General features: G+C 42.6%; 128 protein-coding genes and 2 tRNA genes (2 of these 130 only partly in view). 12 read left to right on the top strand and 118 right to left on the bottom strand.

The genetic code is table 11. The features are described from left to right. The 3 genes from ACZ5GY_RS03410 to ACZ5GY_RS03400 all read right to left on the bottom strand — a co-directional run. A protein-coding gene (locus ACZ5GY_RS03410) for a sodium:solute symporter family protein (RefSeq protein ID WP_213692174.1) crosses the window boundary here: on the bottom strand, positions 1-179 show its 5' end (the start). The gene continues 1,189 nt to the left of window position 1, outside the view; 179 of the gene's 1,368 nt are visible here — the first part of the coding sequence; the start codon lies at positions 177-179; the stop codon falls past the left edge of the window. 83 nt (positions 180-262) lie between these two features. Beyond that, positions 263-338: transfer RNA gene (locus ACZ5GY_RS03405), tRNA-Arg, on the bottom strand. A gap of 180 nt (positions 339-518) precedes the next feature. Beyond that, a complete protein-coding gene (locus tag ACZ5GY_RS03400; protein ID WP_464111997.1) occupies positions 519-1,046 on the bottom strand; it encodes a class I SAM-dependent methyltransferase in 528 nt (175 codons plus the stop codon). Between the two features lie 185 nt (positions 1,047-1,231). Between ACZ5GY_RS03400 and ACZ5GY_RS03395 the strand changes: the two genes are divergently transcribed. Next, complete coding sequence (locus ACZ5GY_RS03395) at positions 1,232-1,924, top strand: Crp/Fnr family transcriptional regulator (RefSeq protein WP_213692172.1); 693 nt, start codon at positions 1,232-1,234, stop codon at positions 1,922-1,924. Between the two features lie 107 nt (positions 1,925-2,031). Here the strand turns inward: ACZ5GY_RS03395 and ACZ5GY_RS03390 are convergent, their stop codons facing one another. The 15 genes from ACZ5GY_RS03390 to rpsO all read right to left on the bottom strand — a co-directional run bounded on the left by ACZ5GY_RS03390 (position 2,032) and on the right by rpsO (position 17,710). Next, the gene (locus tag ACZ5GY_RS03390; protein WP_213692171.1) at positions 2,032-4,383 is read right to left on the bottom strand and encodes an endonuclease MutS2; all 2,352 of its coding nucleotides are present in this window, start codon (positions 4,381-4,383) and stop codon (positions 2,032-2,034) included. Next, positions 4,370-4,888: a CvpA family protein gene (locus ACZ5GY_RS03385; RefSeq protein WP_464111996.1), complete on the bottom strand. Its 519-nt coding sequence runs from the start codon at positions 4,886-4,888 to the stop codon at positions 4,370-4,372. The genes ACZ5GY_RS03390 and ACZ5GY_RS03385 overlap by 14 nt, the downstream gene beginning before the upstream one ends. Continuing rightward, complete coding sequence (locus ACZ5GY_RS03380) at positions 4,885-5,145, bottom strand: hypothetical protein (RefSeq protein ID WP_213692169.1); 261 nt, start codon at positions 5,143-5,145, stop codon at positions 4,885-4,887. Before ACZ5GY_RS03380 ends, ACZ5GY_RS03385 begins: the two co-directional genes overlap by 4 nt. A gap of 17 nt (positions 5,146-5,162) precedes the next feature. After that, positions 5,163-5,462 carry a hypothetical protein gene (locus tag ACZ5GY_RS03375; RefSeq protein ID WP_213692168.1) on the bottom strand — a complete coding sequence of 100 codons (300 nt, stop codon included), beginning with the start codon at positions 5,460-5,462 and terminating at the stop codon, positions 5,163-5,165. Between the two features lie 32 nt (positions 5,463-5,494). Then, complete coding sequence (gene pheT / locus ACZ5GY_RS03370; RefSeq protein ID WP_464111995.1) at positions 5,495-7,903, bottom strand: phenylalanine--tRNA ligase subunit beta; 2,409 nt, start codon at positions 7,901-7,903, stop codon at positions 5,495-5,497. Continuing rightward, on the bottom strand, positions 7,897-8,943 hold the full coding sequence (gene pheS, locus ACZ5GY_RS03365; protein WP_213689976.1) for a phenylalanine--tRNA ligase subunit alpha: 1,047 nt from the start codon (positions 8,941-8,943) through the stop codon (positions 7,897-7,899). Before pheS ends, pheT begins: the two co-directional genes overlap by 7 nt. Continuing rightward, entirely contained in the window at positions 8,940-9,635 is a 696-nt protein-coding gene (locus ACZ5GY_RS03360) for a potassium channel family protein (protein ID WP_213689977.1), read from the bottom strand. Before ACZ5GY_RS03360 ends, pheS begins: the two co-directional genes overlap by 4 nt. 12 nt (positions 9,636-9,647) lie before the next feature. Next, positions 9,648-10,967 (bottom strand): TrkH family potassium uptake protein, encoded by a 1,320-nt coding sequence (locus tag ACZ5GY_RS03355; RefSeq protein WP_464111994.1) that lies wholly within the window; start codon positions 10,965-10,967, stop codon positions 9,648-9,650. A 2-nt stretch (positions 10,968-10,969) separates the two neighbouring features. Then, positions 10,970-11,329 (bottom strand): 50S ribosomal protein L20, encoded by a 360-nt coding sequence (rplT, locus tag ACZ5GY_RS03350; RefSeq protein ID WP_213689979.1) that lies wholly within the window; start codon positions 11,327-11,329, stop codon positions 10,970-10,972. A 55-nt stretch (positions 11,330-11,384) separates the two neighbouring features. Continuing rightward, positions 11,385-11,582 (bottom strand): 50S ribosomal protein L35, encoded by a 198-nt coding sequence (gene rpmI, locus ACZ5GY_RS03345; RefSeq protein ID WP_213689980.1) that lies wholly within the window; start codon positions 11,580-11,582, stop codon positions 11,385-11,387. Between the two features lie 64 nt (positions 11,583-11,646). Continuing rightward, positions 11,647-12,219, bottom strand: a complete 573-nt coding sequence (gene infC / locus ACZ5GY_RS03340) for a translation initiation factor IF-3 (protein WP_213689998.1) — start codon at positions 12,217-12,219, stop codon at positions 11,647-11,649. A gap of 190 nt (positions 12,220-12,409) precedes the next feature. Next, positions 12,410-14,311 (bottom strand): threonine--tRNA ligase, encoded by a 1,902-nt coding sequence (thrS, locus tag ACZ5GY_RS03335; protein ID WP_213689981.1) that lies wholly within the window; start codon positions 14,309-14,311, stop codon positions 12,410-12,412. Positions 14,312-14,612: 301 nt separating this feature from the next. After that, on the bottom strand, positions 14,613-15,053 hold the full coding sequence (gene dut, locus ACZ5GY_RS03330; protein WP_213689982.1) for a dUTP diphosphatase: 441 nt from the start codon (positions 15,051-15,053) through the stop codon (positions 14,613-14,615). Next, on the bottom strand, positions 15,050-17,311 hold the full coding sequence (locus ACZ5GY_RS03325; protein WP_213689983.1) for a polyribonucleotide nucleotidyltransferase: 2,262 nt from the start codon (positions 17,309-17,311) through the stop codon (positions 15,050-15,052). Before ACZ5GY_RS03325 ends, dut begins: the two co-directional genes overlap by 4 nt. Positions 17,312-17,443: 132 nt before the next feature. After that, positions 17,444-17,710 carry a 30S ribosomal protein S15 gene (rpsO, locus tag ACZ5GY_RS03320; protein ID WP_213689984.1) on the bottom strand — a complete coding sequence of 89 codons (267 nt, stop codon included), beginning with the start codon at positions 17,708-17,710 and terminating at the stop codon, positions 17,444-17,446. A 251-nt stretch (positions 17,711-17,961) separates the two neighbouring features. Here rpsO and ACZ5GY_RS03315 point away from each other — a divergent pair, with 251 nt between their 5' ends. Next, the gene (locus tag ACZ5GY_RS03315; RefSeq protein ID WP_213689985.1) at positions 17,962-18,642 is read left to right on the top strand and encodes a response regulator transcription factor; all 681 of its coding nucleotides are present in this window, start codon (positions 17,962-17,964) and stop codon (positions 18,640-18,642) included. A gap of 120 nt (positions 18,643-18,762) precedes the next feature. Beyond that, complete coding sequence (locus ACZ5GY_RS03310; RefSeq protein ID WP_464111993.1) at positions 18,763-19,773, top strand: sensor histidine kinase; 1,011 nt, start codon at positions 18,763-18,765, stop codon at positions 19,771-19,773. A gap of 59 nt (positions 19,774-19,832) precedes the next feature. Here the strand turns inward: ACZ5GY_RS03310 and ACZ5GY_RS03305 are convergent, their stop codons facing one another. From ACZ5GY_RS03305 to ACZ5GY_RS03270, 8 genes are all read right to left on the bottom strand, one after another. Beyond that, positions 19,833-21,227: a DegQ family serine endoprotease gene (locus ACZ5GY_RS03305; RefSeq protein WP_213689987.1), complete on the bottom strand. Its 1,395-nt coding sequence runs from the start codon at positions 21,225-21,227 to the stop codon at positions 19,833-19,835. Positions 21,228-21,304: 77 nt separating this feature from the next. Continuing rightward, positions 21,305-22,078 carry a prolipoprotein diacylglyceryl transferase gene (locus tag ACZ5GY_RS03300; RefSeq protein WP_213689988.1) on the bottom strand — a complete coding sequence of 258 codons (774 nt, stop codon included), beginning with the start codon at positions 22,076-22,078 and terminating at the stop codon, positions 21,305-21,307. 5 nt (positions 22,079-22,083) lie between these two features. Beyond that, positions 22,084-22,719 carry an RNA-binding cell elongation regulator Jag/EloR gene (gene jag / locus ACZ5GY_RS03295; protein WP_213689989.1) on the bottom strand — a complete coding sequence of 212 codons (636 nt, stop codon included), beginning with the start codon at positions 22,717-22,719 and terminating at the stop codon, positions 22,084-22,086. Positions 22,720-22,768: 49 nt separating this feature from the next. Continuing rightward, on the bottom strand, positions 22,769-23,554 hold the full coding sequence (locus ACZ5GY_RS03290; protein ID WP_213689990.1) for a YidC/Oxa1 family membrane protein insertase: 786 nt from the start codon (positions 23,552-23,554) through the stop codon (positions 22,769-22,771). A 14-nt stretch (positions 23,555-23,568) separates the two neighbouring features. Continuing rightward, the gene (gene yidD, locus ACZ5GY_RS03285) at positions 23,569-23,805 is read right to left on the bottom strand and encodes a membrane protein insertion efficiency factor YidD (RefSeq protein ID WP_213689991.1); all 237 of its coding nucleotides are present in this window, start codon (positions 23,803-23,805) and stop codon (positions 23,569-23,571) included. Between the two features lie 24 nt (positions 23,806-23,829). Beyond that, entirely contained in the window at positions 23,830-24,180 is a 351-nt protein-coding gene (locus ACZ5GY_RS03280; protein ID WP_213689992.1) for a ribonuclease P protein component, read from the bottom strand. Positions 24,181-24,206: 26 nt separating this feature from the next. Further along, positions 24,207-24,296 (bottom strand): 50S ribosomal protein L34, encoded by a 90-nt coding sequence (locus ACZ5GY_RS03275; RefSeq protein ID WP_374047606.1) that lies wholly within the window; start codon positions 24,294-24,296, stop codon positions 24,207-24,209. A gap of 120 nt (positions 24,297-24,416) precedes the next feature. Further along, the gene (locus ACZ5GY_RS03270) at positions 24,417-26,384 is read right to left on the bottom strand and encodes an ATP-dependent DNA helicase (RefSeq protein WP_213689994.1); all 1,968 of its coding nucleotides are present in this window, start codon (positions 26,382-26,384) and stop codon (positions 24,417-24,419) included. Between the two features lie 99 nt (positions 26,385-26,483). Here ACZ5GY_RS03270 and rpsT point away from each other — a divergent pair, with 99 nt between their 5' ends. After that, a complete protein-coding gene (gene rpsT / locus ACZ5GY_RS03265; RefSeq protein WP_213689995.1) occupies positions 26,484-26,774 on the top strand; it encodes a 30S ribosomal protein S20 in 291 nt (96 codons plus the stop codon). 69 nt (positions 26,775-26,843) lie between these two features. Here rpsT and holA read toward each other — a convergent pair whose 3' ends face one another. The 5 genes from holA to radA form a co-directional block, all read right to left on the bottom strand. Further along, complete coding sequence (gene holA, locus ACZ5GY_RS03260; protein WP_213689996.1) at positions 26,844-27,776, bottom strand: DNA polymerase III subunit delta; 933 nt, start codon at positions 27,774-27,776, stop codon at positions 26,844-26,846. Then, positions 27,776-30,262 (bottom strand): leucine--tRNA ligase, encoded by a 2,487-nt coding sequence (gene leuS, locus ACZ5GY_RS03255; protein WP_213695771.1) that lies wholly within the window; start codon positions 30,260-30,262, stop codon positions 27,776-27,778. The genes holA and leuS overlap by 1 nt, the downstream gene beginning before the upstream one ends. Positions 30,263-30,342: 80 nt before the next feature. Further along, positions 30,343-31,134 (bottom strand): slipin family protein, encoded by a 792-nt coding sequence (locus ACZ5GY_RS03250; protein ID WP_213695772.1) that lies wholly within the window; start codon positions 31,132-31,134, stop codon positions 30,343-30,345. A gap of 2 nt (positions 31,135-31,136) precedes the next feature. Further along, complete coding sequence (locus ACZ5GY_RS03245) at positions 31,137-32,474, bottom strand: NfeD family protein (protein WP_464111992.1); 1,338 nt, start codon at positions 32,472-32,474, stop codon at positions 31,137-31,139. Further along, on the bottom strand, positions 32,471-33,808 hold the full coding sequence (gene radA / locus ACZ5GY_RS03240) for a DNA repair protein RadA (protein WP_464111991.1): 1,338 nt from the start codon (positions 33,806-33,808) through the stop codon (positions 32,471-32,473). Before radA ends, ACZ5GY_RS03245 begins: the two co-directional genes overlap by 4 nt. A gap of 144 nt (positions 33,809-33,952) precedes the next feature. Here radA and hisD point away from each other — a divergent pair, with 144 nt between their 5' ends. The 8 genes from hisD to hisIE are packed head-to-tail and all read left to right on the top strand — an operon-like array spanning position 33,953 to position 40,336. Further along, a complete protein-coding gene (gene hisD / locus ACZ5GY_RS03235; protein ID WP_464111990.1) occupies positions 33,953-35,209 on the top strand; it encodes a histidinol dehydrogenase in 1,257 nt (418 codons plus the stop codon). Continuing rightward, complete coding sequence (locus ACZ5GY_RS03230; RefSeq protein ID WP_464111989.1) at positions 35,206-36,420, top strand: ATP phosphoribosyltransferase regulatory subunit; 1,215 nt, start codon at positions 35,206-35,208, stop codon at positions 36,418-36,420. Before hisD ends, ACZ5GY_RS03230 begins: the two co-directional genes overlap by 4 nt. Beyond that, on the top strand, positions 36,414-37,064 hold the full coding sequence (gene hisG, locus ACZ5GY_RS03225; protein WP_213692003.1) for an ATP phosphoribosyltransferase: 651 nt from the start codon (positions 36,414-36,416) through the stop codon (positions 37,062-37,064). The genes ACZ5GY_RS03230 and hisG overlap by 7 nt, the downstream gene beginning before the upstream one ends. Next, a complete protein-coding gene (locus tag ACZ5GY_RS03220) occupies positions 37,054-37,623 on the top strand; it encodes an imidazoleglycerol-phosphate dehydratase (RefSeq protein WP_213695961.1) in 570 nt (189 codons plus the stop codon). The genes hisG and ACZ5GY_RS03220 overlap by 11 nt, the downstream gene beginning before the upstream one ends. Beyond that, a complete protein-coding gene (hisH, locus tag ACZ5GY_RS03215) occupies positions 37,620-38,237 on the top strand; it encodes an imidazole glycerol phosphate synthase subunit HisH (protein WP_213692001.1) in 618 nt (205 codons plus the stop codon). Before ACZ5GY_RS03220 ends, hisH begins: the two co-directional genes overlap by 4 nt. Then, positions 38,234-38,953, top strand: a complete 720-nt coding sequence (locus ACZ5GY_RS03210; protein ID WP_213692000.1) for a 1-(5-phosphoribosyl)-5-[(5-phosphoribosylamino)methylideneamino]imidazole-4-carboxamide isomerase — start codon at positions 38,234-38,236, stop codon at positions 38,951-38,953. The genes hisH and ACZ5GY_RS03210 overlap by 4 nt, the downstream gene beginning before the upstream one ends. Further along, entirely contained in the window at positions 38,947-39,711 is a 765-nt protein-coding gene (gene hisF / locus ACZ5GY_RS03205; protein ID WP_213695960.1) for an imidazole glycerol phosphate synthase subunit HisF, read from the top strand. Before ACZ5GY_RS03210 ends, hisF begins: the two co-directional genes overlap by 7 nt. Position 39,712: 1 nt before the next feature. Next, positions 39,713-40,336 (top strand): bifunctional phosphoribosyl-AMP cyclohydrolase/phosphoribosyl-ATP diphosphatase HisIE, encoded by a 624-nt coding sequence (hisIE, locus tag ACZ5GY_RS03200; RefSeq protein ID WP_213695959.1) that lies wholly within the window; start codon positions 39,713-39,715, stop codon positions 40,334-40,336. Here the strand turns inward: hisIE and ACZ5GY_RS03195 are convergent. The 87 genes from ACZ5GY_RS03195 to ACZ5GY_RS02765 all read right to left on the bottom strand — a co-directional run. Next, on the bottom strand, positions 40,333-41,121 hold the full coding sequence (locus tag ACZ5GY_RS03195; RefSeq protein WP_213691997.1) for a PHP domain-containing protein: 789 nt from the start codon (positions 41,119-41,121) through the stop codon (positions 40,333-40,335). The genes hisIE and ACZ5GY_RS03195 overlap by 4 nt on opposite strands. Continuing rightward, positions 41,096-41,434 carry a serine kinase gene (locus tag ACZ5GY_RS03190; RefSeq protein ID WP_213691996.1) on the bottom strand — a complete coding sequence of 113 codons (339 nt, stop codon included), beginning with the start codon at positions 41,432-41,434 and terminating at the stop codon, positions 41,096-41,098. The genes ACZ5GY_RS03195 and ACZ5GY_RS03190 overlap by 26 nt, the downstream gene beginning before the upstream one ends. 12 nt (positions 41,435-41,446) lie before the next feature. Further along, positions 41,447-42,745: a [Fe-Fe] hydrogenase large subunit C-terminal domain-containing protein gene (locus ACZ5GY_RS03185; RefSeq protein ID WP_213691995.1), complete on the bottom strand. Its 1,299-nt coding sequence runs from the start codon at positions 42,743-42,745 to the stop codon at positions 41,447-41,449. A 12-nt stretch (positions 42,746-42,757) separates the two neighbouring features. Next, complete coding sequence (locus ACZ5GY_RS03180) at positions 42,758-43,189, bottom strand: ATP-binding protein (RefSeq protein WP_213691994.1); 432 nt, start codon at positions 43,187-43,189, stop codon at positions 42,758-42,760. Positions 43,190-43,192: 3 nt separating this feature from the next. Further along, complete coding sequence (locus ACZ5GY_RS03175) at positions 43,193-43,558, bottom strand: DRTGG domain-containing protein (protein WP_213691993.1); 366 nt, start codon at positions 43,556-43,558, stop codon at positions 43,193-43,195. A 20-nt stretch (positions 43,559-43,578) separates the two neighbouring features. Next, a complete protein-coding gene (locus tag ACZ5GY_RS03170) occupies positions 43,579-44,778 on the bottom strand; it encodes an ABC transporter substrate-binding protein (protein ID WP_464111988.1) in 1,200 nt (399 codons plus the stop codon). Positions 44,779-44,799: 21 nt separating this feature from the next. Beyond that, entirely contained in the window at positions 44,800-45,297 is a 498-nt protein-coding gene (locus tag ACZ5GY_RS03165; RefSeq protein ID WP_213691991.1) for an adenosine-specific kinase, read from the bottom strand. Between the two features lie 51 nt (positions 45,298-45,348). Next, positions 45,349-46,179, bottom strand: a complete 831-nt coding sequence (locus tag ACZ5GY_RS03160) for an HAD-IIB family hydrolase (RefSeq protein ID WP_213691990.1) — start codon at positions 46,177-46,179, stop codon at positions 45,349-45,351. Positions 46,180-46,254: 75 nt separating this feature from the next. Then, positions 46,255-46,698: an OmpH/Skp family outer membrane protein gene (locus ACZ5GY_RS03155; protein WP_213691989.1), complete on the bottom strand. Its 444-nt coding sequence runs from the start codon at positions 46,696-46,698 to the stop codon at positions 46,255-46,257. Positions 46,699-46,768: 70 nt separating this feature from the next. Continuing rightward, entirely contained in the window at positions 46,769-47,722 is a 954-nt protein-coding gene (locus ACZ5GY_RS03150) for a class I SAM-dependent methyltransferase (protein WP_464111987.1), read from the bottom strand. Positions 47,723-47,816: 94 nt separating this feature from the next. Then, on the bottom strand, positions 47,817-48,569 hold the full coding sequence (locus tag ACZ5GY_RS03145; RefSeq protein ID WP_464111986.1) for a CBS domain-containing protein: 753 nt from the start codon (positions 48,567-48,569) through the stop codon (positions 47,817-47,819). Beyond that, positions 48,559-49,752: a cytidylyltransferase domain-containing protein gene (locus ACZ5GY_RS03140; protein WP_464111985.1), complete on the bottom strand. Its 1,194-nt coding sequence runs from the start codon at positions 49,750-49,752 to the stop codon at positions 48,559-48,561. The genes ACZ5GY_RS03145 and ACZ5GY_RS03140 overlap by 11 nt, the downstream gene beginning before the upstream one ends. Before the next feature lie 2 nt (positions 49,753-49,754). Next, positions 49,755-50,627: an N-acetylneuraminate synthase family protein gene (locus tag ACZ5GY_RS03135; protein WP_464111984.1), complete on the bottom strand. Its 873-nt coding sequence runs from the start codon at positions 50,625-50,627 to the stop codon at positions 49,755-49,757. 169 nt (positions 50,628-50,796) lie between these two features. Continuing rightward, complete coding sequence (locus ACZ5GY_RS03130) at positions 50,797-51,465, bottom strand: TylF/MycF/NovP-related O-methyltransferase (protein WP_464111983.1); 669 nt, start codon at positions 51,463-51,465, stop codon at positions 50,797-50,799. A 52-nt stretch (positions 51,466-51,517) separates the two neighbouring features. Further along, positions 51,518-51,877 carry a flagellar protein FlaG gene (locus ACZ5GY_RS03125; RefSeq protein WP_213690588.1) on the bottom strand — a complete coding sequence of 120 codons (360 nt, stop codon included), beginning with the start codon at positions 51,875-51,877 and terminating at the stop codon, positions 51,518-51,520. A gap of 77 nt (positions 51,878-51,954) precedes the next feature. After that, entirely contained in the window at positions 51,955-54,309 is a 2,355-nt protein-coding gene (locus tag ACZ5GY_RS03120) for a flagellin N-terminal helical domain-containing protein (RefSeq protein ID WP_464111982.1), read from the bottom strand. 113 nt (positions 54,310-54,422) lie between these two features. Further along, entirely contained in the window at positions 54,423-56,957 is a 2,535-nt protein-coding gene (locus ACZ5GY_RS03115; RefSeq protein WP_464111981.1) for a motility associated factor glycosyltransferase family protein, read from the bottom strand. Then, positions 56,957-57,211 carry a carbon storage regulator CsrA gene (gene csrA / locus ACZ5GY_RS03110; protein WP_213690591.1) on the bottom strand — a complete coding sequence of 85 codons (255 nt, stop codon included), beginning with the start codon at positions 57,209-57,211 and terminating at the stop codon, positions 56,957-56,959. The genes ACZ5GY_RS03115 and csrA overlap by 1 nt, the downstream gene beginning before the upstream one ends. Then, a complete protein-coding gene (fliW, locus tag ACZ5GY_RS03105; RefSeq protein ID WP_307880078.1) occupies positions 57,211-57,684 on the bottom strand; it encodes a flagellar assembly protein FliW in 474 nt (157 codons plus the stop codon). The genes csrA and fliW overlap by 1 nt, the downstream gene beginning before the upstream one ends. A 29-nt stretch (positions 57,685-57,713) precedes the next feature. Next, positions 57,714-60,410: a flagellar hook-associated protein FlgL gene (flgL, locus tag ACZ5GY_RS03100; protein ID WP_213696095.1), complete on the bottom strand. Its 2,697-nt coding sequence runs from the start codon at positions 60,408-60,410 to the stop codon at positions 57,714-57,716. Positions 60,411-60,421: 11 nt separating this feature from the next. Continuing rightward, positions 60,422-62,908, bottom strand: a complete 2,487-nt coding sequence (flgK, locus tag ACZ5GY_RS03095; RefSeq protein WP_323401993.1) for a flagellar hook-associated protein FlgK — start codon at positions 62,906-62,908, stop codon at positions 60,422-60,424. 12 nt (positions 62,909-62,920) lie between these two features. Beyond that, complete coding sequence (gene flgN / locus ACZ5GY_RS03090; RefSeq protein ID WP_213690595.1) at positions 62,921-63,367, bottom strand: flagellar export chaperone FlgN; 447 nt, start codon at positions 63,365-63,367, stop codon at positions 62,921-62,923. 4 nt (positions 63,368-63,371) lie between these two features. Continuing rightward, positions 63,372-63,656, bottom strand: coding sequence for a flagellar biosynthesis anti-sigma factor FlgM (gene flgM, locus ACZ5GY_RS03085; protein WP_213690596.1), 285 nt, complete (start codon positions 63,654-63,656; stop codon positions 63,372-63,374). 59 nt (positions 63,657-63,715) lie between these two features. Then, positions 63,716-64,363: a ComF family protein gene (locus ACZ5GY_RS03080; protein WP_213690597.1), complete on the bottom strand. Its 648-nt coding sequence runs from the start codon at positions 64,361-64,363 to the stop codon at positions 63,716-63,718. Next, a complete protein-coding gene (locus ACZ5GY_RS03075; RefSeq protein ID WP_213690598.1) occupies positions 64,350-64,775 on the bottom strand; it encodes a GNAT family N-acetyltransferase in 426 nt (141 codons plus the stop codon). Before ACZ5GY_RS03075 ends, ACZ5GY_RS03080 begins: the two co-directional genes overlap by 14 nt. Continuing rightward, complete coding sequence (locus tag ACZ5GY_RS03070) at positions 64,765-64,980, bottom strand: alcohol dehydrogenase (RefSeq protein WP_213690599.1); 216 nt, start codon at positions 64,978-64,980, stop codon at positions 64,765-64,767. Before ACZ5GY_RS03070 ends, ACZ5GY_RS03075 begins: the two co-directional genes overlap by 11 nt. A 37-nt stretch (positions 64,981-65,017) precedes the next feature. Further along, positions 65,018-66,148: a DUF3084 domain-containing protein gene (locus ACZ5GY_RS03065; protein WP_464111980.1), complete on the bottom strand. Its 1,131-nt coding sequence runs from the start codon at positions 66,146-66,148 to the stop codon at positions 65,018-65,020. 114 nt (positions 66,149-66,262) lie between these two features. After that, positions 66,263-66,730, bottom strand: coding sequence for a YkgJ family cysteine cluster protein (locus ACZ5GY_RS03060; RefSeq protein WP_464111979.1), 468 nt, complete (start codon positions 66,728-66,730; stop codon positions 66,263-66,265). After that, positions 66,696-67,019 (bottom strand): hypothetical protein, encoded by a 324-nt coding sequence (locus ACZ5GY_RS03055; protein ID WP_307879486.1) that lies wholly within the window; start codon positions 67,017-67,019, stop codon positions 66,696-66,698. Before ACZ5GY_RS03055 ends, ACZ5GY_RS03060 begins: the two co-directional genes overlap by 35 nt. A 12-nt stretch (positions 67,020-67,031) precedes the next feature. Next, positions 67,032-68,162 (bottom strand): flagellar basal body P-ring protein FlgI, encoded by a 1,131-nt coding sequence (locus ACZ5GY_RS03050; protein WP_213690601.1) that lies wholly within the window; start codon positions 68,160-68,162, stop codon positions 67,032-67,034. Positions 68,163-68,176: 14 nt separating this feature from the next. Then, positions 68,177-68,761 carry a flagellar basal body L-ring protein FlgH gene (locus ACZ5GY_RS03045; RefSeq protein WP_213690602.1) on the bottom strand — a complete coding sequence of 195 codons (585 nt, stop codon included), beginning with the start codon at positions 68,759-68,761 and terminating at the stop codon, positions 68,177-68,179. Continuing rightward, entirely contained in the window at positions 68,758-69,699 is a 942-nt protein-coding gene (gene flgA / locus ACZ5GY_RS03040) for a flagellar basal body P-ring formation chaperone FlgA (protein WP_213690603.1), read from the bottom strand. The genes ACZ5GY_RS03045 and flgA overlap by 4 nt, the downstream gene beginning before the upstream one ends. A 12-nt stretch (positions 69,700-69,711) precedes the next feature. Next, the gene (gene flgG, locus ACZ5GY_RS03035; protein WP_213690604.1) at positions 69,712-70,500 is read right to left on the bottom strand and encodes a flagellar basal-body rod protein FlgG; all 789 of its coding nucleotides are present in this window, start codon (positions 70,498-70,500) and stop codon (positions 69,712-69,714) included. 18 nt (positions 70,501-70,518) lie between these two features. Continuing rightward, complete coding sequence (gene flgF / locus ACZ5GY_RS03030; RefSeq protein WP_213696101.1) at positions 70,519-71,328, bottom strand: flagellar basal-body rod protein FlgF; 810 nt, start codon at positions 71,326-71,328, stop codon at positions 70,519-70,521. Between the two features lie 12 nt (positions 71,329-71,340). Then, positions 71,341-72,390 (bottom strand): rod shape-determining protein, encoded by a 1,050-nt coding sequence (mreB, locus tag ACZ5GY_RS03025; protein ID WP_307879487.1) that lies wholly within the window; start codon positions 72,388-72,390, stop codon positions 71,341-71,343. Between the two features lie 57 nt (positions 72,391-72,447). After that, a complete protein-coding gene (truA, locus tag ACZ5GY_RS03020; RefSeq protein ID WP_213690607.1) occupies positions 72,448-73,263 on the bottom strand; it encodes a tRNA pseudouridine(38-40) synthase TruA in 816 nt (271 codons plus the stop codon). Then, entirely contained in the window at positions 73,263-74,075 is an 813-nt protein-coding gene (locus ACZ5GY_RS03015) for an energy-coupling factor transporter transmembrane component T family protein (RefSeq protein WP_213690608.1), read from the bottom strand. The genes truA and ACZ5GY_RS03015 overlap by 1 nt, the downstream gene beginning before the upstream one ends. Next, a complete protein-coding gene (locus ACZ5GY_RS03010; protein ID WP_213690609.1) occupies positions 74,072-74,917 on the bottom strand; it encodes an ATP-binding cassette domain-containing protein in 846 nt (281 codons plus the stop codon). Before ACZ5GY_RS03010 ends, ACZ5GY_RS03015 begins: the two co-directional genes overlap by 4 nt. Further along, the gene (locus tag ACZ5GY_RS03005; protein WP_213690610.1) at positions 74,902-75,735 is read right to left on the bottom strand and encodes an energy-coupling factor transporter ATPase; all 834 of its coding nucleotides are present in this window, start codon (positions 75,733-75,735) and stop codon (positions 74,902-74,904) included. Before ACZ5GY_RS03005 ends, ACZ5GY_RS03010 begins: the two co-directional genes overlap by 16 nt. A 2-nt stretch (positions 75,736-75,737) precedes the next feature. Then, positions 75,738-76,091: a 50S ribosomal protein L17 gene (gene rplQ / locus ACZ5GY_RS03000; protein ID WP_307879488.1), complete on the bottom strand. Its 354-nt coding sequence runs from the start codon at positions 76,089-76,091 to the stop codon at positions 75,738-75,740. A 4-nt stretch (positions 76,092-76,095) separates the two neighbouring features. Continuing rightward, entirely contained in the window at positions 76,096-77,115 is a 1,020-nt protein-coding gene (locus tag ACZ5GY_RS02995; protein WP_307879489.1) for a DNA-directed RNA polymerase subunit alpha, read from the bottom strand. Between the two features lie 12 nt (positions 77,116-77,127). Next, positions 77,128-77,757, bottom strand: coding sequence for a 30S ribosomal protein S4 (rpsD, locus tag ACZ5GY_RS02990; protein WP_213690611.1), 630 nt, complete (start codon positions 77,755-77,757; stop codon positions 77,128-77,130). A gap of 32 nt (positions 77,758-77,789) precedes the next feature. Further along, positions 77,790-78,182 (bottom strand): 30S ribosomal protein S11, encoded by a 393-nt coding sequence (gene rpsK / locus ACZ5GY_RS02985; RefSeq protein WP_213690612.1) that lies wholly within the window; start codon positions 78,180-78,182, stop codon positions 77,790-77,792. 35 nt (positions 78,183-78,217) lie between these two features. Beyond that, the gene (gene rpsM / locus ACZ5GY_RS02980) at positions 78,218-78,595 is read right to left on the bottom strand and encodes a 30S ribosomal protein S13 (RefSeq protein ID WP_213690613.1); all 378 of its coding nucleotides are present in this window, start codon (positions 78,593-78,595) and stop codon (positions 78,218-78,220) included. Positions 78,596-78,602: 7 nt separating this feature from the next. Further along, positions 78,603-78,728: a 50S ribosomal protein L36 gene (gene rpmJ / locus ACZ5GY_RS02975; protein ID WP_013048053.1), complete on the bottom strand. Its 126-nt coding sequence runs from the start codon at positions 78,726-78,728 to the stop codon at positions 78,603-78,605. A 117-nt stretch (positions 78,729-78,845) separates the two neighbouring features. Then, entirely contained in the window at positions 78,846-79,067 is a 222-nt protein-coding gene (gene infA, locus ACZ5GY_RS02970; protein ID WP_213690614.1) for a translation initiation factor IF-1, read from the bottom strand. A 9-nt stretch (positions 79,068-79,076) separates the two neighbouring features. Next, positions 79,077-79,367, bottom strand: coding sequence for a KOW domain-containing RNA-binding protein (locus ACZ5GY_RS02965; RefSeq protein ID WP_213690615.1), 291 nt, complete (start codon positions 79,365-79,367; stop codon positions 79,077-79,079). 11 nt (positions 79,368-79,378) lie between these two features. Further along, complete coding sequence (gene map, locus ACZ5GY_RS02960; protein WP_213690616.1) at positions 79,379-80,155, bottom strand: type I methionyl aminopeptidase; 777 nt, start codon at positions 80,153-80,155, stop codon at positions 79,379-79,381. After that, complete coding sequence (locus ACZ5GY_RS02955; RefSeq protein WP_213690617.1) at positions 80,152-80,808, bottom strand: adenylate kinase; 657 nt, start codon at positions 80,806-80,808, stop codon at positions 80,152-80,154. The genes map and ACZ5GY_RS02955 overlap by 4 nt, the downstream gene beginning before the upstream one ends. A gap of 16 nt (positions 80,809-80,824) precedes the next feature. After that, positions 80,825-82,123: a preprotein translocase subunit SecY gene (secY, locus tag ACZ5GY_RS02950; RefSeq protein WP_213690618.1), complete on the bottom strand. Its 1,299-nt coding sequence runs from the start codon at positions 82,121-82,123 to the stop codon at positions 80,825-80,827. Continuing rightward, complete coding sequence (gene rplO, locus ACZ5GY_RS02945) at positions 82,124-82,570, bottom strand: 50S ribosomal protein L15 (protein WP_213690619.1); 447 nt, start codon at positions 82,568-82,570, stop codon at positions 82,124-82,126. Between the two features lie 12 nt (positions 82,571-82,582). Beyond that, positions 82,583-82,768: a 50S ribosomal protein L30 gene (gene rpmD / locus ACZ5GY_RS02940; RefSeq protein ID WP_213690620.1), complete on the bottom strand. Its 186-nt coding sequence runs from the start codon at positions 82,766-82,768 to the stop codon at positions 82,583-82,585. Positions 82,769-82,784: 16 nt separating this feature from the next. Then, positions 82,785-83,297 (bottom strand): 30S ribosomal protein S5, encoded by a 513-nt coding sequence (rpsE, locus tag ACZ5GY_RS02935; RefSeq protein WP_213690621.1) that lies wholly within the window; start codon positions 83,295-83,297, stop codon positions 82,785-82,787. A 15-nt stretch (positions 83,298-83,312) separates the two neighbouring features. Next, positions 83,313-83,657: a 50S ribosomal protein L18 gene (gene rplR, locus ACZ5GY_RS02930; protein WP_307879490.1), complete on the bottom strand. Its 345-nt coding sequence runs from the start codon at positions 83,655-83,657 to the stop codon at positions 83,313-83,315. A 39-nt stretch (positions 83,658-83,696) separates the two neighbouring features. Beyond that, positions 83,697-84,236, bottom strand: a complete 540-nt coding sequence (gene rplF / locus ACZ5GY_RS02925) for a 50S ribosomal protein L6 (RefSeq protein WP_213690623.1) — start codon at positions 84,234-84,236, stop codon at positions 83,697-83,699. Between the two features lie 17 nt (positions 84,237-84,253). Beyond that, a complete protein-coding gene (gene rpsH, locus ACZ5GY_RS02920; RefSeq protein ID WP_213690624.1) occupies positions 84,254-84,658 on the bottom strand; it encodes a 30S ribosomal protein S8 in 405 nt (134 codons plus the stop codon). A 29-nt stretch (positions 84,659-84,687) separates the two neighbouring features. Further along, positions 84,688-84,873, bottom strand: coding sequence for a type Z 30S ribosomal protein S14 (locus tag ACZ5GY_RS02915; RefSeq protein ID WP_213690625.1), 186 nt, complete (start codon positions 84,871-84,873; stop codon positions 84,688-84,690). Positions 84,874-84,892: 19 nt separating this feature from the next. Then, positions 84,893-85,438: a 50S ribosomal protein L5 gene (gene rplE / locus ACZ5GY_RS02910; protein WP_213690626.1), complete on the bottom strand. Its 546-nt coding sequence runs from the start codon at positions 85,436-85,438 to the stop codon at positions 84,893-84,895. Between the two features lie 12 nt (positions 85,439-85,450). Beyond that, positions 85,451-85,777, bottom strand: a complete 327-nt coding sequence (rplX, locus tag ACZ5GY_RS02905) for a 50S ribosomal protein L24 (RefSeq protein WP_213690627.1) — start codon at positions 85,775-85,777, stop codon at positions 85,451-85,453. A 15-nt stretch (positions 85,778-85,792) separates the two neighbouring features. After that, positions 85,793-86,161 carry a 50S ribosomal protein L14 gene (gene rplN / locus ACZ5GY_RS02900; protein WP_213690628.1) on the bottom strand — a complete coding sequence of 123 codons (369 nt, stop codon included), beginning with the start codon at positions 86,159-86,161 and terminating at the stop codon, positions 85,793-85,795. A 3-nt stretch (positions 86,162-86,164) separates the two neighbouring features. Further along, positions 86,165-86,464, bottom strand: a complete 300-nt coding sequence (gene rpsQ / locus ACZ5GY_RS02895) for a 30S ribosomal protein S17 (protein WP_213690629.1) — start codon at positions 86,462-86,464, stop codon at positions 86,165-86,167. Between the two features lie 6 nt (positions 86,465-86,470). Beyond that, a complete protein-coding gene (gene rpmC, locus ACZ5GY_RS02890; protein WP_213690630.1) occupies positions 86,471-86,683 on the bottom strand; it encodes a 50S ribosomal protein L29 in 213 nt (70 codons plus the stop codon). Positions 86,684-86,685: 2 nt separating this feature from the next. Further along, positions 86,686-87,108, bottom strand: a complete 423-nt coding sequence (gene rplP / locus ACZ5GY_RS02885; protein WP_213690631.1) for a 50S ribosomal protein L16 — start codon at positions 87,106-87,108, stop codon at positions 86,686-86,688. Between the two features lie 6 nt (positions 87,109-87,114). Next, positions 87,115-87,780, bottom strand: a complete 666-nt coding sequence (rpsC, locus tag ACZ5GY_RS02880) for a 30S ribosomal protein S3 (RefSeq protein WP_213696106.1) — start codon at positions 87,778-87,780, stop codon at positions 87,115-87,117. Between the two features lie 13 nt (positions 87,781-87,793). After that, positions 87,794-88,126, bottom strand: coding sequence for a 50S ribosomal protein L22 (rplV, locus tag ACZ5GY_RS02875; protein ID WP_213690633.1), 333 nt, complete (start codon positions 88,124-88,126; stop codon positions 87,794-87,796). 13 nt (positions 88,127-88,139) lie between these two features. Continuing rightward, positions 88,140-88,421, bottom strand: coding sequence for a 30S ribosomal protein S19 (rpsS, locus tag ACZ5GY_RS02870; RefSeq protein ID WP_213690634.1), 282 nt, complete (start codon positions 88,419-88,421; stop codon positions 88,140-88,142). 18 nt (positions 88,422-88,439) lie between these two features. Beyond that, a complete protein-coding gene (gene rplB, locus ACZ5GY_RS02865; protein ID WP_213690635.1) occupies positions 88,440-89,267 on the bottom strand; it encodes a 50S ribosomal protein L2 in 828 nt (275 codons plus the stop codon). Positions 89,268-89,285: 18 nt separating this feature from the next. Then, on the bottom strand, positions 89,286-89,582 hold the full coding sequence (gene rplW, locus ACZ5GY_RS02860) for a 50S ribosomal protein L23 (RefSeq protein ID WP_213690636.1): 297 nt from the start codon (positions 89,580-89,582) through the stop codon (positions 89,286-89,288). Continuing rightward, positions 89,579-90,202 carry a 50S ribosomal protein L4 gene (gene rplD / locus ACZ5GY_RS02855; RefSeq protein ID WP_213690637.1) on the bottom strand — a complete coding sequence of 208 codons (624 nt, stop codon included), beginning with the start codon at positions 90,200-90,202 and terminating at the stop codon, positions 89,579-89,581. Before rplD ends, rplW begins: the two co-directional genes overlap by 4 nt. 29 nt (positions 90,203-90,231) lie before the next feature. Then, a complete protein-coding gene (rplC, locus tag ACZ5GY_RS02850) occupies positions 90,232-90,858 on the bottom strand; it encodes a 50S ribosomal protein L3 (protein ID WP_213690638.1) in 627 nt (208 codons plus the stop codon). 30 nt (positions 90,859-90,888) lie between these two features. Beyond that, on the bottom strand, positions 90,889-91,194 hold the full coding sequence (rpsJ, locus tag ACZ5GY_RS02845) for a 30S ribosomal protein S10 (RefSeq protein WP_213690639.1): 306 nt from the start codon (positions 91,192-91,194) through the stop codon (positions 90,889-90,891). Between the two features lie 24 nt (positions 91,195-91,218). Then, a complete protein-coding gene (gene tuf / locus ACZ5GY_RS02840) occupies positions 91,219-92,421 on the bottom strand; it encodes an elongation factor Tu (RefSeq protein WP_307879491.1) in 1,203 nt (400 codons plus the stop codon). A gap of 30 nt (positions 92,422-92,451) precedes the next feature. Next, positions 92,452-94,518 (bottom strand): elongation factor G, encoded by a 2,067-nt coding sequence (gene fusA, locus ACZ5GY_RS02835; protein WP_213691614.1) that lies wholly within the window; start codon positions 94,516-94,518, stop codon positions 92,452-92,454. Between the two features lie 52 nt (positions 94,519-94,570). After that, positions 94,571-95,041: a 30S ribosomal protein S7 gene (rpsG, locus tag ACZ5GY_RS02830; RefSeq protein ID WP_213691615.1), complete on the bottom strand. Its 471-nt coding sequence runs from the start codon at positions 95,039-95,041 to the stop codon at positions 94,571-94,573. A 29-nt stretch (positions 95,042-95,070) separates the two neighbouring features. Beyond that, positions 95,071-95,442, bottom strand: a complete 372-nt coding sequence (rpsL, locus tag ACZ5GY_RS02825) for a 30S ribosomal protein S12 (RefSeq protein WP_213691616.1) — start codon at positions 95,440-95,442, stop codon at positions 95,071-95,073. Positions 95,443-95,470: 28 nt separating this feature from the next. Continuing rightward, positions 95,471-95,743, bottom strand: coding sequence for a ribosomal L7Ae/L30e/S12e/Gadd45 family protein (locus tag ACZ5GY_RS02820; RefSeq protein WP_213691617.1), 273 nt, complete (start codon positions 95,741-95,743; stop codon positions 95,471-95,473). 141 nt (positions 95,744-95,884) lie between these two features. Further along, on the bottom strand, positions 95,885-100,897 hold the full coding sequence (gene rpoC, locus ACZ5GY_RS02815; protein WP_464111978.1) for a DNA-directed RNA polymerase subunit beta': 5,013 nt from the start codon (positions 100,895-100,897) through the stop codon (positions 95,885-95,887). Positions 100,898-100,900: 3 nt separating this feature from the next. After that, the gene (rpoB, locus tag ACZ5GY_RS02810; protein ID WP_213691619.1) at positions 100,901-104,518 is read right to left on the bottom strand and encodes a DNA-directed RNA polymerase subunit beta; all 3,618 of its coding nucleotides are present in this window, start codon (positions 104,516-104,518) and stop codon (positions 100,901-100,903) included. 150 nt (positions 104,519-104,668) lie between these two features. Next, positions 104,669-104,756: transfer RNA gene (locus ACZ5GY_RS02805), tRNA-Leu, on the bottom strand. A gap of 58 nt (positions 104,757-104,814) precedes the next feature. Beyond that, positions 104,815-105,801 carry an L-threonylcarbamoyladenylate synthase gene (locus ACZ5GY_RS02800; RefSeq protein ID WP_307879493.1) on the bottom strand — a complete coding sequence of 329 codons (987 nt, stop codon included), beginning with the start codon at positions 105,799-105,801 and terminating at the stop codon, positions 104,815-104,817. Further along, complete coding sequence (tgt, locus tag ACZ5GY_RS02795; RefSeq protein ID WP_213691620.1) at positions 105,773-106,909, bottom strand: tRNA guanosine(34) transglycosylase Tgt; 1,137 nt, start codon at positions 106,907-106,909, stop codon at positions 105,773-105,775. Before tgt ends, ACZ5GY_RS02800 begins: the two co-directional genes overlap by 29 nt. Further along, on the bottom strand, positions 106,909-107,694 hold the full coding sequence (locus ACZ5GY_RS02790) for a TatD family hydrolase (protein WP_213691621.1): 786 nt from the start codon (positions 107,692-107,694) through the stop codon (positions 106,909-106,911). Before ACZ5GY_RS02790 ends, tgt begins: the two co-directional genes overlap by 1 nt. Before the next feature lie 83 nt (positions 107,695-107,777). Beyond that, on the bottom strand, positions 107,778-109,709 hold the full coding sequence (metG, locus tag ACZ5GY_RS02785) for a methionine--tRNA ligase (protein WP_213691622.1): 1,932 nt from the start codon (positions 109,707-109,709) through the stop codon (positions 107,778-107,780). 16 nt (positions 109,710-109,725) lie between these two features. Further along, complete coding sequence (gene rsmI, locus ACZ5GY_RS02780; RefSeq protein ID WP_213691623.1) at positions 109,726-110,553, bottom strand: 16S rRNA (cytidine(1402)-2'-O)-methyltransferase; 828 nt, start codon at positions 110,551-110,553, stop codon at positions 109,726-109,728. A gap of 4 nt (positions 110,554-110,557) precedes the next feature. After that, positions 110,558-111,298, bottom strand: a complete 741-nt coding sequence (locus ACZ5GY_RS02775; protein WP_213701119.1) for a tRNA1(Val) (adenine(37)-N6)-methyltransferase — start codon at positions 111,296-111,298, stop codon at positions 110,558-110,560. Continuing rightward, positions 111,286-114,702, bottom strand: a complete 3,417-nt coding sequence (gene smc, locus ACZ5GY_RS02770; protein WP_464111977.1) for a chromosome segregation protein SMC — start codon at positions 114,700-114,702, stop codon at positions 111,286-111,288. Before smc ends, ACZ5GY_RS02775 begins: the two co-directional genes overlap by 13 nt. Then, positions 114,677-115,343 carry the 3' portion of an Rne/Rng family ribonuclease gene (locus tag ACZ5GY_RS02765; protein WP_213691640.1) on the bottom strand. It continues 833 nt past the right edge of the window, so 667 of the gene's 1,500 nt are visible here — the last part of the coding sequence; its start codon lies beyond the right edge, outside the window — the gene reads right to left on this strand; the stop codon is at positions 114,677-114,679. Before ACZ5GY_RS02765 ends, smc begins: the two co-directional genes overlap by 26 nt.

Below are 115,343 nucleotides of genomic sequence, written 5' to 3'. Positions count from 1 at the left end.
CCTACGGTTGATGCCCCTCCAACAAGGGCACCCATAATAACTCCCGTGACACCTGTTATACCGGCTTTACGTCCAGCAACAGCATAATCACTGGTGCCTTTTATTTTACGAGCAACAAATGTGCCAAGAGCTAAAAAAAGAACAAGTACGGAAAGTGCGGAGAAGGCAAAAAGTTTCATATTAATCAAGTCCTTTGCTAAAGATAATTTACACAAAAAATGCCGGGCTGCTTATTCACGCAACCCGGCTTATATTTTCTAAATGGCGTGCCTGCGGGGATTCGAACCCCAGACCTTTGGCTCCGGAGGCCAACGCTCTATCCGCTGAGCTACAGGCACTTCTCAAACGTCGAAAATATTACCACGTACCGGGGTTTACTGCAACTAGAAACTAGTTGCGATGTGGGTTAACGCCCTCCTGTCTTGGACGTTTCAACACGGACTATTCTATTATAAAGAATAAATAAAAACTACTCAAAATATCCCCTAGGAAAACAGTACATCCTCTTATAGAGGATGTTAAGCTCTTAGAGAAAATTGGATCATGTAATTATATCCTAGATCTTTATAACTAATCTTTTTGAAACCAAAGGGCGCTACTAGTGTTTCTATTTCTTCTGAAGATTTACGCATAACTACAGGCGGCCCCCAAAGGGTGTTTTCCTTTTTACATTCAATAATAGCTAAATGACCATTCTGTTTCAAAACACGGGAAATTTCATTAAAGATATTTTCTCCGACTGATTCCAAGTTCAACGAATGGAGGACAGTGGCAATAAAAACTACATCTATACTATCATCAGAAATTGGTAAAGAACGACAAATGTCAGAAACTATAGCCGAAATATTCGTTATTTTTTGAATGGAAGCTTCTCTTACTAGATCTTTAATCAACCTTTCTTGAATATCGAGTGCATATACAGTGCCTGACAATCCAACTTTATTAGCCGCCCAAAGGGTGTAATCACCAGTTCCACAACCTAAATCAAGAAAAGAATCTCCCTCTTTTAAGTCAAGTTCTTCAAAAATAAGATGCGGGTCATGCATAAAAAAACTACTAGGTTTCCTTTCATAATGTTCACTCCTATGCTTTTTCTCTTTCTCCACTATAAACGCCCCTTTCTATTTAAAAGTCTATTGAGTTTATTTCTATTTACGTTTTTACAAAATTGTACTAAAGTGTTTTTTATGTTTCATTATCTGCAGATACTTTTCTGGAGTGAATATTTTCTATGAATAAACTTCTACCATTACTTCAAAAATGCGCTTTATTTAAGAATAAGAAAAAAAGTGAAATAGAGTTATTCCTGTCAAAGGTCAACCACAAAATTGACTCCTTTGAGAAGGGGGAGACTATTATTTCTCCTATACAATTTACAGATAAGTTAGGAATTGTTTTACTGGGAACGGTAGATGTTCAAAAAATTTTCCCCAATGGGAAAATGATTGTTATTCAAAAAAAAAGAAGTTCCGATTTAATTGGAGAGTACGCTATCTTTTCAAAATTAGAACTCTATCCGCACACTGTTATTGCAAGTTCTCTGTGTAAAGTTCTCTTTTTACCTAAATGTGAACTTTCAGTCTGTTTCTCTTCTGACAAAATTCTTATGTTGAATTTTCTAGAAATATTATCTAATTCCAATTTAATTTTAGAACATAAAATTGGTACCCTTTCTCTTATTTCCATTCAAAAAAAAATCGCAGAATTTTTAATACATTACAAGAAACATCTTTGTAAGAATGCTCACTCCGACATAGTCATCCTTCCTTTTTCCAAAAAAGACTGGGCAGAATATATGAATGTTTCTAGGACATCTCTTTCGAGAGAATTAAAAAATATGGAAATGGAAGGCATTTTATCTTTCGAGAAGCGTATTATTATAGTAAAGAATTGGGGGCAGTTAGAGAAAATTTTATCGTTGTAAACGAGTGCAATTCATAAATCTATACTTAAATTTAAATCAAAAATCATTCTGTAAAGAAGAATCAAAAAGGAAGCCCCAATCTCACACCCAAGGGCTCCTTTCTTTTTCTACTTTTTAAAAGTTACAATCGTAACTCCATAACCACCTTCGCCAGGGCCACCAAGGCGGTAACTTTCTACATAGCTTAAATTGTCACAAAGCTGATGGACCTCTCTACGAAGAATACCCTCTCCACGCCCATGTATAATTTCAACACTCTGATAACCTGCACGCATAGCTCTATCAAGATATCTTTCGACCAAAGGCATTGCTTCATCTATTGTCATTCCTCTAATCATCATCGATAAAGGAACATTTTCTGGCCTTTTTGATGAAATTATGGGAGTATCAGGTACAGCGTCACGAACCTTTTTAGAAGAGAGAGAGAGGGAGGCAAGTGGAACATCCATTCGAAGAGCTCCTGCCTGTACTTCAGCCTTATTCCCTTTTATAGATAAAACTATACCTGTTATAGATGTTCCTTGAATAGAAACTGTATCTCCTACACTTAAATTTCGTTTTGCTGTTGTAGCTTTCCCCATAGAACGTTTCTCTTCTTTCTCTTCAAGTTCTTTTCTTTTTTCACGTAATTTTTCTCTTTTATGATGTAAATCTCGTTGAACCACTGATCGTGACAAATCATCAAGTTCTCGAAGCATTTTTCGAGATTCTTCTTCTGCAGAAGAAAGTATAGAAGCAGCTTTCTGTTCTGCACTCGTCAAGGTTTTCTCTACCCGTTCTTCTAATTTTCTTTCTCTTTCAGAGTAGTCCTTTTTGAAGGCCTCTATTTCTTGGCGTTGCATCTCCAAGTTCTTTCGTTCAAGATCAAGCTGAGCGTTTCTTTCCTGAAGATCCGCAATAACCTCTTCTACCGAAACTTCCTGCTCTTCTAACGTCCTTCTAGCCTTTCTCAAAATTTCATCAGGCATTCCATAACGCTCTGCTATAAAAAGGGCATTGCTCCGCCCAGGAATCCCCATGAGAAGGCGATATGTTGGAGCAAGAGTCTCTGCATCAAACTCCATACTTGCTGTTTCTACATTTGGGGTTGTTAGTGCATAGCTTTTAATAGGATTATGATGCGTAGTAGCCAAAGTGATACATTTCTTCTCTCGTAAACTATCCAGTAACGCTACTCCTAATGCGGCACCTTCCTGTGGATCTGTGCCAGCTCCTAGCTCATCGAGAAGAACGAGAGAGGATGATGTCGCTTCTGAAAGAATATGAATAATATTTTTTAAATGAGCGCTGAATGTTGATAAATTTTGCTCAATACTCTGTTCATCACCAATATCAGCAAAAACGTTATCTAATACCCCAACAACAGATCCTTCATGGGCCGGAACTGGAAATCCGCACCAAGCAAGAATCACACCTACACCGACAGTTTTAAGGGCAACTGTTTTGCCCCCAGTGTTAGGCCCCGTTATTACAAGAACTCTAAAACTTTGCCCACAATTTAATGTCAACGGAACACCTTTTTCACCAAGAAGAGGGTGTACTAAATCGCAAAAGGCGAAAAGAGGCTTGCCACTTATTTCAGGCAAAACCCACTTTTGTTGATCCACAATATCTTTTAAGGCGTAAAACAAGTCAATTTGGCCAATAACCCACTCAACATCTGATATGGCTCTTTCGCGCGTTAGTATTTTTTGTGTTATTTCAGAAAGAATTCTTCGCTTTTCTTCTTCTTCATCTTGGAGTAAGAGCAACAGTCTACTGTTGAGTTCAGCAAGACTTCGTGGCTCCATATAAACTGAATTACCAGAACCAGATCTATCGACAACTGTCCCTGGAAATCGGGACGCAGAGTCTTGTCGTACAAGTACTGTAAATCTATTCTGACGATAGGAAAGTAACCGTTCCTGCAACATTGAACTAAGTCTTGCATTTGAAAAAAGACCCTGCGCTCTCAATCGAATTGATTGGCGCACAGCATCTTCGCTCTTTCTAATTCGAAATAAAATGGGAGAGGCAGAATCATATAAATTGCCGTCTTCGTCGAGAACAGAAAGGAACTCTATTTCTTCAGAAAAATCCCTTATTTTTTTTAATAAAAGCAAAAAGGGAGCGTATTCTTCTCTTGCTTTATTCAAGCTATCTTTTATTTTATTACCCAAAATAATAAGGGTTCGCAAAGCGACCAGCTCTCGCCCGGAGAGAAGAGCTGTTTTACGGGCTGACTGAATTTGCACTGCAACACTTACTACATTTTGATTCCAAGGGAAATCTCCATACCTATCAACGTAATCACAATATGCCAGAAATAAGCCCTGTCGGTTACGAAGAGATTCTAATGTATCACATGGACTAACCTCTTCCAATGCCGTTAAGCCTAAATCACTTCGTATACGTTTCGCAAAAAGAGAAAGGACTTTATCAATCTCTAAAAGGTTCCAAACTTCTTTACGTACTCTCATTGATCAAATTGACTCCTTCAACGGTATGGAAAATTGAATTGACATAGGGCCATGCCAATGAGGCCGTTTTCATAGCTATGCTCTCTTGAATCCATTGCGGGGATGGAGATGCAAAAGACGAAAATGCTGATAGCAAAGCATAAAGGAAAAGTACAAGAACAGCCCCCTTCAGAATGCCAGCGGCCCCACCAAGAACTCTATCTATAAAAGAAAGAGATGTCCAACGCAAAAAAGCTTGAACAATACGACAAACAACAGATGCTATTACTACGACCAGAACAAAAAGAAGGACCATAGAAATGATAAGAATTACAGATGCAGATCCAGACCATCTCGATAAATACCAACTCGTCAAAGTAGGTCCGAAACGCCAAGCTAGATACGCTCCTCCTACAATGCCGCCTAAAGAAAATACTTCTCCCGAGAGACCTCTAAAAAGACCACGCAAAAAAAGGAATGCAAGGACCAAGGCAATTGTTACATCTACTCCTAAAGCAAGTGTCATGAGTCTTCACGTTCTCCCTGATTGTTATATTCTTTCAAAATATGTTCTAACGACTTCCCCGCGTGGTCAAGACAGTACGCTAGATGAAGACTGACCAGGAGCAATAAATGCTCCTGGGCTATCTCCTGACCAACTGTATTCGCAGCTTCTTTCAAAAGAGAAAGAACGCGTTCATACGTTTCCTCATCTAAGGCTGTCTTTAAGTTATATTCCTTTTTCCCAAGCTTGAGCGTTACATCTCTCAATGGGATAGACAAAACAGCCAGCTCCTTTATTAGGAATTACGTCCACTTTCTGCCTCTTCAGGCAGAAGGGCGTTAAGTTTATCGTAAACGTTCTTGATCTGACTGTCCAGTTGTGTCTTATCTTTCTGCAATGTCATCTTTTCGCGCTCTAATCGCTCAACTGTCCGCTGTAATTCTTTGATCTCTCTGATGTGTTCCAAATCTTTCTCGGAGACTTTATTTCGAAGAGATTGGTTATCTCTTTTAAGTTGGTCGTTCTCGTTCTTCAACCGTGTCAACAATTCGGCCAACCTATTTGCCAACTGCTCAATAGAATTAAGAGTCACCATAGCATCGCCTCCATCTCAGTATTTACCAGAATTTAGCGAAGGACATATCCTTTCGCAGCCATTTCTTCCCGTACTTTATTGTGGACTGTATCAACCTCTTCATCACTAAGTGTTCGATGAGCATCCCTATATGTAAGTGAAAACGCAAGACTACGGGATCCCTCGGGAACACCCTTTCCGGTGTAAACATCAAAAAGGCGAATATTCCATAGCAAAGAACCCGCTGCGCTGCGTAGTTCTTCCTCAACAATCTCTGCATTTTTGTTAATAGCAACTAACAAAGAAATATCTCTATTTACACCTGGATACGGCGAATTTTCCTTGAACGAAGGCATATTTTCTTTGATGAGAGGTTCCAGAGATAACTCAAAAGCGAACAAAGGAGCCCCCATATCAAGTTCTTTTTCAAGAGAAGGTTTAAGGCGTACAAAATACCCTATTTTTTTATCTTCCATGTATATATCCGCGCTCTGGCCAGAATGAGCAAAAGGTTCTGTGCTAGTCATAAAGGTACAGTGCGCTCCTCTACTCTGGAGAATTGCTTCTAAATCGCTTTTTACAGACATAAAATCTTCAATGAGACTTTCTTTGTATATATTTCGAGTATCGCGACCTGGATAGACAAGACCTGCCATTTTTTCAATCTCGCGCACTCCACTTTCAGACTCTGAATCTCGTATAAATACTCTTCCCAACTCAAAGATACGAATAGCATCTCTCCATCCTGAACGTAAAGAAGACGCAAGAGCATTCAACAAACCAGGCAACATCAATGTTCGCATTGCCGAAAGGTCTACGCTCAAGGGGTTTGAAAGTACAAAAGGATGAGCCCGCTCATCGTCTTCAGAGAGCCGTAAAAGATTGACAAAGGAAGGAGGAAGGAAAGAGTAAGTTATAACCTCAACATACCCTCTTGCTAAAGCAAGCTGGCGTAGGTCAGCCTGTAGTTCAGTCCATTCTCCTACAGTTCCGGCGTGGCTCATTTTTTGAGGAAGGCGACTCGGCATGTCATTATATCCCCGTATTCGCGCAACTTCTTCCACAATGTCTTCTTCAATATCGATATCTGGTCTATAGGAAGGGATCTTAAACCATCGGGTTGAAGATTCTTTCTTTTGTGTTAATTCATATATTCCAAGACGCCCCAAGATGTTTGAAGCTTCGTCCAGATCATCCCATAACAATATTCTTTGAAGCTTTTCCTTTGTCAAACGCACTTCTTTTTGGGCAAGAGTTCCAGATGTTGCCTCTAAAACATTCCAATCTACTGTTGCAACTCCCCATTCTTGCAGTAAACCAAGAACAAAAGCCATTGCAGGATAGACTAATTCAGGATCTACTCCCCGTGCGTATCTAAAAGAAGCTTCACTGTTTAAACCTAAACGACGCGATGTTCTGCTAACACGAACAGCATCAAAATTAGCACTCTCTATAACAACATTCTTTGTGGTCTCGCATATTTCGGTATTTTCTCCACCCATTACACCAGCCAGTGCGATAGGAGTCCCCTTACTTGTAATAAGTATATCCAAAGGATCAAGAAGCCTTTCCTTGCTGTCAAGCGTCACCATTTTTTCCCCTTGTTTTGCGGAACGAACAGTAATTTCACGATCAGGTAGTCTATCAAGGTCAAAGGCATGGAGAGGCTGCCCCATCAAAAGCATGGTCAAGTTAGTTGCATCAACTATATTTGAAATCGGACGCATCCCCATAAGAGACAATAAAATACGCACAGGCAAAGGCGAAGGCTGAATTTTTACATCAGTTGCAAGCCCTAATAAATAACGCTGGCACCCTTCATCTTCCAAAAAAATATTTCTGAAATCTACGGGCCAAACATTTCCTTCTTCTGGGCGATTCTTTAAATTTTTTCTGCCGACAGCATCTGGGAAAAGAGCATATATCTCGCGAGCTATACCAAGTGCACTCAACAAATCGCCTCTGTTCGGCGTAATAGAAATGTCAAGAACAGCATCATCTAAACGTAAGTATTTCTTTACATCCTGCCCAACAGGAGCATCTGCAGGAAGACGTAAAATTCCATACTCATCAGCGATGTCAGGAAGACCTATTTCATCAGCAGAAAGCATCATCCCTTCGCTCATAATTCCTTCAAAATCCTTTTTACCAAGGACTGTTCCATCAAAAAGAATTGCTTCAGGTGGAGCATAGGGGACAATATCTCCCGCTTTCAAATTGGTTGCAGCTGTAACGCATATAGCCTTCTCTTTGCCATAATTAAGAGATGCAACCCAAAGAGAATCTTTATGAGGATGCTGTTCTAGTGAATCGATTCGCGCAACATAAACACCAGACAACTTTTCACATGGACGCGTTATTCCCTCTACTTCACACCCTGTAAGAGTCAGCTTTTCTGCTACTTCTTCAAGAGATGCCGGAATAGAGACGAGACTATTTAACCAATTCCACGACATTAACATGATTTGCCACTCCCCGAAAGAAGATAGGGAACATTCCCTTCAAAAAGAACACGAAGGTCAGTCAGCTTATATTTCAATAGAGCAAGTCGATCTAACCCCATTCCCCACGCAAAACCATTGTAAACATGGGGATCTATGCCTCCAGCCTTCAGTACGTTGGGATGAATCATCCCCAACCCGCCTATTTCTAACCAGCCAGTCCCTTTACATATACGACAATGGGGATTTTTGCCTGAACACTCAACACATTCGACATCAAGCTCCAAAGAAGGTTCAGTAAAGGGGAAATAACTCGCACGATAACGTGTTTTCAAAGGACGGCCAAAGATACTATTAACTAATACTTCAAGGCATCCCTTCAAATCAGCGACAGCAATATCCTTGTCAACCAACAAGCCCTCCAATTGATGGAACATGGGGGAATGAGTAGGATCACTGTCACGTCTATAGACCTTTCCTGGGCATACAATTCTCAATGGTGCTCCATATTTGAGCATAGAGCGAACCTGAACTGGAGATGTATGCGTTCTAAGCAAATGTTTTTCGTCAAAATAGAACGTATCCTGCATATCTCGTGCTGGGTGGAAAGACGGAATATTAAGAGCTTCAAAATTATGGAAATCGTCTTCTATTTCAGGACCTAAAGCAACAGAAAACCCTAAGCCTGTTAAAATTTTTATAACATCCATCGTAACCTGAGTTACAGGATGAAAGGCTCCCCAATTTCTGCCACGAGACGGAAGAGTAACGTCGATCATTTCTTTCTGCTCTTCAGCTATCCACTCTTGCTCTTCAAAAAATCTTTTACGGGACAAAAGCTGATTTTCTATATCATCCCGCAGCTGGTTAACCAACTGCCCTATTTCAGGCCTTTTCTCAGAAGGGAGTGAACCCAACATCTTCAGAAGAGACGTTACTTTACCTTTTTTGCCAAGGAACTGTACTTTCAGTTCCTGTATTTCGTCTACAGAACAAATGTTATCAAGCTTAGCTAAAAATTCTGTACGACAACTTTCTATGTTATTGTGAACTTCACTCACGCTCCATTACCCTCCCTTTCGCGCTCTTCATCTATAGCTTCTAAAAGAGTGTCTAAATCGTTCTTTTTACCAGCAATAAGAAGGCGATCATCTTTATTGATAACTGTATCTGCCGATGGTAAAAATCTTGAACCTTTTCTATCGAAAAGCAAGACCATAGCATTATATTTTTTTCGAAAATCAAGTTCTACAAGGGTTTTCCCTACCATCTCTGATAAAGGCGAAATTTCACCTACGAGATAATCTCCCCCAGGGAGCTGCGAAAAACTTGAAAGCCATGGATGAACAAATTGCTCTGCAACTCTCTGCCCCATGTCTCTTTCAGGGAAGATAACCCGATGTGCACCAACGCGAGATAAAACCCTTGCATGAAGGGCCGTTTGTGCCCTCGCGACGACTAAAGGGATGTTAAACCCCTTTATTATAGTCGTTGCTAAGATACTTGCTTCAATATTTTCACCAATAGTAACAACTGCTATGTCTGCCTCTTTCGCTCCGACTTTTATAAGAGCATCTTCATCTGTGGCATCAAGCTGGGCTGCCAAGTCTATAATTTCAGCTACCTCTTCAACTTTTGTAGCATCTGCATCAACGCCTACAACATACTGATTCATCGCTGCTAGTTTTTCGCATAATGAAAGTCCGAAACGTCCTAAACCAACTATAAGAATCATCTTTCGTTTCTCAGCCATTTAAAAAGCCCCCTAGCCTACGGGAATATTCGTCGTAGCATAATTCACATTATCCCGTGTTTCACGACTAATCATTCCATACATGAATGTTAAAATACCAACACGCCCCCAAAACATCAACAAAATCATGATAATCTTACCTGCCGATGAAAGAGACGAAGTAATGCCCAAAGACAGCCCCACCGTACCCATTGCCGAAAAAGCCTCAAAAATTAAGGCTCGAAAAGGAAGCTCTTCTGTGAAAGATAATAACACTATACAAAAAAGAACAGTACTTACATAAAGAAGCGTCATAGAAAGTGCACGACGCACATTATCAAAAGGAATATTTCTATTAGCAAAGACGATACGCCCCCTCCCCTTCATTTCAGAAAACGTAGAGAGAATCAACAGGGCAAAAGTTGTCGTTTTAATTCCACCACCTGTAGAACCAGGAGAAGCACCAATAATCATAAGCAAACATGTAATAAAGATGCCTAACGCTGAAAACCGAGACGTCTGTATTGTATCGAAACCAGCTGTACGGGGCGTCACACTCTGGAAAAGGGCGTTCCATACCTTCAAAACAGGCGGAAGGTCTTTAAAGGCTCCATTCCAATCTGAAATAAGGAAAAGAAGCAAACCTCCCCCAATGAGACTGGACGTTACCTTTATTACAAGTTTACAATGAGGAGAAAGAGTATCTCGTCGAAGTACGTATCGGCCAATACCGGAAAGGACCAAGAAACCGGCTCCACCAGAAACGATAAGAGCCATAATAGTTGCAGGAACCCAAAAAGTAGAAGCATACCCCTCTAAACTTGTAGAAAAAGGGGAAAAACCAGCATTACAAAAAGCACTTATACTATGAAATAAAGCCAAATACAACGCTTTTAAGGGGGGAAAGTCTCGAACAAAGGCAATAAACAAAGGCACCATCCCTATTCCCTCAATAATAACAGTCATTTTAAGAATACGCATAAGAAGACGAACAGCTCCCGCAGGAGTATCGAGCCCCAGTCCTCCTGCAAAAAGAAGACGTTGACGTATTCCTATTTTTTGACGCAACAGCAGCAACAGCGTAGTTGTCGCCGTCATAACACCAAGCCCACCCAGCTGGATAAGAGCCAGAACTACCCCTTGGGACATCAAGCACAAATCTTTACCTGTATCAACAACAGAAAGTCCCGTTACGCAGAGCGCTGAAGTGGCAGTAAAGAAAGAATCGACCCATGAAAGAGGTTGACCTGCCGCAAAATTAAATGACCATATAAGGAAGGTTCCTACCACTATAAGCGATAGGAACCCCCCTACGATGGTCCTCTCTACTTTGAGAGAACTATATGTTTTCAAAATTATTGTCCTAACGCATTACGGGCTTTTTCAACCAACTTGACAAAGGCCGGCATATCGTTAATGGCCAGTTCAGAAAGCATTTTTCTATTAATGCTTATTCCAGATTTCTTAAGCCCATCAATCAATGCACTGTAACTCATTCCCTGAGCCCGTGCTGCTGCATTTATACGGGTAATCCACAAACGCCGGAAATCTCTTTTCTTTAACTTGCGGTCATCGTAAGCACGGGAAAGAGATTTAAGAAAAGCCTCTCTAGCTCTTCTGTAAACATTCTTTTTTCTACCCCAATAACCTTTGGTAATAGAAAAAAGTTTCTTTCTTTTTTTATTACTAATGCTACCACCCTTAACACGAGGCATAGCATGTCACCTCTTTCAATATTAATTTTCTCAAGCTTATGAAGAAAACTTCACCCTAAGCATAGGGAAGTAGCTTTTTCAAATCTTCAGATCTAGCTTTTGATACACATCCAGACTTTTTAAGACGACGAAGACGACTCTGACTTTTTCCTGTCAAAAGATGTCCCCTTCCATTTTTTCTGTAACTAAACTTCCCTGTACCTGTGGAAGAGAACCTTTTTTTGGCTCCAGAATGAGATTTCAATTTAGGCATTGCAATACCCTCCCTTCCTGCAAATATATTCATACTTCAACAAAAGGGATGTGCAGTAAGAATGCTACTTTGACTGTTCAACATCCTTTTGATTCTGTTTACCTGTTGTTTTTGTGGGACTAAGAGGTGTGAGCATAATTCGCATATAACGGCCTTCCATGCGAGGTTCTCCCTCACTTTTGCCTACGGCTTCGACATCACGAACAACTCTCCCAATAACTTCTCGTCCTTTATCAAGGAAAGCCATCTCGCGGCCTCTAAAAAACACTGACACCTTTACACGATGTCCAGCCTTCAGGAAATTTATAATTGCCTTTACCTTGAAGTTATAATCATGCTCATCAATTTTAGGACGCATCTTCATTTCTTTTAATGTCTGACCCTTTTGTTTCTTTCGTGCATCCTTTTCTTTCTTTTGCAACTGATAACGATATTTACCGTAATCCATAATACGGCAAACAGGCACTCTTGCCTGAGGAGCTACCTCAACAAGATCAAGAGCTCGCTCTTCAGCTGCTTTCAAAGCTTCCTCTATTTTGGTTATACCAACTTTGACTCCGTTTTCGTCAATTAGCAATACTTCACTTACAGTAATTTCCTCATTGACGCGGGGTTCCCCTTCTTCTCTTTTGGCTATAACCCTTCACCTCCATGTTTAAATATAAAAAAGGGCCGATGAATATCACCGGCCCTCATACAGACAAACAAAAACTCTCTTCGAGTTTTTCTACATCAACCAGACAACAACTTTATGCGTCGTCAGGTGAGAGGGCGGTCCTCTACTTGAACTTAGAAACTATATCACAGCTATAAAAATATGGCAATTACTACTTGCATATAAGCGGATTAAACTCTTCTTCCAAAACTTTTACAAAATCATTTATTGACATGGCGCCAAGGTCTCCCTTGCTACGATCTCGAGGAGCAACCTGCTTGCTAGAAGCTTCCTTTTCTCCTAATACAACCATATAAGGAATCTTCTGAATCTGAGCATCCCGAATTTTCTTGCCCAGTTTTTCATCTCGGCAATCAATTTCCACTCTAACTCCGTGGGTGGCCAACTCGGTTTTTACTTCGTTGGCATACTCAAAGAAGTCTTCTGAAATAGGAAGCAAACGGACTTGAATTGGTGCTAGCCAGTATGGGAATGCTCCTGCAAATTGCTCTATAAGAATGCCAAAGAAACGCTCCAAACTTCCTAAAATTGTTCTATGAAGCATAACCGGCCTATGTTCTTTCCCATCTGCACCTACGTATGAAAGGTCAAATTTCTCAGGCATCTGGAAATCCAATTGTATGGTGCCACACTGCCATGTTCGGCCTATGCAATCCTCAAGGTGAAAATCAATTTTAGGTCCGTAAAATGCACCGTCACCAGGATTAACGCGATATTCCATATTGGTTTCTTCCAAGGCTTCTTTCAACGCCCTTTCAGCTATATTCCATTGCTCTTCCGAGCCCATAGAATCTTCAGGACGTGTTGAAAGTTCCATTGTATATTTAAAACCAAAAACATCTCTATAAATATACTGGCAAAGACGCATAATCCCCTTGATTTCATCTTTCACCTGTTCAGGAGTGCAATAAAGATGGGCATCGTCCTGGGTAAAGCACCGGACTCTCATTAAGCCATGAAGTACTCCAGAACGTTCATGTCTATGAACAGTTCCCAACTCAGCCATACGAAGAGGTAAATCTCTATAGCTTCGAATCTGACTCTTATACACAAGTATACCGCCAGGACAATTCATGGGTTTAATGGCAAAAGGCATTTCATCTATCTCTGTAAAGTACATATTATCGCGATAGTGATCCCAATGTCCGGAACGAATCCACAAACTACGGTCAAGAATAAGAGGCGTACGTATTTCACAATAGCCATTTTTCTCGTGCACTTGTCGCCAGAATTCGGTCAGTTTGTTCAATATGACCATCCCTTTAGGATGGAAAAATGGGAAGCCAGGGCCTTCCGGCTGTAGACTAAAAAGATCAAGTTCTTTTCCTATTTTACGGTGATCTCTATTCTTAGCCTCTTCAAGCATCGTTATATATTGCTTGAGCGATTCTTCATCTGCAAAGGCTGTTCCGTAGACACGGGTTAACATAATATTTTTCTCGCTGCCTCTCCAATAGGCTCCCGCTACGGAAAGAAGTTTGAAGTATTTTATCCATGATGTATTAGGGACATGGGGCCCTCGGCAAAGATCTACATAATCTCCCTGTTTATATAAGCTTACAGTAGAGTCTTCAATTTCTTTGATAAGCTCAACTTTATACTTTTCTCCTCGTTCCTCGAAAAAACGTATTGCATCTTCTTTACTTAAAACTTCACGTTCTATAGGGAAAGCTCGTTTAGTTAACCGTTTCATTTCTTTCTCTATTTTGGGCAATACATCTTCAGATATGGGTTCAGGAAGTTCCATATCGTAATAGAAACCATTCTTGATTGCCGGGCCTATGCCAAAATGCGTCTCAGGAAAAATAGACTGGAAAGCTTGAGCCATTAAATGAGCTGTTGAATGGCGTATGATCTCCAAACCTTCCTCACTCGCTCCATCCACTGATTCCAAGAGTCCACTTTCGGCAATATCAGCTGAAAGGTCTACAAGACGTCCATTGATCTTCGCAGCAACCGCGCCTTTGTTCATGTCCCAGCGTTTTAAGATGTCCAGCACTTTACCGTCTTCAACTTCTACTACACTTCCACTGGTACTTTTGAGTTCGAACATACGTACCCCTCCCTCAAAAAAATAATGCCCACACTTCTCCTTCTGGAGACGATGTGGGCTTAATCGCGGTTCCACTCCAGTTCCAGCTATACAACAAGCTGGCCCTCTGTGCGCAATAAGGTGCGCTCCCTGCCATCGGCTCAGGGGTGGTCTTCACTCTACTCTGCTGTAAAAGGTTTTCAGCCAATGACCTTTATTCTCTGTCCAGCAACGATAAAGCTACTCTTCCCTTCATAGCCTTATATTCAACTTCCTGTATTGGCGATTTTATACTACCTATCAGAAAGAATGTCAACTCTTTCTAGTTCACACCAGTACTACCGAAACCACCTTCACCACGCTGTGAATCAGAAAGAGAAGAGCTTTCTTCCCATTTAAGCTGAACAACAGGCGCTATGACCATTTGTGCAATTCGATCTCCTGGCTTTATTTCAAAAGGTTCTTGTCCCAAATTTATAACAATGATTCGTATTTCTCCGCGATAGTCAGAATCTATGGTACCCGGCGTGTTCAGTAACGTTATACCCGAACGGAGAGCAAGGCCGCTACGAGGCCGTATCTGGGCCTCAAAACCTTCAGGCAGTTCTATAGATAAGCCTGTGCCCACACTTCCTCTCTCTCCAGGCTCCAGAATAAGGGATTCCGCAGCACGAAGATCTACTCCTGATGAAGCGGGAGTAGCATATTCAGGCAATGTAACATTACTATTCTTACGTACTACCTTAACGGGAACAGATTTCATCTGCGCCCGCCTCCCTGACGTCTATCTCTATCTCCACCTCTATCGCTTCTTTCATGAGGACCTCTACGCGGTCCTGCAGATGGACGAGGTGCAGTTGCTGCTTTGGCTTCTATGAGAATTTCTCTTTTTTTCTCATCTTCGAGAGCAGATGCAAACCCCTCTTCTATGGCTCGTTCTTCTTGATCATAAATTTTCTTACGAGTCAGATTAGTTCTCCCCATATCGTCTATTTCTTTAACCATAACGAGTACAGAATCACCAACAGAGAAAACATCCTCTACCTTGCCTACCCGATGAGGACTGATTTCACTTACATGTAATAGCCCTTCTTTTCCAGGCAAGCACTCGACAAAGGCACCAAAATTCATAATCCGCGTTACCTTTCCGAGATAAATTTCGCCCGGCTCCAACTCTTTAGTTAAACCTTTAATAATAGCCAAGGCTTTGTTTACACCTTCGCTTGAGGTTCCAGCAATGTACACTTCGCCACTATCTTCTACATTAATTTTAACGCCTGTTTCCTGAGTGATTCCCCGTATGACTTTGCCACCAGGACCGATAATATCTCGAATTTTTTCAGGATCAACATGAGTAACATGAATGCGGGGAGCGTAAGGAGAGAGTTCAGAAGGAGCTGCTATTGCTGCCTCCATTTTATCGAGAATGTTAAAGCGACCTTCCTTAGCCTGTTCAAGAGCTTTTTTCAAAATATCTCTCGTAATTCCTCCCGCTTTATTGTCCATCTGAAGAGCTGTTACACCTTCTCTAGTACCAGCAACTTTAAAGTCCATATCTCCGTAGTGGTCTTCAAGTCCCTGAATATCTGTGAGAATCTCTACCTTGTCATCTTCCTTAATAAGTCCCATTGCAATTCCGGCTACATGTTTCTTTATAGGAACGCCAGAACTCATAAGGGCAAGGCTTCCTCCACAAATGGACGCCTGAGAACTGGAACCATTAGATTCCAAAATATCAGAAACCAAACGAACAACGTAAGGGAAATCAACTTCTTCGGGAATGATAGGACGCAACGCTCTTTCTGCCAAAGCTCCATGCCCAATTTCACGACGACCAGGTCCTCTCATGGGGCGAACTTCTCCAACAGAATACGGAGGAAAGTTATAGTGAAGAATAAACCGTTTATTAGGCTCGTCCTGTTTTAACCCATCAAGAATCTGATCGTCAACTCCCATCATACCAAGAGTTCCTACGACAAGAGCCTGCGTTTCTCCTCGAGTAAAAAGAGCAGATCCATGAACTCGCGGCAATACATCAACGTCGCATGTAATGGGACGAATCTCATTCATGGCACGACCATCGACCCTGCGCCGATCATTCAGGATGAGAGCTCGCATTGTCTTCTTGACCATTTCATCCACTGCAGCACTAATATACAATTCAGAGTCAGGGTATGTTTCAGAAAAATGCTCTGTTGCCGTGGTTTTAACGAATCGGACCTTTTCAGCCCGAGGTTTCTTCGCGTGAATATTAACGGCCTCCGAAATATGAGGCTGCATCTCACTCTGCAACCATGCATCTATCTCTTCAAATACTTCAGGAGCCGGGATTTCAATCTTTGTCTTTCCTATCTCCCTCTGCATCTCCTCTTGCATGGCAACAATTTTCTTTATTTCTGAATGAGCAAGATCAAGAGCATCAACAAGCAGATCTTCTGAAACTTCATTGGCCCCTGCCTCAACCATAGTAATTCCATCTTTATGTCCAGAAACAAGCAAATCTAGCTTGGAATTTACCATATCCTCCTCAAGAGGATTAATAACTAACTGATCATTAATGTAGCCGATACGAACAGCACCAATAGGTCCATCCCATGGAATTTCAGAGAGCATCAAGGCTGCAGAAGCTGCATTAATTGCAAGAACACTGGGGGGGTTAACCTGATCCACAGAAAGGACAGTAGCAACAACATGTACGTCATAACGTAAGTCATCGTCGAAAAGAGAACGAATAGAACGATCCACCATACGGGCACTCAATATAGCATTTTCGGTAGGGCGCCCTTCTCTTTTGATAAAACCTCCAGGAATTTTTCCTGCAGAATAATATCTTTCTTCAAAATCTACCAATAAAGGGAAAAAATCAATCCCTGTACGGGGAGTGTCGGAAATACATGCTGTTGTCAAAACAACAGTGTCGCCACATCTGGCTACGATAGAGCCATTGGCTTGCTTAGCCACATTCCCCGTCTCGAAGGTAATCTCTCGACCTCCGATCTCAATTGAAAACATTTTTTTCATACAATGTTCCTCCTCTAATTTTCAACCTCTTCTTTAGTGTACTGGATAAGAATAACACATCACACAAAAAAAGTGCGAGAGCGAATAGCCGCCCCCGCACATAAATTCAAGAAAAAACTTGTCTGCTTAAAATTAGTGACGAAGTCCAAGACGTTCAATCAAGTTTTTATATCTATTGAAGTCTTTCTCTCTTAAGTAACGAAGAAGCTTACGTCTTCTTCCAACCATTTTAAGAAGTCCTCTTCTGGAGTGGAAGTCTTTTGTGTGCTCTTTCATATGCTCCGTCAATTCTCGAATTCTCACCGTAAGCATTGCTATCTGAACCTCGGGAGATCCTGTATCTGCAGCATGGGTACGATATTCCTCAATAATCTGATGTTTTGTCTCTTTCTCGAGCATTCTGTTCACCTCATATGCGTAAAATCCCGAAAACCAAGAAATACATCTTAGTGTATATCCTAGTAATGGGTCATGAACATAGTACCATGGAGTCGTTTATATGACAATTTTTTCTTCAATTTTTACCGTAAGTAAAATTACACAATTTTACGAAATATCTAATTCTGCACTCGACATGGGTTCAAGTATATGGTTAAATAATAAAGAATTAACAATAGTACCTAAACATTTTGGTGCGGGAGGGGATAGGTATGTCTTTACTTATTGTTGAAGACAACAAGGATCTTGTCCAAGTTCTCGCCGAGGGCTTTGCAGAGAATGGATATTCAGTAGAACGCGCTTATACAGGAGAAGAAGGTCTAGAAAAAGCGAAAAATCCAGAATGCGAGTGTATTATTTTAGATCTTATGCTTCCTGGAATAAGTGGACTCGAAGTTTTGGAAAAACTTCGAGCAAGTGGTGCGACTCTTCCTATTATCATTCTCACGGCGAAAGATAGCGTGGACGACAAGGTAGAAGGCCTCAATAAAGGGGCTGATGATTTTCTGGTAAAACCGTTTGACTTCAGAGAACTTCTTGCAAGGGTTCGTACGTTGTTAAGAAGAACTTCTGATCAGCAGCACAATCTTCTTCACTGCGGTGATATGATTTTAGACCCAGTTGCAAGGGAATGCCGAGTCGATAACGTAGTTCTGCCTTTACGAAGACGTGAATTTGACATTCTTGAATTGCTTATGAGACATGAAAATCAGGTTTTCACTCGGGAGAAGATTATTTCTCAAGTATGGCAAAAAGAATATGACGGTACAAGTAATGTGGTTGACGTCCATATTAAATATTTGAGAGATAAGCTGAGAGAGCACGGACTAGACACCATTGTTGTGACAGTGCGAGGAGTCGGGTACAAAGTAAGTTGCCCAGACTGTGCCTAGAAAAGTGATGCCTAGAGGTGTCAGTGACGAACATTGCGATTTAACAAACTTTTAAAATCCTTCAAATTACGTTTAACAAATGTTTCGACTCAACAAAGGGGCAATCTGAAACTGCTCAGATTGTCCCTTTTTGCCGTTTTACTTTTTACCCTTCTTTCTATTGCTACACTAAGTTGTTCATTTTCTTTATCTTCTTTTTTTATTTACCTCTGCGGAATCATAGCGGGTTGCGCTCTCTCATTTTTTGTGGCTTTATGGTTTCTTGAACTTCGCATGTACACCCCTTTACGAAAAATCAGTCAGACTTTGCAAAAAAGGAAAAGAAAAAATGATCATATAGTGATCCCCTATCTTGGAGATCACCCTCAATTTATAGAACTTAGAAACTCTTTAAATAGTCTTTTAGCTCGTTTCGAAGAATCCCTTACGCAGCTCAAGCAACTTTCAGCAGATACAAGTCACGAGTTGCGTACACCTCTTGCGGTAATTAAGGGGAAAATCGAAATCATGCTTATGTCACCTCGCGAACCCGCATATTATAAAGAGAGACTTGAACAAATTATGATTCAGATAGATAACATGCAACAAATAGTGGAATCTATTCTCGAACTCTCTCGTTTTTCTAAGTTTTCGGGGCCCGAATGGATGGAACCGGTTGATTTACTCATGGTAGCAGATGAAACGTGTGAAAATATGTTTGCGTTAATAGAAAAGACACGACATCAGCATCTCGAAAAAAAATTTTCTTTTGCTCCTGTCTTCGGCAGCTTTGAATTACTGACTCGAGTTGCATCTAATTTACTGGATAACGCGAGTAAATATACGCCAGAAGGCGGAACAATAGGTATAGAAACATGGAGTGACATAAAAAAGCAAAAGGCCTTTTTAAGAGTATGGGATACTGGGCAGGGAATGGACGAATATGCCATACAAAAATGCCGCGATCTTTTCTGGCGAGCAGATACTGCGCGTAGTGGAGGCGGTTATGGGTTGGGGCTCTCTCTCGTTCAACGTATATCCGAACTTCATGAAGCTGAAATGGATATTCAATCGACATTGGGAAAAGGAACTTCTTTTACTTTAGTTTTTAATCTTGATGCGAATGCACTTTCTGAATACGATACCTTTTAACATGTTTACAGAATATAAAAAGAATAGCCGCCCTTTTTGGGGCGGCTATTCTTTAATTTTTAGAAACTCATAGAAACAAAGAAAGTTCTAGAACCCCGAGCCAGAAGAAGAACAAGGGAATCATCTTTTTTGCCTAAAACTTTTTCGAGGTGATTCACGCTATCAACTTTAGTTCCATTAACTTCAAGAATCAAATCTCCTTCTCGAATTCCTGCTCGAGCAGAAAAAGAACCTGGCTCAACTGATGTAACGACTACGCCATCATTTTTTTGCAAATTGTAACGCGAACGTAATTGAGTAGTTACATTACTAACTTCAAGTCCGGCCTTCCGTAGCATTTCACTGTTTTTCGATGATTGTCCTTCAATATCTTCTTCCATCGCAGAAGATACCTCAGTTAATTTTACAGAGAAATCTTCTTTTTTCCCTTTACGAATAACGTTCAACGTTACTGTATCCCCTGCCATAGATTGTCGAATTCTGAAGACAAGATCCTGATGATTTTCTATTTTATTTCCGTTAACGGAAACAATAACATCGCCACGCTGTAAACCAGCTTTAGCAGCAGGAGAATCAGGAACAACATCACTAATTACTGCTCCTTTTTCTTCCTTTATGCCATATGCCGAAGCAAACTCTTTTGTCAGTGGCTGCACATACACACCAAGCCATCCTCGTTTTACTTTTCCATATTTTACAAGATCGTTCATTACCTGTTTAGCCATATTAATGGGGATTGCAAAGCCAATTCCCTGAGCGTACGGAACAATGGCGCTGTTAATACCCACAACTTCACCGGAAAGATTAATTAAAGGTCCACCACTGTTTCCTGGATTAATAGCGGCATCTGTCTGCAAGAAACCATCGAAGTTAACATCTCCAGCATGAATACTCCTGTTTTTTGCAGATATAACACCAACTGTTACTGTATGCTCCAAACCAAAGGGGTTACCAATGGCTACAACCCACTCACCAACATCCAAACGATCCGAATCACCAAGCTTTAAGACAGGCAAATGATTTGCGTCTATTTTTATAACAGCTAAATCAAAAGTAGGGTCTGTTCCAAGAACTTTTGCAGAAAAAGTTCGACCATCAGAAAGTGTTACTGTAATTTTATCAGCACCTTCGACAACATGATTATTGGTTAGGATCTGCCCCTCTTCTGAAACGATGAAACCAGAACCTCTCCCCTTCATAGGAATCGTTCGAGAGAAACGCTGAAATTCCTCTCCAAAGAAATGTCTGAAAATGGGGTCATCGGGAAATGGAGAAACTGAACGAGTAACCATTGTCTCTACATCAATATTAACAACAGCTGGGGAAGCGTCTTTAGCTATTGCAGCTACAGGATTTCCACTAAAAACATCTTGAGCAAAAGAAGGCGCTCCCAGCATTCCTAAAACAAATGCAACAAGAGCGAGAAAAGCAATTGTGTTTCGTATATTTTTCATATAGTTCACCTCCGTTTACAGTACTCCTTTATTTTATTCAGTTTCGGTTAATGGACATCGTTTGTTTTACTGAAATCTTAATCAGAAAGTCTTCGGAAGTTTATATATGAGATTACCAACCATATACTACCAACTAAAATCATAATCAAACTTCCTCTATGGGAGGCTTCCTCCCCTAGAAGCAGCCAATCTATACGTAAAGGATCAACAAGAATGCGTAATAGACCAAAAAGAATTAAAAACAACGGCCAAAGAAGAGCAACTCGTAATTTTCTTTCGCCTCTACCTATTCTTTTTTCCACTTCTTGCAACATAATTAAAATAAGAAGAGCCCCAAAAGAATAATAAAGTTGGGTTGGGTGACGAGTCAGTTGCTGCGGATCTATGGGAAAACGAGTACCCCATGGAAGAGTGGTCTCTATTCCAGCGCAACATCCGTTCATAAAACAGCCCCATCGGCCTATGGCAATCAATGCTGCTGAAGGGAGAGATGCAGACTCAGCAACACGCCATAATGATAATTTAAAAAAGAATATATACGCGAGAGCAAAAAAACTGCCGCCAAAAAAGCTATAAAAAGACGACATACCCCCCTCCCAAAATCGAAAAACACGAAGAGGATCGTTACGAATAACTGTTGGGCCTACATGAACGATCATACCGACACATGCTCCTATAACGATACCTATAGCAACAACAAACAATAGAACATGCATCTTAGATGATTCTACACCATATTGATTGACAGCTCTTTTCTGCGTCCAAAGAAAAGCTGTAACTAACGCAACGGTCCACAGTACATAATAACTGTGGACCGTTATTTTATATATAGAAAAAAGAATTGGATACATACTACTTAATGCCGTCTGTTCCTCGACGATGCAACAGGACAAACAACTACTTTACGGGAGGGTTCTTCTCCCACTGAACGAGTTGTTACGTTGTTATAATCCTTTAATGTTAAATGAATGATACGACGCTCCCAACTCGACATTGGCTCAAGATATGCAGGCCGTCCCCTTTTTTCTACCTTTCTGGCAGCTGCAAGAGCAAGTCGCTGAAGGCTTGCTTCTCGTCTTTGACGATAGCCATCACTATCAAGTTTAACGCGACCCTCTCGACTCTCTTCTCGCAACATAAGATTAATAAGATACTCCATGGCCTTTAAGGTTTCTCCATATTTCCCGATAACGATACCAGCATCATCGCCAGAAAGATTCAGAAAATCATCGTCACCACTTTGGACTGTTACAGAAAGTCCCATATGCTGAATCAGATTTCTGGCCAACTCCTGCCCTTTCAACACTAACAAAGGAAATTCCGGCCATACTTCAACACGCAATTTTTTTCCAAGAAGACCAAAAAAACTTTTCTCTTCTTCAATAATTTTTACAAGAAAATCCTCTGGATGTAGCCCTAATTTAGCTGCTGCCAGCCTTTTTGCTTCATCTACAGAGCCGACTTCCAAAATCATTTTGTCTTGCTCAGTCATATATAATCCCCCTTCGACACACTGCCTGTCTGGGATGCCCTTGAATTTTCTATTCTTTCCCTGTAGGTTTAGTTTTGTGCAACACTGGCTTTTCTTGCATTTCCTCGCTGGTTTTTTTCGTAATCCACCACTGCTGAGCTACACCTAGGAAAGACGAAACTCCCCAATATAACAAAACTCCGCCGGGCAAGCTAAGACATATAAACGTAAGGAAAAGGGGCATAAACCAACTCATCATTGCCATTTGAGGGTTCCCCGAAGAACTCATCTGCTGCTGTGCCCATGTAAGGAAACCGACAACAATGAGAAGTAAAAAGTTACCACCGTAAACTGTAAAATGAACTAACCCGGAAGGATTGGCAAGAACTCCAGACAAGACAGACATTACGCCAATCTTCGCCGTTTCCGGAAGGGCAACGGCTTGGGCCAACGTAGAAAGCACTGACCCCTCGAGACTAATAAATCCAAGAAAAGGAATGCTGCCAAAATTATAATTCATTAGCAGTCTAAACAAAAGAATAAGGATAGGTAACTGTACAAGAAGAGGTAAACATCCTGCGGCAGGGTTTACTTTATTCTCTTTATACAAATTCATTATTTCTCTATTCAATGATTCTTTATCATCTTTATACTTCTCTTGCAACATCTTCATTCGGGGCTGGAGTTTTTGCATTTTCTGCATACTCACCATTTGTTTGTGTGTTAGAGGATGCAATAGTATCCTGACCGCCAAAGTCAATAATATAATTGCAATACCCCATGATCCCGTTAAATTATGAAGAGTTTCAAGGATAAGAAGCATAAAATCCCCTGCTGCTTTCCAGAGAGTTCCCACACTATTCACCATCCTCAATCAGAATTATACTTTTTTGGAACCGGATCGTATCCTCCAGGATGCCACGGCCCACATTTCAAAATACGAATTACTCCAAGTCGAATCCCCGTTAATGCCCCATATTCTTCTATAGCTTCAAGGGTATATTGAGAACATGTGGGATAAAAACGGCAATTCTTCCCCAACATTGGAGAAATCCATTTCTGATAAAACTTAATAGCACACACTGCAATCTGTGCTGATATTTTCATCAACTCGTCACTTCTATTCTTCTACTACTTCCAAGGGTTATCTGGCCATGACTCATCCAGCAAACCTACATGACCTAATATTTTCACCATATCATCATACACTTCATGCGCATTTGCCTCCAGTCCAGACGTACGGAGAGAAAAGACACACCACCATGATCCTTTTATCCACGGTAGCAGACGGCGAATGCTTTCTTTCAAAACACGGCGACCTCTATTGCGGACTGAAGCAGGGCCCTGACGTTTTCCCACAGCAAGACCTATTCTTGTTTTTCCGTCAGGAGCGTTTACAAACAGCAACCGCACCAGCTCGCCTTTGAAGCGACTGCCGGTGCGGAAAACATGATCATATTCCCAACCCTTCTTGAGCCGCACAGAGCGCGAATAACTAAGCTTCAAGGCTATACAGTCAAACGCTTACGACCCTTGCGTCTCCGGTTGCGAAGAATTCTCAATCCACTAGGAGAACTGGAACGGGAGAGATATCCCATTTTTCTCTTTCGCGGTCTATTATGGGGCTGAAAAGTACCTTTATCCACGACTACACCTCCCAGAAACAAAGTAACATATTCATAGTTAGAGACCGGAAACCGATCAGCCTTGATACTATATCACACCGTTTTCTCATGAGCAACAGAATTGATCTTGACTGTCAAACGTTGAATAGAAACAGGAGGTAAGTCCCGATGAATTTTCCAATCCTGCCTGTCTATAATTCTTCCATCGAGAATTATGGCCCGACCACGATCACTGCTCGTTCTGATAAGGCGTCCAACCGCTTGACGTAAATACATTCTCGCTTGTGGCAATGTCACTTTTATAAAAGCTTTTCTTCCCTCTAATTCATTTCTTGCTTGAATAATAGGGTCTTTAGGATGTGGGAATGGTATACGATCAATAATAACCTGAGTAAGCCCTTCTCCAGGAATATCTACACCTTCACGGAATGAAACGCTTCCAACAAGAACGCTTGATATATCAGATCGAAACCGTTCAAGAAGTTCTGTACGGGGCAAATCATTCTGAACGTACACCTCATAATCATGCTTTTTCTGTTTTAGCCAATGGCCTACCTTCCGAACAAGGCGCATTGAACTTAACAGGATAAGAGATCTGCCCCCATTTTCATCACAAAGTTTCTCCACGACCTTACAAACCCTATCATCGTAACCCTCTTCTATAACCTTAAGGCCAAGATCAATAACAAGAATATTCATCTGACGAGCAAGATCAAAAGGAGATTCCAAAATGCAGGTTTCAGTAGGTAGAATTCCTGTTTCTCTCACCCAAAAATCAAAGGATTTTCCTACTGTCATTGTAGCAGAAACAGCAAAAACCTTTTCGGGCTCTTGCGAAAAAAGACTCTCAGATACGCTATCGGAACATAATGTCGGCTCACTTACCAAGGTGTTTCCATCACGCCAATATGCCCATTCTGGAAAATATTCTACCGACAAACACCACTGAAGAGAAAGGGAATAAAGACGAAGTTCCTCTATCCAAGCAAGGGCTAAAGCCAAACGGCTTTCCTCAATTCCATAGGGTGTTTCCTCTTTAAGCTCTTCAGTCTCTTCTAAAAGTTTTAAAGCCTTTTCTATATGAGAAGAGACAAGCATTCCTTGACGAAACAACTCTTCATTTCTCTTTTTAATCAGAGTACCGTCTGGAGTTGAAGTTTGTAGAAACTCAAAAAGTATACTCCCCTCTTTTTGTGCTCCTGATAGTTCATCTCTCAATGTTCCTGCTTCTTCGTCTCTCGATAATAAAAAAGATTCAGCGTTAGCTGCCCCCTTACTTCTGAGAAGGCGTGTAAGATCCTCCCATGACACCCTGACTGAGGCTATAGACCGTGCAGCATCTACCATTCGATGAGCTTCATCACAAATCATAACGTCAAAGGGAACAGGGAAAGTTTTTTTACCATTCATTACATAAGCAAAGTACATATGATAATTTGAAACAATAATATCCCAGTCTTGAGCCTTCTTTAACGCCTTTTGAATAAAGCACCTCTCTCTGTACGGGCATCGATGTCCCAAACAACCATGGATCTGAGCTGCGACTCGAGGAAAGATTGGGAAATCGGCAGGAAGCTTCAATTCTGAAAGATCTCCCGTCTGCGTCGTTTTCAACCAATCTGAAAGGTACATTGAAGCTGCGCCACCATCACCAAAAGACAAAAAGCCATCTTGCTCAAGCTCCACAGCTCTTCTCAAACAAACATAATTGCTTCTTCCCTTAAGTAATCCAAAAGATGCGTTATACCCCAGAATATCATTGAGACGTGGTAAGTCTTTCCGTATCAATTGTTCTTGAAGAGTAATTCCTGCTGTAAGAAAAAGAATTTTTTTATCTTGTGCGAGGGCCCATTTCATGGCAGGAGCTAGAAGAGCAAAGGTTTTTCCTACCCCGGTAGGAGCTTCCGCTACAAAAACAGTTCGTTCTTCTCTCTCTAAGGAATCCCACACCTTTTGTGCTAAAAGAAGTTGAGGCTCTCTATATTCATACGTATCAAAAGTTTTTTCCAGAATTCCATTTGGAGCAAATATTCGATTCATTGGATGTTCGTTTACATTCATTTGACAACCTCTTCTCTATGGCAAAAGCATAACTCTATTGCTAATATATCAAAGAGCATGTTAAAATGTGGTGCGTTTTATGGGGAGGAGGTGAAGGAAATGCCTAATAAGAAGTCTGCTGAAAGAAGAATGAGAACCAGCGAAAAGAATCGTCTCTACAACCGTTACTGGACAAGCCGCTGCAAAACGGCTGTTAAGAGAGTTCTCGAAGCTGTCAACAGTCAGGATACTGAGCTGGCTGAAAAACGACTTCAGGTTGCTCAGAGTGTTATTGATAAAGCCATTGTCAAGGGTGTTATGCATCGCAATACTGGAGCCCGCCGTAAGTCGCTTCTGACAAATAAGGTGAAAACCCTAACGGGAGCTGTTGTTGAAAGCAGCGAAGAATAGAGGCTTCCACCCATAAAAAATCAAGAATTTTTAGCTGAGCCAGGATAGAAATCCGAAACTCAGCTTTTTTTATTGTCTTTTATCGCTATCTAAAAGTCGGAAGATCATTGCCTCAAACCCAACCCAGCCTGTTCCCATTCCTGTCTTCTCTCCATAAGAAAGTCCTGCCAACTCTATAATAAAAGAGCAAAGATGATGACGATCATAATGTTTAATTGCCTCTGCTGCCATTTTCCCGGCATAACTTCTTACTTTTAACATCGTTAAAATTTCTCTTTCTGAAAGCGTCGGGAAAAAATACTTGTATAAAACTGGTTTTAAGCGATTATATACAGCTGTAACTAATTGCAAAAAAGGGACATCTTGCTGCAAATGAGGAAGGAGAGTAATAATTTCCTTTCTGTCTGCCTGACAAAGGCCATCAAGAAAACGTAACATAGAATTACGTCCTTCGTCAAAGGAAAGAGCTTTCACTACATCAGTAGTTATTCTTTTATTTCTGGAAAAAACAGCTATTTTTTCCACTTCGCTTCTCAATTCTTCCCCATCTTCAATCCAATCGACGAGTAATGCCGCAGCTTCTCTATCTATATCAATTTTTTTATCTCGACAAAAATCAAGCAGCCAACGCAATCGAGCAGAAGTCCAAAAGGGAATTTCTTCAGCTTTATAAATATCAAGATGTCGAAGAATTTCTTTAGGAATATATTTGGAAGGAGACCCATCATAAACAAGCATTACAAGAAAATTTTCTTCCTCTGTGTCGATTAAAGAAAGCATATTTTCTGGCAATACTCCCAGATCTTCAGCATTTTCCACAAGAAGCATTTGTTTATCATCGAAAAGACCACGGTTCTGGCCTAAAGCTAAAACTTCCTGCCAAGAACTACCTTCTTTTCGTCCTGAAAGCACATATCCTAAGTGTTCGTATTTTCGTAGCGTATCTGAAAGAAGGCGCCTCTGAGAGACCTCAGAGGCGCTTATAATCACAATTCGGGGCACTAGCCCTTCACCACCACATTAACAAGTCTATCTGGAACAACTATAACTTTAACAATCTCTTTTCCTTCAATCCACTTTTGAACAGCAGCCTCACTTAAAGCTTTCTCTTTTAATTCATCTTTTGGAAGCCCAGCCGGCAAGTCTATTTTATGACGGACTTTTCCATTAACCTGAACAACTATAGTCACTGAATCAAGAACAAGAGCACTCTCGTCAGCAACAGGCCAGGAACTCCATGCTAGCTGTGTTTTATTCCCCAGCATCTGCCAAAGCTCTTCAGTCATGTGGGGACAGAAAGGATTGAGGCAAATAAGCATCGTCTCCACACTTTCGCGAAGAAGAGCCCAATCCTTCTCATCCTCTGGAGAGCAGGAATAAGTAGTATTTAAAAGCTCCATCAAACGGGCAACTGCCGTGTTGAACTGCTTTTCTTCGTGGATATCCCTCGTTACATCAACAATTGTCGTATGAATTTTTCGTTTAAAATCACGTCGATCTTGCTGAGTCAGACTATCCATAGCTACACGTTCAGTAGGGGCCCCTTTAAGGGGTTCAATATTCTCTTCAACATAACGCCAGACTCTGTTCAAGAAACGATGAACACCTTCAACTCCTTGTTCTGACCACTCCAAATCATTTCCAGGAGGTGCAGCAAAAAGAATGAAGAGCCTCGCAGTATCAGCACCATATTTCTGTATTATTTCGTCAGGATCCACCACATTACCCAACGATTTAGACATCTTAGCTCCATCTTTTATAACCATACCTTGTGTTAAAAGGTTGGCAAAAGGTTCTCTTGCTTTACACAGTCCAAGATCCGAAAGAACTTTTGTAAAGAAACGAGAATAGATAAGATGCATACAGGCATGTTCAATGCCACCAATGTATTGATCAACTGGCATCCAGTAATTCGCCAATTCTGGCTCGAAAGCCTTCTCTTCGTTATGGGAATCTGTATAACGGAACTGATACCACGAAGAACAAATGAAGGTATCCATAGTGTCAACTTCACGTCGAGCGTGTCCCCCACAAATAGGACATGTTGTATTAATCCATTCCTCATCATCAACGAGTGGCGACTGTCCTCCTTTTTTAACGGCAAGATCAGTCGGCAAGATAACGGGAAGATCTTTTTCAGGAACTGGAACGATTCCGCAATGATCACAATAGACGACGGGGATAGGAGCCCCCCAATAGCGTTGACGAGAAATAAGCCAGTCACGAAGACGATAATTAATTTCTCGTTTGCAAAATCCCTTTTCTTCTCCCCAATCAAGCATTTTTACAATGGCTTCTTCTGTTGAAAGGCCATCAAACTGCCCTGAGTTACAAGAAACACCGTTATCGACAAAAGCAACCTTCATTGTTTTGCCATCAAGTTTCTCGCCTTCTGAAGGCTGAATAACAACATCAACAGGAATGTCATATTTTCTCGCAAACTCAAAGTCCCGCTCATCGTGAGCAGGAACGCCCATGATTGCACCTGTACCGTAATCCATAAGGATATAGTTTGCTATCCATATAGGCACATCACGGCCATTTACCGGATTCGTTGCGTAGAATCCTGTAAAAATACCGTTCTTTGCACCACCAACTGCCGTACGGTCTATTTCACTCTGGCTGATACATTCTTTTACAAAAGTATCTAATTCCTCTTTATTTGAAGCTTTTTCCAAAATAACGTCTACGAGAGGATGCTCAGGCGCCAGTGCTAAGAAAGTAACGCCAAAAATAGTATCGAAACGAGTTGTAAAGGTTTCAATTTCTTCTCCAAGTTCTTTTGCGTTAAAAGTTAAGCGAGCTCCTTCAGAACGTCCTATCCAGTTTTTCTGCATTATACGTACTCGCTCTGGCCATCCAGGAAGCTGCTCTAGATCATCAAGAAGCTCTTGAGCATAATCTGTAATACGGAAGAACCACTGTTCAAGTTTCTTTTTCACTACAGGGGAATTACACCGCCAGCATCGGCCCTCACTATTTACCTGCTCGTTTGCCAGAACCGTATTGCAACTCTCACACCAGTTTACAGGTGCCTTCTTACGATAGGCTAATCCTTTTTTAAAAAACTGCAAGAAGATCCATTGGGTCCAGCGATAATAATCAGGGTCACACGTTGCAACCCGTCTATCCCAATCATAACTGCACCCCATTCTCTTCAACTGATCTGTCATATGCTCTATATTCTTATGGGTCCACTCACTTGGCTGAACTCCATATTTCAGAGCCGCATTTTCTGCAGGGAGGCCAAAGGCGTCAAACCCCATCGGATGAAGAACGTTATAGCCATTCATCCATAGGAACCGTGCCATCATATCGCCAATGGAATAGTTTCGGAGATGCCCCATATGAAGAGCCCCACTGGGGTACGGAAACATCTCAAGGCAGTAAAACTTCTTTTTCGAAGAATCTGCCTTTACTTTGAAAGTGCTTTCTTCCTCCCACACTTTCTGCCATTTTTGTTCAATAGAATGAAAATCGTAAGCCATGCATCTGCCTCCTCGCACCAAATACCTCTAAAATCATATCAAGGAATTATATCCCTCATATCTTAAATGTGCAAAGTATTCTAACGGTTTTCCCCTTTCTCAAAACGTCTTATAAACGGTTTAATAAGATCCATTGGTAGAGGGAAAAAGGTCGTAGAATTCTTTTCACTTGCTATCTCTTTTAATGTCTGCAAATATCGAAGCTGAAGAGTAATTGGTGAAACTTCCATTTGCTTTGCAGCTTCGCTCAGAGTCTGAGCAGCCTGAAGTTCTCCTTCTGCGTTTATGATTTTAGCTCGCCGCTCTCTCTCAGCTTCTGCCTGTTTGGCCATTGCTCGTTTCATGCCCTCGGGCAATTCAAGTTCTTTAACTTCAACGGCACTTACTTTTATACCCCATGAATCTGTTCTTTCATCAATAATTTTTTGAAGCTCACTATTTATCTTTTCTCTGGAAGAAAGGACTTCGTCTAATTCTGCCGCTCCTATAACTGAACGTAAAGTCGTTTGAGAAAGCTGACTTGTAGCCAACATATAATTTTCAACTTCAACAACAGAATTCGTCGGATCCATAACTCTGAAATAAACCACGGCGTTCACTTTAATGGGAACATTATCTCGAGTAATAACTTCCTGAACAGGAACATCGAGGGTTACTATTCGTAAATCCACCCGGATAATACGATCAATAACGGGAATAACGATGACAAGCCCCGGCCCTTTAGCTCCCGCGAGACGCCCAAGACGAAAGACAACAACGCGCTGATATTCAGGAACAATTTTGATCGCTGACATCAGGATCAAAATCAGAATCAGTAAAAATCCAAAGGAACTTCCCAAGTTAAATAAGAAATACAGAAGACCATCAAACATAACTAACTCCTCCCTCCTTCTTCAACCCCAACTTCTCCGTTCTCCTTTTCTACAACAAGAACCAGCCCTTCCACACGGACAACTCGCACAGATGTACCTGGCGGCAATATCTCCCCCGTTACAGATTGTGCTTTCCATAATTCGCCGTGGCACTTGACAAGCCCTTCAGGCTGGAGAGATTCTAGTACTTGTGCCTTATAACCTACTAAGCCCTCCTGTCCAGAATGGACTTGTTTTTTCATAGATTTCCATATAAAAATAACAGCAATAATGAAAAAGAGAGAAAAAGCAACGGTCATACCGATAATAACACTTTTCGAGACGTTCAAGAGCTCACCCCCCGGGGCACGGAAAAGAATCAACCCTCCTGTAATGAGAGCAGCCATGCCAAAGAAGCTTAGTATTCCCAATCCTCCAATAAGCAAATCGACAATTATGACAACAATGCCTGCCAATAAAAGGATGAGACCAGCCCAATTGAAAGGTAACATTCTAAGTCCATAAGCTCCCATAAGAACCATTACAGCCCCTGATGTTCCAAGAACGAAGCCTCCTGGGGACAAAACTTCAAGAACTATAGCAAATATCCCTGCTGTGAGCAAAAGATACGCAACATTGGGATCAGATAAAAACTGAAGCATCTTTTCCCGAGGCTCCATTTCGACATTAACAACTCTATATGCCTTGAGAGAAAGGGTTTTCTCCTTCCCCTGAATCATAACTTTTTTGCCATCTAACTGTTCGGTTATTTCACCAATATTAGTCGCTAATAAATCTATCACGTTCTCTTTAAGAGCTTCTTGAGCAGTAAGAGAAAGGCTTTCTGTCACCATCTTTTCAACAATAACAGCATTTCGCCCCCGTACTTGAGCTAAAGAGCGCATGTGGGCCGCTAAATCGTTGGTAATTTTACGTTTCATTTCTTCGTCTGGAACATCTTTTCCAGACGCAACAACGGGGTGAGCCGCACCTACATTTGTTCCAGGCGCCATCACCGCAACATGTGCTGCTTGGAGTATAAACGCTCCCGCCGACGCCGCTCTTGCCCCCTCTGGCGCGACCCAAATAACAACAGGAACAGGAGCATCAAGCAAAGATGACGTCATGGCTCGCATAGACGAAACAAGACCACCAGGCGTATCTAAGGTAAAAACAACAAGTTCTGCTTTTTCTTGTGAAGCTTCCTCTATAATGCGCCCCATGTACTCTTCCATAGTGATTCCGACGCTTCCTTCCAGAGGGGAAACGATAACATTTGATGCCGCTGTGGCCTGTTGCCAAGGACAAAAAGTCAACAGACCGATCAAGAACAGCGCCATCACAGCTTTTCTTATATTCATGGCATCACCTCCCGAAGAGCTTCATGTAAACTGCTTACTCGGCAAATTTCTACCTCCTTTGGGAATTCACCCTTCTGCTGAGCACTAATAACAGCTTTTTTGAAACCTAACCGCCCTGCCTCTCGAAGTCTCGCCCCAACACGACCAACCGGACGGATTTCCCCAGCAAGACCGACCTCACCTAGAAAGCAACAGTCAGAAGGCAAAGAAAAATCCCGAACAGAAGAAGCAAGAGCAATAGCAATGGCCAAATCAGCACCTGGGTCTTTTATAACCAATCCACCCGTAACATTCATATAAATATCAAACATGGCACATGCAACTTTTCCTCTTTTTTCTAGAACAGCAGAAAGAAGATGTACCTTATTGACATCAATGCCTCTGGACGTCCGTTTGGGGTATGGAAAGGTTGTAACGTTAGCAAGGCCCTGTATTTCAGCCATTAGAGAAACAGAACCTTCTGTAATTACTGTAACGGCAACTCCAGGAACAGAAGCATCTGCTTTATTCCAATAGAGTCCGCTCGGATCATCAACAGCAATGAGCCCCTTTTCAGTCATCTCGAATATGCCTAATTCATCGGTATTGCCATAACGATTCTTCGTTCCGCGAATCATTCTGTATGCTGACACATCTTCCCCCGAAAAAAGTAACACTGCATCGACCATATGCTCTAAAAGCATGGGACCGGCAATACGACCTTCTTTAGTAATGTGCCCCACTAAGACAAAGGGAATACCTGTTTTTTTAGCGCTGTCTATACATCTTTGGGCAACAGCACGCACCTGTGAAGGTGTTCCCGGCCAGCCATCCTCGTCTGAAGACTTCATTGCCTGAACACTATCAAGAACTACAAAGTCATGCCCATCTACGTGGTGCAATGCGGCATCAAGATCGGTGTCACAAAAGAGATCAATATTATTTCTCAAAGCATTGAGGCGCTTTGCACGCAGCGCAACCTGAGATGCCGATTCTTCTCCTGATATATAAAGGATACGTTTTCCTTTTGACGACATAGCTCCACATACCTGCAATAGCAACGTAGATTTTCCAATGCCAGGTTGCCCTCCCAAAAGGACAACTCCGCCAGTAACCCAACCTCCACCCAGCACCCGATCCAGCTCTGTTATGCCAGAAGTCAAACGTTGGGGTGGATTTACGTCTATAATATTAACTGCTACCACATCAGAATTTTCTTTTTTTTGACCTAAATCATCTATTTCTTCTTTTTCGTATGTTCCCCACATATTACACGCAGAACAACGGCCATTCCAAGTCAGACTAACATTTCCACAATTAGAACAAACATAACGAACCATCTCTTTTTTAGCCATATCTCATATTCCTTTCATGAAGTGACTAAATTGTATCCTTATTTTATTTCCATGTCGAGACTTTACACTTTTAAAAGATCATGATATCATGCCATCTAAATTTACTATCGCTCTAATAATTTACCACGATAAAGGATGAGGGGTATGAAATTTATAAAAGAAGCTAGTTCTTTCTACAAAGAAAGCTCGGTGGAGGTTCAGAATACGGTTTCTCAAATCATTAAAGACATTCGTCAGGAAGGTTGGGAAGCAGTAAAAAAATATGCTCTTTCACTTGATAAGTTCAGCGGCTCTTTTCAAATTTCCAAAGAAGAGCTCTATGAAGCAGAAAAAAAACTTACATCTTCAACTCGAAAAGCTCTTGAACGAGCCATACGAAATGTTAGAACATTTCACAGCTATCAGAAGAAACTCTTTCAGCCTTTTGCATGTCCTATAGAAAACGGCGTTACAGCTGCACTTCGTTTTATTCCTGTTGAACGAGCGGCAGTTTATGTACCTGCTGGACGATACCCATTGCCAAGCACAGCAGTAATGGGAGTCGTTCCTGCTCAAGAAGCGGGAGTTTCAGAAATTGTTCTTCTCTCTCCTCCAACAAAAGAAGGAAGTATCTCTCCTATCATTGCCGCAACGGCTTCTCTTCTTGGCGTTTCTGAAGTATGGGCCCTTGGGGGTGCACACGGAATAGCGGCCATGGCCCTTGGAGCAGGCCCTGTAAAGAAAGTTGACATGATTGTCGGACCAGGGAATGCCTACGTAACAGAAGCAAAACGGCTACTCTCAGGCGAAGTTGGTATCGATGGGCTTGCCGGACCTAGTGAAGTGCTCATTATAGCAGATGAAACTGCTAATCCTTTGTGGTTGGCAGCCGATATTGCCGCTCAGTCAGAACATGACCCTATGGCTGCAAGCACTCTTCTCTGTACAGATGAAGAAACAGCTCTGAAGACGCTTTGGGAATTAGAAGCTCTCTTTAAAACTCTTGACACTGCTGAAACAATCAAGCAAGCCTGGAAAAATAACGGAACACTAGCTATCTGCTCTCTTGACGAAGCTATACAGGAAAGCAACAGACGAGCGCCAGAACATCTTCAACTTTGCCTTCGAAGCGGAGAAAATATTTTGAATCTATGCACAGCCTATGGAGCCGCTTTTGTAGGGAATATGTCACCCGTTCCATTCGGTGACTATATAGGAGGAACAAACCACACTCTTCCCACTCAGGGGCGAGCACGGTTTAGTGGAGGACTCTGGACAGGAACTTTTCTACGTCCCCTTACGTCCCTCACTCTTAATAGTATAGGAGCCAGTTCCCTTTCTGAAGACGGAATCACTCTAGCTGAAACGGAAGGGCTCAAAGCACACAGTCTTTCCATGGCTTTACGGAGGAATAAATTATGAATATAAATCGCTTACCACGAGGATGTACAAACGTAGGTGGCCCTCTGGCTGCCTCTATGGATAAATGTCGTACCAATTTCATGGAACTTTTTTCTTCCTTTGGATACCGACCTTTTTGGCCTTCCGCGCTACAACTTCTTGAATCTGCCTGGCCTCACCTTCCTGAAGGGTATAGACAACGGCTTATTGCACTTACCACACCATACGGAGAGCCTTCCTGTTTGAGAGCAGATATAACGCTGGCAGCTGTAGCTTTCCTTGCTTCTCATTACGCTCCAGAACAGCAGCCATTGAGACTCTGTTATGCAGATAGGATATTCAAACGTGCTGAAAAACACGAAAATCGCATTGAAAACTTTCAGATAGGTGCAGAACTTCTAGGCTGGGAGGGAGAAGGTGCTGACATTGAAATCCTATGGCTTCTTTTACGCTGGTTAGACGAAATAGGCCTTGATAAAAGTATTTTAGTCATAGGCGATGTAACTTTTCTGAATTACGCCCTGGCCCACGTAGGGACAGCTATAGCTGAACGTTTGTCTCGATCTTTGCTCGAAGGGAATCTTTCCGAATATAGAAATGTGCTCTCAACGTCTGATATTCCAGAGTACAGTCGGAATATTTTAGAGCACCTCCCTGACCTGAAGGGGACAAAAAATGTACTTGAGCAAGCCTCTGCTCTTTTGGGATCTTCTCAATATCTCATGCCATTAAGAAATATTGTGAAAGCCCTTTCTGACTTGGGATATGAAAAACGCATTTTCGTAGATTTGAGTTTGGCACGAGAGCTAAGTTACTACAGCGGCCCTGTATTTCGTATTTATGCCTCTGGCAGATCTGGACAGGAAATTGGCGGCGGAGGGCGATATGACGGCCTTCTCAATAGTTATGGATTAGATGGTCAAGCTATAGGTTTTGCTATAGATCTCGAGGAAGCCGCGACTCTTGCACTTCCTCCTTCTGGGTCCCATCGCGTTATGATGTGGTGTTCTACTCTGCCCCCAGAGCAAGCGCTTAAACGTGCTGGGACCATTCTTTCTATCGGATTAAACGGAGAAATGAGTTGGAACAAGAACAGAAACCAATCGTACGAATCTGCCTCATCTCGAAACTGCGAATGGTGGATAGATTTAGGACGTGAAACCGTTACGCAAATTGAATGCGGGAAAGTCATGCCGCTTTCTCAATGGATGAGGGAGGAATATACATGTTAACTCTTGCACTTCCAACAGGTCGTGTAATGAAAGAAGCCATCGATCTGTTCGAAAATATAGGGCTTCCAACAAAAGAATTACGTAATGCCGGTCGAAAACTTGTTGTACAAGAAAATAACTATCGCTATATTCTGGCCAAACCTTCAGACGTACCACTTTATGTCAGCCATGGAGTCGCTGATTTAGCTCTCATAGGAAGCGACGTTCTTCAAGAAAGCGCCATAGATCTTGTAGAACTCGCGGATACAGGACGTGGAAAATGTCGCATTGTGGTTGCCGGGCCAGAACGTATGGTTCCTGCTTTTGCAGGACACCCCTCTGAATTGATGTGGACAAAAGTAGCAACAAAATACCCTAGAATTGCAGACGATCACTTTTCCTCACTGGGAGTTCAGGTAGAGATTATTCATCTTCATGGATCAATAGAACTTGCTCCAGCATTGGGTATGGCAGACTGCATTCTAGATATCGTACAGACGGGAAATACTTTACAGGCCAATAAGCTTGTTATTCTTCAAGAAGTCAGAGATGTCTCTCTGAGGCTAGTCGCCAGCAAGCAAAGCGCCTCTTTAAAATGGCCACAAATAGCAGCGCTTCTCAAAAAAATAGAAAATTTGAAAGGTGTGGTAGGCAATGCCAACTGAACTTCAAAGGGAAAGTTCCGAAACATCGATTACACTCAGACTTTCCATCCCGGGGAAAGAACGTTTTCTCGATATTCCATGTGGTTTTCTTCGGCATATGCTTGACCTCTTCTTCTTTCACAGTGGCATATCAGCAACAATAAAAGCTACTGGGGATACTGATGTAGATGCTCATCACCTTACAGAAGACATAGGAATACTTCTTGGAAAAGCTTTTTTAAAGGAACTCGAAAACAAGCCCTTTGCGCGTTATGGCTGGTGTGCTATGCCTATGGATGGCTCTCTTGCCCTTGTTGCAGTCGATATAAGCGGTCGTGGACAATTTGTGTGGGATGGAACATTCCCATCGCCATCATGCGGAACCTTCGATCTTGAATTGGTTCCAGAATTCTGGAGAGCTTTCTGTAGAGAAAGTCGCATAACTATTCATGGACGTCTTCTCGCCGTAGATAACAGCCACCACGCAGCAGAAGCTCTATTTAAAGGGATAGGACGTGCTATGAAACAAGCAACTTCCATAGAAAATGAAGTGCAGTCAACAAAGGGGATGCTTATATGATCGGAATCATCGATTATGGAGCAGGAAACGTAGGTAATGTAAAGAGGGCCCTTCTCGCCCTTGAGGAATCATGCACCGTACTTCGAAGCCCAGAGTTGGTAAAAAAAGATATTGATTTTTTAATCCTTCCTGGCGTAGGAGCCTTTGCTCCTGCCATGATAGCGTTACGGCAACAAGGCTGGGACATATTTCTTCAACAATGGGCAAAAGAGAATAAGCCTATTTTAGGTATATGCCTCGGTTTGCACCTTCTTTGCGAAAGCAGTGAAGAAGATGGATATCATGAAGGACTAGGTCTTTTAGAAGGTCATGTTTGTCACCTGCAAACGCGTAAATGCCCCCACATGGGGTGGAATTCTCTGGAATGGATAAAACCTATAAAAGGGGTAACACCCTCTTCAGAAAAAACTAACTTTTATTATTTCGTCCATAGTTACGGCCTTCCCCAAACAGAAGACACTGTAGCTATAACACGAATCGAAGAGAGATCTGTTACTGCTATTTGCCTCCGCAAAAGGGTGGCTGCTTTCCAATTCCATCCGGAACGAAGTGGTAATGCTGGACTTTCCATACTGGGAAAAACTATAAAAATGTTGAGAGGTGTTTCATTATGATACTTTATCCTGCCATAGACCTCTATCAAGGGAAAGTTGTTCGCCTGAAACAGGGAGACTTTAACATTAAGACAGAATATGACATTACACCGTTAGAAGCAGCTCATAAATTCGCCGAAGCAGGGTGCACGTGGGTACACATTATAGATCTCGAAGGGGCGCAGGTTGGACATCCCGCCCATACATACATATTACAATCTCTACACCACCTTGGCCTCATGGTTCAGTATGGAGGCGGTCTTCGATCTCTTTATGATATAGAAGAAACTTTCAAAGCAGGTGCAACTCGTCTTTACGTAGGGAGCCTTCTTGTTGAAAATGAAAAAATGGCCAGCCAACTTTTCTCCACGTGGGGAAATGGAATTATTCCAGCAGTGGACATAAAAGAAGGAAAGGTTGCAACTCGTGGATGGACCTCAACGTCATTTTTGCCTCCATCTGAGTATATTTCCTTTTTGAAATCGGCAGGCTATACCACACTGCTTGTCACGGCTGTTCAAAGAGATGGCACTGGCGTTGGTCCCGATATGATGCTCTATTCACAGCTTTTAAAAGAATTCCCTGACATATCTATCATAGCAGCAGGCGGGATATCATCCCTAAAAGATTTGGAAGCTCTTCAATCGATAAACATCGCCGGGGCCGTTCTTGGAAGAGTCTTGTATGAAAAGGATTTCGACTTGAAAGAGGCATTAAGGAGGGTCTCGTTATGTTAACGAAACGAATCATTCCATGCCTTGACGTTAAAAATGGACGAGTAGTCAAAGGCATCCAATTCAAAAATCTCATTGATGCCGGCAATCCAGCAGAAATGGGTAAACGATATATGAATGAACAAGCAGATGAACTCGTTTTTCTTGATATATCAGCTTCCTCAGAGCGGCGAAGTACAATGAAAAGCTGGGTTAAAGATGTAGCTGACCATATTTTTATTCCCTTTACTGTCGGCGGCGGTATTTCGTCTGCCGAACAGGCACGAGAAATAATAGCTCTCGGCGCTGATAAAATTTCACTCAACACGGCAGCTGTAAAAAAACCTGGTTTGATTCGTGAATGCGCTACCCTTTTAGGGCGTCAGGCCGTTGTTCTTGCCGTAGACGTTAAAGAAGAAATTCCCGGTCACTGGGAAGTTTATATTGAGGGAGGGAAAACGTCGACAGGGAAAGATGCCTTCCAATGGATACAGGAAGGGGTTGAGCTAGGCTGCGGTGAAATTTTATTGACGTCAATGAATCGTGATGGAACCCAAAAAGGATATGATATCCCCCTTCTCTCAAAAATTGTCAATATGGTTCCAGTGCCTATTATTGCATCTGGGGGTGCTGGTAGTAAGGAAGATATACTTCATGCGTTCCAAGCAGGTTGTGATGGTGCTTTAGCCGCTTCTATCTTCCATTTTGGAACGGTACCTATTCCTTATTTAAAGAGATGGCTTAAGGATCAGAATATCCCTATTCGACTTGTGGAGGCATAAAATGATTGATTACGAACAAATACACTTCGATGAAAAGGGGCTCATTCCCGTTATTGTTCAAGATTGGGAAAGTGGAGAAATTTTAATGCTCGCCTATGCTAATCGCCAGTCTCTTGAAAAAACTGAAGAGATCAACGAAATGGTCTTCTGGAGCCGCTCGCGTCAGGAACTTTGGCACAAGGGAGCAACCAGCGGGAATAGACTAAAGCTGAAGGAACTTCGCCTAGACTGCGACGGAGACACCCTTTTAGCTTTTGTAGAACCTACAGGACCTGCATGTCATACAGGAGCAAGATCATGCTTTTTTAACATGCTCACTAACGAACAGGCAGGAAAGGCTATCTTCCCTGGCCAATTATGGAAATATCTAAAAAAACGACAACTCGATAATCCAGAAGAAAGCTACACTGCTCGCTTAATAGCGTCTGGAGTAAAGAGAACGGCTCAAAAGATTGGTGAGGAAGGTGTGGAAACGGCACTTGCCATTGCCGCCGGAGATAAAAATGAAGTGATATATGAAGCGGCAGATCTTCTTTATCATCTCATGGTGGGGCTACTTTCAGCAAACGTATCTTTGCACGAGATTATAGCGGAACTTGAGAGAAGACACGCTAAGGCACATTAATTCGGCCAAGGTGCGAGCACTTTGCGCCCATCTTCCTTCCGAATAGCTTTCGCCAACTCATCGAAAGAAGGCTCCGCGAGAAGAAAGGTGGAGCTATTTTCAATACAGAGGCTTTTCAGCCAATGAGAATCGGAAGAACGTATAAACGTCCATTCTGGATATCTTGCCTGAAGGGCCTCTACTTCTTCGGGGAAACACCTCCATGAGACTTCAAGAGCATCGGCAGGGAAGTTTGAAGGGATTGGCCCCAATACTGCAGGATAGGAAAAGGAAGGGCGGTCTATATGGGCTAGAATAACAAGACCTCCTCTTCTTTTAGCTTCAATTGCCACTTCATCAACAGAATAGCCAACACCTTGAATAAGAAGAATCTCCTCTTCACAAAGAATATCGTTCTTATCAGAGATAACCAATTGGTCTCCAAAGACCTCTGGACGATTCTGTACTCCAGGCATTCGTTGCCACAACCATAATTGAAAATCAGAAATCGTATTGTAATCTTTAAAAAGAGTAACAACATGAATATCTTCAGCCGTTTGAACTTCAATGCCTGGGATGACAACAGGATTACCAGCAGCCGCTTTAAACACAGCTGGGAAATTTAATGCCGAGTTATGATCTGTAATAGCTATAATATTAAGACCTTCCTGACGTGCTTTTAAGACAATGTCTGGTGCTCCCATCTCAAGCTCTCCGCAGGGAGAGAGCACCGTGTGGATATGGATATCAGCACAATAGGGGGTCAGACTGCTTTCTTCTTTATCGAGTACGCAGTCCCATTTCATAAAGCCGCCCACAAATTTCGAATACGGGTAAAGGAGAACAGGCTAGTGTCAATTTTTCCTCTTCACATCTCTCTATTAAATCCCCTGCTGGTCGACGTCCTCCTCCGATTATAATGAAGGGAACATCCTTTAAAACAGCAACTGCCGCAATATTGAGATGAGTCTGTATAGTAATCCATACCCATCCTTCTTTTGCAGCAGCCATTATAAAACTCAACAAATCCCCAGTAAGCGCTCCCTTAATTTCAGCATCAGTTTCTCCTTGGGATACAACTTCAAGTTCAAATTCATCAATGATAGATTGAATATTCAAATTTTCCCCTCCTTATGAGCCAAAGGCATGAGGCACTTTCCCCGAAAGTTGTGAAATTTCCTTACTTAAATCATGAATACGCTCTCGAAGCTTAAAGATGCAATCTGTCATTTCACCTTTTCCACGCACTATATCTTCAGCCATGGCCCGACACGACGGACGTCCGCACGAACCACAATCAATATGAGGCAAATCCGCGTAAATGGCATTCATTTCTTTAAGCTTTGCCATTGCTTCTCCTAAATCGTTTGAAAGAGGTAAACGTTGCTTAGGCTGAATAGTCTGATCAAGCTTCCAAATACCCTTTTTATACCACTTTTCTATGTTTTCTTTCTCATCGTCAGTTACGCTCCAATCTACTTTCATAGCATCAATACGCAAACGAGAGAGAAAACGAGATTCGTGAGTTCCTACCCCACCAATACATCCTAAGTCACAGGCACGACACTCAACGTAATCCACACCACCCAAACGTCCCAACTCTAGCTCTGCTAAGAGATCAATCGTGTTTCTCATGCCTGAAACAGCAACAGTTCGTAAAGGACGACGGCTAAAAGAAGAAATATGACGAGACTCACCACCAGTAATCGACCATTTGAGCCATCGATCATTCATTTTGTGGGTTCCCTCTCCAGATATTTTTGGACTTCCGGCCAAAATATCATGTACGACTCGTCGAACCGAAACAGTATATGCAATGGAGCTGAGCTCACGTCCCACAGGATTTCGTACAAGAGTTGTCTTGGCAGGGCATGGAGAAATAAGGGTAAGATCATCTTTTCTTCCTGTAACCTCACGCCAAAGAACGACACTAGACTCAAGCGGTGATTCTATAGGAATAAGTCTGCTTATAAGTTCTGGAAAATTTATTTGAATAAGGCGAATAACAGCAGGGCAATATGTTGAAATAAAGGGAAGACGCTCAGATTTTTCTGCCTCTATATGGCGCGCAATGGCATATGCAGCCACGTCAAAAGCCAATGCTTCACAATCAAGAATATCTTCCATTTGTGTAGCATGTAAAGCTTCTTTCATGAGAAAAGGTGAACCGTATGAACCAATTTGAACGTAAAAACAAGGGTCAGCAATGAGAACCACTTTTTCTTGAGATCGTAATAGTTCCCATTCATCCTCATTGAGAATTATTGCCTTCTCTTTACACTTTCTGATACACTCCCCACAATCAATACAAAGATCAGGAATAATGTGAACGCATCCAGTTAAAACACGCATTGCTTCAGTAGGGCATGACTTTATGCAATTTGCACAACCTCGACATCGTACTTCCTGAACTCTGACACCCCCAGCCATAAGCTTTCCCCCCTACTCTTTCTTAAAAAAAATAGTGGCGCTTAATACTGTTCCTTTCCCAACTTCAGAATCAAGGTGCATATCATCAGAATGACGTTTTATATTAGGTAGCCCCATACCCGCTCCAAATCCAAGCTCTCGAATTTCATCGGTAGCTGTTGAGTATCCTTCTTGCATTGCCAGTTCAATATCTGCAATTCCCGGGCCCCTATCAATAGCCCATACTTCAAGTTTATCTGTATAAACGATAAGACGTATAGTTCCTCCACCTGCATGAAGGACTAAATTCATTTCCGACTCATAGGCCACAATTGACGCACGGCGAGTAATGTCAGACGGAATTCCCAACATTTTCATAGTAGCTTTGAACTGAGTGGAGGCTTCGCCTATAGCACTAAAATCGCGGCCAGCTACAGTGTATTCTTCTACATAAGGTTCGCTCACAACCTACACCTCTCTCGCAGGGATATTACAGGGCAACACTCCTTCTCTATAAAGAATGCCACACGTTTCAAACATACTGCTATGGCTCAGGATCACCGGCATTCCTAATTGAGATGCAAGTTTAATTGCCGCTTCCTGAGGGCGCTTCCCCCGCACGAAAACGACAGCAGGAATATCTAGCATTTGAGCAGTACGTATAATTTGGACATTGGTAAGTCCCGTAAGCAATAGAGAACCCGGCCTGGCAAAGGCAAGAACGTCACTCATTAAATCAGCACCGTAGGCATATTCGATTTCTGTGGAATCAAGTAGTTCTTCGCCATACAAAATATCGCCTTTAATATGTTCCACTACTTCGCGAAGCTTCATCTTCACGACCTCCTACCTGCTTATTCTTCTCCGCCACGAACATTCACTGTAGCGATAGGTTCAAATCTGCCTTTTTTAACCTGGAGAATGCTGACCTCTCGTTCTTCAGGTCGATGCGTCTGGTCGCTGAATTTCAAAACTTTTTTGCCTAAAGACACACCTTCTATCGCTGGCATTAATGCAGCTACAATATCTGGGTCCGGAGTTTTAGCCCTGTGCAGCCCTTGAAGAAGCCACGAAGCGGCACTCCAAGCTCTACCGGCTAGAGCCCTATCTGGAACATTTTTACGAGTTATCGTCCATATCTTTCTTTCAAAAGCAGCTAAAGACAGATCCGATTCCAGAGAATATTCCTGACTTACTGCAATTATCCCCTCACAATTACGGAGGGCTGGATTAGGCTCTCCTCCATACCATAGAGAAAGAGACAATCCATCTTCGCGTTGACTTTGATAAATATTGGTCATCGCAAGGGAATCAAGCCAAAGAATAAAACAATTGGCACCAGATTGAATGCCCTCTTGATAGATAGTCTTAAAACTGTTGTCTCCAGCACCGCTCTTCCAAAAATTATAAACAGGCCATCCATGTTTTGCCGCTAATGTGGAAAATCGGTCTGATCGAGCTGACAGACCATCATCAAGACGGTCTGTTATCTGAGCTACCCCATTATCTGTTTTGAATATATGAGAGCCATAAGCTGCTAACGCTTCCGCCCGATATGTTTCAGGTAAATCCAAAGCAAAGACATAAGGAAGAATGCTTCCTTTCTCATTACGAAGAGAAAGATTTTCGCCATATGCAGAGAGAAGAACAGGCCCCTTTTCCCCTAAAAGAGAAACAAGATTGTTATTTAATGAACCTCTGACAAAACTTAGAACAGCAACGTTATTTTTCTGCCAAGCCTTTTGGCGAACCTCAAGCTCCTCTTCAGAAGGAATATCTTCTAATTCGAAAAATACGTCGTATCCGGCTATTCCTGCTGCACTTTCATTAATCTCTTGTTCAAGAACAGACAAGGCTAAAGAGATGGATTGTCCCTCTTCACTTTGCCAGCCTTCTTCAGGAGGCAGCACAGCAATAGTCCAAATCCATCCTTCCTCTAATCCTTTTTTCACTTCGTGATGCATTTCAGCGTTACATTGAGCATTTCCATATAGCAACCCCAAGAAAAAGGAGGCTCCTATGCATAATATAGATAAAAAACGTTTATAAAACATAATAAAGAGACCAATTACACGCTATCGTTTATATCCGATAATGTCACGAAGCAATTTTTTGCGCGCTTGTATATGGTCATTTCCTTCCACGCCAACAGGCATAAAGCCATCAATAACACCAGCAATTCCTCGGCCTTGTTCTGACTCACATACGATAGTTTGGATTGGATTTGCAGTTGCCGCAAAGACTCTACAAACCTCCTGGCAATTTTTAATGCGATCTAAAACATTTATCGGATAGCCATTTCTCAGCAAGATAACAAAAGTATGACCAGCACTCAACTTCTGAACATTTTTGATAGCAAGATTTTTCAGATCATCAGCATTTCCATCATAACGAATAAGACAGTCGCCAGAAGCTTCGCAGAAAGCTATTCCAAACTCTAGGGAAGGAGAAGAAGTAATAAGTGCCTCGTAAAGATCTTCAACTGTTTTTATAAAATGACTCTGTCCGATAATGATATTACAATCCTCAGGAAACTCCATTTGTACTAGTTCCCATTTTTTAATTTCAGTCATGATATATCCTCCTTGTGGATAACGAATAAAATGTTAATTGTTGTTCTATTTTTATAATACTACACGTTTAAGCCCCTTATTATCAACCCATGAACCTGAAATAAGATAATTTACAAGATAGACAAAGCCTTTTTCACGAACAGGCGGCATTATTACGTGGGCGCGTTCTAAAATCTCTGGAACAGCATCAGACGGTGCTATTCGAAGATGAGCTTCATCAAAAAGTGCAAGATCGTTGCAATGATCCCCCGCCGCGACTATGATCTCAGGTTCTATACCTAACTGCTCTATATAGTGAGAAAGAGCTGCTCCTTTAGAAACTCCTACAGGAACAACGTCTAAAAAGTCATCTCCAGAACGCATTACATCAACGAAATCTCCTAATGTCTCTTCAATAAATTCTTCAAGACGTAATATCTCATGTTCATTGCCATAAAATATAATTCGAAAGACTCGATCTTTTACTCGAGGTTCCTGCAAATTATCAAATACGGGAACATCTGCCCGAGTTAAAAAAAGTCGTGTCTCTCTATCATTTTTTCGGCATATTGCCGCCTCATCAGTAAAAATTTGTAATTCTAAAGGAAAATTCCATCCAGCTTCAAGCACTTTATTTACAATTTCAGGAGGAAGACCTGCCTCCCATAAAGAACGCCCCGTCATGGGATCCATGAGGCGTGCTCCATCATAGACAATAGCGGGAGCCCACGCTCCAATAGCTTTTATATGTTCTATAGCTGTCGCAAGAATACGCCCCGTGGCAACCATAATCTGCCAGTTGTTGTCTCTAAGACGCGCACATGCAGAAACTACTTCTGGATGAACAATCTCTCCAGAAGAAAGAGTCCCGTCAATATCTGTCACGAGTATTTTTTTATTCATATGACTTCTCCCTACAAAAATAGGGTTGTGCCATCAAGACACAACCCTATACTTTCACTATTCTTCCAACGGAAACTATTTCGACGCAGCCGCTTTCTTCAGCTCTTGAACTACATCGTCTGTAATATCGATACCGCCAAAATAGACGGCGCTTTTCTCTATTACGACAGTAATCCCTTTCACTTTGGCTACAGTACGAACGGCCATCTGAGCTTCTTTAAAGAGAGGCTCCATCAAACGCTGCTCTTCCATAGCAAGCTCTCTGCGTTTTGTTTGATAGATTTCCATTTTTTTGTTCTGATCTGCTTCTTTTTCTACAGCGGTTTTCATTTCATTCTCTTTTGTTTGGCTGATTACTTTCAGTTGCTGGGTTACGCTTTCAAATTTAGGATGCTGAAAAACGATTTTTTGAGAGTCAATGACACCAATCTTCTCTTCGGCCATCGCTATACCAGAAACCATTAAAACAACCAAAATAGCAAGAGATGCAATAAAGACCCCTTTTCTTGTACCTATCATCAAAAGACCTCCTCCAAAGCAGAAAAAGTTACTCACTCCTGGGCATTGTAGCGTCGAAACTATTATACGTCTAGGTGGGAAATACGGATTCTATTAGATTACCAGTTTTAGGTATACAAAGCAGCAACGTATCCGCTTCAAATTTTTTAATTTTAGGGAGAAAATAATTTTTTTCTAACTCTTTTAGGCCTTCATCTTGAAAAGCATAGGACGGCATTCCTTCTTGAGGTTTATTGTTAGCTTTCCAATTTTCAAGATTGCTTATCCCATATCTTTGAACACATTTTACTCTATAATTTTTTATTCCAGCAAGGTGGCATAAGTATTCAAGACTTTTTTTGTTAAAATAGCTTAGATGCGCTTTTTGCCAATAAAAATGATTATATGCTTCATTTTCCTTCAAAAAATGGTCATCCCTGTTAGGAACTTCCAAAAGGAATAAGCCCCCCTCTTTAACTAAATGTAAGCCTTTTTTTAAAAAATCAAGGGGATCTTTTACATGCTCCAAAACATGAAAAGCAGAAACAATATGGAAACTGATTTTTATATCGTCTGCTATGAAATCGTCTAGAGTTCCTTTATAAAAACTAAGATTTCCCTTTGATTGAGCATAAGCAACTCTCTTATCACTGCGATCTAAACCAACAGCAAAGACACCTTCGCAAGAAAGTTCTTCCACAAAGAAACCATATCCACATCCGACATCAAGAGCTGTTAAACTCGCATATGGAACACCTGGATAAAAATTTTTTAACTCTTTTTTTACCATAGACATACGCCTAAACGTATCAGGAAGTGCTCTTTTTCTGATGCTATCGATGTCAAATGTATTTCCCCATAAAGCTGTTGCCTGTTTATCTAAGTCATAAAAATCTTGTTCATCTTTTTGTGACGGAAGAACAGAAAGCTGAGTATGTCCACAGTGAGGACAATTTAAAACTTTTATTGTTTCAGTTTCATCATCTCTTACGGTAGAAGAAACTAATGTTCCTTTACTAATTTTATTACATATTAAGCATTGCATAAAGAACCCCCCTCTTCTTAGGTTTCAACACCGATTTCATAGTTTTTTGACGCCTATTCAACGCCTAAAACAAGAAGCACTCTGAGGAGTTACGTTATCGCCTTCCATAAATATCATCATATCGTATAATATCTTCTTCTCCGAAGTAATCGCCTAATTGAACTTCTGCAACCATCAATGAAATATCCTCTGAAGTGTTAATTAATCTATGTTTACACCCTTTGGGAATATACACAAAACTCCCTGCTTCTACCCTTTTTCTAGATTCCCCAATAATCACTTCACCCCAACCGTTAATAACGACCCAATACTCCTCTCTTTTTTTATGTTCTTGTAAACTTAATTTACCTTTAGGCTTAATTTTTATTATTTTCGACTGGGAATATTTATTCAAAAAGGTTGTTTTGTAAAAGCCCCATGGTTTATTATAAATTTCATGTTCAAGTAACTCGTCATCTAAAGACAAAAAGTCATAATCAAGGCCAAAATCAATATCCGCCAAGAGTAGTACATGCATATTATTCTTAGTGATAATGTTTTTCAGAATACCTTTTTCATCTACTATTGGGATAAAGTTAATACGAGAACTTTTAAATAATTCAATTATTTTACTAAAATTATCATTAAATAGAACCTTATTAAAGGTCTTATTATATGCACTTCCTACCATATCTTTAATATTTTGCCCAGAAATAAAAGCTCTTCTAATATCTCCGTCTGTTAAAGTACCAATAACGTGCCTATTCTCGTCAACTACCAATAAAAAACCTTTCTTATTCTCATCAATTTTGTATAAAGCTTCAAAAAGCGTTTCGGTAGGTGTAATTATAAACAAATCAAAATTCATTTATATTACCCCTCATTTTTAATATAAGCTCGACAACTTCTCTCACAGCTCCTTCGCCACCTTTTACACTCGTTACATAATCGGCATTTTCCCTGATGCACTCCATTCCATTTTTAACAGAACAACCTAGCCCTACCCTTTTAACCACTTCTAAATCATTTATATCATCACCAATATATGCTACTTCTTCATACGCTAATTGATGTTTCTCGCAAAGTTCCTCTATTACTTTCATCTTATTTTGTATTCCCAAATATACTTCGTCAACTTTCATTTTGTTAGCTCTTCGTTTGAGCAATTCTATATTTTCTCCAGAAATTATTCCTGTTATAAAACCATGCTTTTTTAAAAGTTTAAAACCCATTCCATCTTTTGTGTTGAACTTTTTAAGTTCATCGCCATTTTCAGAATAATACATTCCACCATCAGTTAAGACGCCGTCACTATCAGTCAACAAACATCTTAAGTTCATTATTTTATCTGCCAAATTTGTTGCCTTTTTTCTCTTCTTTAGCAATTGTTCAACTATTATCCAATCTGTAGGTTCATCTATTTCAAAATATGATTCTTCAGGCATCTCTATCAACCCTATATTTCCCGAAATTCTACATTTCGAACTCAATAAATTCTCTTTTGATGTTATATAAAAAGCCCCATTCTCGACATAAAAGCCTTTAAATTCTTGACGACGCGGCCTATTAAGTGGATCATAATTCAGCGCATCTCCAATTTGCAAGGAAGATTCGGACCATAAAAACCTTTTCTGACGTACTACTGACAAAACACTATCAAAAGAGGTTTGGTTATATTTTTTTATTCCCTTGGAAAGATCCTGACTCGTTAAAAGAGGAGAAGTTGCTTGTATTAAAACTACACTTTCAAAATCATACTTATTTGCGAATTCAAGCATTACAGATTCAGTAGATGCTATATCTGTTGATACTCTTTCAGATCTATCTATAATAAAGACTTTATTTGAACTATACTCCTTTACTACCTCCTTTATTTCTTCGTTATCTGTAGATACAACAACCTTATCAATTTCGTCGCATTCCACTGCAGCATCTAATACCCAATATACAAGAGGTCTACCGTTAATTAATTTAATGTTTTTTAAAGGAATAGATTTACTTCCGCCACGAACTGGTATAAATGCTAAAGTATTCCCCAATCTGTTTTTCAAATCTACCTCCCCCTATATTTCAACTTATCCCGCTGCACTTTTTCTATTTCTAATATTTCTTCTTTTTTGTAGTTTAATGCTTTATAAGTCGCATCAAGATCTCTCTTCAGTCTTCGCATATCTTCTGGCTCTAATGACGCAGCATGATCGGTTCCTTTCCACGTTCTATCTAAAGTATAATGCCTTTCTATAGTTGTTGCCCCCAATGTAAATGCAGCAATGTCTACTGCTATTCCAAGATGATGCCCTGAAAATCCTATCTCTTTAACTTTTGCCCCAAACTTTTCTTTAAGTCGCTTAATTTCTAATAAAGCAACATCTCCAAATGGCACAGGATACCCTGAAGTACAACTATAAACCACTAAGTCTTTGTTACGCCCTTTACTTTCAAAAAGACCTACTATTTTGTCTTCTTCTTCGCGTGTAGTCATTCCAAATGATAAATGAATTTCTCCTTCAAAATTATCACATAACCAACTAAGCATTTCAAAATGGTTGTTACATGCAGATGGTATTTTAATCAATTTAGGTTTTAATGAAGTTATTTCTTTTGCTGAAGTTAAGTCCCAAACTGAAGTACTGTAAGTAACTCCAAATTCTTCACACCACTCTTTTAGTTGTCTATGCTGGTCTAAACTAAACTCTAAATATTCTCTATGTTCGCCATAAGTTTTACCGTATGAATTGACTGGATTAGGATGGGGAGCATTATACTGCTCTTCAGTTAATAATTCCTTATTATTTCTCTTTTGAAATTTTATAATATCAACTTTACAAAAAACCGCTGCTATCTTAATAAGATCCCTTGCAATTTCAATTTTACCTTTATGGTTACAGCCAGCCTCTGCTATAAGTCTAGGTTTTTTATAACACATCCTGTATAACCTCCAAATCAGCATTAAATACACACTTACATTTATACTATTGACTTTTCCCTCAGAATTTTTAGATTCTACTCTTTAGTTTTTTCTTAAGAAAAAACTAAAGATATATTTAAAATTATAGTGACATAATGCGAATATATTTTTGGGATTTTATTTGCTATTAAGGTTTTGTTATATACGATGGCACATGCGATATTGGCAACTTTTGAATAAGGATATCTTGATTATTCTCAAAGAATTCATCAATCGCTCGGGTTTCTCCTGTAACCGTCCCGTAATCATCAAATAAAACCAAGCCACCTTTAACTAGGCGATTATAAAGAAGTTCTAAGATTATTTTGGAAGGTTGATAGACATCCACATCTATATGTAAGAGAGCTATTTTTAATTCAGGATGTTTAGAAATATATTCTGGAACTGAAGAAGTAATGTCTCCTTCAATAAGTTCATAATTATTTATAGCTTTGTGCGTTAACACTTTTTCCAATTCTCTTTTAGAAATTCCATCGCCCCCTTCGTTTTCAAATTTATCTATAAATTCTCTATCTACGTCATTATCAGCACCAGGGAATTTCCCAAACGCATCAAACCCTATTATTTTCCTAGAATATGAACTCTCTAATATTTCTCTAAACGTACAAAATCTTATAAGAGACGCTCCTTTATATACGCCACATTCAACTATATGGCCGGGCAAAGTCATTATAGATTTATATAATTCATATTGAGCAAGAACCTTTGATAATCTTGTTATATGACTTGATAAATAGAAACCATTTTCATAGTCCCATTGCTTATCAATATTAAAACCAAATATTTTTTTCGACATCTCATATTCTCCCATTAAATTTTAAAAAAGCCGGCAAAAAGCCGGCTCTCCACTATCCTTTTACATCAAAGAGCATCCCTAGCAGATCTTCAACATGTTTTACTAAGTTCACAACTTCGTCAGGTGGGATCTTTCGAACAACTTCATCTTTAACCGTATCTATAACTTCTACCTGGAAAAGATCCGCTTCCTTAACATACTTGAACTTTAAGTTTCTATCAAAAATTTGAACTATTTCTTCTGCTTGGGTGAGAACATTCTTTAGTTCCTTTTCGTTTTTGGAAAAAGGAACTCCATTATGAAAAGTATTGCTTCTGTTTGAACTACCCCCGGCCTGCTGGTGGATAGACAAAGGAGAGAGTGTCGCGTCAACAGGACTGGAGCGAAACCCCGCTTTTGAGGAAATGTTCATGAATCCGCCACCATCCTCTGCTAGAAAAGAGAGGGGCTAAAGCCCCTCTCAAAATGTTTTTTATTCTCTCGTTTGTCTTACCGAAGCAGCTGCATAACAGCGTTGGGCAGCTGGTTCGCCTGGGCCAACATGGAGTTACCGGCCTGCATAAGGATGTTGAGCTTCGTGAAGTTCATCATCTCTTTTGCCATATCAAGGTCACGAATACGGCTTTCAGCAGCGGTCAGGTTTGTGCTGGCTGTGGTCAGGTTATTGATGGTGTGCTCTAAGCGGTTCTGATAGGCACCAAGGTTGCCTCTCTGGCTGGAAACTCTGTCGATAGCACTATCAATGACAGTGATAGAACGGCTGGCAGAATCTCTGTCAGTTACGAGTACTTTGTTCAAACCAAGGGAACGTGTACTCATATCGCCAATATAGACTCCCATATCTTCTTTTTCATTGGCACCAATCTGGAAAACAGTTGTATTATCGGCAAGGTGAACAGTTGTATCATATGTACCAGAAGAAGAAACGGTCCATTTCTTAGCAGCATCATCCCAAGCAGCATCTAAGCCAGCCATAGCGTCAATCTCGACATCTACGTTAGGATGTACTACTCCAACAAGCTGATTGCCTGTTACTTCAACCTGGTTTACATTTGTTCCGGTGTGAGCATTGGTTACCTTAACGTTAAAGGTGTTTTCAGATGCTTTCTGAACTTCGTTCAAGCTGAGAGCTTTAACGACATCTTCGTCACCAATAAAGTTAATATTTCCAGCTTTACCTGCTACAGCACTGGAAATGACCAATGTGCCACGTACAGAATAAGGGGTATTATCGGCATCATCTTCGACGAATTTAACAAAGTTTCCTTTGTTCTCATCTCGATTGGCAGCATCCAAAACTTTAATCTGATCCAAGCCAGAAGAGACTGCGTTATTCAGCTTTAATGCCAAATCACCAAGTGTATCTTGGCTGTACAGAGTAATACTTGCGTCTTTACCGTCACCCTGAACAAGTTTAATTGTCTGAGGATCATCCATAAGGAATCGTCCAGAAGAAGCATCCCAGAACTTATCAAGATCTCTCAAGCTGACATCTTCAAAAGCCTCGTCACCAGCATCTAACTGACGGAAGGTAGCCTCGCCAGCAGCTAATGTGCCCATATCAAATTTATATGTGGAGAGCTGAGCTGTTCCATCTTCGTCAAATGCCCAGAATTTAAGCTCTTTCTGAGTATCATTCAAAGCACCATCGGCGAAATAGAACTGCATCTCCTGAGTATTGGTTACGCCATCAGCTGTAACACTGAACTTCAGACCATCTTCACCACCAGTAGTCTTACTCCCAACATTGATGACAAACTGCTCTCCAACTTTCAAATTGGCATCCATAGCGGTAGTTACATGCGTTCCATTTAAGGCATTAAACGTAAGACCTGCTGTTGTAAGTGTGTCAAGAGCGGAAGCTGTACCAGCAGCCTCGAAATCAATTGTAATATCTTTTTCAGCGCTCTGCATAACAGCACCGGCAGTAGATCCCATGGTCTGGACTTTTACATTGAAGGTTATCTTATGACCATTGACAGCTTTAACTTCCCATAATGTAGAAGCATTAACATCGCTTCCAGAAAACAAAGCAGTTGCAGCAGTGCCGAGGAAATCGTCAAAGCCTGTAGGTACGCCATCCTGTACCCCAAAGCTGGAATTTATTACTCCTGTAGCTGATGTAGCCGCACTCAAAGTAGCTTCTAATTTTACGGAAGTTGCGTTAGCGCTTGCATGGACAAGGCCCTCTCCGGAAAGAGTTTTGATACCAAGAGCTTCTTTACCAGAAACATCAGCAATGACATCATCATGTTTCACCTTGAAAATGTCGCTCTTCTGTACCTGTGTCTGACCAGCTTTAGCCTCAACAGAAAGTTTATAGTTGCCCTCAGCTACGATCTTCTGGCCGTACTGATCAATGGTACGAAGTCCGCCACGTACAAAAACCTTCGTAGAAAGCTCGTCTGTGGACCAAAGCACAGATGCAGAACCATCAAGCAACTTCTTTTTGTTAAACTGAGTTGTTCCAGCAATACGATCAACTTCATCACGAAGCTGATCGACTTCAAGCTGGATGTACTGGCGATCCTGAGATGTGAGTGTGTCGTTTGACGCCTGTACGCTTAACTCGCGCATTCTCTGTAAAATAGAATGTGTTTCGTTAAGAGCACCCTCAGCTGTCTGAATCATAGAAATACCATCTTGAGCATTGCTGACAGCCTGATCCAATCCCTTATACTGTGCACGCATTTTCTCGCTGATGGCAAGTCCCGCCGCATCGTCAGCAGCGCTATTAATACGAAGACCTGTGGAAAGTTTGTTAATGGATTTCTGAAGAGAACCATTTGTCTGGCTTACAGAATTGTAAGCAAAAAGTGCAGGAATATTATGATATACTCGCATTATTATTTCCTCCTCCTTGAGGTTAATTGTTGATTCTTCCTTGAAAAACGAATCATCTTACTACAAAAACATTACACCTCTGGGGAATTCACCTCCTTTTCTAAAACTCATATTTATATATCGACAACTTTCTCTGCTTTCTTAAGAGAAATATTCCAACAAAGTAATATTTTTTGTTCAACTTTTTCTTGTTCTTCTTTTGATACATTCATCATAATACGTTCTGCCGTCCAAGCTGCCCAGTTTCCTCCTGCCGTTTTCTTGAACCAATCATGAAAAGAATCATTAGGCAGCGAATTCAAAAGAGAGAGAAAAGAGTCATTATAAGATATATCCCCCTCCCAAAAATAAGCTTCACCGTCAAGAAGAGTTGCAAGCAAGGATGGGAAGAGGGAAGAAATCTGTTGCCCCTGTCGACTCTTTCTAATATGAACTGCAAAACTACGCAAAAGAGAGGGGAGTAACTGAACTAATTTCATAGCACCATCTAGTCCTTTTTCTGAAACATCATAAGCCTCGTGACGAACAGCAAAGATAAGACGTGCCATTTCAATATAGCCATCAAGTTCCCCATCAATAAAATTCTTCCAGGCAACACACCACTCTCCGAAAAAACCTGTATATTCTGAAGCAACCCAATCTGTAAAGAGACGCAAATCTTTATCGAGGCCAGCTAGGTACCCAACTAACAAGAGTTGGGCAATTAAAGAAGAACGTTCTTCTTTTGAAGATGTTTCAATCCATGGATTCCACCACTCGTTGTTTCCTTGTATTATTTCTTGCCAAATAGCATAGGGAGAAATAGTTTGAGCATCTTCTTGGGGTAGAACTAATTTCACCCATAAGTAACGAATTTTTTCGAGATACGTTAAAACAGACGCTACATCCTCGTAAACGGAAGTCCAAAAAGAGATAAAATCTTTATGCTTCCACTTCTCTGGAAAAGACTGATTCCAAAATTGGCCAGACTCAGAAAAGGTCATTATAGAGTGAAGCCCTATAGAAAATTTTCGCGCATCATACCACAAAAGCTTCCACTTTTGAAAAAGGTTGACAGAGGTAACACATATATTTTTTAGCGATAATATCTGCCCTTGCGCGCATATATTATGAATTTCGTCTAAAACGCAGGTACAGTTTTTCTGCAAACTTTCTATTTCTTGAACAATCCTCTTTGCCCTGTTGCTATCAACGCCGCTTTCAAAGATTTGCTCCTCACTCTTTTCATGAGGCACTAACCCTAGATGCTTTTCTCTCCAATTTTCAACACAACTAGCAAAAGGGACATGATTTGCTCCTTCAATCCATGCTCCACCTTCAGTACAGTTATAAATAGGTGTTTGCGTTGAAGCTATGCAACGTTCAAAATAAATAAGGAATGAGTACCAATGATCGTTAGTCTCTACAGTTGTTCTTTTATCCCAACTCCGCACCGTGGCAAAACCTTTTTGTCCATAGGGATTTTGCCCGAAAGAAGAGGCGTGGGTCTGTCCATTGGGGCCATAGGCCAAATCTTGCCCTATAAAAACAATTTCACTAGGCTGTAAAGCTTGAGCAAAATGAAAACATAGGTGGCTTACACACAATCCACTCTGAATATCCGGCATTTCCATTATCTTGGCCAGGTAAGGACCAAGAGCATCGCAATTAGTAAGTGAAACTGGCCCCGGCCACGTTGAGACAACAACTGGATGGACTTTTGTTCCAGCCACAAAAACAGTATGGGAAGCCTCATGTTTATATTCTTCTATAATAGGCTTCATCCGTTCATAGATTATTCGAGACGAATCGAGGGCAACAACTACATGAGGAGTAATTCCTTCCTTAAATAACCCCTCAGCTATTACATCATTGGCAATAATAACAGCATAATCCTGGGCTTTTTTAAGTAAGGGCAACTGTTTATCTAAAGATGGTCCTGCTGAGGCAATGATAATGGGCTTTTCTTTCCACATTTTTTGTAAAGAAGAAAGAGGAAACATCCCTTTTTTATGCACTAAACAGCCATTTACAATATTATGTGCCATCTCACTATATGCACGATCAGCATCTATAAGCTGCGAATGCATCTCTCCACTTAAAGCAGTTCTAAACTCACTTATGATCTGACGTATTTCTTGAACACTTTCTTCTCCATCTTTAGTTCTGTGAATAAAAACACAGGGGGCCTCATTCAACAATCCCCTATGCTTTTCAAATACTTGTCGCCACTGGGTTTCACGGTCGGTAGATGTTGTACCCACAACCCATGAAATTCCAGGACTGGCTAACAATCCTTCCATTTCATGGATATGCATGCTCCAATATAAAAGAGCCGGGTCTGTCTCAACAATCACAGCCCGGTTCATACGTTCTTGACTCATCGTTCTAGCAAAACTATACCCCAGGCCAAAACCAATGTACAGGTTAATATCTTCTTTGCGGCCTCCGTCCATTTCAATGAAAGTTTTTTTGCGATATTCTCTAAAATGCAATCGCCCGTCACTCTTGCGAAGTTCGACAACATTATCATCAAAACTCATTGTAAATGTTCCGTATTTTTCAGCTTCCGCATAGGATTTTAACAACTCGGCAGCTTGAGGATTACTTTTTTGCAAAGCATCTAAGTTTTTCTGCCATAAATCAAAATTCGGCGTTAATAGTCGCATTAATCAACATCCTCTTTATCCTTATGAAGAGTTTGGCGAAGAATATCTTCCGCTTCTTTAGCCAATGCAGTAGGAGCAACAGCTCGTTTGTTTTCTTGAGCCGTTTCAAGCCACAACTCTTTTCTCCAAACGCGCACATCTCTCGGGGCTTCTATTCCAATACGAACCACATCCCCGCGCACTTCAAGAATAGATATTTCTATATTTTCGCCAATAACGATAGCTTCTCCTGCTTTTCTGCTTAAGACAAGCATTACTTTTCTCCTCCTGCCGCCTTTTTCTTCATCATTTCTCTAACACTTTGAGGCAGCACTGGAGTCCTCATAAGATACTCTTCATTTTGTGAAATAATTTGCTTGGCTAACCGTTTCTCGTGGTTAACCACAACAGGAGCTCTGAGATTCGCTGTCATCTCCCAAGGAGCAGAAGGAGGAATCGTAACAATAACCATCACTGTTATTTTTGAAAAATCCCCTTCTATATCGGTCAAATCTTCTGGAGCTAATTGAAGATTATAGTTTTGCACCACCAGTTGTGGAGAAATAACTGGTAACGCCGTATCTACATCGGTCACACTTTGTAACCATTTGATGGGATTTTCGTCATCACCGGCAATAACCCATTCCTTATAGGTCTCAAAACCAGGAATCCCCTTCGGGAAGCTGATTACAGCCTCAGTTTCAATTTGCAACTCTCCAAAACGGCTTGTTTCAAGAATGCGGCTCATCACTCAGTCACCTCCGCTTTCCATACTAATTATCGTAAAAAGTCTACTAGAGTAGGTTGTATGATCTGCGCCATCATGGCAAGACTTGCCTGATAGATGGCTTCAGTCATTTTATGTTGTGTATAGGCTTCCGCTAAATCAACATCCGACACTTTGCTATAAAGCTCCGTAAGATTTAAATTGTTCTGTTGAAGTCGACTTTGGTTTGAAGTGTACCTTTTTTGTACGGCACCCTCTCGAGTTCGACAACGAAGTAAATTATCGGTAAAATCGTCGATTTTACCTAACATTATAGAGTTGATACCTTCTCTATCTTGCTGACGAACAGCATTTGCCAAATTTTCAATTACTCCAAAGAAGTCTGTTTTCTGTTGATTTGCCCCCGTACGAACAGTTATTTTTTGAGAATAGGCGCCTATCCCACCACGATTCTCCGTTTGGGCTGAAGTAGCCCCCAGCAAGGCAGTTGCATCGTCTCCCGATTGCGTGGCTTCTATTGAAAACCCTTGTGGAGACCAAAGTACAAGGCACTGATCTGCCCCATCTTTTACTAACTCGGCCTTAACTCCCTGCTCTTGAAAACGACTATTAATCGTATGAACAAGGTCTTCGATAGTAACAGGATTTCCTGCTTCAGACGGGGATATGGCAGAAAGATCTATTGTGTGTTCCATTCCATTAATAGAGATAGAGAACGTTCCATTAGCAGGAGGTGTCCACCCAGACACATCAACCGTTCCCTTAATAGCATTATCCATATTCATTATGTCACTCGCTACTGTCCCCTGCACATCGTAAACTGTCAATGGAGAACCATCTTTAGCTACTAGTCCAAATTGAATCTGACTTCCACTCTCTCCAGGGCGAGGATCATAGTAAGAGACATCTATCCAATCCCCTGCCGCTTCTCGTATCCGCCTAGCCACATCTTCAGGGGTGCTTCCAGCATCTATGGTAATGTCTACTGTCTTGCCCAATGTAGCGATGCGCAATGTTCCTCCAGCAGTTATCATATCGTCTGTCGCACCACTTCCTCCTGTAAGACCTGTCTGCACTCCCATCTGGAGGGCAAGACCTCCAGAAAAAGCAGCAAAAGAAGGATCGGAGAAGTTCATATCGCGAAGAACGACAGGCTCTCCAGTTTTCGAGAATAAAGCCCCATATTGTGTAGACGAATCAAGAATATCCATACCTAAAACATCGTCACCAACCTGGTCTACAATCTGCTCAAGTACTTTTAAACTATCAACACTATTTCCCCCTGAAGCTGAACGGACATCTTCAAGATAAATTTTTACAGTGTAATCTTTATCGCCAACTGAGACCTTCATAAGGGCAGGTAAATTTGGATCCAGAGTTGTTGCTGTGGAAAAAGAAACTGACGCTCCTGGCTCCGTTGTCATCGCCGTTGACAATCCCCATTGAGCAGCATATTGAGCGCTACTTGTTCCCGCTTTATCGTAAATAACTAACGGTTCATTGTCTTTAGGGCGCAAAAGCAACTTCTTGGTAGCGACCTCGCCGTCAAGAGTTGAAGACGTTTCAGCACTATCTGTCTGAACAACAACTTCTAACCAATCTCCGGCTACCTGACGTATGCGTTCTGCCAACTCATCAACTGTAAGCGAAGCAGAGGCTTCAATTTGCAAATCAGCTTTGTTATCTCCGCTTTGTAGCCGCCAATGTAAAGCTCCTCCACTAAGAGAAAGAGTATCTGATGAAAACTCTACACTTTGCAATGTCGTTTCCATACCTAAAAGAGAGACCAGCCCTGCATGGCTATGATCTGTTTCAGTAGTATCGGTCTCGGGCCAACTTGTCACTTGAATAGGCTCACCGGTATGGCTTACAAATTCAAGATGCTGAACCTGACTTGCAGAATCTGTTACAGTACGAACTGTAACTAGCTTACTAATGTCTCCCATATCTTTGCTTGTATTGATAATGTCAGCTATCTGGTCTAATGTGTACCCCTTCAATTCTCCCTGATCTCGAAATCCATTTTCATCAGTTGGCTGATCGATACCAGGCAACTGATCATCAGACCATCGCTCTGGGATGCGCACCTTTGCGACACGATCTCCAACCTTTATCTGTATAATTTCGGATCGGCCTTCCCACCTGAAATCCATAGGCAAAGCACGACTCTGAATAGAGTAATCCCTTCCACTTTGAGGAAAAATTTCCCGCCCATGGAAAGAGACCTGACCAACTACACCTCGCTCTACCTCAAACTCTACATGTTCTGTATTTCCAGTGTAGATAACTCGTCCCAAATCATCTCTCTTAAAGGGGGGGACAGAGGTATTTAAACCCGCCAGCAAATACCGACCTTCCACGGAGTAATTTGCTGTATTTATAAGTTCTTCCTGAAGTTGCACCATCTCTTCTGCTATTGCATCCATTTCAGTCTGGCTGAGGGCACCGTCACCAGCATAAACAGCAAGTTCACGAATACGATGAACAATATCGGTCATCTGGTTCATTGATGTATCTGTATTGGAAAGCCATGTTACGGCGTCATCAAGGTTACGACGATATTGGGTATTCTCTGTTATAGACGTGCTCAAACCAAGCTCCCGTGTCACATCGATGGGGTTATCTGACGGTCGGCTATGTTTTTTTCCTGTAGTAAGCTGATGGCTCTGTTCAAGCATTCGAGCTAAATTTTTATGCAAATCAGAAAGTAACGTCTGATGCATCATCGAGTTCGTTACACGCGTCATACTGATTCCCCCTATCGGCCTACGACACCCATACCATTAATGATACGATCAAGCATTTCATCCACTGTAGTAATATATCGCGCCATAGCATTAAAGGCTTGTTGAAACTTTATAATATCCATCACTTCTTCATCTATATTTACGCCCATAGTTGCCTGCCGCTGTGTGTCTATCTGTTCTGTTAAATGACGCTGGTTCGTCGCCATAGTCTTGGCCTGTAATCCCTTTGATCCCAAACTGGCAAGGAAAGAGAGGTAATATTCGTTTACATCAGCAGCACCATTCTGAAGCACTTTCGCCTGTTTCAACTGAGCAAGAGCCAAAGCATTACTACCGTCTCCTTCTCCTCTTGAAGCACCTTTGCCATCTCCCCTAGCCGCGGCAATAAGGCTGGGGTCTTTATCCAAATCCATATTGAAAGAGAAGTGCGCTGATGCTCCATATTTACCAGAGATAGGTTCAAAAAAGGCAATTCCAGTTGTCATGCTCGAATCACCCATGCCATGACCTGCATAATGACGAGCATTCATTTCCGTAACGAGACCATAGACAACCTCGTCGAGTTGATCTTTGAAACTTAAAATCATGTCATCTCTGGCTTCCATGGTTCCTAAAATAGAACCACCTTTTACATGATGCTTTATGGTTATTTCAGCTCTTCCAAGCCCTCTCAATTCAAAACGAAGGCCTGACGAAATTTCCTCATTGACAGTTGCAGAATAGTCAGCTTGCCGAGGAACTCGTCTCGCTTCTTTCATCTCATTCATTGAAGAAAGATATGTTTTTCCGTCAAAAGAAAAAGCTGCATCTTGGGAGGTTTCTAACCAACTTGTTGCATTATCATCACCTAAAAAGCCAAGACGTCGAGCCACATTGAGGGAGCCGTTCTCATCTCCCATTACGTTAATCCGCGACGCTTCACCTAGTACATTGCTTTCCAACGTGAGGAAATATGTTCCGGTTACTTCATCTTTTTCTATAGCCGCATGAAGCCACTCCTCAGGAGCGCTAACACCATCTTCTTCTCCGAAAGCCCCATTAATTTTGTTTCGGATAGTTTCAAGAGTATCTTCCTCAGTAACTTCTATTGATACTGTTTTACCAGACGAAGTAAGTCCTAAATTTGAAGCAATTCCGCCCTTTATATCAGTTATTGAAAGAAGATGATCATCCATAGAACGGATGGTCATTTGGTTTCCGTCTAAAGAGGCAGTAACCTGCATTGAAGAAAGACTTGTATTGAGAAAGCTATTAAGATCACTTAATGACAATTCTCCACTGAGAGACTGCGCTGTATTTGTTCCATCAGAGAGATCCCATCTTCCGTCAGTTGCATTCCACGTAATTGAAATAATTTGTTCCTCAGAACCTGCTCCAACCCGAAAGGAGTATGTGTCCCCATCTTGTCCAGAAGATAGAACTGTCTGAGACGGCATTATTTTCGATTTTGACAGCGTCCCTTGCGTGCCAACGCTCAGAGTAAAAGCTCCTCGGATATTCAATGCTTCTGTCGGTGATTGAGGACGAAGGCGAGGAGTAAAAGAAGAATCTCCTCCACCAACTTTCCACGATGTTTCAGAAGCTAAACGATCAACCTGGAGGGAATGAACACCTTCTGGAGCGTTTTGTCCCGGCATGAGATAGAGGACATCAGTATTATCAACTATATTGAAAAGGTTATCTTCCACCTGCACATCATGGAATCCCTCGTTGCCAGGTACAGGAACAGCTACAAGATGTCTTGTTTTATCCCCCTGCACCAATAGTTTCCCATCAAGGTAAATTTTGAAGTCGCCATCATCCATATCAGATGGCAATGAAACATTTATATTAATTAATTCGCTTAATTTTTCCGTCAAAAGATCGCGCTGATCAAGAAGATCGTTTGGATTTCCTCCAACTCCCTGAATCTCGGCAATCGTCGTATTTAAAGCTCCAATCTGATCTATATAATCATTTGCCTGCTGCACTTTCAAAAGAAGGTCGTTATCAAGAGCTACACGGTACTCTCCATAGTTTCTTACAAGCTGATCCATATATACAGTAAGATTCTGCGCACTACTTACTAGAGCCTCCCGAACAGAAGCCTCGTCAGGTCGTTTCTGTAGCTCTTGTAATTTAGACCAGTAATCATCAAGGGCAACTTTAAAACCTTCACCAGCCGGTTCATTAACATAAAGCTCTATCGTATTCAAGGCCTTTTCCATCGTCTCCCAATATCCCTGAACAGACGATTCCTCTCTAAACTGAAGATCTAAGAATTCATCTCTGAGACGGCGGATAGCATCAATTTTGACTCCTGTCCCAATTTGCCCGGGAACGTTGGGTCGAGAAAGGCCGGGATTTGTAAATGGATCTGTTGAAGAAGCATCTACTCTCTGACGAGAATAGCCCTCTACATCAGCATTAGATATGTTATGTCCCGCAGTTTCCATAGACCTTCGAAAATAATCCATTGCACGACGACCCATTTCGAGGCCAAAAAAACTATTAAACATAAAGGAACCCCCTTATCCGCATACGTCAAGACCATTTTTAGAGGAAGTCAGCCCCTCCAAACGCCGCCACTCAGCTATAGTTATCTCGCTTAACGTCTGACTTTCTTCTACCAACCGAGCAAGAATTGCCATCTCTGCCTGTAATTTGCCAACAATCCTCAGCAAACCATCTGCCGCCTGTCGTAATTCCCTAGCAACATCTGGCTGCATATTCTGACAAAAATCAGCAATAGTAGATGGACAATGATAGAAAGACGAAATACGCCCAGATATTCTCTGACGTTCTCGTTCTAAAGTCTCTGCCTGAAAGGCGTAATTCTGCTGATCTTTCATTAACTGTTGCAATAATTCGAGGCGCCCTTCCTTGAGCGCCTCTCTCTGCTGCACTACAACACCATGCATTTTCTGCAGAACATCAGTTTGCTGCAGAAGAATTTTCGAAAGTTCAAGGCCATCCATCAATTTATTCCTCTTTGTCGAGTAATCCTGCCCTAATAAGACACTCTGCGACCTTGTTCATATCGGGCCGATATTGTCCGTCCTGTATCTGTTTTTTAAAGTCTTCGACTTTATCAAGCCGAACATCCGGAATCTTCTTGAGTTCAACTCGCGCTTTTGCCAACTCTTTAGCAAAAGAGCTAAACTCAACTCCGTCAGTCTCCTCTGATGCCGAACGGCCCGAATGTTTTTTGCCGTTGACCTTCCCTACAGGGCTAGGGCCATAAATGCCATGAATCTTATCGATCATAATGATCACCCCGTTCTACCCTTTCTTGTATCTATTATCGGAATACTTTCAAAGTAGCTTTAGCGCAAATAACGAAGAGAAGTTGACCACGTTATAGCTGTCTCTACATGTATCGCATATTTTCTCAAAGTAGATGCCGCTCTTCGAAGAGTGGTGCCAGTAGTAGAAACATCATCAACCAAGATTACAGAGTAAACTGGCTTGTTTTGTCCGCAAAAATGAAAAACATCATCTTGCATTGTGCGTCTTTCCATTGAGGAGTGAGAAGTTTGTGTGGTTTTGTCTTTTTTCCATTTGAGCATATTAAAGACTGGGATGTTCCACTCTTGAGATATGCCCTGTGCAATGAGCTCAGCTTGATTCCATGGCCGTTTACTTTGTCTGTGAAGAGGAATAGGGACAAGAGCATCTCCTATCGCCTGAGAGATGCTTCTGGCCAAAGCTCGCCCCATAATATGCCCCAACTCTCCCCAGCCTTCATATTTCAATCTTAAAACTAATTCTCGACATATATCTTGGTGATACGCACCTGATAGAAGAGTCAAATCACCATCTATTTTTCTTTCTACTGGATGAGAAAGAAGAGATTCCAGACAAGAAAGACACCCGATAGAAGCAATTCGACCACATACGGGACATTCAACAGGCCATATGATCTGCTTTATCCATTTTGCCCAAATGAAACAAAAATATTTAGGAATATTCAATGGGACGTCGTAAAAGCATTAAGGCTCCCTCATTTCGCTCAAAACCATATTGAGCCAAGAAAGGTTCAAGTTCGCTCGTATACGTCAAAATAAGGGGGATAGACCGTATAGCCGGATGAGAAAGGGCGTAATCGATGAGAGCAGACCCAATCCCTTTGCCTTGAAAATCGGGATGAACCATTATGTCCCATAAAGATCCCCTAAATACAAAATCTGTCAGAATTCTGCAAAAAGCTATCAGTTTTTCACCGTGACGAACAGAAAAGCACATAGTGGTTCCTTCAAGCATGCGAGCTATATCCTCAAGGGAACGGCTTCGTCCCCAACGAGTAAAGCGATAAAGATCTCTTAATTCTGCCGGCGTCACAGCCTTTTTACTATCGTAAAATGCATATTCCAGTTTAGCTTTCATGTACACTTACCGCTTTCTGAAACGCCAATCCATGAACTATTTTACGCAAATCCGATTTGCGAGCATCAGCAGATATTTGAAGTTGGACAACTTGACCTGCTCCGCACTTTGGACAAATCCACATAGCACGGGCAACTCCATCTACATCTGGGGTCCCTGCTAAGACTTTAGTTTCGCCACATATTTGACACGCTACTATGAGCATCAATACTCCTCCTGTATTTCCTTATAAAGAGGTACGATTAAAGTGTCGTGATATGGAATTTTATTCGCACCGGTCCTTCTGTGTATATATCATCTAATGTTATAACCGTAACATCTACAGCTTTTTCCACTTTTTGCAGTTCTTCAACAGCATCGAAAAAATCAGTTGCATCCATTGCCCCAACCTTGCCACTTGCGGCATCTGGCATAATTCCCTCGGCAACAGCCCTTCTATTTACCTCTGCTAATAAGCTATGCAAGAAAGATTCTGCATCTCCACTATTAGGAACCCACGTCCGCTGAGCTACAACTTCACCATTTTCATAGACTAAGCGGCTGTCATAAACTTCGTACCGCACCCGAACGTCTTCACCCAGTAATATGTTTGCATCGGCAATAATTCGAACAAACTTACGAGCAGGAGCATTTATACATTCGTCCATCTTCTTTTTCTCTGTTTCAGGATCGACACCTAAAACAATTTCTTCAGCCGGTTTTCCTGTACGCAAAGACAAAACCATTTCCGCACGATGATGAAGTTCTTCAAAAGCAGATTCAACATCCTCTTTAGAACTTTTTCTCTCTATAACCTGCTGACCTAAAAGCTCGCCGGCAAAGACTGCTATCCTTCCACTTCGAACCTGCACTAATCCTTCACGAAGTCGGTCAGCTTCCTGACGAAGTGAGCTTATTTCCTGGTCTAATTTGAATTTTTCCTTCTCTAATGCTGCTTTTTCACTTTTTACCGAAGCTAATTCTTCCTGAGCTTTTTCAACCTTAGGTTGTACGGACGCAAGTTTTTGTTGAATCTCTTTGAGTTTTGTCTCTTGGGATTCAAGCTTTGTCTGACTCTCCACTAAACGAATAGACATAAGTTGAGATTCTTCTCGACTTTCTTGCAACTCGGACGTTAAATTAACAATTTGGCTTTGCAGAAATTTCATGGAAAAAAGGGCAGTTCGTACGTTCTCTGACACGACAGACATGGTGAGCAGAATTCCTATAGAAATAACAACACCGGTGAGAGCAGTAATAATTTGACTCGTATGGCGCGGCCGTAACCCAAAAAGTGAAATCCGTTTTTTACCGATGCGCATGCCAATACGATCTCCCAAGTAGGCCAAGATCGCACTCACAATTAGGAGTGTAATAATAAGTTTCCAATTCATATCAGACCATATTTGGGCCTGCACTCTTCTGCCCCCATTCATAAAATAGTATTCATGTACAGAATAACACGAAATGAGGGCAGTCACAAAGGACTCCCCTCATTTTCAGCAAAATTACAGAGTAGGAATAACAGACGGAAATTTATTCAAGTATGCCTCTATTTCTATAGCGGTGTAGAAGCGTCCTTCATTCATTCCTGGGCAAAGCAAGGCCGCTTTTCTCCAACTTTCTGGCGTAGCTAAAACTGAAGGCCAAAAGGGAAAGAGAGAACACTGCGCTGGGCGAACAGGGTAAATAGTACATCGAGCCCGTTCTGAATTGTAAAAGACACATTCACCAGCTTGTTTTTCTTTAAGGCTCGGAGGCCCCCATCGCCTTGTTTCATAATAAACCCGGAAAACAGACAAGGAGATGTTAAGCCACTCGGCAATCTTCTTCTCTTCTTCTTCAGAAACCCAAACAGCGCCTGGTTCTCCCCTACAACAGCGCCCACACCCCAAACATGTAAAGGAAAGTCCCTCTCGCCACCAAGCGCTCTCTATACTTTTAAGCTGATTCATTGTCTGACGAATTCGTATCAAGAGAGGCTGAAAGCTGATCGTAAAGAACTCTCCACAAACCAACACCGTTCTGTTTAGTTAATGCTTCCGCCGACATTTCGACAGAAAGATCTTCTAAAGGGCCGAAAGTTCTTTTTTGCTTTTTTCCTGCAACTTCTTCTGCGTCATGAAGCATATTTTTCCATAATTGTCCTAAGAGTATGCCTTCGAATTGACGGCATGCTTCTTCAAGCTGTTTCTTTTGTTCTGTTCTATGCCCTGTTTCTTGCAGCAAAGAAATAGATTGCATTGTTGTATCTATTTTATTCATGAAAGACTCCTTTTACATGACAACAAGTTCCCCGTGAAGGGCACCTGCTTCTTTTACAGCCTGCAAAATTGAGATAATATCTCTTGGTGTCGCTCCTACAGAATTCAATGAATTCACAAGATCACTAACAGTCGCCGTAGCACCCAAAGAGATGAGGCTTCCAGCCTGTTCCTCCGCCGCTATTTCTGTTCGTGGCTGAACAGCTGTTCTTCCTGTAGCAAAAGGCTCTGGCTGAACAACTTCAGGTTTTTCTGTCACACGTACTGTAAGATTTCCATGTGCCACAGCCACTGTACTGATTTTAACATCTCCGCCCATAACGACTGTACCCGTTCTTTCGTTGACAACAACGCGCGCCACCATGTCTGGTTCAACAGTCAACCTTTCAATATTTGCAATGAACGAACTCGGAGAAGAGGAGAATTGGGGAGGGATAACAATCTGAATCATCCCCGCGTCTATAGGAGAAGCGATCCCTCCAAAGCGGGAGTTTATAGCCAGAGCAACACGTTCGGCCGTTGTAAAATCAGGATCTTTCAGAAGAAGACTAATTGTTCCATTGGCAGAAAAGTTCATAGGAACATCACGCTCAACAAGGGCTCCGTTAGGAACCCTGCCCACAGTAACAACATTTTTTGACATTCTGGCCGCTCCACCTTCTGCAGAAAACCCTCCAACAAGAACTGGCCCTTGCGCAACAGCATAAACCCTTCCATCTGCACCTTTGAGAGGCACCTGAAGGAGCGTACCACCTTGAAGACTCTTCGCGTCGCCCATAGTGCTTACAGTAACATCTATTTGCTGCCCTGGCCGAGCAAAGGGAGGAAGTTCACAGGTAACTGTAACAGAGGCTACATTTTTACTTTTAACCAAACCTTCGTCAACTGTAAGCCCGAACTGACTCATGAGGTTACGAACCATTTGCAAAGACATTTTTGCCTTATCTCCAGTTCCTTGTAACCCCATAACCAGACCAACACCTACGAGCTGGTTCGAACGAATACCCTGTATATCTGCCAAATCTTTAATACGTACTGCAGGATGAACACCGGCATGGAGGGTGTTTGGCCCCATGGGAAGCAACAAAACCAAGACTAATATGCCCGCAAAAATTCTTTTCAACCACTTACTATTGTCTTTCATATATCTCTGTCTCCTTAGAAAATAGCCTGTAGTATCTGTGTGAGTATACCTGGTTTCTGAACTCTGGATAAAGCTCCTCTACCTTCAACACCTATCTCCGCATTAGCGACCTTATCGCTACCGATAGTGTTGTTGCTCTCTACGTCTTGAGGTCGAATAACACCTCGTATATGCAGCTTTAATTTTTCCTCGTGGGTAACAACATCCCTGGCCCCTTCTATAACAAGATTCCCATTGGGGAGAACTTCTGTTACGAGGCAGGTTATTGTTGTTTTGGCAGTATGCGTTCTCTCTGTGGAGCTGTCACCCTTAGTTGAGGATTTAGAAGAAAAGCCCAAGGCTTTGATAAAATTCAAAACGCCTACTCCATCTGAAACAGAATTATTATTATCTTTGCTTACATCAGTTTTTGCTTCATCCTTTGTAGTTGTTTTTTCGGCAACAACAACCGAAACAATATCCCCTATTTGGCTAGGACGTTGGTCCGCAATCCAATTTGTTGAATCACTCCAAAGAGACTGAGCTAAAAGAGGAACTCTCCAACCAGAAAATATAAAAACAAAAACACTTAAAACTATGAGTGTACGTTTTACGTTCATTCAGAATCGACCTCCACTTTACCAGGGCCTACAACACGTCCTGTTACTACAGTTCTACTTCTGTTATTCCGAACTCGAACTCTGTCACCCAGTACACCTTCATCTAAGGCTTCACCGGAAACTTCCACAATAAGCGTACCCATTCGAGAAATAATCGTCACTTCGTCTCCTCTATAAATTATCGGCTTTGTTTCAAGAAAATTGAAAGAGATCACATCTCCGTAACGACCATCTCTTTTTAAAGCAAGGCCAACTACAGATTCGACACGACTGGGTAACTCTCCTGATTGAGAAAGCTGTACCCTTCGAAGAATAACGTCATTTTCAGTAATCACGTGCCCCCTATCACACTCTCTTTGTAATACAACAGCAGGCTGATACCAAGAAATGCGCACAGGAATCGACCGAATACCACCATTGCTACGAAACTTCAAAGTGGTTGAGCCCACTCCAGGAGAGAGCGTTCCCGGGGAGATATAATCTTCTGACGGTTGGGGAACAGCCTCAGAGAGAGGTTTCACTTCAACAGCCCACGTCCAGCCTGAAATACTCCGAACGATACTTTGAAGTCTGGTTTCTTGCCTGAGCTCCACGTGTTTGGGCATTAACAGAGAGAGACGAATGCCTCCTACTCCGTTTTTTACAAGGATTTTTACTATATCATCTTGTGTCAGATATGAACCTTCCATAGGTACAGCGATCTTCCTGACATAGTTTACAATATTTTCTGGACCGTTAATTACAGATATCTGCTCAAGATATAGAGGAGATTTCTGATATGAAATATGAGCAGGAAATTCAAGAGAAAGCAGAGTTGAGGCAACCGCCGACGTAGAATACATGCCACAAGAAAAAACTGCTACAAACAACAAAAGGGTAAAAATAAAAAAAAGGCGGGCACACCAACGCTCCCGCCTTTCAAAAAGTCTCTCTGTCATCACAACCCCAACCTACCGTCGAAGACTATTAGCAATCCTCAATAGTTCGTCCGCTGTCTGAATGCTCTTGGAGTTAGCTTCATATGCACGCTGTGCAACGATAAGATTTACCATTTCTTCTACAACTTGAACATTCGACATTTCAAGAATTCCTTGATGGAGAGTCCCCAGTCCATCTTCTCCTGGAATTCCCTCTATGGCTTCACCACTAGCAGGAGTCTCTTCGAAAAGATTCCGCCCCATGGCACGAAGTCCTGCAGGGTTAACAAAACGGGCAATCTCTATTTGACCAATTTCATCGGCTTCCTGATTTCCTACGGTTTTAACAGAAACACGGCCCATATTATCTATTATTATTTCAGTAGCATCATCGGGTATCGTAATAGCAGGTTCAAGAAGAAAACCATCCGCTGTAACAATTTGTCCTTCTCCATCTACTTTCCATGAGCCATCTCGTGTATAAGCAATCTCACCATTTGGGCGAATAACCTGAAAGAAGCCATCTCCTTCTATAGTGATATCCAAAGGGTTATTCGTTACCTGAAGGTTCCCTTCCGAAAAAGTTCGAGACGTACCTACAACTTTTGTTCCTAAACCTACCTGAATTCCTGTTGGAACAGTCGTTCCAGTCTCAACAGGAGCGCCAGGTTCTCTGTCTATTTGATAAAGCAAATCCTGAAAATCAGCACGCATCTTTTTATATCCCGACGTGTTGACATTTGCCAAGTTATTTGACGTAACATCTAAATTTGTCTGTTGGGCCACCATTCCTGTTGCAGCAGACCATAAAGATCGAATCATCTCGTATCCCTCCTGGAATTAAACCGCTCTGCCAAAGGTAGAAATTAATCTTCCTGTCGTCTCATCATGGGCTGTAACTGCTCGAGATGCACTTTCATAGGCTCTGTGAGCTTCTATCATACGTACCATTTCTTCCACGACATTCACATTCGACATTTCAAGAGCACCAGACCTTACCTGTACTTCGTCCACATTTATAGGAGTACCTGAATCTGCTGTTTCTGAAAGAAGAGATTTTCCTTCCTGCTTTAAAAGTGTCGCCTTATCAAAAGTAACGACCTGCAAGGTATCAACCACTTCTCCGTCAACAATAAGCTGACCTGAATCGTCGAATTCGATAATAGAAGCTTCTCCTACCTCCAGAGGGCCTCCCTGACCCAACACAGACATTCCATCATGAGTAATAACACGACCGTCAGCGCCAATCTGGAATTGGCCTGATCTCGTATAAAAAACATTTCCATTATTATCCTGTACAGAAAAAAAGCCATCTCCCTGTAAAGCAACATCAAAGGGATTTTCTGTAATCCTCAGAGAGCCTTCGCTCTTTTTCATAGCAGTTTCAGATAGAACATTCGCAAGTGGAATATCCCCAATGGGAACACGTCCTCTGAAAATAACGCCTTCTGGCGGGACTACTTCCATTCTGCCTTCCCCGGGATCAAGTTTTTCCAAGCGATCCATTAACACCTCGGGGAAAGCCTTATTGACAGCAATTCTACCTCTAAAGCCAGCAGTATTAACGTTTGCCAGGTTATTTGCAACAACATCACCCATCCGCTCTTGTACAAGCATGGCTGACGCTGCACTATAGAGTCCTCGATGCACGGGGCAATCCTCCTACCGTATTTTCTTTCGTCCTTTCCGAGAGGAGGTCATCAATATGCCGCTTCGCCCTGTCGCTTTCAATTTATCTATCTCTGCAAGAGCTTTGCCTGTCCCTAAAGCTACACTCTCCATAGGGTCATCTGCGCAAAAACAATTTATGCCCGTCTGTTGAGTAATAAGCTCAGGAAGTCCACGTAACAGCGATCCTCCACCAGTAAGAACGATTCCTCTATCTATAATATCGGCAGAAAGTTCCGGCGGCGTTAGCTCTAAAACATTTCTAACTCCATCAATTAGAGCTTGAATCATTTCTCCTATAGCCTGACTCACAGCAGCACTGCTGATTTCTATCTGACGAGGCAAGCCCTGTACCAAATCACGTCCCTTAAGAGTCATGGTCATCTCTTCCTCTTCCTGCCCGCAAGTTCCGATCATGATCTTAAGATTTTCAGCTGTCTGCTCTCCAATTGCCAAACTATAATGCTTTCTTAGATAACGCATAATGGCTTCGTCAAATTTATCTCCACCAATACGCAACGATTTCGAAACGACAATGCCTCCCAGAGAAATAACAGCGATATCACTTGTACCACCACCGATATCGACAATCATTTTGCCTCTGGGTTCTTCAACGTTCAGGTTCGCTCCAATAGCGGCAGCCATAGGTTCCTCTATCAGAAAAGCTTCACTGGCTCCAACTTCAACTGCTGCCTCAAGAACGGCTCGACGTTCTACGTCTGTCGCTCCGGAAGGAACGCATATCATAACCCTATTTCTAAAGAAACGACGAAAGCCTTTATTTACTCGCTTCATGAAATACTGAAGCATGGCTTCTGTCATGGTGTAATCTGCTATCACTCCATCACGGAGAGGCCGTACGGAAATAACGTTTCCAGGGGTACGCCCCACCATATTTTTGGCCTCATATCCCACTGCAAGAATTTTGCCGTTTTCAAGATCTATTGCTACAACAGACGGCTCTCGCAGAACTATTCCCTTGTTCTTTACGTAAATAAGCACTGTAGCTGTTCCCAAGTCTATGCCGATATCGCTTCCAAACACGAAAGTAGCCTCCTTATCTAAAAACATTCCCACTCTCAGAAAATATTATATGTGTTTCTACGCAAAATCAGAAGGGACGAATGTTTCCTTTACTCTTTCTTTCGATATTTCAGGAATGGGTAAAAAGTGGTGAACATCATAGCCAACCCTCCAAAAATAAAGCCCGTGAGCTGGAGCTGTCATTCCTGCATGAGTGCGATTCTTGTTATCATCGAGAAGTTCTTTGATCCATTCAGCACTTTTTTTCTCTTTTCCCACAAGATCCAGACTTCCTACTATCGAACGCACCATATTCATGAGAAAAGCATTACCGCGAATAGTAAGCACAGATAGATGTTCCCTATTTCTATATTTTAGAGAAAGAATAGATCGAACAGTATTGTCAGGACATTCTTTGATAGGGCAAAATGCCTTAAAATCATGTGTTCCTCTTAAATAAAGACACGCTTTTTCTACTGCCGATTTATTCCAATACCAGCGATTCCACCAAGCTCTTTGAGAAAGACAAGGCGGGAACGCCGGACCATGCCATATATAATATCGGTATTCTCTCCATAAAGCACAAAAGCGAGCACTAAAATTATTATCAACCAAAAAAACACGCATAACACGAACAGTCTCAGGTAGATAGAAATTAATGGCCAATACAAGTTTATGCAGATCCCAAAGAGTCGTTAATGAAAAAGAAATAACCTGCCCTTTCCCGTGAACTCCAGCATCGGTTCTTCCTGCTGCTGTTACAGTAACAACATTACCACATACGCTTTGCAAAGCCTTCTCTATATCCTCTTGAACACTTGCTGCCTGTGTTTGTTTTTGCCAACCGGAAAAGGCCACTCCATCATAAGAGATAACAGCAGCATACGTATGCATTACGCAATCACCATATGATCTACATAGATAAGAAGTGATAAGGTTACAAGCAATAAAAACAGTGCTACAGTGTCAGAACCACGCCAGTGCAAGGGTTTAAGACGTGTTCGACCATTACCTCCTCTATAACAGCGAGCTTCCATAGCCGTTGCCAAATCTTCCGCTCGTTGAAACACAATAACAAAAAGAGGCACAAGAACCGGTAGCATGGCTCGCAACCGCTGCCAAATATTTCCTTTATCAAGATTTGCCCCTCTCGCAAGTTGCGCTTTCATAATGCGATCTGTTTCATCTAAAAGCGTAGGTATAAATCGAAGGGCAATAGTCATCATCATAGCTAATTCATGAGCTGGAAAACCCAAAGGGGCTAAGGGGGAAAAGAGTTTTTCCAATCCGTCTGCCAACTCCATAGGGCTTGTCGTCAACGTAAGAAAACAAGCGAAAAGTACAAGAAACAATAACCGCAACCCCATATATATCCCCATACGGATTCCTTCTTGTGTAACAGTGACAAAACCCCATTGGAATACAGGTGTGCCTTTGGTGAAAAAGATGTGTATTAACGCAGTAAAAATAACAAGTATCATCACTGGTCGTACAGAACGAAGTACGAGGGAAAAGGGTAATTTCGAAAACAAAGTAATTGCCAATAGCAAAAGTCCCCATACTCCAAAAGCAAGGGGATGTTTCACGAGAAATATACCGGTGAGAAGAAATATTGTTCCTAATATTTTGCATCGTGGATCAAGAGCATGAACAACAGAATTCGCAGGAACATACTGCCCAAAGGTTAGATGGTTCATAAATTTCATAACGCATTCACCTTCTTCTGTATGGCTTTAAAAAGTCGTTTATGCTCCCACGTTAAAGGAACCGACCAATTTTTTTGATTAAGTGTAACTGCTAACTCCAACACTTGAGGCAAACAAAGTCCCCGCACTGGACGTTGGCTCAACTCTTCTACTATTCTCTTGGGAGGGCCTTGTACCACTTCACGACCCCCTTCAAGCACTAAGATAGAATCGCTGGCCATTAGAGCTATTTCCAAATCATGAGTAACAAAAACTATTCCACGACCCTTATCTTTTTGAGCCAATAGAAGACGAACAAGCTCTTTACGCCCTGTAGCATCAAGACCCGCTGTCGGTTCATCAAGAACTACATAGGCAGGATCTGCAGCTAAAACTGATGCGAGAGCTATACGGCGTTTTTCTCCTCCCGAAAGTTGGAAAGGATTGCGATCAAGAAAATCAAGAGAGAGTCCCACTTCCAAGAGAGAACGCTCCACTACACCTTGTAATTCATCTTCTGGAACACCCCAATTTCGCGGAGCAAAGGCTACTTCTTCAAATACTGTTTCTGCAAAAAGTTGTTGCTCGGGATACTGAAAAACTAACCCCACAAGATGCCTGATTTTACGCAGATCAGAACTCCCGGAACGAGCAACCATATTCTCAACAACAACTTCTCCCTTTTCTGGAACAATCAGAGCATTAAGATGTTGCGCCAGTGTGGACTTACCACTTCCGGTATGACCAACTATGGAAAGCCACTGACCTTTCTCTGTTTGTAGACTTATATCCTTCAAAGCCACTGTTTCTAGAGGTGTGGAAGGATGATAAATATGAGTGAGATTTTTTATAATAATTGACATAAGGCTTTTTGTACTCCATATACTGTTGCAGGCGTTCCTTCTGGAATAAGCTGCTCTGCAACCAACATTTGCCATAACTCAACAAAGGGAGGCGTTTCAAGTCCCCATTCATCAAGTTTTTGAGTGAGGCTGAAGAGTTCCGTTATGGCTCCATTCCATCGTACAGTACCGTCTTTCAAAACAAAAGCCCTGTCACAAAAGACGGTTTCTTCAAGGCGATGGGTAATATAAATTATTGTTCTTCCCTGCTCATGAAGATTTTTCAATATGTCAAGTAAATCACGACGTCCTTGAGGGTCAAGCATTGCTGTCGGTTCATCAAGAACTAAACAAGGTGGATCAAGAGCTAAAGCTCCAGCTACAGCCAACCGTTGTTTCTCTCCACCGGAAAGGGAATATGTAGGATTTTGAGCTTTATGGGATAAACCGGTAACAGAAAGGGCCCAATCTACCCTGCGACGAATTTCTTCTGGGGGAAGTCCCATATTCTCAGGGCCGAAAGCCGTGTCATCTTCTACAACTGTTCCCACAATCTGATTGTCAGGATTTTGGAACACCATAGCAACATGGCTTCTTATATCCCATAGCTTTGTTTCGTCTCTCGTATCCATACCATAAACAAAACAAGCGCCCTGCGATGGTAGCAGCAGGGCGTTCAAATGTTTGGCCAGCGTCGATTTTCCCGAACCATTGCTGCCGAGTAGAGCCAGCCACTCCCCTTCCCGGACCTCTAAACAGACACGATCCAGTGCAGAACTATTCGCTTCAGGGTAGGAAAAAACTACATCCTGAAGCGAACAGACTATTTTTGGGGCCATTGCTAATCAACCAGCTCGATTATTGCCATGGGCGAACCATCGCCAAGACGTGAACCGGTTTTAATTATTCTAGTATAGCCACCAGGACGATTGGCATATCTTTTTGCCAAATCTTCAAAGAGTTTTATAGAAGCCTCTTTATGGCCAAGACGGGCACGAATAATTCGACGATCATGCACAGTTGCCCCTTTAGCTCTGGTAATAAATTTTTCGGCTACACGGCGAAGTTCTTTCGCCCGGGTCACCGTGGTGGTAAGGCTCTCTTCTATAAAAAGACTCGCAGCCAGATTGGAGAGCATCGCTTTACGATGACTTCCATAACGGCCAAGCCTTCTATGATCCATACGGTGTCTCATGGAACTAGTCCTCCTTTACTGCTTTCTCTTCGCTCTTTTCTGCGCTCAGGCGAAGTCCCTGCTTTTCAATTTTTTCCTCTATCTCTCGGAGAGAGATTTTACCAAGGTTACGAATTTTGAGCAGGTCATCCCGGGTTCGCGTTAAAAGATCACCGATAGTATGAATTCCACCTCTTAAAAGGCAATTCTCACTACGAATCGAAAGTTCAAGCTCTCGTACAGGTCTGGAAAGAAGATCATCTTCTTCCTTTGCCGCTTCAGCAGCTTCCATAGAGGTTTCTTCTGCTAAAAGAGCCGCTTCATCTTCGTCAACGCCCTCAAGAGGATGTAATTTATCAACGTCTTCCACTATAAACCCAAAATACGTGCGAATAATTTTCGCTGCCTCGCCTACAGCAACATCCGGCGCCACTACGCCATTCGTTGTTACGTTTAAAACTAGCCGCTCGTAGTCAGTTCGTTGTCCGACTCGTGCTGCTTCTACATCGTAATGCACTTTCAGCACTGGAGAATAAATTGCATCAATTAAAAGAGCGTCTGCTGGAAGGTAGGCGGGTCTCGGTCGATCGATGGTGGCATATCCAGCCCCCTGCTCGATGTAAAGATCCATCGATAATTGGGCGCCATCTTCCAGTACGCATACTGGCGCGTCAGGATTGATAAATTCAATCTCGCTATCAGGCTGAATATCAGCAGCGACAACTTCCTTGGGTCCCTCAGCTTCAAGATGCAAAACTTTTACATCTTTGCTATATGAACGGACTGGAATGTGCTTTAAATTCAGCATAAGCTCAATTACGTCCTCACGAACACCAGGAATGGTACTGAACTCATGTAGAACACCATCAATACGGACTGAAGTAATGGCCGCCCCCTTTACAGAGGAAAGCAGCACTCGTCTTAACGCATTGCCAAGCGTAACACCGTATCCTCGTTCAAGAGGTTCGACAATAACTCTTCCAAAAGTCGGGCTACACTCTTCAATTCGAATCTCAGGCCGCATTAGTTCCACTTTGTCCAACACCTTTCACGCCTACTATCTGGCATAGAACTCAACAACGAGCTGCTCGTTGACGGGAACATCAATCTGTTCACGTACGGGAATGGAAATAACTTTTGCTTCCATCCGCTCGGTATTAACTTCCAGCCATTCCGGAATAGTTCTAGATGCTGCAACTTCCGCGTTTTCACGAATGAGTGCAATATCTTTGCTGCTTTCCGCAACAGCAACGACAGAACCGGCACGAAGAAGGTAGCTGGGAATATCTACTTTGCGTCCATTTACAGTTATGTGTCCATGAAGAACGATCTGTCTAGCCTGGTTTCTGCTTGAGGCAAGTCCCATACGATAGACAACGTTATCAAGACGACGCTCAAGTAACTGAAGGAAATTATGACCAGTTACTCCTGACAATCTTGAAGCTTCTGCAAACAAACGTCGGAATTGACCTTCGTTCATGCCATAAAAACGGCGTAATTTCTGTTTCTCTCGAAGTCGGAGTCCGTACTCGCTCATCTTGGCGCGAGGTCTCCCCTTCTTCTGTTTACTTTTATTCTCTCCCCGTGTTATTGCACACTTTTCTGTAAAGCAGCGATCGCCTTTAAGAAAAAGTTTCACGCCTTCAGCTTTACAGAGACGGCATACGGGTCCTGTATATCTGCTCATAAGATGTCTTTCGCCTCCTTATAGGGGTGAAATTAAACTCTGCGACGCTTCGGCGGTCTGCAGCCGTTATGGGGAATTGGCGTCGCGTCTTTAATCATGTTAACCTGAAGTCCAGCTGCCTGAAGAGAGCGAATAGCAGACTCCCGTCCTGGGCCAGGACCTTTGACTACAACATCAATCTCCTTCACCCCATGATCCTGGGCTGTTTTAGCCGCCTGCTGAGCAGCAATCTGGGCAGCAAAAGGAGTGGACTTACGAGTTCCCTTGAAACCTACATTACCGCCGGATGCCCAAGATAAAATGTTTCCGCTTTTATCACTGATGCTCACTATAGTATTGTTGAAGGTAGAGAAGATGTGAGCAACACCGTAACTTACATTCTTCTTTTCTTTTCTTTTTCCTCTACGCTGTGTACGTTTGGCCACGTGCGTCAGCCTCCTTGATGATCAATCTTTAATTCTTACTTACCAGCCTGTTTCTTCCCAGCTACGGTACGGCGTGGCCCTTTCCGTGTACGAGCGTTCGTCTTAGTCTTCTGACCACGAACAGGAAGTCCCAGCCTATGTCGAAGTCCCCTGTAGCAACCAATATCCATCAAACGCTTGATATTCATGGTTACTTCTCGACGCAGGTCTCCCTCTACTTTGTAATGCTCCTCAATTTCTTTTCGAAGCTTCTGAGCTTCTTCTTCTGTAAGATCCTTAACTCGCGTGTCAGGGTTAATACCTGTCGAAGCGAGAATCTTATGAGAAGTTGGGAGCCCTATTCCATAAATATATGTAAGCGCTATCTCTACTCGCTTTTCGCGAGGCAGGTCTACACCAGCAATACGGGCCATATGCTCGTTACCTCCTTGCACCCTGTCTCTGTTTATGGCGCGGATTCTTGCTGCATATAATCCGTACCACTCCTTTTCGCCGAATCACTCGGCAATGCTCACATATCGGTTTAACCGATGGTTTGACTTTCATTTTTTTCCACGCTCCTCCGAGAAAACCTTCACCTAGCCAAAGAGGCCTTGGATACTCGACATATCTATTTTGCTGCTTTCACCAGCCGCGGTTTAAGCATAAGGGCAGATAAATAAGTTATTTATATCTATACACTATTCGTCCGCGTGTCAAGTCGTAAGGTGAAATTTCTACTAAAACTTTATCACCTGGGAGAATACGAATAAAATGCATTCTCATTTTACCCGACACATGGGCCAGAATTTTGTGACCATTGTCTAATTCTACCCTAAACATGGCATTCGGAAGCGGTTCTATGACGGTTCCACGCACTTCTATGACATCGTCCTTATTGGCCATACGGATTAGTCAACCTCCCTGCTTCTGAGTACTGTTCATTTCCCTTACTTGCGAAAAAAGATACTGCAAACGTCCTTTATCTAATTCCTTGCCTCGGGAAATTTTATCTTCCACTTCATCCAAAATCCAGCGCGTCCCTTGAATATGACTCGGATTTTTAGCTTTAGGTTTAGAGGCTGGGAACTTGCCGCCGTCTGAAACATATATTCTGTTATTTTCAGATTGAACCTTTACAACGACGTACCATTTGCCAGCATCTTTTCCCTTCCTTGATATTACAACCTGACCGACGCGAAACATATATTCTCCGTTCAGGCCCATTCCCAAGGAGTAAGTATCTCAACCCCATCATTTGTGATGAGAACGGATCTTTCAAAATGAGCAGCATCAGAACCGTCTGCTGTGAGAACAACCCATTCATCTGAACCTACGACAGTCTCCTCCGCTCCCGACATAACCATGGGCTCTATAGCTATTGTCATTCCAGCCTTGAGAGTTACGCCTCTGCCAGGATACCCGTAATTCGGAACCTGAGGTGGCTCGTGCAGATGTTTGCCAACACCGTGACCGGTATAATCCCGAACCAATCCAAATCCTTTGGGAACAACATACGATTCCACTGCATGTCCTATATCCCCAATGGTACTCCCAGCTTTAGCTGCAGCTACACCTCTATTTAAACTTTCAAGAGTCACATCAATAAGCTCTTGGCGTTTCGAAGATACTTTCCCAACTGGATAAGTACAAGCCGCATCACCATAGTATCCATGGTAGCAAGCACCTACGTCAATACTTATAATGTCGCCTTCCTCAAGAAATCTATCGGTAGAAGGAATTCCGTGAACAATCTCGCTGTTTATAGAAGCGCACACTGCACCTGGAAAAGGTATGGATATTCCTGGAACTCGATAGCCTTTAAAAGCAGGTGTCGCATCTTCTCTTGCTATCAGATCTTCGGCAGCTTTATCAATTTCTGCTGTTGTAATGCCAGGCCGAACAATTTCAGCAATAAGGTCTAAAACATCTGCAACTATTCGACCTGCTTTCCGCATATATTGAAGATCTTTTTCTTTCTTTAAAGTAATCATTCAGCTACCTTCTCGTTGACAAGTGCTTCTATTTCCGCCATAACGCTAGAACTTGATGTCCCAGCATTGACTCGTCTTAGAAGCCCCTTTTCATCGTAATAAGAGATAAGAGGTGCCGTCTGATCGTGATAAACTTTGAGACGATTTCGAATGACTTGTTCCTTGTCATCATCTCGCTGGAAAAGATCTCCTCCACATTTATCACATTTATCGCCTTGAGAAGAAGGTTTAAATGATACGTGATAAATCTCTCCACACTGGCGACACATACGACGGCCGCAAAGACGATCAACTACTATATCATCAGCTACGTCCAGTAATATAACAGCGTCAAGAGAAAGGTTCATATTTTCAAGCAACCCGTCGAGGGACTCGGCCTGAGGAACCGTTCGCGGAAAACCATCAAGAAGAAAACCTTTTTCGCAGTCTTTTTCCTTGAGTCGTTCTCCCATCATCTTAACGATCAGTTCATCTGGAACAAGCTTGCCCCCATCCATATATTTCTGGGCTTGCTGACCAAGCTCCGTTGCATCTTTTACATTTTGACGAAGCATATCCCCAGTGGAGATATGTGCTACATCGTACTTAGCTTTTATTTCTGCCGCCTGTGTTCCTTTTCCTGCACCTGGCGGTCCTAGCAATATAACTCGCATTATATTTACATCCCCTTTAGAATCGGAGGAAGCTTCCGCCTTTGGAATCACGGCGCTTGAGAATTCCTTCGTAGTGGCGCATCAGAAGCTGCCCTTCGATCTGATGTACAGTGTCTAATGCCACACCTACAACGATGAGAACTGCTGTTCCCCCAAAATAAAAACTCGTAATTCCCATGAGATTGGTCATTAGAGTGGGAACAAGAGCGATAATAGCGAGAAACACAGCTCCACCAAGAGTGATCCTTGACATAACCTTCTCAATAAACTCCGATGTGGGACGACCCGGGCGTATCCCCAAGATGAATCCGCCATACTTTTTCATATTATTAGCAACATCAGCTGGGTTGAAAACCACTGCTGTATAGAAATAAGCGAAAAAGATAATGAGCGCAACGTAAATAACCATGTATGTTGTACTGCCTGGCTCAAATATCCTTTGGAACATCGATGCAATATCGCCAGTAAAGAAGCGTGCAATAGAATAAGGGAACAACAGAATTGATGATGCAAAAATTATTGGCATAACACCAGACTGGTTCACCTTCAAAGGTATGAAAGTGCTCTGTCCTCCGTAGACTTTGTTTCCAACCACACGCTTGGCATATTGTACAGGCAAACGTCGCTGTCCTTCTTGCAACAAAATACATCCAGCTATAACGGCAATCATAAGCGCTATGGACACAACTAATGCAAGAACACTCATTTCTCCTAAACGAAGCATTTGCCAACTTCTTAAGATAGCTTCTGGGATACGAGCTACAATTCCTGCAAAAATAAGCAATGAAATTCCGTTACCTATTCCATGGTCCGTAATTTCTTCGCCCAGCCACATAACGGCCACAGCTCCCGCAGTAACTGTCAAGATAACAATAATTCCGGCAAAAAGTCCGCCATAGAAAATTCCTAAACGGCCAAGCCAGAATGTCATACCAATTGCTTGAATACCAGCAAAAAGGATCGTACCCCATCTTGTGTATTGAATAATCTTCTTTCGCCCTTCATCGCTTTCTTTCTGCATCTTTTCAAGCGCAGGGAAGACGACCACAAGAAGTTGTAAAACGATGCTCGAGTTAATGTAGGGGGTAACGCCGAGAGCGAAAATACCAAATCGCCTCAGCGCACCGCCTGCAAAAATATCAAGGAACCCGAGCACACCTGCGCCCTGCTCGAAGAGCCTCGCCATAGCAGCTGTATCAATACCTGGCGTTGGGATATGGGCGCCAAGACGGAAAATAAAAAGTACCCCAAGAGTAAAAAGAATCCGTCTTTTTAAATCTGGCAGCTTAAAGGCGTCCCTGAAAGAATCAAGCACTTAGATCACCTCAGCCTTCCCACCAGCAGTTGAAATTTTTTCAACCGCCTGGGCACTGAAGGCCTGGGCTTTTATAGTCAGGCCCTGGGAAATTTCTCCTCTCGCGAGAATTTTTACTGGGGTTGTCAAGTTTCTAATTAGTCCCGCTTTGTAGAGCTCTTCTGCTCCTACAACGGAACCACTCTCAAAACGATCTGCAATTTGCTCAAGATTGACTATCTGATACGTATTTGCAAATCGAGCATTGTTAAATCCACGTTTAGGAATACGACGAGTAATCGGCATCTGGCCGCCTTCAAAACCTGGACGAACTCCTCCGCCAGCTCTTGATTTCTGACCCTTTGTTCCTTTTCCCGCAGTCTTTCCTGTGCCACTTCCATGGCCCTGACCCAAGCGTTTTGCCTTGCGTCTGGAGCCAAGAGCAGGTCGAAGATCATGTAAATTCATGCTGCGTCCCTCCTAGTCTTCAACAACAGTCCACTCAACAAGGTGGTGGACCTGATTGATCATTCCGCGAATTTGGGGGACATCCTCGTACTCAACTGTGTGATGCAATTTTTTGAGTCCGAGTGCCTTAATTGTCTTCTTCTGACGAGCCTGCTGTCCAATTGCACTTCTAACCCATGTTATACGAAGTTTAGCCATTAGGACTGACCCCTCCTTATTCTGCCTCTGGCTGAGCGGCTTCAAGACCCCTCAGACGCACAATTTCGTCGGGCGTCCTCATCTCGCGCAGGGCCTCTAATGTCGCCCACGCAACATTGACAGGATTAGATGTTCTACCAATAACTTTGGTCAACACGTCTTTTACGCCACCAAGCTCCATGATAGCTCGGACAACGCCACCCGCAATAACTCCTGTACCAGGAGCTGCTGGTTTCAAAAGAACATGTGCTGCTCCAAACTGCCCGTCAACAGGATGAGGGATAGTATTGCCAACTTTTTTAAGTTCATGAAGGTTCTTTGTCGCTTTATCGATTCCCTTACGAACTGCTTCAGAAATTTCCTTGGCTTTCCCCATTCCTACGCCTACATAGTGTTCGCCGTCACCAACAACAACGAGTACGCTAAATTTAAAGCGCTTACCGCCCTTTACAACCTTGCTTACTCTATTGATGGCAACTACGCGTTCGCTGAGCTCTAAGCCTTTAGCGTCAACACGTTTTATGGTCATCCTCGGTCCTCCCTCTTAAAACTTCAGGCCTGCTTCACGGGCCGCATCGGCAAGGGCTTTGACCTTTCCGTGGTACATATGTCCCCCACGGTCAAATACCACTGCTGAAATACCCTTTTCGAGCGCGCGCTCCGCAACAAGCTTGCCTACGGCTACAGCCGCTTCCATATTGCAGGTTCCTGCTGAAAGGGTCTCCCTGAGGCTTTTATCGAGTGTCGAAGCCGAGGCAAGGGTATGCCCAGCTACATCATCTACAATCTGAACGTAAATATGGCTCAGACTGTGATAAACAGCCATTCTTGGGCGCTCCGGTGTTCCGGAAACAGTTTTCCTGAGTCTCCGGTGCCGGACGATACGCATTTGGTTTCTACTATTCGTCTTCATCAACGTCACCTCAGGTTACTTGGCACTGGCTTTGCCGGCCTTACGAATAATATATTCGCCAGCATAGCGGATACCTTTCCCTTTATAGGGCTCAGGACTCCTGAACTCACGAATGATCGCCGCTACCTGACCTACCAGCTGTCGATCAATACCCTTTACCGAAATCTTTATAGGACTTTCTGTTGAAATCTCAACACCCTTTGGTGGATCATATTCGATAGGGTTTGAATATCCGACATTGAGAATTAACTTCTTCCCCTGCATCTGAGCACGGTATCCTACACCGACGATCTCAAGTTTTTTCTCGAAACCCTCAGTTACTCCCGTCACCATATTGGCAACGAGTGCTCTCATCATTCCGTGAAAAGCTCTTGTCTGCTTTTCGTCGTTATCCCGCGCTATCACAATTGCATTGTCCTCTACAGAAAGAGCAATGCCCTGCACGAGATCACAGGAGAGCTCACCTTTAGGTCCTTTAACTAAAACCTTATCGTCTTTTGTAGTGACCGTTACTCCCTTAGCGAGAGGAATATGTTTACGTCCGATTCGTGACATAAGCGTTCCCTCCTCGCTTACCAAACGTAACAAACAACTTCTCCGCCAAGACCAAGCTGAGATGCCTCAGCCTCTGTCTTCAAGCCCTGGGAAGTGGAAATGATAGCTATTCCAAGACCACCCATGACTTTGGGGAGATTGTCTTTACCAACATAGATCCTGCGCCCTGGTTTGCTGATTCTGCGAAGTCCCTGAATAACACGTTCTCTATTAGGACCGTAATTCAGAAAAACACGCACTACAGCATAGGGTTTTTTAGGATCGTTAATTACCTTGTAATTTCGGATATATCCCTCTTCTTTCAATATTTTTGCAATATTGAATTTCACATTACTGTGAGGGACATCTACGCTTTCGTGGTAAACCACATTAGCATTCCGAATCCGTGTCAGCATATCAGCTATTGGATCGGTTACGTACATTCCTGTGACCCCCTTATGTTCACTCTCGCCTACCAGCTGGACTTGACGACACCGGGGATTTTCCCCTCTCTCGCCAATTTGCGGAAGCAGCAGCGGCACATATCGAACGTACGCATATAAGAGTGAACACGTCCGCAAAGCGGGCATCTGTTATACTTCCGCACCTCAAACTTTGGGGGCTGCTTAGCTTTATATTCCATTGCTTTACGAGCCATAATTTTTTCCCCCTTATTCCTAACGGTTGCTGAAAGGCATTCCCAGCTCTTTCAGCAGGGCAAAAGCCTCTTCATCCGTCTTCGCGGTAGTTACTATGGCTACATTCATACCGCGTGTTCGAATAACATCGTCATAGTCAATTTCCGGAAAGATAAGCTGCTCTCTTAAGCCAAGGTTATAATTTCCTCGACCATCGAAACCTTTTCTGGAAACTCCCTGGAAGTCTTTAATTGTCGGCAAAGCCAAAGACATCAGACGATCCAGAAACTCCCACATACGGCCACCACGAAGAGTAACTTTACAACCAACTGGCATACCCTGACGAAGCTTAAATCCAGCAATGGATTTCTTCGCGCGCTTCATAAGAGGCTGTTGTCCAGCGATTGCTCTAAGCTCAGCTATAGCAGCATCCATAAATTTCGAATCAGTCTTAGCTTCACTTACGCCTATGTTGACTACAACTTTAGTAATACGTGGAACCTCCATCACATTGGAGTATTTAAACTGCTCTTTCAGATGAGGCACCACTTCGCTCTTATACTTATCAAGGAAACGAGGATTCATTGTTGTGCCTCCTTATGCCCGATCCACTATTTCGCCGCACTGCTTACATACTCTAACCTTTTGTCCACTCTCAAGGTAGGCTCTGCTTACACGAGTTGCCTTACCACAAGTGGGACAAACAAGCATGACTTTTGCGGCGTAAAGAGGAGCTTCCTGTTTTACAATCCCGGCCTGAGGATTTTGAGGAGAAGGTTTAACATGGCGAGTAACCATGTTTACGCCTTCTACAACAACTTTTTCCTCCTTAGGAAGATTACGAAGGACTTTGCCTTCCTTCCCCTTATCTTTACCGGAGATAACTTTAACTAAGTCTCCTTTTTTAATTCTCATTTTGCTCATTATGGCATTGCCCCCTTAGACAACCTCAGGAGCCAAAGAAAGTATCCTCATATACTTCTTGGCCCGGAGCTCTCTTCCGACAGGCCCGAAGATACGGGTTCCTTTAGGATCTCCGTTGTTGTCGATAATAACAGCTGCGTTGTCGTCAAAACGGACATATGAACCGTCAGGACGGCGCAGTTCTTTTCTCGTACGGACAATGACTGCTTTTACAACAGAACCCTTAGCGATATTGCTATTTGGAATGGCCTCTTTGACGGAAGCAACAATAACGTCTCCTATGGTTCCATAGCGCCGTCCGCTTCCGCCTAGAACCTGGATGCACATCAAGCTTTTCGCACCAGAGTTATCTGCTACATTAAGGACTGTTCTAAGCTGAATCATGACCTATTCCTCCTCGGCCAATTCGTCAGCAGCTTTATCAAACACTGGGGCTCTTTCGATAACTCTTTCAAGAACCCAGCATTTTCTGCGACTCATGGGTCGGGTTTCAGCGATGCTCACTAAATCACCTAGCCGACAGGTATTTTCTGGATCGTGAGCCATATATTTAGTACTTTTAACTATCCGCTTTCCGTATAAAGGATGAATGTCGTGTCGAGTTACACGGACAACGATAGTTTTGTCCATCTTTTCGCTGACTACGGTTCCGACCCGTCTCTTACGATGGGGTGAACGTGCCTCCATCAGTCGTTACCTCCTTCCAGCAGCGCTTTCTGCCTGCTGTTTCTCTCGCACTACCGTCAGAACTTTAGCAATGGTCTTCTTTACTACATTAATCCGGCTTGTATTCTGAAGCTGACCGATTGCATTTTGAAAACGAAGATTGAAAAGCTCTTCTTTATACTGACGATGTTTCTCTTGAAGCTCTTCTAGGGTTAAATCACGCAAACTCTTCGCATCCATTTCTATTCACCACCCAGACCTTCACGGGCAACAATTTTGACCTTTACAGGCAGCTTATGGGATGCAGTTCTGAAAGCATCTTCCACTACTTCCCTAGATACTCCTGCAACTTCAAATAAAATACGCCCGCGTTTGACAGGGGCGACCCAAAATTCTGGCGTTCCCTTTCCTTTACCCATACGAGTTTCAAGAGGCTTCTTTGTAAAAGGATGGTCTGGGAAAATACGAATCCAGATTTTTCCGCCCTTTTTCATTTTTCTCGAAATAGCAATACGGGTTGCCTCTATCTGACGAGCTGTGATCCAAGCACAATCCTGAGCCTGCAAACCATAGTCGCCAAAAGCCACTGTAGCTCCACCTTTAGTTTTACCGCGAAGAAGTCTACGATAGGGCTTCCGGTATTTTACTCGTTTTGGCATAAGCATATCGGACTACCCCCTCTTTCTAGAGGGTCTGGGCTGAGCTGCTTTTTCAGCATCCCTATCTCTAAAGATCCAGACCTTGACTCCAATAACGCCATACATGGTTTGAGCCTGAGCGAAACCATAATCGATATCAGCTCTGATGGTAGAAAGAGGAAGCTGCCCCTCGTTATACCACTCTGTCCGGGCTATTTCAGCTCCGCCAAGACGGCCGGCACACTGTACTTTAATGCCTTTTGCTCCGGCTTTCATTGCACGGAAAATAGCCTGTTTCATTGCTCGTCTGAAGCTCACTCTGCGTTCAAGAGCAGAACTTACGCTTTCAGAGACAAGCTGGGCAACGACATCTGGATTTTTGATCTCCTGAACGTTGATCATTATCTTAGATCCCGTCATTTTTTGAAGCTCGTCTTTTACTGCCTGAATCTCTGATCCGCCTCGTCCAATTACTACACCAGGCCGGGAGGTCCAAATTGAAAAACGAACTACATTGCCCACACGCTCAATATCGACTCTGGAAATTCCGGCATGTGACCATCTATCCAAAATCCACTTTCTAAGAGCGAGATCTTCATGGAGCTTTTTGGCGTAATCCTTGCCTGTAGCGTACCATTTTGATTCCCACTCCGTTACCACACCTAATCTATAACCAACTGGGTGAACTTTCTGTCCCACGAGTTCCCCCTCCTTAACGTTCCGCAACGATGATCGTTACGTGGCTGGTACGGTGACGATAGGGATGAGCTCTTCCCATTGATACTGGGCGGAAACGTTTCATACTCGGTCCCTGATCAGCCGTAGCTTTGACAACCCGCAGCTTGTCAGTATCCATACCATAATTGTGCTCGGCATTGGCTACTGCACTCTGCAATACCTTGCTGACGACCCTCGCTGATTTCTGAGAACTATATTTGAGAATCATCATCGCTTCATCAACTTTCTTCCCTCTAATAAGGGGAAGAATGCGTCTCACTTTATAAGGAGAAATACGCACTTGTCTGGCAAGGGCTTTTGCTTCCATTCCCATCACTCCCTTACCTCACTCTCGAGGAGCGTTCCTGACCCGCATGACGCGCTGATTTGCGTGTTGGGGCGAACTCTCCAAGTTTATGTCCTACCATGTTCTCACTTACATAAATAGGAACATGAATTCGACCATTATGTACCGCTATTGTATGACCAATCATCGCCGGAACGATTGTTGAACGTCGGGACCAGGTCTTCAGAACCTTTTTATTCCCGGAAACGTTCATATCCTCTATCCTGCGAAGAAGTTTAAGGTCAACATAGGGCCCTTTCTTTGTTGAACGAGCCATATTTAGTCCCTCCTAACGCTACTTCGCATACCGGCGGCGAACAATAAGCCTATCAGAAGGCTTGTTCTTCCGGGTACGATAACCTTTTGCCAGTGTGCCCCAAGGAGAGACAGGATGTTTATGAGATTTACTACGTCCTTCTCCACCACCAAGGGGGTGATCCACTGGGTTCATAACCATTCCGCGAACCATAGGCCTTTTGCCCATAAGGCGAGTTTTACCAGCCTTACCAAGAGAGATATTCTCATGCTCTACATTGCCTACCTGGCCAACTGTAGCCATGCATTCATTTAAAACAAGACGAAGCTCTCCGCTCGGCATTCTGATGTAGGCATACTTGCCTTCTTTCGCCATAACCTGAGCTGAAGTACCAGCGGAACGTACCAACTTTCCGCCACATCCAGGTTCAAGTTCTACGTTATGAACAACTGTACCAACCGGCATATCTTTGAGTTTCAATGCGTTACCTGGTTTAATATCCGACTCGGGTCCCGCAACAATCGTGTCGCCAACATTTAAATCTGCTGGAGCCAAGATATATCGTTTTTCACCATCTACGTAGTGAATCAACGCAATACGAGATGAGCGGTTAGGATCATACTCAATTGCGGCAACTTTTCCAGGCACACCGATCTTATCGCGTTTAAAATCGATAATCCGGTAGAGACGCTTCATGCCGCCACCACGATGGCGCATTGTTATACGACCAAGGTTATTCCGTCCACCAGACTTTTTCAAAGCGGCAGTCAGGGCGCGTTCAGGCTCGCTTTTCGTAACATCGTCATAAGACTGGCTCAACATGGCTCTGCGGCCTGGCGTATAGGGTTTGAAGTCTTTTACAGACATATTAATCGTCTCCCCCCTCTAAATACTCGCGCCCTCGAAGAACTCGATTCGTTCGCCTTCTGGAAGGCTTACAATCGCTTTCTTCCAAGAACGGGTTTTTCCAAGGAAAACTCCCATTCTCTTGGGCTTTGCGTGAACTCGAATGATATGAACATTCTTAACCTTAACCTTAAAGACCTCTTGTACAGCCTCTTTTACCTGGATCTTATTGGCGCTAGGGTGCACCTCAAATGTATATTTATTATGCTCCATCAATCTGCTGCTCTTCTCTGTTACGATTGGCCGAATGATGATGTCATGAGCAAGGAGTTTCATATCGAGTACACCTCCTCGATCCGGGCTATAGCTTCCTGAGTCAAAACGAGACTCTGGTAGTTAAGAAGATCATAAACGTTGATATTACCAACATTAATTGCTCTTGCCCCAGGAATATTTCTTACAGACTTAGAAATAGCTTCATTGGGCTCATGAAGAACGATCAGAGGTTTCTTTACACCAATCTTATCAATAAACCCGAGCATTTCTTTTGTCGATGGGGTTTCGAGATTAAATTTATCCACTACTGTTAACAGGTTATCTCTAACTTTAAGAGATAGTGCACTTCTCATAGCAAGACGACGAACCTTCTTATTAACCTTTTGACGATAATCTCGAGGTTGTGGTCCGTGAGCTACGCCACCTCCGACCCAGATCGGTGATCGGGTACTTCCGTGACGAGCACGACCTGTATGCTTTTGGCGCCAAGGCTTTCTTCCGCCGCCGCTAACGTCTCCTCTTCCCTTACAGCTGTGGGTACCCTGACGAAGATTCGCCAGCTGTGCCACAACTACCTGGTGCATGGCCGGTACATGAATCGGCGCAGCAAACACAGAGTCGGAAAGCTGGAGGTCACTTACCTGTTCACCCTGAAAACTAACAAGCTTTACGGTAGGCATAATCGTTCTGCCCTCCTTCTGTCCCCGACCTAATCCTGCTTAAAGACCGTAACGATGTCATTTTTCGCACCGGGAACGGCCCCTTTGACAAGCAGAAGATTGTTATCCGTATCCACTGCCACCACTGTAAGGTTTTTGACAGTGACACGTTCACCACCCATATGTCCAGGCATTGCTTTTCCTTTAAACACACGGCCAGGATAGCTGCTAGCGCCGCTAGAACCACCATGACGGTGCATTACAGAAACACCATGGGTAGCAAAAGTACCACCAAAATTATGCCGTTTCATAACACCGGCAAATCCTTTTCCCTTACTTTTGCCTACAACGTTAATCTTCTCGCCCTCTTCAAAAAGGGAAACAGTAATTACTTGACCAATCTCGTAGGCCTCAGTATCGCTCATACGAAATTCTTTCATATGACGATGGGGCTCAAGACTAGCCTTATCATACTGCCCTTTTACGGGCTTTGTGAGCTTGTGGGGCTTCACTTCTTCGAATGCCAGCTGTACTGCTGAGTATCCGTTCTTATCAGGAGTTTTCAGAGAAACAACAGGGCACGGACCGGCCTGAATAACAGTAACAGGTACAGCCTGTCCAGCTTCGTTGTAAATCTGAGTCATACCTAACTTACGCCCCAGTATTCCAATGCTCATCCACTTCCACTCCTTTCAGCTCAGAGCTTCCTACAGTTTGATCTGGATGTCCACCCCAGAAGGAAGGTTCAGCTGCATAAGCGCATCCATCGTTTTCTGCGTTGGATTAAGAATATCAATTAAGCGCTTATGAGTTCGCATTTCAAACTGCTCCCTCGCATCCTTATCTTTATGCGGGGATTTAAGAATTGTATATTTATTTATTTCAGTTGGCAATGGGATAGGTCCAGAAACTTTTGCACCACTCCGCTCTGCCGTTTCTGCTATCTGAGAAGCCGAACTATCTAATACTCTGTGATCAAAGGCTTTCAGGCGAATACGAATCTTTTTAGCCAAAATCAACAACCCCCTTTGTTGGGGTTATGCAAGAATCTCGGTAACAACGCCAGCTCCGACAGTGTGTCCACCTTCACGAACGGCAAAACGAAGTCCTGCCTCCATGGCGATTGGCACTATCAGATCTACCTCAAAGGTCGCGTTGTCTCCCGGCATAACCATCTCTACTCCATCAGGAAGCTTGATACCTCCGGTTACGTCTGTTGTTCGGAAATAGAACTGCGGCTTATAACCAGCAAAGAACGGGGTGTGACGGCCGCCTTCCTCTTTCTTCAACACGTATACCTCAGCCTTAAACTTCGTGTGGGGTGTTATAGAACCTGGTTTCGCTAATACCTGTCCACGCTCTACGTCTTCCTTGTCGATACCACGAAGAAGTATTCCTACGTTATCTCCCGCTATGGCTTCGTCAAGAATCTTACGGAACATCTCAAGGGAGGTCGCTACTGTCTTCGTCGTATCTGGCTTCATGCCTACGATCTCAACTTCTTCGCCGGCCTTGACCATTCCTCGCTCCACTCGGCCTGTAACTACTGTGCCACGGCCAGTGATGGTGAATACGTCTTCTATCGGCATAAGGAAGGGCTTATCTGTCTCTCGCTGCGGAGTCGGAATATAAGAATCACATGCAGCCATCAAGTCCCAAATGCACTTGCTTATAGGATCGCTCTCTTCGCCTGTGCCCTCTTCCAATACCTTCAATGCGGATCCACGGACGATGGGAACCTCGTCTCCGGGGAACTCATACTTGCTCAGAAGCTCACGAATCTCCATCTCAACAAGATCAAGAAGCTCTTCATCATCAACCTGGTCGGTCTTGTTCATGAACACGACTACGGCTGGAACGTTAACCTGACGGGCAAGAAGTACGTGCTCTCGTGTCTGAGGCATTGGACCATCTGCTGCTGATACAACAAGAATGGCTCCATCCATCTGAGCTGCTCCCGTGATCATGTTCTTAATATAGTCTGCGTGACCAGGGCAATCTATGTGAGCATAGTGACGATTCTCCGTCTGATACTCTACGTGAGAAATGTTGATCGTGATTCCTCTCTCACGCTCTTCTGGCGCCTTGTCGATCATGTCGTACGCCTCAAAATTCGACCAGCCCTTCGTCGACAAACATTTTGTGATCGCTGCTGTCAGCGTCGTCTTTCCGTGGTCTATGTGTCCTATCGTTCCCACGTTAAGATGGGGCTTCGCTCTTTCAAACTTCTCTTTTGCCATTTTAGTCTCCCTCCCTGAAAAGGCTAGTTATTAACCCTTCAAAACTTTTTCAGCAACTTCTGCGGGAACCTGCTCGTAGTGATCAAACTGCATGGAATATGTAGCACGTCCAGAAGTTTTACTCCGCAAATCTGTTGCATATCCAAACATCTCAGCTAATGGCACAAAGGAGCGCACTATTCTTGCGTTTGCCTTTGTTTCCATACCTTCAATTCGTCCGCGACGAGATGAAATATCCCCTATGACATCTCCGACATAATCTTCCGGAGTTACAACTTCAACGGACACTATCGGCTCCATAAGAACGGGACTCGCTTTTCTCATAGCTTCCTTGAATCCCATGGATGCCGCGATTTTAAAGGCCATTTCCGAGCTATCAACTTCGTGATAACTTCCGTCAACAAGAGAGACCTTGACACCTATCACAGGGAACCCGCCAAGTATACCATTATTGATGGCCTCATCAAGTCCCTTTTGAACGGCTGGAATATAGTCTTTAGGGACAGCACCACCAACAATTTTGTCTTCAAAAACAAAGCCCTTTCCTTCTTCCAAAGGCTCCATTTCAAAAACAACATGTCCATACTGGCCACGGCCACCAGACTGTCTGACAAAACGTCCCTCGGCACGTGATGGCTTGCGTATTGCTTCTCTGTAAGAGACCTGTGGACGTCCAACTTTAACATCCACACCAAATTCTCTCTTAAGACGATCTACTATAATTTCAAGATGAAGTTCTCCCATACCAGAAATGATAGTCTGCCCCGTCTCTTCATCTGTTCTGACTCTGAATGTGGGGTCTTCTTCTGCAAGAGCAACAAGGCCCTTTGTCAGCTTGATTTTATCGTTCTTCGTTGCAGGCTCAACTGCAAGCGAAATAACTGGTTCTGGGAACTGAAGAGATTCAAGAACTACAGGTTTGGATTCATCACACAGAGTATCGCCTGTTCTCGTAGCTTTCAATCCAGGTAAAGCGACAATCATTCCTGCGCCTGCTTCATCCAACTCTTCTCTCTTATTAGCATGCATTCGTAAAATTCTGCCGATTCTTTCTCTGGCCTTTGTTGAAGGATTGTAAACTGTTTCTCCTTTAACAAGCTTACCGGAGTAGATTCTTGTAAAGACTAGACGACCAACAAAAGGATCGACCATAATCTTGAAGCCAAGAGCAGTAAGAGGCTCGTTCATATCACTATGACGCTCTACTACTTCTTCAGTTCTGGGATCAGTTCCTTTAATTGGAGGTAAATCCAAGGGACTCGGCAAATAATCTACTACAGCATCAAGTAAAAGCTGTACTCCCTTATTTTTAAAAGCACTCCCACATAAAACTGGAACGATTCGCAGAGCAATCGTATTTTCTCGAATAGCTTTACGAATAGTTTCTTCCGGCACATCCCGTCCATCAAGGTAGGCTTCCATAATTGCTTCGTCAAAATCAGCCAAACTCTCAATCATCTGATCATGAGCTGCCTGCGCTTCTTCTGAGAGTTCTTCGGGAATATCAGCCATGACAGGCGTAGTTCCAAGCTCATCCTGATAAAGAAAAGCTTTCATACGCACAATGTCAATGATTCCAGAAAACTGATCTTCCGCACCTATAGGCAACTGAAGTGCCACTGATTTTGCACCAAGACGTTTGCGTATTCCTGTAACGACCTGGCTAAAATCAGCACCTACACGGTCCATTTTGTTGACAAAAGCGATACGTGGAACATGATACTTATCGGCTTGACGCCACACTGTTTCAGACTGGGGTTCTACTCCCCCAACAGCGCAGAAAACAGCAACTGCACCATCAAGAACACGCATTGAGCGCTCCACTTCTACGGTAAAGTCCACGTGGCCGGGCGTATCAATGATATTGACAAAACAATCGCGCCACATACACGTTGTAGCAGCAGAGGTAATTGTTATACCCCGTTCGCGCTCCTGCTCCATCCAGTCCATTGTGGCAGACCCCTCATGAGTCTCACCCATCTTATAGTTACGTCCAGTGTAGAACAGGATACGCTCAGTGGTCGTGGTTTTGCCTGCGTCAATATGAGCAGCAATACCTATATTTCTTATTTTTCTCATTTCTACGTTTTGTTGCATATATTTCACCACCAAGCATGGAATAAATTAATTATTTTAGGGACGCAACTCATTACCAACGATAGTGAGCAAAGGCACGGTTAGCTTCTGCCATCTTATGAGTGTCTTCTCTTTTTTTAATAGAACTGCCTTCACCTTTATAGGCATCCATAAGTTCTCTAGCAAGACGCTCTGCTATCGGCATCCCTTTTTTCGATCTGGCAAATGAAACGATCCATCTAATAGCCAGAACTTCAGCGCGTTCTGCAGGAACCTCTACTGGCACCTGGTATGTAGCACCACCAACACGGCGAGGACGAACCTCAACTAGTGGTTTTACATTGTCCATGGCCTTCTGGAACACTTCATAGGGCTCTGCATTCAGACGCTCCCCAGCAATATCAAGAGCACCATAAAAGGCTTTTTCAGCAACACTTCGCTTTCCGCCTTTCATGAGACTACTAATAAACTTTGATACCGCAACGCTTCCAAAACGACTGTCAGATAAACTCTGACGCTTTTTAACATGCCCCTTTCGCGGCATGGTGACAATCCCTCCTCACGTACTACTTCCTACTTGGGCTTTCTTGCTCCGTACTTAGAACGCCCTCTTTTTCGATTTTCAACGCCACCGCAGTCGAGGGTTCCTCGTATGATGTGATAACGCACACCAGGCAAGTCCTTTACTCGACCTCCGCGAACAAGGACTACGGAGTGTTCCTGAAGGTTATGCCCGATTCCAGGGATATATGATGTAACCTCTATCCCGTTGGTAAGACGAACACGAGCAACCTTCCTCAAAGCTGAGTTCGGCTTCTTAGGCGTAACAGTATATACGCGGGTGCAAACTCCACGTCGCGCTGGATTCCCCTGCAATGCCGGAGAGTCACTATTCTGTCTTTTATCTTTACGCCCTTGACGAACAAGCTGATTTATTGTTGGCACGAAACTCCCTCCTTCCAGATTTTTATTTTCAACCGACACCCTTATCTTCAGAAAGAATGTTGGTAATTCCGGCTACTGATGCACTTCTGCTTATAGCACAGGCGCGTCCCAATTTTACTTTATCGTCTGCCCACTCTACCGATACTCCCTGTTTCTCTGCCTCTAGTAAAATATCTTTTACTCTTTCTACATCGGCATCACGAGCAATAAAAAGTTTTTTTAGACGTTTGGAATGAAGTGTTCGACGAACCTCTCTCTCTCCTACAACCCGTAAATGAGTAGCTAACTCGTTTAAAGGCATAATAAACCCTCCAGTGCAGAAAGCACCAAGGAATAATAACAAAGAGCCCCGACTTATGTCAAGAACGAACATTGCAGGGCTCTTTATCTGCTTGAGATAGAACTACACAAATAGCATAGAATGTACTAAAAATACCATATTTTATTCATCTATATTAGATGTTTTTTCTGATGAAACTGAAGATTTATCTATTTTATCACTTCGATCTGCGGGAACGACATCTACATCTTTAAACCATTCAACTCCAGTACCTGCAGGAATTAAATGTCCAATGATGACATTTTCCTTCAATCCCTGCAGCGGATCTATGTCTCCCTTTACAGCAGCTCCTGCCAAAACCTGAGCTGTCTGCTGGAAGGAAGCGGCGCTCAAGAAACTATCGGTGGCTAAAGCAGCCTTGGTAATTCCATGAACGAACGGTTTGCATTTCGGTCCTTCTCTCAGTTTGCGCACGAAAGTGACATTCCATATGAGCTGTTTTTCATCTGAGCGAGCCGAAATTGGTCGAACAACAAATTCTTCCGCATTGGATCTCATAAGAAGATCAATCATAGCACGGTTAATCTCTTGTCCGCTATCTACCAATTTTTCTCCCTTTTTATCAAAAACAGGCTCTAAAATCACTTTTCCGTACGCCAGATCATTTAACAGCTCAAGTAAAACTTTATCCCTAGTTAGGATCTCACCTTCAAGATCTACTGCTGCAATTTCAGCATCGACGAGACCACGTATAATTCGAGCATCAACCATTTGAGACACATCAGTCAAAGCATTGCCTTCTCCGTCTATGGCCTGAGTCAAAGGACGTCCCCAAATTTTATTCATGAGACGTTCTTGCAATGCATCAAGTACTGAAATACGTTCAACAGAGTGCCATAATTTCAAAGATTCGATATCGTGTTCAAGACATACTCTGGCAGCTTCCTGCGTAAAGATACGGTCTCCTTCAGCCATAACGTCACCGCCAACACAAATATCTTCTGCTAAATAGGCACTATCGACAAGCTTCTCTATGGCCTCACTGTCTCGAACACAGATTGAGACGGGGTCCCCAGCTGTAATAATCCCCAAATGTCCAGGACTTAAAATCGTTCCAGCTACGATCTCTTTGCCATCCTGAGATTCGAAAGGTTCTATAAGTTCAAGTCCTTCCATTCTTTTTCTAAAAGCGGCTTCCCCTATAACAAGGATGAGATCTTTTCCTTTATCGCCCTCTAAAACAATCTGGGAGATGAGATAACCCGGTCGAAGAAGGGTACGGATAGCATCTTCTGTAAGTGGCTTGTTTTGATATTGAAGAATCGCATCATTTAAACGATTTGCCACTATATTTTTAACTATACGCCCTGAGAAAATACGTGTAGCCTCCATAATATTTTTCTCGTTTTCTTTCTGGATGGCTTCATTCTCATTTTCTATTTCATCTGTCCAGACTAAATCACCTGCGACAAAGGATGTATCCCCTTCTTCAACAACTCTAATACGGTTAACTGGTGCAACCTTCCGAAGTATAACTTCGATGTGCTTGTTGTTTATAGAAACACCCTGAGAACGGTAAACACCCTGTATTTCATCAACAAGACTGCGCTGAACCTCTTCTATACCTTCCACTTCAAGAAGTTGTTGAGGATCAACATTCCCTTCGGTAAGACGATCGCTCTTTCCAACTGTCTGACCTTCTTCTACAAGCAAATGCTGAGATGAAGGGATACTGTATGTAACCTTCTCTTCCTTGCCTGTTTCATCTGAAGTAATAATAACTTTTCTTTTGCCTTCCATCTCACGAATTTCTTGCACCCGGCCATCAATTCCGGCAAGGTAAGAAACTTTTTTAGGACGACGGACTTCGAAAAGCTGCTCTATTCGAGGAAGACCCTGAGTAATGTCTTCACCCGTCATACGAACGCCTCCTGTGTGGAAGGTCCGCATTGTAAGCTGTGTTCCCGGTTCGCCTATGGACTGGGCTGCAACTACTCCAACCGATTCTCCAATGGCAACTTCTTTTCGCGTAGCAAGGTCCATACCATAACATTTCTGGCACACACCCTGTTTGAGGGTACACGTCAATGGACTCCGTACCCAAATAGAGGAGAAACCAAGTTTATCTATAGTCTCTGCTAGTTTAGGTGTTATAAGCTCTCCAGCCTCGACTACAATTTCCCCCGTTTCAGGATGGTAGAGATCATAAAGTGATGTTCTGCCTGCGATACGTTCAGCAAGAGAGATCATAACCTTACCGTCTTGAAGCATAGGCCTGATTTCTACACCCTTATTTGTGCCACAATCATGGTGCGTAACAATGATATCTTGAGCAACATCTACAAGACGACGAGTTAAATAACCAGACTTAGCAGTACGAAGGGCAGTATCGGCCAAACCTTTTCGCGCTCCGTGGGTAGAAATGAAGTATTCCAACATATTCATTCCCTCACGGAAGTTTGCAGTAATAGGATAGTCGATAATTCGTCCTGACGGGTCAGACATCAAGCCTCGAATACCTGCCATCTGTCCCATCTGACTCTTACTTCCTCGCGCACCGGAATCAACCATCATGCGAATCGGATTTTCATGGGCCATATGGTCAAGAATATTATCGGAAATTCTACGTGACGCATCAGACCACAGTATTTCCTTTCGGTAAAGGTACTCCTCCTGCGTCAATATGCCCATTTCGAATTCTGACTTTAATTCGTCATCTTCAACAACAGTTTTTTCTGTTATTTCCTTCTTTTCAGGAGGAATGATGATAGACTGAACTCCAAAACTAATGCCGCTAACAGTAGACCAATGGTAGCCTAACGACTTTATGCCATCGAGCATCCCTACAATTTCACTTCGAGTAATGACATCATATGCATCATCGATCAGCTTACCTATAGCCTTCTTGCCAAGCTGTTTATTAATAAAACGCAACTTCTCAGGAAGAATACTATTGAAAAGAACCCGCCCTGGAGAAGTTTCAAACCAATGTTCGTCATCGTTGTCGATATTCCACTCCATCTGTTTCTTCAAACGAATGCGAGCATTTAAATGAACCACCTTATGGTTCAAAGCAATGAGTACATCTTCAATATCTGAGAAATATGCGCCTTCACCTTTTAATCCGTCGCGTAAATCAGTCAGGTAATAAATACCAAGAATAATGTCCTGTGTCGGAGTTACTATAGGTCTGCCACTAGCAGGTGAAAGCAAGTTATTGGCAGATAACATAAGAAGTCGTGCTTCTGCCTGCGCTTCAAGAGAAAGAGGCACGTGAACAGCCATCTGGTCTCCATCGAAGTCTGCGTTGAAAGCCGTACAAACTAATGGGTGCAAACGTATTGCCTTTCCTTCCATCAAGACTGGCTCAAAAGCCTGGATGCCCAATCTATGGAGTGTCGGAGCTCGATTCAACAATACAGGGTGATCTTTAATAATATCTTCAAGAATCCCCCAAATCTCCTCTCGACCTCGTTCAATAAGACGTTTTGCACTCTTAACATTAGGTGCCAATCCACGCTCAACAAGCTGTCGTATTACGAAAGGCTTGAAAAGCTCAAGAGCCATCTGCTTTGGCAATCCACACTGATATATCTTCAGTTGAGGACCAATAACAATAACGGATCGCCCTGAATAGTCGACACGTTTACCCAACAAGTTTTGACGGAAACGACCTTTTTTACCTCTTAACAAGTCTGTCAAACTTTTCAATGGACGATTTCCAGCTCCTAAAACAGCTTTCCCCATGCGACCATTGTCAATGAGAGCATCGACTGACTCCTGCAACATTCTTTTCTCATTGCGAATAATAATTTCTGGAGCCCGCAACTCCTGCAACTTTCTAAGACGATTGTTTCTATTAATTACACGTCTATAAAGATCATTCAAATCAGACGTGGCGAAACGACCCCCATCAAGTTGCACCATAGGACGAAGATCTGGTGGAATAACAGGCAGAACTTCCAAAACCATGGAATCTATCTGGGACTTACTTTTTCTAAAATCTTCAGAAACCTGAAGTCTTTTAATAAGCTTTCTCTTTTTCTGCCCTGTACTCTCAGAAACATCTTCTCGTAAAGTTGCACAAAGAAGATCTAAATCAGTTTTCTGTAAAAGTGTACGAACACCCTCTGCACCTATACCAGCACTGAATTTCTTATCGTAGGCAGCACATAAGTATTCTTCCCGCTCCATAATAATATCGCAGGCGTTAAAGGGAGACGATCCCTTTTCGATAACAATATAACAAGGATCCTCTATTGTTACCGTCTCTACCTGAGCCATAAAGCGTCCAGGATATTTTTCATGGAACATTTGGAATTCCGTAGCTGAAACAACATCACCCTTTGTAAAGGGTAATTTCGCCGCCGCAGTAACTACAAAAGTTTCCTGATTATTGACAACTGCGCGTTTAACATCAAAATTAAGTTCCAGTTTCTGCAAACGTTCAATTTCTGAAGCAGAAATAACATCTCCTGGAACAAAATCAAGATTCTCAGGGACAGATACAAATTCAAAAGCAGGCTCCACCTTGAAGAGACTATCTCCATACTCTGTCTTATATCTTGAAACCTGCTGAGCGGAAAGAACATCGCCCTCATTCACAGGAATTTCATCAACGCTGATAATGCGATATGCCTCTTCAGCCTTGATTTTAGAATCGTAGTGCGAATGAATGCGTACTTCGCTCTCTGAAATAACATCTCCCCGTCGAGCTAAATCAGGACGTCGTCCTTCCATGACGACCTTATACGCCGCTTCTCGTTTACGCGTCGGAGCAAAATAGACAACTTTTTCCAAATCCTTTGTGCTTGTACCCAAAAGAAGGCTCAAGCGGCTCGGAATGCCTCTGAGATACCAAATATGCACAACAGGCGCAGCCAACTCGATATGGCCCATTCGCTCTCTGCGAACACGGTTATCGGTAACTTCTACACCACAACGGTCACAAATGATACCTTTAAACTTTGGACCGCTTCGCTTGTATTTGCCACAGGCACATTCATAGCTTTTTGTGGGGCCAAAGATACGCTCACAGAAAAGTCCATCTTTTTCAGGGCGAAGTGTTCTATAGTTAATAGTTTCTGGCTTTTTAACTTCACCACTGGACAATTCTCTGATCCGTTCTGGGCTGGCCAGCTTAATACGTACCCCGACTATTTCTCTTTGGCTCATCTATTATTCAGCCCCTTCCGGGTCATCATTACTTTCCTCAAACACATCTTCAAAAAGCATGTTTTCGGACATTACTTCTTTCTCATCAACGACAACTTCCATTTCATCGGCGATTTCTTCCTCTACTTTTTCAGATTTCTGAGGTTCTTGTGGCTTTTCTTCCTTCTCTTTTACGCCTACAGTCTCTGAAGTGGAACGACGTGCTCCTTCTTCATCCTCATCATCCATAACCAATTCGCCAATGGTTCCGTCGCTGTATTTAATTTCAACATCTAGCACTAAACCCTGTAATTCTTTAACAAGAACACGGAAGCTTTCAGGAACACCGGGCTTCGCCAAGTTTTGTCCTTTTACAATCTTCTCATATGTCTTCAGACGACCTCGTATATCGTCAGATTTAACAGTCAACATTTCCTGAAGTATGTGAGCCGCTCCATATCCTTCAAGGGCCCAAACTTCCATTTCTCCAAAACGCTGACCACCAAACTGAGCTTTACCACCCAAAGGCTGCTGAGTTATCAAACTGTAAGGACCGATCGAACGAGCGTGGATTTTATCGTCAACAAGGTGAATGAGCTTGAGCATATACATACATCCAACTGTGACTTTCTTTTCCATACGCTCTCCTGTTCGTCCGTCATAGAGAGTAATCATACCGTCTGACGTTAAGTCAGGATATTTTTCTTTACTCAATTTATCGAGAAGATCAAAAATTTCTCCTTCTTGAGCACCTTCAAAAACTGGTGTCGCCACATGCCATCCATTGTTCATTGCCACAAATCCCATAATGGTCTCAAGAACCTGCCCCAGGTTCATACGGCTAGGAACACCCAGAGGGTTCAAAACAATGTCACAAGGAGTTCCGTCTGGCAAGTAAGGCATATCTTCTACTGGAAGAATACGAGAAACAACACCTTTGTTTCCGTGTCGACCTGCCATTTTGTCACCAACTGTTATTTTACGAAGCTGGGCAACATAAATCTTAACGACTTCATTGACACCAGGGCTCAATGCATCTGGGTTATTCTCTCGTGTCATGCGCTTTACAGCAACAATCTTTCCACGAGCACCATGCGGAACTTTAAGAGACGTATCTCTTACCTCTCTCGCTTTTTCTCCGAATATTGCTCTGAGAAGTTTTTCCTCCGGGGATTGATCAGACTCTCCCTTAGGAGTTACTTTACCAACGAGAATATCACCCGCATTAACCTCGGCTCCGACACGCACTATGCCATCTTCATCGAGATTTTTAAGCATATCTTCTCCCACATTGGGAATGTCGCGGGTTATTTCTTCTGGTCCAAGTTTGGTGTCTCGTGCCTCTATTTCATATTCTTCTATATGTATAGATGTATAGAAATCTTCTTTAACAAGACGTTCACTAAGGAGAATGGCATCTTCGTAGTTGTATCCTTCCCAAGGAAGGAACGCAACAAGAACATTTCTTCCCAAAGCGAGCTCTCCGTTATCAACAGATTGGCCATCTGCTATAATATCGCCTTTTTTAACCTGTTCTCCCTTCAATACTGAGGGACGTTGATGAATAATCGTTCCTTGGTTAGACCTTCGGAATTTCACCAAGGGGTATACGTGAATACCACGCTCTGACCTTACCTCTATACGATCAGCATCAACGTAAGCTACTTCTCCATTCTCAGATGCGACAACGCAAGAACCTGAGTCTTTCGCGATTCTATGTTCAATTCCTGTTCCAACTCGCGGTGCATCTGGTTGAATAAGAGGTACAGCCTGGCGTTGCATGTTTGATCCCATAAGAGCACGGTTAGCGTCGTCGTGCTCGAGGAAAGGAATAAGAGCCGTTGAAACAGAAACAATCTGTTTAGGCGAGACGTCGAGATAATCCACCATGTCTCTAGGGATAAGTTCAATATCTCCACGATAACGCGTATGGCATTCCTCTTCCAAATAACCATCTTCATCTATTGGAGTATTCGCTCTGGCAATATATAAATTGTCTTCTTCATCGGCTGAAAGATATTCGATTTCTTTGGCAACTTTTCCTTCTACAACTTTGCGCCGAGGAGTCATCAAGAAGCCATATTCATTGACCCTCGCATAGGTAGCCAGAGATGTAACCAAGCCAATGTTTGGTCCTTCTGGCGTCTCTATTGGGCATATTCTTCCATAGTGAGTATGATGAACGTCTCGAGCTTCAAATCCGGCTCTTTCTCTGCTCAAACCACCAGGTCCCAACGCCGAAAGACGCCTACGGTGAGTTACCTCAGCGAGAGGGTTCGTCTGATCCATAAACTGGGAAAGCTGTCCTGAACCAAAGAATTCTCGAATAGCCGCTGCAATGGGGCGAACGTTAATGAGATCTCTTGCCATTGCTGATTCCAAGTCTGGTACAGTCGTCATTCGTTCTTTAGCAATGCGTTCCATACGAAGCAAGCCTATACGGATCTGGTTTTGAAGAAGCTCTCCGACAGAACGAACTCTTCGATTTCCAAGATGGTCGATATCGTCATCTTCCGATTCAGGGTTGCGAAGCTCAATGACACCCAGAATAATGCGACGAATGTCTTCAAGAGTGAGCAACCTGTTATCTTCAGGAATAGAAAGACCTAAACGTCGATTTATTTTGTAACGTCCAACTCTGCCCAAATTATATCTTCGTGTATCAAAGAACAGACTATACACATACTCTCTGGCATTCTCTACCCGTGCTGGTTCATTGGGGCGAAGACGACGGAACATCTCAAGTACAGCATCGTCACTGCCAACAGTATTGTCACGCTCCAAAGTTGCAGCAATAGCTGGATCTACGCTCCAGACGTGAACTTTTGTTCTTCCCTGACTCCACAATGCTTCAAGATGCTCTTTCGTCAATCTGTCATTCTTAACTACTATTTCATTGCCTTCCCCATCGACTATCGTCTCTGCAATGAGTCGACCCTTAACATCTTCTTCCGTTAAATCTACCTCTATTACTGTTGCGCCAAACATTTCGAGTATCTCTTCGTTACTCGATACGCCAAAAGCTTTCAACAAAATTGTTGCTGGAAGCTTTTTCCTATTGTCTATGTTCACAGAAAGAACGTCTCCAGGACTTAAACTAAACTCCAACCACGCTCCACGATCTGGAATAATCTTCGCAGAGTAAGTCTCTTGTCCAGGAATGTCTTCTTCCTTATGAAAATAAACGCCAGCAGAACGAGCAAGCTGATTAACAACTACTCGTTCCGTTCCATTAATAATAAAGGTGCCCCTATCGGTCATAATAGGAAAATCTCCGAGGAAAATCTCTTCTTCCTTGATCTCCTTGGTCTTCCTATTGGTAAGCCTGATAGTAGCACGTATGGGTTGAGACCATGTCAAGTCTCTCTGTCGGGCTTCTTCTTCATCTCCAGAAGGATCATCCACAAAGTAATGGACAAACTCAAGAGCAAAAGCCCCATCATAACTTTCTATAGGAAAAACTTCATGAAGAAGTTCTTCCAATCCCTGCAACTTCCTCGAATCCGCATCGCAACTCTTCTGATAAAACCAATCATAAGAATTACGCTGGATTTCTATCATGTCAGGAATCTCTACAAGATCCCTGGCACGTCCGAAAGTTAACCTCTGCCGCCTTCTGCCCACGGGAACAAACTCGGCCATGCGCGTTATGACCTCCCTGTAAAAGATATGGGGGAAATAATGTTGACGAAGAACAAAGATAACAAAAAGGGCGCGTTATGTCAACGACACAACGCAGCCCCTTATTATATCCTCTATAAGGCACATATTGCAAGTCTTAAACTATATATATGGTGCCGAGGCGGGGACTCGAACCCCGACAGGCTAAATGCCCACTAGAACCTGAATCTAGCGCGTCTACCAATTCCGCCACCCCGGCTTCTCTTATCACGACGGTAATTGTAGCAAGGGCCAGCCGCTTTGGCAAGCTTTTTTTACTACTCTTGACCAGCAGCCCTGCACAAACGGTCTCTCAGAGCAAGACCAATTCCTACTCTTTCTGGCCACTCTGCAACGATAATATCGATATCTTTTTTCTCAAGAGTTCGAAATGCCGCAAATAAACCGTGGGCATAATATTCGGGACTCTTGAATATTATTTTTTCAGGGACAGTAACTGGCGGCTCTTTTATACCTATATATCCAATTTTTTTACCGGATACATCTTTACTTTGCCAAATTGAATCGTCCTTCCATAAAAGAAGGGGGACTAATGGAGCATAATGACGATAACGTGTTCCTGGAGATCTCTTTTTCTTTGCTTCTCCGGGAACAAGAACGACATCGCCAACAACTTCTTCTATGCGCTCCACTGGCATTCCACCTGCGCGAAGAAGCACCACAGAAGGCCCAGTTACATCAATGACGGTAGATTCGAGACCTACATCAGTAGCGCCTCCATCCAAAATGATGTCTACCCCATCTCCAATATCTGATAAAACAGATGCAGCTTCAGTCGGACTTGGGCGACCACTTTTATTGGCACTGGGAGCTGCAATCGGAACTCCAGCCGCTTTAATAAGCGCCATAGCAACAGGATGAGATGGCATACGAACAGCTACCGTTTCTAATCCCGCTGTAACTGAGTGAGGAACAATAGGCTTGACAGGAAGTACAAGAGTAAGCGGACCAGGCCAAAATACATCCATTAATAAGCGAGCTCTTTCATTGACATACGCTACGTTGTCTACAGCGTCTGGTGATGCGAAATGCAATATAAGAGGATTATCTGCTGGCCTGCCCTTTGCTGCAAAAATACTTCGCACAGCAACGTCATCCAAACCATTAGCTCCCAACCCATATACAGTTTCGGTGGGAAAAGCAACTAATTTACCAGACCGTATGGCCTGAGCTGCCTCATCTATAATATTGGGTTCAGGATTCCAACGCTCAACCTTATAAACGAGAGTCTTCAACGTTGTCACCCTCTCCATGGAAAGTATCAATAAAACGTTTTCTGAAAGCTGGAAATGTTCCTTGCAAAATTGACTCCCTGGCCTCTTCCATAAGTCTGATTAAGAACCTTAAATTATGCCAGCTGCAAAGTCTTGCCGCCAAAATTTCTCCCGCTTTATATAGATGACGCAAATATGCCTTTGTAAAATGACGGCATACATAGCAATCACATGTAGGGTCTAGAGGGGTAAAATCTCGTGCATAAATCTGATTTTTTATGTTAATCTTCCCCGTAGATACAAAAACTGTACCTGTGCGACCATTTCTAGTAGGCAAAACACAATCAAACATATCTACACCTCGAGCCACACCCTCCACAAGATTGGAAGGATGCCCCACGCCCATAAGATATCGTGGTTTATTGGAAGGCATAACGTGCTGAAGCACCTCTAGCATTTCGTACATGATATGATGAGGTTCTCCTACAGAAAGTCCTCCTATACCGTATCCAGGGAAGTCAATAGATGTAATTTCTTCAGCAGAACGTCTGCGGAGATCTTCAAATACCGAGCCCTGAACGATACCAAATAATGCCTGATCTTCACGACTATGAGCAGCTTTAGAACGTTTAGCCCACGCAGTTGTTCGTATTAAAGCTGCTTCTGCCTCTTCTTTAGTGCTCGGATAGTGCAAACACTGATCAAAACACATTGCGATATCGCTGCCTAGCTTCTGCTGCACATCCATAGACCATTCAGGATTCATAAGATGTCGACTTCCATCTATATGTGACTGGCACTCCACACCTTCATCTGTTACTTTATTCAAAGTTGCCAAAGAAAAGACCTGGAACCCCCCACTATCGGTAAGAATGGGATGGTGCCAATCCATAAAGGGATGAAGTCCGCCAGCTTCTGCAACTATATCCGCTCCAGGACGAAGATAGAGATGGTATGTATTCGATAAAATAATTTGTGCCCCTATTTCCTCCAATTCAAATGGGGCCATGGCCTTAACCGTTGCCTGGGTTCCCACTGGCATAAAGACTGGTGTACGAATAATGCCATGAGGTGTTATGAACTCGCCAGCTCGGGCACCTGTAACGGGACATTGTGCCTGTAATTTAAACTCGAACATTACATTTCCCCCCATCCCAAAAGCGCACAGGAATTGCGCCATAGAATGCTTTTCAGCTCTTCTACATCAATCTTTCTGCATTTTGCAACCATGTCGTACACCTCTGACACATATGCAGGCTCGTTACGCTTTCCTCGATGATGCTGAGGAGCCAACCAAGGGGAATCTGTTTCGCACAAGAGCCTCTCTATAGGAATAGCGGCAACAATATCACGTAATTCTTGATTTTTTTTGTACGTTACAGGTCCGGCAAAAGAAAGGTAGAAGCCTAATTCAAGTGCTCGTTGCGCCTCTTCTGTATCCCCTGAAAAACAATGTATCACACCATAAAAATGAGATCTTCCACTTTCGTCAAGAACATCGAAGAGATCATCGAAGGCATCTCGAACATGGAGAATCAATGGTTTATTTACTTTCTCTGCCAGCTCAATATGCCAAAGAAGGGATTGTTTTTGTATTTCGCGAGGGGAAAGATCATAAAAATAATCAAGTCCACTTTCGCCAATAGCCAATACTTTGGGATGTTGCGCCATCGAAAAAAGCTCTTGAGGAATTCCTTCCTTTATTGTTGACGAATCGTGCGGATGTACACCAACGGCAGCAAAGAGACCGTACGACTGGTACTGCTCAGCAAGGTCTATGGCCCATTGACTCGTAGGAATATCTCCAGCCACAACAAGCATTCTTCGCAAACCTTGGTCATATGCACGCTGAATAACTTGCTCCATATCGCTATTATAATCTTCTGAATTTAAGTGACAGTGCGTATCAACTAAATAAGACACTTTAACCACACCTTACATCATTAAAAATATCGGGTTTCTCCTCAGGAGAAACCCGATAAACATATCTCCTGTTGTCATAAAAACTAACTGATGCGACACCCCAAGGGGATTTCTTTATCAGGCGTAAGAAGGGCCAAAACAGACTTATCTGCCGGACCACACGCCAAAAGCATCCCTCGGCTCTCTACTCCACAAAGTTTCGCAGGTTTCAAATTTACAACAACGATTATTCTTTTTCCCAACAACTCTTCCTGGGTGAAATGCTCTTTTAAACCAGAGACAATAGTACGCTTTTCATATCCGAGATCCACAAGCAACTTATATAGTTTTCTCGCTTTGGGAATTTCCTCAACAGAAACAATTTTCCCTACCCGAAGCTCTACTTTTGCAAAATCATCAATAGGAATTTGCTCTTCGTGATTCCCCGGATCTGGTGCATTCCCTTTTTTAGCTTCGCGTTCTGCCTTTTCTTCTTTCCATTTAGCTATATCTATACGAGGAAACAAAACGTCTCCCTTTGTAGTAAGAGTCCCTGCAGGAAAACTCCCAAAAGAGAAGGCTGGAATTCCGTGCTTTTCAGGTGTCCCTTCAAGCCCCAGCTGTTTCCATAGTTTTTCCGCTGTCCACGGCATAAAGGGAGCCACGAGAAGGCCAGTAGCACGAAGTATTTCGGCCAAAACAAAGAAAACCGTGTCAAGACGTTCCTGCGGACCTTCTTTGCCAAGTTTCCAAGGCATAGTCTCATCTATATATTTGTTTCCTCTTCGAATAAGAGCCCAGATGACTTTTAATGCATCGTCAAATGCAAAATTCGACATGCGTTCTTCAACATCAGAGAAAGTAGTCTGAATGAGAGTTTCAATCTCCTTATCAACTTCCTCAAAATCTCTATGTGCAGGAATAACACCATCTCTGAAATTCTTTACCATCTGAAGGGTTCTGTTTAATAAATTCCCCAAGTCGTTGGCGAGATCTGAATTAATTCTCTGAACCATTGCCTGTTCAGAGAAATCTCCATCATGTCCGAAGGGAACTTCTCGCAAAACAAAATATCTAAAGGGATCAACACCATAAACATCGGCCATCTCAAAAGGATCAACTACATTTCCCTTAGATTTAGACATCTTCTCGCCTTCCACAGTCCACCAGCCATGAGCAAAAACTGACACTGGAGGATTCAGGCCAAGAGCCAGAAGCATTATGGGCCAAATCACACAGTGGAAACGAATTATATCCTTGCCTACTAAATGGTGGACATTTGGCCAAAATTTACGAATTTTTTCATCGTCTTTCATATATCCACATGCCGTCAAATAGTTGATGAGAGCGTCAAACCACACATAGACAACATGCTTTTCGTCTCCAGGAACAGGAATACCCCATTTAATGCTTGTTCGAGAAACAGACTGATCTCGAACGCCACTACGGATAAAGCTGACAATCTCGTTATAGCGGCTTTTTGGCATTACGGCCTTGAGATTCTTTTCATAATATTCAAGAAGCTGATCTGCATACTTGGAGGCACGGAAAAAGTAGCTTTCCTCTTCCATTTTTTGAAGAGGACGTTTACAGTCAGGGCAGGTTTTGTTTTCTCCCATGCTGCTCTCGGGAACATATGTTTCGCAAGGAACGCAATACCATCCTTCATATGTTCCTTTATAAATGTCTCCTTGATCCATCAATTTTTTAAAAATAGCCTGAACGACTTTTTCATGACGTTCCTCTGTTGTACGAATGAAATCGTCATTGGAAATATTGAGAACTTCCCATAGCCTACGGAAATTCTCCATGGTCTTATCAGCCAGTTCTTTAGCCGTCATTCCCTTTTTTTCAGCACTCTGCTGAATCTTTTGTCCATGCTCATCTGTCCCTGTGCAAAAGAAAACATCATATCCCGTCATACGTCGATAACGAGCCATAACGTCTGCTGCAATTGTTGTGTAAGCGTGTCCTATATGAGGGATGTCATTGACATAATAAATAGGCGTGGTGATATAAAAACTTTTTTCTGACATCGTTGTTCCTCCCTTATCAATCTATTTTCTGTCGCAAGCGAATAATCCATTCTTTTACCGTGTTTTTCGCTACAGGATAATGCAGAATTATAAAATTTACAACTTCTTTCTGGGTCATGCCATCTGCTAGCATATTTTCAGCTTCTTTTTTCCACTGATCATCATCAAATTCTTTCAGCGATGGCTTATCTATTACTAAAACAAGTTCTCCGCGTATTCCTTCTTCTTCGATTTGCCGCAAAAGAAGTTCAAGAGTGGATCGACGCGCTTCTTGATAAATTTTACTTATTTCTCTCACAAGAGCTGCTGGTCGGTTCCCGAAAATTTGAAGAATATCTGCTATATGTTTTTTCGCTTTATGGGGTGACAGATAAAAAATAAGCGAGTACACATGAGATTTTAAACTTTCAAGAGCTGCTCTGCGCTCTCCCTGTTTATCTGGGAGGAACCCGTAAAAAGTAAAAGGATGTGTTTCAAATCCCGACTGAATAATAGCTGGTACAAAGGCTGTTGCTCCCGGAAGGACATCGATTTCTACATCACAAGCGATAGCTGCCCGAATAAGGACACTTCCAGGATCCGATATTCCTGGCGTTCCGGCATCAGAAACAAGAGCAATATTTTCTCCTCTTTTAAGCCTTTCCACAAGCTGATCTGTTCGCTTTTGTTCGTTATGAGCATAGTATGAAATTGTCGGAACATGGATTTTATAACGTTGCAAAAGTATCGCTGTTTTTCGAGTATCTTCACAAGCAATAATATCTGCATTTCTCAACACTTTTATGGCTCGCAATGTTATATCTTCGAGATTTCCTACAGGAGTAGGAACTACATAAAGAGACATATTGTCACTCCCTCTCTAAAGAATAAGCGGCAAGAAGTTCAGGCGTAAAGTTTCCTTTTTCATCGTAAATATAGAGAGGTGGCTCTATTATCACGCCTTTTCCGGCAGAACGAACTGCATCAACTAAAAAAACCGTGGCTTTTTTCCCTGGGTAAGGATGAACCATTCGTATACGCTTAGGTTCAAGCTTCTCATTAACGAGAGTAGAAACAACTTCGGCTGCTCTTTGTGCTCTAAAAACCATAAAAAGATGACCTCTATTTTTCAATATAAAACGAGCTGCCTTCACTACGTCCAATAAGGAGCAATAAAGACCGTGTCGGGCTGTTGCATCACTAAACGAATCCTTCCACCGACTTCTATCAGATTCGTCGTAAGGAGGATTCGTCACAACTATATCAAAAGATTGGGGAGCATACATCTCTCTAATTGCACGCAAATCACCAACAGAAAAAAGCGTACGCTTATCTAACTCATTTTCTTGGGCATTTCGCTTTGCTAGGTTAACCAGATCTTGTTGTATATCTATTCCCTCTATAAAAGGCACCTCAGGTAAGCGAAGCGCCAACAGAAGAGAAATCACTCCTGTTGCGCAACCAAACTCAAGGATCTTATCTTTTTTACGAGCTTTTACAAAGGACGCTAGAAGAATAGTATCAACTGTAACGCGAGGCCCATCCACTGGCTGCCACGCCTTTAAAGCTCCGTAAAGAACATTGTCTCTTGTTATCTTTATTCCGTCCATTCGTCAAGATGTACTCCTATCACTTTAGAAAGTCCGGGCTCATCCATAGTTACTCCATATAGAACATCCGCCCGTTCCATGGTACTTCGTCTATGAGTCATTGCCAATATTTGCATGTTTGCTGCATAATCAGTAACCAAATCTACAAAACGCAAGAGATTATACTCATCCAGAGCAGCGTCAACCTCATCAAGAATAGCTAAAGGGACTTCTGCTACTTCCATCGTTGCAAAAAGCAAGGCTATAGCGGTCAAAGACTGCTCTCCACCTGATAACTGTGTAAGATTTTGCAAACGTTTACCGGGAGGACGAGCAAAAATATCCACACCCGCTTCCCACAAAGAAAGGCCTTCTTCTAATTCTAGGTGAGCTTCCCCTCCGCCAAAAAGTCTTTGGAACAAGGAATTGAAGCGTTCATCAGTGCTTTTTAAGGCCTCTCCAAACAAGATTCCTACACGTTCATCCGTATCTCGAATAAGTGCTTTTAACTCCTTTATGCCTAAATGAACGTCTTCTATCTGTTCTGAAAGAAATTTTAACCTGTTTTGCAACGATTCATTTTCTGAAAGAACACCTAGGTCATACTCTCCCAGTTCTCGAACTTTCTTTTCAAGACGTCTTACACTTGCAAAGCTTTCCTCTTCGTATTCCGATATTACATAATCAGTTTCTGGATAATGGTATGTATCTTCCCATAAAGAAATGATCTGGTTGAGTTCAGTTTGTGCAGAATCTATTTGTCGTTGACAATCTTTTAATTTTTCCTCTTCAACTTGAACTCTCTTTTGTGCTTGTACACTACGTTGCGAAAGAAGGGCTATTCGTTGAGTGAAATCAGTATTTTCTTTCAGAAGTTTTTCACAGCTATAAACTATTTGTTGCTTTTCTTGCCATAGCTTAAAAGAGTTCTTTCCCAGAACCTGAAGTGCAGAAAAACTGTTCTCTATGTTAATGGCCGCTTTTTGGATATCATCATTAATCCATTGTAGCTTTTCATTACGTTGAGCAATCTCTAAGTCGATACGACTTATGAGAGTTTTAATAGATTTTACTTTTTCACGAAAGACTGCTTCCTCTCCCTTTTCTATGGCAAGTTTCTGCTCAAGTTCTGTTTCGTCTGGCAAATCGCCAAAAGAAGCTATTGTTTCTTCTAGCCTTTTAATTTGATATTGAATATTTTCATGTTCTTCTTTTATTTGTTTAACTTCTTTAACTAACAGGGAATATTCATTTTCCAAACGCACTTTTTCTTCTTTTTGACGATCAAGCTTAAAGGAAATAGAGGAAAGTTGTTTTGCCATTTCTTGCTCCTCTTTTTTCCACCGCTCTTTATCTTCAGCAGCCAGCCGTTCTTCATCTTCAGCCTGTTGCAAAAGGGCAACAATTTTTTTAAGTTCTTCTCTGTGAATATTAAGATTTTTCTCTAATTCTTCAATTTGAAGACGCCTCTCAATGGCTCCTCCTGATTTACGAAATTTTCCACCGCTTACGCTTCCTCCAACAGTAAAAACATCACCATCAAGTGTCACCATGGGAAAAGAAGCTCCTTCTCGTGAGAGAGCCATTCCTACGCTGTATTCTTCCACAATAAGGAGATCACCTAAAAGATGTTTAACGGCTATTTCCCAAAAAGGATCTGGCGAAATAAGTTCTGTAGCCCATCCTACTATTCCCTTCTGGGGGAGTCTGACTGTATAATCGGGGCAACACGGATGGCAACGTTCTAGAGGAAGAAAGGTAACACGCCCTGCCTTTTTCTTTTTTACCAGCTCTATTCCCTGTGCTGCATCTTCAAAGGATTGGACAAACAGCCAAAACTGACGCCCACCTAGATAGGCTTCTAAACACGAAGCGAGCCTCTCTTCACATGAAAAAGACTCCGCAGCCATTTTCACTTTAAGAGGCAATTTCCCTAATTTCTGCGCAGCCAGCACTACTCGAACAGGTTCCGGATAAAGTCGCTGTTCTGTATTTTCGAGTAGTGCATCAAGCTGATTTTCTAATGCTCCTACATTCTTTTTAAGTTGTGATAGTGAAGAAGCTAACTGCTGACACTGACTATAAGCTTCTCCATGTCGTTCTGTCGCCTTCTTATGGGCTATTTGAACAGAATCAAACTTTTCCTTGCCCTCTTCAATATCCTTCTCTATCTGCAACAAAGCTTCATTTGCTATTGACATCTCACTGGCGTTCTTCTCAAGTCGCTCTTGTCTGGCCTGTAACCGGGAACGAAGTCTTACTTCTGTTTCCTCCATTTGAGAGTGTTCATCTATACTTTTCTGCCGGAGTTCTCGCTCTGTCTGAACAGTAGAGCGGAGATCCGAAAGTTCCCCTGATAGAGTTAAGACCGCTTTTTCCTTATCTTGCAAGGAAGAGAGTACTGTTTCATACTGTTTTTTAGCATCGAATGCCTCTTTTTGAACTCCTTTAAGAGCCTGTTGAACACCTTTTCTTTCTTTATCTTGAGTTCTAAGATGTTCACGAGCTGATTTTACAGAAAGAGCCGTTGTAAAACACTGACGTTTCAGCGATTCTCTCTGCACTCTTAAAGAAGCTATTCTTTCAGACATCATTCGTTGCTGACGTTCATAAGCTTCTACTAGACCTTGATAATGAGCCCAACCATCTTCCCAAATGTTTTGCCATTCCCAAGCCCTGTTTTTACGTCTTTCCAACGCATCAATATGACACTGAAATGAAGATAGCTTTCTCTCTAAAAAGGCACGTCGGGAAAAGTAGTAATAACGACGTTTTTCTTCTAGCTCATCTAAAAGCTCCCGAGCCTTTGCAGCGATAACAACTAGAGGCGCAATTTCATCACGACGAGTTGTTAATTCAAAAACTAAAGTCTCTAAACGCGTCAATTCTTCTGTCGCCGATTTTAACTTTTGGCTCGCATCTTCTCTCTTTTTACGATATTGATCAATGCCAAAAAGAGCCTCTAATACAGCCCGCCTTTGCATCGGCCTCTGATGAATTGCTTCTGCCACTTCACCTTGGCCTATAAAAGAAAAACGTTCGCCTTCTAAATGCCACTGACGTTTCACATCCTCTAAATCTTGCAAGCGAATCCGCATTCCATCTACTGCAATAACCGATCCAGTATCAGAGGCGTAATCTCTTTTTATGGTACAAATCTTCGGATCTTCTCTAAGAGAAAGAGCTACCTCCGTTGATGTAGCAGGCTGAAGACTTATGCTTCCCTGAAAAAGAAGATCACTTTGTTTCGTTATTCTAAGACACGTAGGGCTACCCTCTCCAAGTACCCAGCGCAGCCCATCTAGTATATTGCTTTTACCACTACCGTTAGGACCTACAATAGCTGTAAAACCAGGAGAGAAGGTTAGTTCGTGAGTTCCACCGAAACTTTTAAACCCCTTAAGACGAAGTCGTTCGATAAACACGAATCTGAGCCTCCCACTGCTCCATTTGTTCTACGCGACGCTCTACTATGTCTATTGGCCCCTGAACATCAAGCCTGAACTTTTCCCAAGCAAATTCTGAAGCCGCTACTATGAAGATACGTCTTTGCAACTCTTCTTCCCATAAGGGGAGATACGTTTCTGCAATATATTGAGCAATAGCAGGGTGTGCTTCTAAAAGCATAGCCTCTGACTTGTTCGAAAGAGCTACTTTTCTCAAAAAACGTTTGACATGCATAGCTACTGTGTCTTCTTTCAAGACCCAGCCATACCCTCCACAGAAAGGACATCCACGGGTCATAACGGATCGCACATCTGGGCGAGCTCTCTTTCGAGTTATTTCAACAAGACCTAATTGAGATACTCCAAAAATCCTTGCTCTATATCGATCGTTCTGAAATACTTCGTCCAGTCTATGAAGCAGTTTCTGCCTGTCTTCTTCATATTCCATATCTATAAAATCAATAACCACAATTCCGCCAATAGCTCGCAGTCGAAGTTGGCGAGCTATTTCATCAGCAGCCTCCAAATTAGTATCAAGAACTGTATGGCGCAAGTCAGTATCTCCCACATATTTTCCTGTATTTACATCAATGACAGTGAGAGCTTCTGTATGATCAATA

Source organism: Aminobacterium thunnarium, from assembly GCF_055390565.1.
This window is presented reverse-complemented; position numbering and strand designations above follow the sequence as displayed.

Excerpts from the sequence above, each read along its gene's own strand:
- ACZ5GY_RS03400 (WP_464111997.1), bottom strand. The coding sequence starts at position 1,046 with ATGCATGACCCGCATCTTATTTTTGAAGAACTTGACTTAAAAGAGGGA.
- ACZ5GY_RS03395 (WP_213692172.1), top strand. The coding sequence starts at position 1,232 with ATGAATAAACTTCTACCATTACTTCAAAAATGCGCTTTATTTAAGAAT.
- ACZ5GY_RS03390 (WP_213692171.1), bottom strand. The coding sequence starts at position 4,383 with ATGAGAGTACGTAAAGAAGTTTGGAACCTTTTAGAGATTGATAAAGTC.
- ACZ5GY_RS03385 (WP_464111996.1), bottom strand. The coding sequence starts at position 4,888 with ATGACACTTGCTTTAGGAGTAGATGTAACAATTGCCTTGGTCCTTGCA.
- ACZ5GY_RS03375 (WP_213692168.1), bottom strand. The coding sequence starts at position 5,462 with ATGGTGACTCTTAATTCTATTGAGCAGTTGGCAAATAGGTTGGCCGAA.
- pheT (WP_464111995.1), bottom strand. The coding sequence starts at position 7,903 with ATGTTAATGTCGTGGAATTGGTTAAATAGTCTCGTCTCTATTCCGGCA.
- ACZ5GY_RS03360 (WP_213689977.1), bottom strand. The coding sequence starts at position 9,635 with ATGGCTGAGAAACGAAAGATGATTCTTATAGTTGGTTTAGGACGTTTC.
- rplT (WP_213689979.1), bottom strand. The coding sequence starts at position 11,329 with ATGCCTCGTGTTAAGGGTGGTAGCATTAGTAATAAAAAAAGAAAGAAA.
- rpmI (WP_213689980.1), bottom strand. The coding sequence starts at position 11,582 with ATGCCTAAATTGAAATCTCATTCTGGAGCCAAAAAAAGGTTCTCTTCC.
- thrS (WP_213689981.1), bottom strand. The coding sequence starts at position 14,311 with ATGTTCGAACTCAAAAGTACCAGTGGAAGTGTAGTAGAAGTTGAAGAC.
- dut (WP_213689982.1), bottom strand. The coding sequence starts at position 15,053 with ATGAAATCTGTTCCCGTTAAGGTAGTACGTAAGAATAGTAATGTTACA.
- ACZ5GY_RS03325 (WP_213689983.1), bottom strand. The coding sequence starts at position 17,311 with ATGAAAAAAATGTTTTCAATTGAGATCGGAGGTCGAGAGATTACCTTC.
- rpsO (WP_213689984.1), bottom strand. The coding sequence starts at position 17,710 with ATGCTCGAGAAAGAGACAAAACATCAGATTATTGAGGAATATCGTACC.
- ACZ5GY_RS03315 (WP_213689985.1), top strand. The coding sequence starts at position 17,962 with ATGTCTTTACTTATTGTTGAAGACAACAAGGATCTTGTCCAAGTTCTC.
- ACZ5GY_RS03305 (WP_213689987.1), bottom strand. The coding sequence starts at position 21,227 with ATGAAAAATATACGAAACACAATTGCTTTTCTCGCTCTTGTTGCATTT.
- ACZ5GY_RS03300 (WP_213689988.1), bottom strand. The coding sequence starts at position 22,078 with ATGTATCCAATTCTTTTTTCTATATATAAAATAACGGTCCACAGTTAT.
- jag (WP_213689989.1), bottom strand. The coding sequence starts at position 22,719 with ATGACTGAGCAAGACAAAATGATTTTGGAAGTCGGCTCTGTAGATGAA.
- yidD (WP_213689991.1), bottom strand. The coding sequence starts at position 23,805 with ATGAAAATATCAGCACAGATTGCAGTGTGTGCTATTAAGTTTTATCAG.
- ACZ5GY_RS03275 (WP_374047606.1), bottom strand. The coding sequence starts at position 24,296 with ATGGGATATCTCTCCCGTTCCAGTTCTCCTAGTGGATTGAGAATTCTT.
- ACZ5GY_RS03270 (WP_213689994.1), bottom strand. The coding sequence starts at position 26,384 with ATGAATGTAAACGAACATCCAATGAATCGAATATTTGCTCCAAATGGA.
- rpsT (WP_213689995.1), top strand. The coding sequence starts at position 26,484 with ATGCCTAATAAGAAGTCTGCTGAAAGAAGAATGAGAACCAGCGAAAAG.
- leuS (WP_213695771.1), bottom strand. The coding sequence starts at position 30,262 with ATGGCTTACGATTTTCATTCTATTGAACAAAAATGGCAGAAAGTGTGG.
- ACZ5GY_RS03250 (WP_213695772.1), bottom strand. The coding sequence starts at position 31,134 with ATGTTTGATGGTCTTCTGTATTTCTTATTTAACTTGGGAAGTTCCTTT.
- ACZ5GY_RS03245 (WP_464111992.1), bottom strand. The coding sequence starts at position 32,474 with ATGAATATAAGAAAAGCTGTGATGGCGCTGTTCTTGATCGGTCTGTTG.
- radA (WP_464111991.1), bottom strand. The coding sequence starts at position 33,808 with ATGGCTAAAAAAGAGATGGTTCGTTATGTTTGTTCTAATTGTGGAAAT.
- hisD (WP_464111990.1), top strand. The coding sequence starts at position 33,953 with ATGAAATTTATAAAAGAAGCTAGTTCTTTCTACAAAGAAAGCTCGGTG.
- ACZ5GY_RS03230 (WP_464111989.1), top strand. The coding sequence starts at position 35,206 with ATGAATATAAATCGCTTACCACGAGGATGTACAAACGTAGGTGGCCCT.
- hisG (WP_213692003.1), top strand. The coding sequence starts at position 36,414 with ATGTTAACTCTTGCACTTCCAACAGGTCGTGTAATGAAAGAAGCCATC.
- ACZ5GY_RS03220 (WP_213695961.1), top strand. The coding sequence starts at position 37,054 with ATGCCAACTGAACTTCAAAGGGAAAGTTCCGAAACATCGATTACACTC.
- hisH (WP_213692001.1), top strand. The coding sequence starts at position 37,620 with ATGATCGGAATCATCGATTATGGAGCAGGAAACGTAGGTAATGTAAAG.
- ACZ5GY_RS03210 (WP_213692000.1), top strand. The coding sequence starts at position 38,234 with ATGATACTTTATCCTGCCATAGACCTCTATCAAGGGAAAGTTGTTCGC.
- hisF (WP_213695960.1), top strand. The coding sequence starts at position 38,947 with ATGTTAACGAAACGAATCATTCCATGCCTTGACGTTAAAAATGGACGA.
- hisIE (WP_213695959.1), top strand. The coding sequence starts at position 39,713 with ATGATTGATTACGAACAAATACACTTCGATGAAAAGGGGCTCATTCCC.
- ACZ5GY_RS03195 (WP_213691997.1), bottom strand. The coding sequence starts at position 41,121 with ATGAAATGGGACTGCGTACTCGATAAAGAAGAAAGCAGTCTGACCCCC.
- ACZ5GY_RS03185 (WP_213691995.1), bottom strand. The coding sequence starts at position 42,745 with ATGGCTGGGGGTGTCAGAGTTCAGGAAGTACGATGTCGAGGTTGTGCA.
- ACZ5GY_RS03175 (WP_213691993.1), bottom strand. The coding sequence starts at position 43,558 with ATGAAGCTTCGCGAAGTAGTGGAACATATTAAAGGCGATATTTTGTAT.
- ACZ5GY_RS03170 (WP_464111988.1), bottom strand. The coding sequence starts at position 44,778 with ATGTTTTATAAACGTTTTTTATCTATATTATGCATAGGAGCCTCCTTT.
- ACZ5GY_RS03165 (WP_213691991.1), bottom strand. The coding sequence starts at position 45,297 with ATGACTGAAATTAAAAAATGGGAACTAGTACAAATGGAGTTTCCTGAG.
- ACZ5GY_RS03160 (WP_213691990.1), bottom strand. The coding sequence starts at position 46,179 with ATGAATAAAAAAATACTCGTGACAGATATTGACGGGACTCTTTCTTCT.
- ACZ5GY_RS03155 (WP_213691989.1), bottom strand. The coding sequence starts at position 46,698 with ATGATAGGTACAAGAAAAGGGGTCTTTATTGCATCTCTTGCTATTTTG.
- ACZ5GY_RS03150 (WP_464111987.1), bottom strand. The coding sequence starts at position 47,722 with ATGCAATGCTTAATATGTAATAAAATTAGTAAAGGAACATTAGTTTCT.
- ACZ5GY_RS03145 (WP_464111986.1), bottom strand. The coding sequence starts at position 48,569 with ATGAATTTTGATTTGTTTATAATTACACCTACCGAAACGCTTTTTGAA.
- ACZ5GY_RS03135 (WP_464111984.1), bottom strand. The coding sequence starts at position 50,627 with ATGTGTTATAAAAAACCTAGACTTATAGCAGAGGCTGGCTGTAACCAT.
- ACZ5GY_RS03130 (WP_464111983.1), bottom strand. The coding sequence starts at position 51,465 with ATGTCGAAAAAAATATTTGGTTTTAATATTGATAAGCAATGGGACTAT.
- ACZ5GY_RS03125 (WP_213690588.1), bottom strand. The coding sequence starts at position 51,877 with ATGAACATTTCCTCAAAAGCGGGGTTTCGCTCCAGTCCTGTTGACGCG.
- ACZ5GY_RS03120 (WP_464111982.1), bottom strand. The coding sequence starts at position 54,309 with ATGCGAGTATATCATAATATTCCTGCACTTTTTGCTTACAATTCTGTA.
- ACZ5GY_RS03115 (WP_464111981.1), bottom strand. The coding sequence starts at position 56,957 with ATGCGACTATTAACGCCGAATTTTGATTTATGGCAGAAAAACTTAGAT.
- csrA (WP_213690591.1), bottom strand. The coding sequence starts at position 57,211 with ATGCTTGTCTTAAGCAGAAAAGCAGGAGAAGCTATCGTTATTGGCGAA.
- fliW (WP_307880078.1), bottom strand. The coding sequence starts at position 57,684 with ATGAGCCGCATTCTTGAAACAAGCCGTTTTGGAGAGTTGCAAATTGAA.
- flgL (WP_213696095.1), bottom strand. The coding sequence starts at position 60,410 with ATGACGCGTGTAACGAACTCGATGATGCATCAGACGTTACTTTCTGAT.
- flgK (WP_323401993.1), bottom strand. The coding sequence starts at position 62,908 with ATGTTTAATAGTTTTTTTGGCCTCGAAATGGGTCGTCGTGCAATGGAT.
- flgN (WP_213690595.1), bottom strand. The coding sequence starts at position 63,367 with ATGGATGGCCTTGAACTTTCGAAAATTCTTCTGCAGCAAACTGATGTT.
- flgM (WP_213690596.1), bottom strand. The coding sequence starts at position 63,656 with ATGATCGATAAGATTCATGGCATTTATGGCCCTAGCCCTGTAGGGAAG.
- ACZ5GY_RS03075 (WP_213690598.1), bottom strand. The coding sequence starts at position 64,775 with ATGAAAGCTAAACTGGAATATGCATTTTACGATAGTAAAAAGGCTGTG.
- ACZ5GY_RS03070 (WP_213690599.1), bottom strand. The coding sequence starts at position 64,980 with ATGCTCATAGTAGCGTGTCAAATATGTGGCGAAACTAAAGTCTTAGCA.
- ACZ5GY_RS03065 (WP_464111980.1), bottom strand. The coding sequence starts at position 66,148 with ATGAATTGGAAACTTATTATTACACTCCTAATTGTGAGTGCGATCTTG.
- ACZ5GY_RS03055 (WP_307879486.1), bottom strand. The coding sequence starts at position 67,019 with ATGAATAAAATAGATACAACAATGCAATCTATTTCTTTGCTGCAAGAA.
- ACZ5GY_RS03050 (WP_213690601.1), bottom strand. The coding sequence starts at position 68,162 with ATGAAAGACAATAGTAAGTGGTTGAAAAGAATTTTTGCGGGCATATTA.
- ACZ5GY_RS03045 (WP_213690602.1), bottom strand. The coding sequence starts at position 68,761 with ATGAACGTAAAACGTACACTCATAGTTTTAAGTGTTTTTGTTTTTATA.
- flgA (WP_213690603.1), bottom strand. The coding sequence starts at position 69,699 with ATGACAGAGAGACTTTTTGAAAGGCGGGAGCGTTGGTGTGCCCGCCTT.
- flgG (WP_213690604.1), bottom strand. The coding sequence starts at position 70,500 with ATGATTCGATCTTTATGGTCTGCTGCAACAGGAATGGTGGCCCAACAG.
- truA (WP_213690607.1), bottom strand. The coding sequence starts at position 73,263 with ATGCATACGTATGCTGCTGTTATCTCTTATGATGGAGTGGCCTTTTCC.
- ACZ5GY_RS03015 (WP_213690608.1), bottom strand. The coding sequence starts at position 74,075 with ATGAAATTTATGAACCATCTAACCTTTGGGCAGTATGTTCCTGCGAAT.
- ACZ5GY_RS03010 (WP_213690609.1), bottom strand. The coding sequence starts at position 74,917 with ATGTCAATTATTATAAAAAATCTCACTCATATTTATCATCCTTCCACA.
- ACZ5GY_RS03005 (WP_213690610.1), bottom strand. The coding sequence starts at position 75,735 with ATGGCCCCAAAAATAGTCTGTTCGCTTCAGGATGTAGTTTTTTCCTAC.
- rplQ (WP_307879488.1), bottom strand. The coding sequence starts at position 76,091 with ATGAGACACCGTATGGATCATAGAAGGCTTGGCCGTTATGGAAGTCAT.
- rpsD (WP_213690611.1), bottom strand. The coding sequence starts at position 77,757 with ATGAGCAGATATACAGGACCCGTATGCCGTCTCTGTAAAGCTGAAGGC.
- rpsM (WP_213690613.1), bottom strand. The coding sequence starts at position 78,595 with ATGGCCCGTATTGCTGGTGTAGACCTGCCTCGCGAAAAGCGAGTAGAG.
- rpmJ (WP_013048053.1), bottom strand. The coding sequence starts at position 78,728 with ATGAAAGTCAAACCATCGGTTAAACCGATATGTGAGCATTGCCGAGTG.
- infA (WP_213690614.1), bottom strand. The coding sequence starts at position 79,067 with ATGGCCAATAAGGACGATGTCATAGAAGTGCGTGGAACCGTCATAGAA.
- ACZ5GY_RS02965 (WP_213690615.1), bottom strand. The coding sequence starts at position 79,367 with ATGTTTCGCGTCGGTCAGGTTGTAATATCAAGGAAGGGAAAAGATGCT.
- map (WP_213690616.1), bottom strand. The coding sequence starts at position 80,155 with ATGATTACTTTAAAGAAAGAAAAAGATCTTCAATATATGCGGAAAGCA.
- ACZ5GY_RS02955 (WP_213690617.1), bottom strand. The coding sequence starts at position 80,808 with ATGCGAGTTATATTGCTAGGACCGCCAGGTGCAGGAAAAGGAACACAG.
- rplO (WP_213690619.1), bottom strand. The coding sequence starts at position 82,570 with ATGAATTTACATGATCTTCGACCTGCTCTTGGCTCCAGACGCAAGGCA.
- rpmD (WP_213690620.1), bottom strand. The coding sequence starts at position 82,768 with ATGGCTAAACTTCGTATAACATGGGTTAGAAGTGCAATTGGACAGCAG.
- rpsE (WP_213690621.1), bottom strand. The coding sequence starts at position 83,297 with ATGACCATAAAACGTGTTGACGCTAAAGGCTTAGAGCTCAGCGAACGC.
- rplR (WP_307879490.1), bottom strand. The coding sequence starts at position 83,657 with ATGCGTATCGTCCGGCACCGGAGACTCAGGAAAACTGTTTCCGGAACA.
- rplF (WP_213690623.1), bottom strand. The coding sequence starts at position 84,236 with ATGTCACGAATCGGACGTAAACATATTCCTCTCGCTAAGGGAGTAACG.
- rpsH (WP_213690624.1), bottom strand. The coding sequence starts at position 84,658 with ATGTACGTAACCGATCCAATAGCTGATATGCTGACACGGATTCGGAAT.
- ACZ5GY_RS02915 (WP_213690625.1), bottom strand. The coding sequence starts at position 84,873 with ATGGCTCGTAAAGCAATGGAATATAAAGCTAAGCAGCCCCCAAAGTTT.
- rplE (WP_213690626.1), bottom strand. The coding sequence starts at position 85,438 with ATGAATCCTCGTTTCCTTGATAAGTATAAGAGCGAAGTGGTGCCTCAT.
- rplX (WP_213690627.1), bottom strand. The coding sequence starts at position 85,777 with ATGAGCAAAATGAGAATTAAAAAAGGAGACTTAGTTAAAGTTATCTCC.
- rplN (WP_213690628.1), bottom strand. The coding sequence starts at position 86,161 with ATGATTCAGCTTAGAACAGTCCTTAATGTAGCAGATAACTCTGGTGCG.
- rpsQ (WP_213690629.1), bottom strand. The coding sequence starts at position 86,464 with ATGGAGGCACGTTCACCCCATCGTAAGAGACGGGTCGGAACCGTAGTC.
- rpmC (WP_213690630.1), bottom strand. The coding sequence starts at position 86,683 with ATGGATGCGAAGAGTTTGCGTGATTTAACCCTAGAAGAGCTTCAAGAG.
- rplP (WP_213690631.1), bottom strand. The coding sequence starts at position 87,108 with ATGCTTATGCCAAAACGAGTAAAATACCGGAAGCCCTATCGTAGACTT.
- rplV (WP_213690633.1), bottom strand. The coding sequence starts at position 88,126 with ATGGAAGCAAAAGCCCTTGCCAGACAAGTGCGTATTTCTCCTTATAAA.
- rpsS (WP_213690634.1), bottom strand. The coding sequence starts at position 88,421 with ATGGCTCGTTCAACAAAGAAAGGGCCCTATGTTGACCTTAAACTTCTT.
- rplB (WP_213690635.1), bottom strand. The coding sequence starts at position 89,267 with ATGTCTGTAAAAGACTTCAAACCCTATACGCCAGGCCGCAGAGCCATG.
- rplW (WP_213690636.1), bottom strand. The coding sequence starts at position 89,582 with ATGAAACTCCTTGCTCATGACATCATCATTCGGCCAATCGTAACAGAG.
- rplD (WP_213690637.1), bottom strand. The coding sequence starts at position 90,202 with ATGCCTACCGTAAAGCTTGTTAGTTTTCAGGGTGAACAGGTAAGTGAC.
- rplC (WP_213690638.1), bottom strand. The coding sequence starts at position 90,858 with ATGAGCATTGGAATACTGGGGCGTAAGTTAGGTATGACTCAGATTTAC.
- tuf (WP_307879491.1), bottom strand. The coding sequence starts at position 92,421 with ATGGCAAAAGAGAAGTTTGAAAGAGCGAAGCCCCATCTTAACGTGGGA.
- fusA (WP_213691614.1), bottom strand. The coding sequence starts at position 94,518 with ATGCAACAAAACGTAGAAATGAGAAAAATAAGAAATATAGGTATTGCT.
- rpsG (WP_213691615.1), bottom strand. The coding sequence starts at position 95,041 with ATGCCGCGAAAGGGGCATGTTAAAAAGCGTCAGAGTTTATCTGACAGT.
- ACZ5GY_RS02820 (WP_213691617.1), bottom strand. The coding sequence starts at position 95,743 with ATGCCTTTAAACGAGTTAGCTACTCATTTACGGGTTGTAGGAGAGAGA.
- rpoC (WP_464111978.1), bottom strand. The coding sequence starts at position 100,897 with ATGAGCCAAAGAGAAATAGTCGGGGTACGTATTAAGCTGGCCAGCCCA.
- rpoB (WP_213691619.1), bottom strand. The coding sequence starts at position 104,518 with ATGGCCGAGTTTGTTCCCGTGGGCAGAAGGCGGCAGAGGTTAACTTTC.
- tgt (WP_213691620.1), bottom strand. The coding sequence starts at position 106,909 with ATGTTCGAGTTTAAATTACAGGCACAATGTCCCGTTACAGGTGCCCGA.
- metG (WP_213691622.1), bottom strand. The coding sequence starts at position 109,709 with ATGTCAGAAAAAAGTTTTTATATCACCACGCCTATTTATTATGTCAAT.
- rsmI (WP_213691623.1), bottom strand. The coding sequence starts at position 110,553 with ATGTCTCTTTATGTAGTTCCTACTCCTGTAGGAAATCTCGAAGATATA.
- ACZ5GY_RS02775 (WP_213701119.1), bottom strand. The coding sequence starts at position 111,298 with ATGGACGGAATAAAGATAACAAGAGACAATGTTCTTTACGGAGCTTTA.